At 70.4% G+C, this 99,686-nt stretch carries 91 protein-coding genes, 13 pseudogenes and 1 riboswitch; of the genes and pseudogenes, 44 read left to right on the forward strand and 60 right to left on the reverse strand.

Features of this window, described 5'->3' with window-relative positions; all coding sequences use genetic code 11:
- Nucleotides 1-288: MerR family transcriptional regulator (locus tag ABZX75_RS24315; protein ID WP_355413930.1), on the forward strand; the 288-nt coding region annotated here is incomplete at its 5' end.
- 28 nt (nucleotides 289-316) lie between these two features.
- Nucleotides 317-515, forward strand: a pseudogene (locus tag ABZX75_RS24320) (cold-shock protein).
- A 147-nt stretch (nucleotides 516-662) separates the two neighbouring features.
- Here ABZX75_RS24320 and ABZX75_RS24325 read toward each other — a convergent pair.
- The 3 genes and pseudogenes from ABZX75_RS24325 to ABZX75_RS24335 all read right to left on the reverse strand — a co-directional run bounded on the left by ABZX75_RS24325 (nucleotide 663) and on the right by ABZX75_RS24335 (nucleotide 3,492).
- Nucleotides 663-2,126 (reverse strand): FAD-dependent oxidoreductase, encoded by a 1,464-nt coding sequence (locus ABZX75_RS24325; protein ID WP_355413932.1) that lies wholly within the window; start codon nucleotides 2,124-2,126, stop codon nucleotides 663-665.
- A gap of 314 nt (nucleotides 2,127-2,440) precedes the next feature.
- Nucleotides 2,441-2,941: pseudogene (locus tag ABZX75_RS24330) on the reverse strand (helicase); the annotation flags it as partial.
- A 122-nt stretch (nucleotides 2,942-3,063) separates the two neighbouring features.
- Entirely contained in the window at nucleotides 3,064-3,492 is a 429-nt protein-coding gene (locus ABZX75_RS24335) for a DUF3052 domain-containing protein (protein WP_355413934.1), read from the reverse strand.
- 513 nt (nucleotides 3,493-4,005) lie between these two features.
- Here ABZX75_RS24335 and ABZX75_RS24340 point away from each other — a divergent pair.
- Nucleotides 4,006-4,334: pseudogene (locus tag ABZX75_RS24340) on the forward strand (peptidase inhibitor family I36 protein).
- A gap of 174 nt (nucleotides 4,335-4,508) precedes the next feature.
- Entirely contained in the window at nucleotides 4,509-4,817 is a 309-nt protein-coding gene (locus ABZX75_RS24345) for a hypothetical protein (protein WP_355413936.1), read from the forward strand.
- 995 nt (nucleotides 4,818-5,812) lie between these two features.
- Here ABZX75_RS24345 and ABZX75_RS24350 read toward each other — a convergent pair.
- Complete coding sequence (locus ABZX75_RS24350) at nucleotides 5,813-6,190, reverse strand: VOC family protein (RefSeq protein ID WP_307161941.1); 378 nt, start codon at nucleotides 6,188-6,190, stop codon at nucleotides 5,813-5,815.
- 319 nt (nucleotides 6,191-6,509) lie between these two features.
- The gene (locus ABZX75_RS24355; RefSeq protein ID WP_355413938.1) at nucleotides 6,510-7,244 is read right to left on the reverse strand and encodes an NAD(P)-binding domain-containing protein; all 735 of its coding nucleotides are present in this window, start codon (nucleotides 7,242-7,244) and stop codon (nucleotides 6,510-6,512) included.
- Between the two features lie 32 nt (nucleotides 7,245-7,276).
- Here ABZX75_RS24355 and ABZX75_RS24360 point away from each other — a divergent pair, with 32 nt between their 5' ends.
- Nucleotides 7,277-7,702, forward strand: a complete 426-nt coding sequence (locus ABZX75_RS24360) for a helix-turn-helix domain-containing protein (protein ID WP_355413940.1) — start codon at nucleotides 7,277-7,279, stop codon at nucleotides 7,700-7,702.
- Nucleotides 7,703-7,881: 179 nt separating this feature from the next.
- Here the strand turns inward: ABZX75_RS24360 and ABZX75_RS24365 are convergent.
- Nucleotides 7,882-8,061, reverse strand: a pseudogene (locus ABZX75_RS24365) (TerD-family protein); the annotation flags it as partial.
- A 398-nt stretch (nucleotides 8,062-8,459) separates the two neighbouring features.
- A protein-coding gene (locus ABZX75_RS24370) for an IS5 family transposase (protein WP_355414095.1) occupies nucleotides 8,460-9,379 on the reverse strand; the annotation gives its coding sequence in 2 pieces (ribosomal slippage) (nucleotides 8,460-9,020 and nucleotides 9,023-9,379; 918 coding nt in all).
- A 92-nt stretch (nucleotides 9,380-9,471) separates the two neighbouring features.
- Between ABZX75_RS24370 and ABZX75_RS24375 the strand changes: the two are divergent.
- From ABZX75_RS24375 to ABZX75_RS24390, 4 genes and pseudogenes are all read left to right on the forward strand, one after another.
- Nucleotides 9,472-9,690: pseudogene (locus ABZX75_RS24375) on the forward strand (integrase core domain-containing protein); the annotation flags it as partial.
- Between the two features lie 127 nt (nucleotides 9,691-9,817).
- Nucleotides 9,818-10,408 carry a hypothetical protein gene (locus tag ABZX75_RS24380; protein WP_355413942.1) on the forward strand — a complete coding sequence of 197 codons (591 nt, stop codon included), beginning with the start codon at nucleotides 9,818-9,820 and terminating at the stop codon, nucleotides 10,406-10,408.
- Nucleotides 10,409-10,845: 437 nt separating this feature from the next.
- On the forward strand, nucleotides 10,846-11,235 hold the full coding sequence (locus ABZX75_RS24385) for a hypothetical protein (RefSeq protein ID WP_355413944.1): 390 nt from the start codon (nucleotides 10,846-10,848) through the stop codon (nucleotides 11,233-11,235).
- A gap of 3 nt (nucleotides 11,236-11,238) precedes the next feature.
- Nucleotides 11,239-11,792, forward strand: a pseudogene (locus ABZX75_RS24390) (XRE family transcriptional regulator).
- A gap of 78 nt (nucleotides 11,793-11,870) precedes the next feature.
- Here the strand turns inward: ABZX75_RS24390 and ABZX75_RS24395 are convergent.
- Together ABZX75_RS24395 and ABZX75_RS24400 are read right to left on the reverse strand one after the other, a co-directional pair.
- On the reverse strand, nucleotides 11,871-12,521 hold the full coding sequence (locus ABZX75_RS24395) for a transposase (RefSeq protein ID WP_355413946.1): 651 nt from the start codon (nucleotides 12,519-12,521) through the stop codon (nucleotides 11,871-11,873).
- A gap of 205 nt (nucleotides 12,522-12,726) precedes the next feature.
- A pseudogene (locus ABZX75_RS24400) lies at nucleotides 12,727-12,795 on the reverse strand (hypothetical protein); the annotation flags it as partial.
- A 16-nt stretch (nucleotides 12,796-12,811) separates the two neighbouring features.
- Here ABZX75_RS24400 and ABZX75_RS24405 point away from each other — a divergent pair.
- Nucleotides 12,812-13,018, forward strand: coding sequence for a hypothetical protein (locus ABZX75_RS24405; protein WP_355413949.1), 207 nt, complete (start codon nucleotides 12,812-12,814; stop codon nucleotides 13,016-13,018).
- 6 nt (nucleotides 13,019-13,024) lie between these two features.
- Here the strand turns inward: ABZX75_RS24405 and ABZX75_RS24410 are convergent, their stop codons facing one another.
- Nucleotides 13,025-14,122, reverse strand: a complete 1,098-nt coding sequence (locus tag ABZX75_RS24410; RefSeq protein WP_355413951.1) for a hypothetical protein — start codon at nucleotides 14,120-14,122, stop codon at nucleotides 13,025-13,027.
- A 1,069-nt stretch (nucleotides 14,123-15,191) separates the two neighbouring features.
- Here ABZX75_RS24410 and ABZX75_RS24415 point away from each other — a divergent pair.
- The 4 genes from ABZX75_RS24415 to ABZX75_RS24430 all read left to right on the forward strand — a co-directional run bounded on the left by ABZX75_RS24415 (nucleotide 15,192) and on the right by ABZX75_RS24430 (nucleotide 18,244).
- Complete coding sequence (locus ABZX75_RS24415; protein WP_355413953.1) at nucleotides 15,192-15,395, forward strand: DUF6247 family protein; 204 nt, start codon at nucleotides 15,192-15,194, stop codon at nucleotides 15,393-15,395.
- A 254-nt stretch (nucleotides 15,396-15,649) separates the two neighbouring features.
- Nucleotides 15,650-16,222, forward strand: a complete 573-nt coding sequence (locus tag ABZX75_RS24420) for a hypothetical protein (RefSeq protein ID WP_355413955.1) — start codon at nucleotides 15,650-15,652, stop codon at nucleotides 16,220-16,222.
- 382 nt (nucleotides 16,223-16,604) lie between these two features.
- Nucleotides 16,605-17,870 (forward strand): alpha/beta hydrolase, encoded by a 1,266-nt coding sequence (locus ABZX75_RS24425; protein ID WP_355413957.1) that lies wholly within the window; start codon nucleotides 16,605-16,607, stop codon nucleotides 17,868-17,870.
- A 176-nt stretch (nucleotides 17,871-18,046) separates the two neighbouring features.
- A complete protein-coding gene (locus ABZX75_RS24430; RefSeq protein ID WP_355413959.1) occupies nucleotides 18,047-18,244 on the forward strand; it encodes a hypothetical protein in 198 nt (65 codons plus the stop codon).
- Nucleotides 18,245-18,503: 259 nt separating this feature from the next.
- On the opposite strand, the gene ABZX75_RS24435 is transcribed toward ABZX75_RS24430, so the two are convergent.
- Nucleotides 18,504-18,878 carry a hypothetical protein gene (locus ABZX75_RS24435; RefSeq protein ID WP_355413961.1) on the reverse strand — a complete coding sequence of 125 codons (375 nt, stop codon included), beginning with the start codon at nucleotides 18,876-18,878 and terminating at the stop codon, nucleotides 18,504-18,506.
- Nucleotides 18,879-19,229: 351 nt separating this feature from the next.
- Between ABZX75_RS24435 and ABZX75_RS24440 the strand changes: the two genes are divergently transcribed.
- Together ABZX75_RS24440 and ABZX75_RS24445 are read left to right on the forward strand one after the other, a co-directional pair.
- The gene (locus tag ABZX75_RS24440) at nucleotides 19,230-19,451 is read left to right on the forward strand and encodes a hypothetical protein (RefSeq protein WP_355413963.1); all 222 of its coding nucleotides are present in this window, start codon (nucleotides 19,230-19,232) and stop codon (nucleotides 19,449-19,451) included.
- Nucleotides 19,452-19,479: 28 nt separating this feature from the next.
- Nucleotides 19,480-19,701 carry a hypothetical protein gene (locus tag ABZX75_RS24445; RefSeq protein WP_355413965.1) on the forward strand — a complete coding sequence of 74 codons (222 nt, stop codon included), beginning with the start codon at nucleotides 19,480-19,482 and terminating at the stop codon, nucleotides 19,699-19,701.
- A gap of 225 nt (nucleotides 19,702-19,926) precedes the next feature.
- On the opposite strand, the gene ABZX75_RS24450 is transcribed toward ABZX75_RS24445, so the two are convergent.
- The 5 genes and pseudogenes from ABZX75_RS24450 to ABZX75_RS24470 all read right to left on the reverse strand — a co-directional run.
- A complete protein-coding gene (locus tag ABZX75_RS24450) occupies nucleotides 19,927-21,072 on the reverse strand; it encodes a DUF6596 domain-containing protein (protein WP_355414097.1) in 1,146 nt (381 codons plus the stop codon).
- 8 nt (nucleotides 21,073-21,080) lie between these two features.
- Complete coding sequence (locus ABZX75_RS24455) at nucleotides 21,081-21,488, reverse strand: YciI family protein (protein ID WP_355413967.1); 408 nt, start codon at nucleotides 21,486-21,488, stop codon at nucleotides 21,081-21,083.
- 453 nt (nucleotides 21,489-21,941) lie between these two features.
- Entirely contained in the window at nucleotides 21,942-22,697 is a 756-nt protein-coding gene (locus ABZX75_RS24460) for an MBL fold metallo-hydrolase (RefSeq protein WP_355413969.1), read from the reverse strand.
- Nucleotides 22,698-22,789: 92 nt separating this feature from the next.
- Entirely contained in the window at nucleotides 22,790-23,767 is a 978-nt protein-coding gene (locus ABZX75_RS24465; RefSeq protein ID WP_355413971.1) for a helix-turn-helix domain-containing protein, read from the reverse strand.
- A 230-nt stretch (nucleotides 23,768-23,997) separates the two neighbouring features.
- Nucleotides 23,998-24,329, reverse strand: a pseudogene (locus tag ABZX75_RS24470) (DUF6009 family protein); the annotation flags it as partial.
- Nucleotides 24,330-24,378: 49 nt separating this feature from the next.
- Here ABZX75_RS24470 and ABZX75_RS24475 point away from each other — a divergent pair.
- Nucleotides 24,379-24,549: a hypothetical protein gene (locus ABZX75_RS24475; RefSeq protein ID WP_355413973.1), complete on the forward strand. Its 171-nt coding sequence runs from the start codon at nucleotides 24,379-24,381 to the stop codon at nucleotides 24,547-24,549.
- Between the two features lie 65 nt (nucleotides 24,550-24,614).
- Here the strand turns inward: ABZX75_RS24475 and ABZX75_RS24480 are convergent, their stop codons facing one another.
- Nucleotides 24,615-25,154 (reverse strand): putative immunity protein, encoded by a 540-nt coding sequence (locus tag ABZX75_RS24480; protein WP_355413975.1) that lies wholly within the window; start codon nucleotides 25,152-25,154, stop codon nucleotides 24,615-24,617.
- Between the two features lie 382 nt (nucleotides 25,155-25,536).
- The gene (locus ABZX75_RS24485) at nucleotides 25,537-26,655 is read right to left on the reverse strand and encodes a serine hydrolase domain-containing protein (RefSeq protein WP_355413977.1); all 1,119 of its coding nucleotides are present in this window, start codon (nucleotides 26,653-26,655) and stop codon (nucleotides 25,537-25,539) included.
- A gap of 177 nt (nucleotides 26,656-26,832) precedes the next feature.
- On the opposite strand from ABZX75_RS24485, the gene ABZX75_RS24490 reads away from it, so the two are divergent.
- A complete protein-coding gene (locus tag ABZX75_RS24490) occupies nucleotides 26,833-27,492 on the forward strand; it encodes a helix-turn-helix domain-containing protein (protein ID WP_355413979.1) in 660 nt (219 codons plus the stop codon).
- Nucleotides 27,493-28,101: 609 nt separating this feature from the next.
- On the opposite strand, the gene ABZX75_RS24495 is transcribed toward ABZX75_RS24490, so the two are convergent.
- Nucleotides 28,102-28,695: a hypothetical protein gene (locus ABZX75_RS24495; RefSeq protein ID WP_355413981.1), complete on the reverse strand. Its 594-nt coding sequence runs from the start codon at nucleotides 28,693-28,695 to the stop codon at nucleotides 28,102-28,104.
- A gap of 685 nt (nucleotides 28,696-29,380) precedes the next feature.
- On the opposite strand from ABZX75_RS24495, the gene ABZX75_RS24500 reads away from it, so the two are divergent.
- Nucleotides 29,381-29,596 (forward strand): DUF6243 family protein, encoded by a 216-nt coding sequence (locus tag ABZX75_RS24500; protein ID WP_355413983.1) that lies wholly within the window; start codon nucleotides 29,381-29,383, stop codon nucleotides 29,594-29,596.
- A 123-nt stretch (nucleotides 29,597-29,719) separates the two neighbouring features.
- On the opposite strand, the pseudogene ABZX75_RS24505 reads toward ABZX75_RS24500, so the two are convergent.
- Nucleotides 29,720-30,249: pseudogene (locus ABZX75_RS24505) on the reverse strand (transposase); the annotation flags it as partial.
- A gap of 504 nt (nucleotides 30,250-30,753) precedes the next feature.
- Nucleotides 30,754-30,911, forward strand: a riboswitch (cobalamin riboswitch).
- 183 nt (nucleotides 30,912-31,094) lie between these two features.
- Here ABZX75_RS24505 and ABZX75_RS24510 point away from each other — a divergent pair.
- From ABZX75_RS24510 to ABZX75_RS24520, 3 genes are read left to right on the forward strand one after another with little or no spacing between them, the layout of a single operon-like run.
- Nucleotides 31,095-32,123, forward strand: coding sequence for an iron ABC transporter permease (locus tag ABZX75_RS24510; RefSeq protein ID WP_355413985.1), 1,029 nt, complete (start codon nucleotides 31,095-31,097; stop codon nucleotides 32,121-32,123).
- Nucleotides 32,123-32,908 carry an ABC transporter ATP-binding protein gene (locus ABZX75_RS24515; RefSeq protein ID WP_355413987.1) on the forward strand — a complete coding sequence of 262 codons (786 nt, stop codon included), beginning with the start codon at nucleotides 32,123-32,125 and terminating at the stop codon, nucleotides 32,906-32,908. The genes ABZX75_RS24510 and ABZX75_RS24515 overlap by 1 nt, the downstream gene beginning before the upstream one ends.
- A gap of 9 nt (nucleotides 32,909-32,917) precedes the next feature.
- Nucleotides 32,918-33,937 carry an ABC transporter substrate-binding protein gene (locus tag ABZX75_RS24520; RefSeq protein WP_355413989.1) on the forward strand — a complete coding sequence of 340 codons (1,020 nt, stop codon included), beginning with the start codon at nucleotides 32,918-32,920 and terminating at the stop codon, nucleotides 33,935-33,937.
- Between the two features lie 190 nt (nucleotides 33,938-34,127).
- On the opposite strand, the gene ABZX75_RS24525 is transcribed toward ABZX75_RS24520, so the two are convergent.
- The 8 genes from ABZX75_RS24525 to ABZX75_RS24560 all read right to left on the reverse strand — a co-directional run bounded on the left by ABZX75_RS24525 (nucleotide 34,128) and on the right by ABZX75_RS24560 (nucleotide 43,270).
- Complete coding sequence (locus ABZX75_RS24525) at nucleotides 34,128-35,408, reverse strand: MFS transporter (RefSeq protein ID WP_355413991.1); 1,281 nt, start codon at nucleotides 35,406-35,408, stop codon at nucleotides 34,128-34,130.
- Nucleotides 35,405-36,226: a DUF364 domain-containing protein gene (locus ABZX75_RS24530; RefSeq protein WP_355413993.1), complete on the reverse strand. Its 822-nt coding sequence runs from the start codon at nucleotides 36,224-36,226 to the stop codon at nucleotides 35,405-35,407. The genes ABZX75_RS24525 and ABZX75_RS24530 overlap by 4 nt, the downstream gene beginning before the upstream one ends.
- 179 nt (nucleotides 36,227-36,405) lie before the next feature.
- On the reverse strand, nucleotides 36,406-37,440 hold the full coding sequence (locus tag ABZX75_RS24535; protein ID WP_355413995.1) for a pyridoxal-phosphate dependent enzyme: 1,035 nt from the start codon (nucleotides 37,438-37,440) through the stop codon (nucleotides 36,406-36,408).
- A 16-nt stretch (nucleotides 37,441-37,456) separates the two neighbouring features.
- Complete coding sequence (locus ABZX75_RS24540) at nucleotides 37,457-38,224, reverse strand: methyltransferase (protein WP_355413997.1); 768 nt, start codon at nucleotides 38,222-38,224, stop codon at nucleotides 37,457-37,459.
- 69 nt (nucleotides 38,225-38,293) lie between these two features.
- Nucleotides 38,294-39,949, reverse strand: coding sequence for an ATP-binding cassette domain-containing protein (locus ABZX75_RS24545; protein WP_355413999.1), 1,656 nt, complete (start codon nucleotides 39,947-39,949; stop codon nucleotides 38,294-38,296).
- The gene (locus tag ABZX75_RS24550; protein WP_355414001.1) at nucleotides 39,946-40,764 is read right to left on the reverse strand and encodes an ABC transporter permease subunit; all 819 of its coding nucleotides are present in this window, start codon (nucleotides 40,762-40,764) and stop codon (nucleotides 39,946-39,948) included. Before ABZX75_RS24550 ends, ABZX75_RS24545 begins: the two co-directional genes overlap by 4 nt.
- Entirely contained in the window at nucleotides 40,761-41,708 is a 948-nt protein-coding gene (locus tag ABZX75_RS24555) for an ABC transporter permease (RefSeq protein WP_355414003.1), read from the reverse strand. Before ABZX75_RS24555 ends, ABZX75_RS24550 begins: the two co-directional genes overlap by 4 nt.
- 2 nt (nucleotides 41,709-41,710) lie before the next feature.
- A complete protein-coding gene (locus tag ABZX75_RS24560) occupies nucleotides 41,711-43,270 on the reverse strand; it encodes an ABC transporter substrate-binding protein (protein ID WP_355414005.1) in 1,560 nt (519 codons plus the stop codon).
- Between the two features lie 251 nt (nucleotides 43,271-43,521).
- Here ABZX75_RS24560 and ABZX75_RS24565 point away from each other — a divergent pair, with 251 nt between their 5' ends.
- The 5 genes from ABZX75_RS24565 to ABZX75_RS24585 all read left to right on the forward strand — a co-directional run bounded on the left by ABZX75_RS24565 (nucleotide 43,522) and on the right by ABZX75_RS24585 (nucleotide 48,858).
- Nucleotides 43,522-44,457 carry a zinc ABC transporter substrate-binding protein gene (locus ABZX75_RS24565; protein WP_355414007.1) on the forward strand — a complete coding sequence of 312 codons (936 nt, stop codon included), beginning with the start codon at nucleotides 43,522-43,524 and terminating at the stop codon, nucleotides 44,455-44,457.
- An 81-nt stretch (nucleotides 44,458-44,538) separates the two neighbouring features.
- Complete coding sequence (locus ABZX75_RS24570) at nucleotides 44,539-45,351, forward strand: metal ABC transporter ATP-binding protein (protein WP_355414009.1); 813 nt, start codon at nucleotides 44,539-44,541, stop codon at nucleotides 45,349-45,351.
- Nucleotides 45,348-46,268: a metal ABC transporter permease gene (locus tag ABZX75_RS24575; protein ID WP_355414011.1), complete on the forward strand. Its 921-nt coding sequence runs from the start codon at nucleotides 45,348-45,350 to the stop codon at nucleotides 46,266-46,268. Before ABZX75_RS24570 ends, ABZX75_RS24575 begins: the two co-directional genes overlap by 4 nt.
- A gap of 101 nt (nucleotides 46,269-46,369) precedes the next feature.
- Complete coding sequence (locus ABZX75_RS24580; protein WP_355414013.1) at nucleotides 46,370-46,669, forward strand: DUF1490 family protein; 300 nt, start codon at nucleotides 46,370-46,372, stop codon at nucleotides 46,667-46,669.
- 2 nt (nucleotides 46,670-46,671) lie between these two features.
- Nucleotides 46,672-48,858 carry a cation-translocating P-type ATPase gene (locus ABZX75_RS24585; protein WP_355414015.1) on the forward strand — a complete coding sequence of 729 codons (2,187 nt, stop codon included), beginning with the start codon at nucleotides 46,672-46,674 and terminating at the stop codon, nucleotides 48,856-48,858.
- 91 nt (nucleotides 48,859-48,949) lie between these two features.
- Here the strand turns inward: ABZX75_RS24585 and ABZX75_RS24590 are convergent, their stop codons facing one another.
- Entirely contained in the window at nucleotides 48,950-49,231 is a 282-nt protein-coding gene (locus tag ABZX75_RS24590; RefSeq protein WP_355414099.1) for an RHS repeat-associated core domain-containing protein, read from the reverse strand.
- 102 nt (nucleotides 49,232-49,333) lie between these two features.
- Here ABZX75_RS24590 and ABZX75_RS24595 point away from each other — a divergent pair, with 102 nt between their 5' ends.
- From ABZX75_RS24595 to ABZX75_RS24605, 3 genes are all read left to right on the forward strand, one after another.
- Entirely contained in the window at nucleotides 49,334-50,530 is a 1,197-nt protein-coding gene (locus ABZX75_RS24595; protein WP_355414101.1) for a phospholipase D-like domain-containing protein, read from the forward strand.
- A 282-nt stretch (nucleotides 50,531-50,812) separates the two neighbouring features.
- A complete protein-coding gene (locus tag ABZX75_RS24600) occupies nucleotides 50,813-52,219 on the forward strand; it encodes a GAF domain-containing SpoIIE family protein phosphatase (RefSeq protein WP_355414017.1) in 1,407 nt (468 codons plus the stop codon).
- Nucleotides 52,220-52,221: 2 nt separating this feature from the next.
- On the forward strand, nucleotides 52,222-52,587 hold the full coding sequence (locus ABZX75_RS24605) for an STAS domain-containing protein (RefSeq protein ID WP_355414019.1): 366 nt from the start codon (nucleotides 52,222-52,224) through the stop codon (nucleotides 52,585-52,587).
- Nucleotides 52,588-52,781: 194 nt separating this feature from the next.
- On the opposite strand, the gene ABZX75_RS24610 is transcribed toward ABZX75_RS24605, so the two are convergent.
- The 3 genes and pseudogenes from ABZX75_RS24610 to ABZX75_RS24620 all read right to left on the reverse strand — a co-directional run.
- The gene (locus ABZX75_RS24610) at nucleotides 52,782-53,429 is read right to left on the reverse strand and encodes a fasciclin domain-containing protein (RefSeq protein WP_355414021.1); all 648 of its coding nucleotides are present in this window, start codon (nucleotides 53,427-53,429) and stop codon (nucleotides 52,782-52,784) included.
- 94 nt (nucleotides 53,430-53,523) lie between these two features.
- Nucleotides 53,524-53,709 (reverse strand): annotated as a pseudogene (locus ABZX75_RS24615) (molybdopterin-binding oxidoreductase); the annotation flags it as partial.
- A gap of 148 nt (nucleotides 53,710-53,857) precedes the next feature.
- Nucleotides 53,858-54,043: pseudogene (locus tag ABZX75_RS24620) on the reverse strand (molybdopterin-binding oxidoreductase); the annotation flags it as partial.
- Nucleotides 54,044-54,367: 324 nt separating this feature from the next.
- On the opposite strand from ABZX75_RS24620, the gene sigK reads away from it, so the two are divergent.
- Entirely contained in the window at nucleotides 54,368-54,892 is a 525-nt protein-coding gene (gene sigK / locus ABZX75_RS24625) for an ECF RNA polymerase sigma factor SigK (RefSeq protein ID WP_355414103.1), read from the forward strand.
- Nucleotides 54,889-55,644 (forward strand): anti-sigma factor, encoded by a 756-nt coding sequence (locus ABZX75_RS24630; protein ID WP_355414023.1) that lies wholly within the window; start codon nucleotides 54,889-54,891, stop codon nucleotides 55,642-55,644. Before sigK ends, ABZX75_RS24630 begins: the two co-directional genes overlap by 4 nt.
- 36 nt (nucleotides 55,645-55,680) lie before the next feature.
- Here the strand turns inward: ABZX75_RS24630 and ABZX75_RS24635 are convergent, their stop codons facing one another.
- From ABZX75_RS24635 to ABZX75_RS24675, 9 genes are all read right to left on the reverse strand, one after another.
- The gene (locus tag ABZX75_RS24635; RefSeq protein WP_355414025.1) at nucleotides 55,681-57,228 is read right to left on the reverse strand and encodes a GMC family oxidoreductase N-terminal domain-containing protein; all 1,548 of its coding nucleotides are present in this window, start codon (nucleotides 57,226-57,228) and stop codon (nucleotides 55,681-55,683) included.
- Nucleotides 57,225-58,778: an amino acid permease gene (locus ABZX75_RS24640; RefSeq protein ID WP_355414027.1), complete on the reverse strand. Its 1,554-nt coding sequence runs from the start codon at nucleotides 58,776-58,778 to the stop codon at nucleotides 57,225-57,227. The genes ABZX75_RS24635 and ABZX75_RS24640 overlap by 4 nt, the downstream gene beginning before the upstream one ends.
- 28 nt (nucleotides 58,779-58,806) lie before the next feature.
- Entirely contained in the window at nucleotides 58,807-60,279 is a 1,473-nt protein-coding gene (locus ABZX75_RS24645) for an aldehyde dehydrogenase family protein (RefSeq protein WP_355414029.1), read from the reverse strand.
- Nucleotides 60,272-61,402: an aromatic ring-hydroxylating dioxygenase subunit alpha gene (locus ABZX75_RS24650; RefSeq protein ID WP_355414031.1), complete on the reverse strand. Its 1,131-nt coding sequence runs from the start codon at nucleotides 61,400-61,402 to the stop codon at nucleotides 60,272-60,274. The genes ABZX75_RS24645 and ABZX75_RS24650 overlap by 8 nt, the downstream gene beginning before the upstream one ends.
- Before the next feature lie 10 nt (nucleotides 61,403-61,412).
- On the reverse strand, nucleotides 61,413-62,567 hold the full coding sequence (gene solA, locus ABZX75_RS24655) for an N-methyl-L-tryptophan oxidase (RefSeq protein WP_355414033.1): 1,155 nt from the start codon (nucleotides 62,565-62,567) through the stop codon (nucleotides 61,413-61,415).
- Nucleotides 62,568-62,585: 18 nt separating this feature from the next.
- The gene (locus ABZX75_RS24660) at nucleotides 62,586-65,039 is read right to left on the reverse strand and encodes an FAD-dependent oxidoreductase (protein WP_355414035.1); all 2,454 of its coding nucleotides are present in this window, start codon (nucleotides 65,037-65,039) and stop codon (nucleotides 62,586-62,588) included.
- 39 nt (nucleotides 65,040-65,078) lie between these two features.
- Nucleotides 65,079-65,711 (reverse strand): MBL fold metallo-hydrolase, encoded by a 633-nt coding sequence (locus ABZX75_RS24665; RefSeq protein WP_355414037.1) that lies wholly within the window; start codon nucleotides 65,709-65,711, stop codon nucleotides 65,079-65,081.
- A complete protein-coding gene (locus ABZX75_RS24670; RefSeq protein WP_355414039.1) occupies nucleotides 65,708-66,793 on the reverse strand; it encodes an S-(hydroxymethyl)mycothiol dehydrogenase in 1,086 nt (361 codons plus the stop codon). The genes ABZX75_RS24665 and ABZX75_RS24670 overlap by 4 nt, the downstream gene beginning before the upstream one ends.
- Before the next feature lie 204 nt (nucleotides 66,794-66,997).
- Nucleotides 66,998-67,741 (reverse strand): IclR family transcriptional regulator, encoded by a 744-nt coding sequence (locus ABZX75_RS24675; RefSeq protein WP_355414105.1) that lies wholly within the window; start codon nucleotides 67,739-67,741, stop codon nucleotides 66,998-67,000.
- Nucleotides 67,742-67,971: 230 nt separating this feature from the next.
- On the opposite strand from ABZX75_RS24675, the gene ABZX75_RS24680 reads away from it, so the two are divergent.
- The 3 genes and pseudogenes from ABZX75_RS24680 to ABZX75_RS24690 all read left to right on the forward strand — a co-directional run bounded on the left by ABZX75_RS24680 (nucleotide 67,972) and on the right by ABZX75_RS24690 (nucleotide 70,162).
- The gene (locus ABZX75_RS24680; protein WP_355414041.1) at nucleotides 67,972-68,292 is read left to right on the forward strand and encodes a bifunctional 3-phenylpropionate/cinnamic acid dioxygenase ferredoxin subunit; all 321 of its coding nucleotides are present in this window, start codon (nucleotides 67,972-67,974) and stop codon (nucleotides 68,290-68,292) included.
- Nucleotides 68,289-69,429: pseudogene (locus tag ABZX75_RS24685) on the forward strand (FAD-dependent oxidoreductase). Before ABZX75_RS24680 ends, ABZX75_RS24685 begins: the two are co-directional and overlap by 4 nt.
- A 205-nt stretch (nucleotides 69,430-69,634) precedes the next feature.
- Nucleotides 69,635-70,162 (forward strand): DUF4396 domain-containing protein, encoded by a 528-nt coding sequence (locus ABZX75_RS24690; RefSeq protein ID WP_355414043.1) that lies wholly within the window; start codon nucleotides 69,635-69,637, stop codon nucleotides 70,160-70,162.
- Nucleotides 70,163-70,290: 128 nt separating this feature from the next.
- Here the strand turns inward: ABZX75_RS24690 and ABZX75_RS24695 are convergent, their stop codons facing one another.
- The 3 genes and pseudogenes from ABZX75_RS24695 to argG form a co-directional block, all read right to left on the reverse strand.
- Complete coding sequence (locus tag ABZX75_RS24695; RefSeq protein WP_355414045.1) at nucleotides 70,291-72,741, reverse strand: excinuclease ABC subunit UvrA; 2,451 nt, start codon at nucleotides 72,739-72,741, stop codon at nucleotides 70,291-70,293.
- Between the two features lie 101 nt (nucleotides 72,742-72,842).
- Nucleotides 72,843-72,947 (reverse strand): annotated as a pseudogene (locus ABZX75_RS24700) (VOC family protein); the annotation flags it as partial.
- A 149-nt stretch (nucleotides 72,948-73,096) separates the two neighbouring features.
- On the reverse strand, nucleotides 73,097-74,542 hold the full coding sequence (gene argG / locus ABZX75_RS24705) for an argininosuccinate synthase (RefSeq protein ID WP_355414047.1): 1,446 nt from the start codon (nucleotides 74,540-74,542) through the stop codon (nucleotides 73,097-73,099).
- A gap of 246 nt (nucleotides 74,543-74,788) precedes the next feature.
- On the opposite strand from argG, the gene ABZX75_RS24710 reads away from it, so the two are divergent.
- From ABZX75_RS24710 to ABZX75_RS24740, 7 genes are all read left to right on the forward strand, one after another.
- Entirely contained in the window at nucleotides 74,789-76,861 is a 2,073-nt protein-coding gene (locus tag ABZX75_RS24710; RefSeq protein ID WP_355414049.1) for a SpoIIE family protein phosphatase, read from the forward strand.
- Between the two features lie 122 nt (nucleotides 76,862-76,983).
- The gene (locus ABZX75_RS24715; RefSeq protein ID WP_355414107.1) at nucleotides 76,984-77,406 is read left to right on the forward strand and encodes a helix-turn-helix transcriptional regulator; all 423 of its coding nucleotides are present in this window, start codon (nucleotides 76,984-76,986) and stop codon (nucleotides 77,404-77,406) included.
- Between the two features lie 5 nt (nucleotides 77,407-77,411).
- Complete coding sequence (locus ABZX75_RS24720; RefSeq protein WP_355414051.1) at nucleotides 77,412-77,828, forward strand: VOC family protein; 417 nt, start codon at nucleotides 77,412-77,414, stop codon at nucleotides 77,826-77,828.
- Nucleotides 77,829-78,202: 374 nt separating this feature from the next.
- Nucleotides 78,203-79,627 carry a N,N-dimethylformamidase beta subunit family domain-containing protein gene (locus ABZX75_RS24725; RefSeq protein ID WP_355414053.1) on the forward strand — a complete coding sequence of 475 codons (1,425 nt, stop codon included), beginning with the start codon at nucleotides 78,203-78,205 and terminating at the stop codon, nucleotides 79,625-79,627.
- Nucleotides 79,628-79,696: 69 nt separating this feature from the next.
- The gene (locus tag ABZX75_RS24730) at nucleotides 79,697-81,070 is read left to right on the forward strand and encodes an LCP family protein (RefSeq protein WP_355414055.1); all 1,374 of its coding nucleotides are present in this window, start codon (nucleotides 79,697-79,699) and stop codon (nucleotides 81,068-81,070) included.
- Between the two features lie 142 nt (nucleotides 81,071-81,212).
- Nucleotides 81,213-81,443, forward strand: a complete 231-nt coding sequence (locus tag ABZX75_RS24735; RefSeq protein ID WP_355414057.1) for a hypothetical protein — start codon at nucleotides 81,213-81,215, stop codon at nucleotides 81,441-81,443.
- Between the two features lie 229 nt (nucleotides 81,444-81,672).
- Entirely contained in the window at nucleotides 81,673-81,888 is a 216-nt protein-coding gene (locus ABZX75_RS24740) for a hypothetical protein (RefSeq protein ID WP_355414059.1), read from the forward strand.
- 170 nt (nucleotides 81,889-82,058) lie between these two features.
- Here ABZX75_RS24740 and ABZX75_RS24745 read toward each other — a convergent pair whose 3' ends face one another.
- From ABZX75_RS24745 to kdpF, 5 genes are all read right to left on the reverse strand, one after another.
- A complete protein-coding gene (locus ABZX75_RS24745) occupies nucleotides 82,059-82,793 on the reverse strand; it encodes a hypothetical protein (RefSeq protein WP_355414061.1) in 735 nt (244 codons plus the stop codon).
- Nucleotides 82,794-82,920: 127 nt separating this feature from the next.
- The gene (locus ABZX75_RS24750; protein ID WP_355414063.1) at nucleotides 82,921-83,637 is read right to left on the reverse strand and encodes a potassium-transporting ATPase subunit C; all 717 of its coding nucleotides are present in this window, start codon (nucleotides 83,635-83,637) and stop codon (nucleotides 82,921-82,923) included.
- 4 nt (nucleotides 83,638-83,641) lie between these two features.
- On the reverse strand, nucleotides 83,642-85,792 hold the full coding sequence (kdpB, locus tag ABZX75_RS24755; protein ID WP_355414065.1) for a potassium-transporting ATPase subunit KdpB: 2,151 nt from the start codon (nucleotides 85,790-85,792) through the stop codon (nucleotides 83,642-83,644).
- A complete protein-coding gene (gene kdpA, locus ABZX75_RS24760) occupies nucleotides 85,789-87,453 on the reverse strand; it encodes a potassium-transporting ATPase subunit KdpA (RefSeq protein ID WP_355414067.1) in 1,665 nt (554 codons plus the stop codon). Before kdpA ends, kdpB begins: the two co-directional genes overlap by 4 nt.
- A gap of 8 nt (nucleotides 87,454-87,461) precedes the next feature.
- Nucleotides 87,462-87,551, reverse strand: a complete 90-nt coding sequence (kdpF, locus tag ABZX75_RS24765; RefSeq protein WP_355414069.1) for a K(+)-transporting ATPase subunit F — start codon at nucleotides 87,549-87,551, stop codon at nucleotides 87,462-87,464.
- Nucleotides 87,552-87,942: 391 nt separating this feature from the next.
- On the opposite strand from kdpF, the gene ABZX75_RS24770 reads away from it, so the two are divergent.
- Together ABZX75_RS24770 and ABZX75_RS24775 are read left to right on the forward strand one after the other, a co-directional pair.
- Complete coding sequence (locus ABZX75_RS24770; protein WP_355414070.1) at nucleotides 87,943-88,407, forward strand: hypothetical protein; 465 nt, start codon at nucleotides 87,943-87,945, stop codon at nucleotides 88,405-88,407.
- Between the two features lie 80 nt (nucleotides 88,408-88,487).
- Nucleotides 88,488-88,730: a hypothetical protein gene (locus tag ABZX75_RS24775; protein WP_355414071.1), complete on the forward strand. Its 243-nt coding sequence runs from the start codon at nucleotides 88,488-88,490 to the stop codon at nucleotides 88,728-88,730.
- Here the strand turns inward: ABZX75_RS24775 and ABZX75_RS24780 are convergent.
- From ABZX75_RS24780 to ABZX75_RS24830, 11 genes are all read right to left on the reverse strand, one after another.
- Entirely contained in the window at nucleotides 88,710-89,348 is a 639-nt protein-coding gene (locus ABZX75_RS24780) for a class F sortase (protein ID WP_355414073.1), read from the reverse strand. The genes ABZX75_RS24775 and ABZX75_RS24780 overlap by 21 nt on opposite strands.
- Nucleotides 89,349-89,352: 4 nt before the next feature.
- Entirely contained in the window at nucleotides 89,353-90,015 is a 663-nt protein-coding gene (locus ABZX75_RS24785) for a DUF4142 domain-containing protein (protein WP_355414075.1), read from the reverse strand.
- 164 nt (nucleotides 90,016-90,179) lie between these two features.
- Entirely contained in the window at nucleotides 90,180-91,214 is a 1,035-nt protein-coding gene (locus tag ABZX75_RS24790; RefSeq protein WP_355414077.1) for a DNA topoisomerase IB, read from the reverse strand.
- A 181-nt stretch (nucleotides 91,215-91,395) separates the two neighbouring features.
- Nucleotides 91,396-92,292: a glycosyltransferase gene (locus tag ABZX75_RS24795; RefSeq protein ID WP_355414079.1), complete on the reverse strand. Its 897-nt coding sequence runs from the start codon at nucleotides 92,290-92,292 to the stop codon at nucleotides 91,396-91,398.
- Entirely contained in the window at nucleotides 92,289-93,164 is an 876-nt protein-coding gene (locus tag ABZX75_RS24800) for a glycosyltransferase (RefSeq protein ID WP_355414081.1), read from the reverse strand. Before ABZX75_RS24800 ends, ABZX75_RS24795 begins: the two co-directional genes overlap by 4 nt.
- A 245-nt stretch (nucleotides 93,165-93,409) precedes the next feature.
- Nucleotides 93,410-93,718: a hypothetical protein gene (locus ABZX75_RS24805; RefSeq protein WP_355414083.1), complete on the reverse strand. Its 309-nt coding sequence runs from the start codon at nucleotides 93,716-93,718 to the stop codon at nucleotides 93,410-93,412.
- A gap of 74 nt (nucleotides 93,719-93,792) precedes the next feature.
- A complete protein-coding gene (locus ABZX75_RS24810) occupies nucleotides 93,793-95,691 on the reverse strand; it encodes a glycosyl hydrolase family 8 (RefSeq protein ID WP_355414085.1) in 1,899 nt (632 codons plus the stop codon).
- A gap of 69 nt (nucleotides 95,692-95,760) precedes the next feature.
- Nucleotides 95,761-96,168 carry a hypothetical protein gene (locus ABZX75_RS24815; RefSeq protein WP_355414087.1) on the reverse strand — a complete coding sequence of 136 codons (408 nt, stop codon included), beginning with the start codon at nucleotides 96,166-96,168 and terminating at the stop codon, nucleotides 95,761-95,763.
- A gap of 142 nt (nucleotides 96,169-96,310) precedes the next feature.
- A complete protein-coding gene (locus tag ABZX75_RS24820) occupies nucleotides 96,311-96,814 on the reverse strand; it encodes a hypothetical protein (protein WP_355414089.1) in 504 nt (167 codons plus the stop codon).
- Between the two features lie 90 nt (nucleotides 96,815-96,904).
- Entirely contained in the window at nucleotides 96,905-97,939 is a 1,035-nt protein-coding gene (locus ABZX75_RS24825) for an SCO0930 family lipoprotein (protein ID WP_355414091.1), read from the reverse strand.
- A gap of 143 nt (nucleotides 97,940-98,082) precedes the next feature.
- The gene (locus ABZX75_RS24830) at nucleotides 98,083-99,531 is read right to left on the reverse strand and encodes an NADH-ubiquinone oxidoreductase-F iron-sulfur binding region domain-containing protein (RefSeq protein WP_355414093.1); all 1,449 of its coding nucleotides are present in this window, start codon (nucleotides 99,529-99,531) and stop codon (nucleotides 98,083-98,085) included.
- Between the last annotated feature and the right edge of the window lie 155 nt (nucleotides 99,532-99,686).

Here is a 99,686-nt window from a genome sequence, read left to right on the forward strand (position 1 = left end):
TACACCATGGGCCGGGCCGCCGAAATACTCGGCACCACCCAGAGCTTCCTGCGCGCCATCGGCGAAGCCCGCCTGATCACCCCGCTCCGCTCCGCAGGCGGACACCGCCGCTACTCCCGCTACCAACTGCGCATCGCCGCCCGCGCCCGGGAACTCGTCGACCAGGGCACGCCCATCGAGGCCGCCTGCCGCATCGTCATCCTCGAAGACCAACTTGAGGAAGCCCAGCGCATCAACGCCGAACACCGCCGCGCCGCCGAATCAGTGCACCCAACGGCCGCGGCTTGATGGGAGGCGTTCATCGACTGGATGAGATATGGCTACGGGAACTGTGAAGTGGTTGAACGCGGAGAAGGGCTTCGGTTTCATCGCCCAGGACGGTGGCGGCCCAAGACGGTGGCGGCCCGGACGTCTTCGCCCACTACTCGGCGATCACCTACCCGGGCTTTCGTGAGCTCCAAGAGGGCCAGGTCGTGACGTTCGACGTCAGCCAGGGCCGTGGGCGTCGTCCCTGAAGTTGAGCTTCGGACAGGGCTGTCGTGCCCTGCACCGCCGACCTGCACGTCCGAGGGTCAGAAAACAGGCAGTGAGGAAGTTTGAGCGGGTGGCCTGAATGAACGGGCGGACTCGAGGCGGGGGTGGCTACGCTCCCGCCGGTCGAGTCAGTCGGCCGACGCGGATGCCGGACGGCTGGGGCGCGCCGCTTGGAGGTGGCTGTTGAGGCGCTGGAGCTGGGCGCAGGAGGCGTCGCGGATGGCGGCGAGGATTTCGGGGTTGAGCGCCAGCGGCTGCTCGAGGCGGTCGAGGGCCTCGTGGGCTTCGTTGAGGGTGTGGGTGGCGACGGGGTCGACGTCGAGGAAGTAGGGCAGCCGCATCCCGTACTCGGTGGCTGTTTCGATGGCGTCGGATACGAACAGGTCGATGGACGCGTCGATGGTCATGGTCTCGATCGGGGCCCGTACCGGTGCGAAGGGGGCCAGCAGCTCTGGCGTGGTTCCGGGGTTGAGGATCATGTCAGCGAGGTGGCGGGCGATGAGCGGGGAGCTGTGGAATCCGTCGCGGTAGGTGCCCGTGGCGACGAAGAGCCCGTCGGTGCCGGCCGGGCCCAGGAGCGGGAAGCCGTCCAGGGGGACCGGGCGGCTTCCGTAATGCCACTGCTGGATGGCGGACATGCCCAGCCGGGTGTCGAACTGGTCGGTGGCGAAACGCAGCAAAGACTGGGTGACTCCGATACGGGGGCCCGGGGGCGGTTCGAAGAGCACGATGTTCGTCGCGCCGATGTACTCGACTCCGTCGCCCAGGGGAACCAGGTGCATGCCGCACGCGCCCGCACGGGTGGGGGTACGGATCACACGGTCGAAACCGGGGGGAGCCTGGCGCACGGTCTGCACGGCGAAACCCGTCCCGTGCAGCAGCGGCGGCATCTGATCGGGAACCACTCGATGCAGCAAGGTTTGAGAGGCGGCGCCTGCAGCCACCACAACAGCCCCCGCCGAGAGGTCAGTCCCGTCTTCGAGGCACATCCCGCCGACGCCGCCCTTCACGGTCAGGAGCCGGGACACCTGAGCGTCGAGATAGACGACACCCAGACGGCGCCCGGTGTCTTCCAGGGCCGCAAGGACGGCGCGCGCGTCGACGGCTCCTTCCCGCTCCAGGTACAGGGCGCGTACAGGGCGTTCGTGGGGTACGGGCTGCAGGCCGGGAATGTCAACGGCCTCGACCTCGTGATGTGGTTCGGCGTACTCCTTGACCGCGGCACGGATGGCGTCGAGACTCCGTGTTGCGGTAGGTGTCGCCTGGGCCCCCAAGACGACGAACGTGCCCGGCGACACCAGCGCAGGCCCCCGGCCCTTCCCTCCCTCGCACAGACCCTCGAGCCAGTCGGGCCAGGCATCGAGCGCTGCGCGGGCGAGCGCGAACTTGGCCCGGGAGGCCGGATGACGGCCGACGCAGTCGGTGACCTCGCCGAAGCAGTTCAGCATCGCTCCAGCCGCCACCGTCGCCGCGCCCGGCCTGGAAGCCCGCCCCGCCACCACCACCCGCAGTCCCGGAGAACGCCGGACCAGCTCCACAGCGATCGACAACCCCAGCACCCCGTTGCCCGCCACCGCGACATCCACGCTCATCCGCCGCACCGCACCTCCCCCTTTTCACTGCCGTGTCGCCGACAGCCTCCCCCTCACCGTCCGCTCCGAAGCTCCGAAGCTCCGAAGCCAGGATCTGGTCGCGCCCGATCTGGTCACCCGTGGGGGCCGTTCCGGCTCCTGCCGTTTGACCACGAGAGTGGCCAAGCGCACACCGTTCCAGCCCCTGCCTACGCCGGCGGACCGGTTCGGGATGGTGCTCAACGCGCCCTGCAGCCCGCAGCCCCGCCCACCGGCCCACCTGCGCCCCGTACCGCGCGGACAAGGCTGAGCGCGTGAACGGGCGGTGCACAGGCGCCCGCCGCGTCGATGCCGTTGGCGAACTGCCGCAGGGCTTCGCGCCGCTCGGATACGGGGTGGTCGCCGCACAGCCAGGCCGACCAGACGCGGTCCGGCGGGACGTGAAGGCCGGCCTCCAGATCGTAGAACTCCGCGTCGATCGACGAGTTCGGCAGGCTCTCCGCCTTTGCCAGGGCGTCGTCGGACGCCTCAATGACGTACCGCACCGCGGCCGTCTCCGGCAGCTTGTCCACGAACGCGGCGGTCTACTCCACCCGCTGGTGGAACGTCATCACGGTCTTGAGGTTGTGCCGGGCGGCGTGCTCCAGGAGCGCCGTCTGCAGGAGCGCGAGCCGCCGGCCCCGCGGCGCCTCCTCGGGTACGCCGAGGATCGGGTCGGGTCGCGGATCTCCAGGACGTCGATCTCGAACCCGGCGAGGGTGACCCCGCTCGATCACCTCCGAGAGCGCCAGTCCGGCCAGGATCCGCGGGTTCGCGGTCAGGTACGGCCGGAAGTTCGGAGAGTGACCGGTCTACTGGGGTACGGAATGCAGCCCGCAGCGTCCTGCCGTCGACCGGAGAAGGCGTCCAGCCCCACGGGCGGGGTTGGACGCCTGTGCCCCTCGTGGGACCCCATCCGCTACCGCTTGACCTTGGGGGTGGCCAGGCGAAGGCCGTTCCAGTCCTTGGCTGCGCTGGCGGAACCGACCTGCTGAAGGCCGGCCGTCACCGCGGCCTCTTGGATGGCTGAGGGCTCGACATACCCATCGCGTCCGGACTTCGGCGTGAACAGCCAGATCAGGGCACCGTCTTCGATCAGTGTCGTGGCGTCGACCAAGGTGTCGGCAAGATCGCCATCCTCGTCACGGAACCACACGATCACGGCATCGACGACATCGTCGTACTCCTCATCGACCAGGCCGCTGCCGGTCATCTCTTGGATGGCTTCACGAAGTTCCTGCTCCGAGTCGTCGTCGTAGCCGAGTTCCTGGACGACCTGCCCCGGCTGGAAACCCAGTCGGGCCGCCGGGTTGGTTCGTTCTTCCGCGTGGTCCGCTGTTGCGCTCATGACTGTCCCTGTGATCCGGACGCGACTGCCCGCGCCTCCTGACCGTAGCCAATCAGATACAGACGGTGTCGGCCCACGCGGGCGTGATCCAACTCGGCACTACACCCGGGCTCGCGTTGATCAACCTTCGCTGGCACGCGCTCAAAGTTTGCAGACACGGGACGAAGACTCCCGCCGCGTCCAGGTCCCCCGTGGGGGTGACCAGGTCCTGGCGGGCGGGATGACCGGAGTCCTGTCGGGCTGGGGCAGCCATGCGCCGCACCGTGATTCCGGCCGTGCTGGCCGTACTTCAAGGGGCTGCATCGACGTGAGTGTCTGACCGCCGGGCCGGGCTGGGCGCCATGTGAGCCCCCGTGTGACTGAGCGCCACAGTCGTTGTGACCGTGCCTGCGTGACGGCTACGCTTTTCGTCCGTGCGCCGACTATCGCGGTCAGGTGACCTTCGGCCATGGCAGTCGTTCACTGGCAGTGAGGAAGATCATCACCCACGTCCGCCGCGGCGGCGCTCCTCGCATGACCGGAGCGCTGACGCTCTCCACACCAGCCGGCGCAGCCGAATGTCCCAGCGGGCAATTCTGTGCCTGGGAGCACAGCAACTTCGACGGGCAGCGCGCCAATCGGTCCGGCGATGACGGATGGTGGGAGAGCTGGCTCGCCGACGAGGACTCCGCGTGGGCGAATCACGGCATCTCAGGTCCGGGCGTCAGGGACCACGTCCAGGTGTACTCGCGGGCACATCAGGGCGGCCACATGACCATCTGCCTCGCACCGGGCCAGGAGGTCAGCTACAACGGGGCAGCGAACGACCAGGGGACTCCCACACGTGGTCGATGAGCTGCTGAGCCAGGCATCCACCCGCCTCTGTCCCGACCACCGCCAGGTCTCTCACGGCCGGGCCAGGCAGTTCCTGGCACTGGTCATTCCGCCGTAGTCGTCACGGAAGAGCGGTCAGAACGCCTCAGCTGGACCCCGCCAACTGGACCCTTCACGACCTGCGGCACACGGCGACGTTCCTGATGCTCGACGACCCCAACATGCCGCCGGTCTACGTGCAGAAGATCCTCGGCCACAAGTGCCTATCGACCTTGGACATCTACAACCGTCCTGCTCGAGACGACGTCATCGCCGCCGGGCTTGCCCACCATGCCCGTCAGGAGCAGCGCCGAAAGCAGCCGCCCGTCTCCGTTGACGAGCCGTCCTACAACCCCGACTCCTTGTCGATCCTCTCCGGACGGGACGTGTCATCACCAGCGCTGCGACGCACATCATCTCGAGTTCTGTGCCGAAAAAGAGAAACCTGGTGGGCGCCGAAGCGCTCGCCTTGATGAACCGGTTTCCACCTCGTCAAAGGCCGAGCACGTGGCCGGAGACGGCCGCCTCGCGCGCAGAAGTCCTGAAACGGATGGCTCGTCCGCCGCTGCGAGTCGCGGACAGCAGCGCTCAGGCAAATCGCATGTTCGGTGCACGCCTCGTGCTGGACTGGCTGGCAACCTATCCCGGCGAGACCTGGCAGGAGCGCTGGCAGGCGCGAGTCCTGCCCACGGCCAGCAGATTGCGTCCCCCGGGTGGAGGTATGCCTATGCGAAGTGGGCTCGCTCGGAATCACGCGTGTCCCGGCGCGAGACGCTCCTGGTCGGGGTCCTGGCACTGCTCTGCGCAGATGCTGTCAGACCCGACCCGGGGTTCCTCATCGGGTCCAGGTCGCGGCATCTCCGACCGGCTATGGAGGAGGCGCGTGACCCCGAAGGCTTCGCACGGTTGAGAGCGTCACTGCCGGCGGAGCTGTCGTCGGGTGATGGTTCGTCCGGGCTGAAGACCACCACGGAGATCATGGCTTGCCAGGGCGGGGCCATCGAGGACATCGTCGTCGGTGACCTGTTGCTATGGCACCGCACGAACCGGACCAACAGCAATCGACGGATCGAGCTTGCCTACACCTGGCTGCTCAATTTGGGCATCCTTCCCGCGGACGCACCGCACACGCTGTTCCGGATCTCGCACCGCACTGGGCAACTCACTGCTGCAACGCGAGGGTTGGCTCGGCGAGATCGAAGGCTTGCAGAGCAGCCTGGGCCACGCCGAGGAGAAGCTCGCCCAACTCGACGCGCAGATCTCCCGGCAGCAGCAGTCCGTTGACTTGGGAATGCCTTCCTTCCGGGAGATCGTTGCTCGCACCACTGCGGTGCCCGCATCGACGGAGCCTTCGTGACCTGGACGGTTGTCACCTCCGGCGATGGTCATGCGCAACACCCAGTTCCTGCAGGGATAAGCAGCCGCCCCGGCTCCATTCATAGCCGGGGCGGATACTCGTCGTGTGCGGTCAGGACTGGGGACGGTTGCGGCACAGGCAGAACGGATGCCCGGCCGGGTCGGTGTAGACCTGCCAGCCGTAGCCGGACTCGCCGACGAAGCTCTTCTGGAGGGTGGCGCCCAGCTTGATCACCCGGCGCTGTTCGGGCTCGAACTCGTCCACTTCGAAGTCGAGGTGGAACTGCTGCGGATGCTCCTGGCCCGGCCAGCTGGGCCGCTGGTAGTTCTCCACCCGCTGAAACGACAGCTCGACGCCGTCGTTGCGCAGGTTGACCCAGTCCTTCTGGCTTATGTCGGTGTTGATCTCCCAACCCAGCAGCTCGGCATAGAACTCGGCCAGCTTCCAGGGGTCGGGGCAGTCGAGGATGACATCGGTGAACGTCAGCATCCGATCATCGTAAGTCACGGCGCCGGACGCCCTCGATGCATTAGATCGGTGCACCCCAAGACTTAGTTCGGAGAAGCCACGTGTAGTGCCAGGACGGCACGCCGCCGGTGCCGGTCCATTCCAGGCCGTCCAGCGGGAAGCACACGTCTGTTGTCCGGCCGTAGGAACACTCGCCTCATCCGGAAAGTGATGTCGTCAATTCCGAGAACACCTCGGTGCTTGCTTCGGGACCGTGGTTGTGCTCACGTGCGCAACGCAACGGCATTGGCGGGACCCACTCGATCCACAGCCCAGGCGGGATCGGCCGGACAGGTCCTGGCTAGTCGTCAACGGCCCCCGGGGCCAGGGCCGGGGCCGGGAACGCGAAGCGAGCCTCGGCGCCCGACCACCAGACGCCGACGGCGAAGACGGCAGTGGCCTCCAGCAGGGCAGCGCGATCGAGCCCGCCGCAGGGCAGAGGCGTGCAGTCCATGGAGGTGATGATCTCCGCCACCCGCGTGGCGGCGCCCGGCTGGTCGGTGCAGAACGGCACCGCCAGTGGGGCCCCTTCGAAGGCCGGCCGATCCAGGGACCAGATGCTCTCGTGGCACACCCCGAACGCCTTCACCACAAGGGCGCCCGGGGCGGCGTCCGCGATGAGCTGGGCGACGGAGGTGGCGCCGCCCGTGGTCAGGGCCGGGCCGTCCTCGCCCGGCGCCATGGGAACGGTGCAGTCGATCACCGTCCGCCCGGCGAGCAGGGTAGCCAGTTCCTTGGCCAACTGCGGCGCGGCGCCGGCTGGTACGGCGATGAGCACCACGTCCCCGTGTGCCGCGGCCTCGGCGAGGCTGCCGTGCTCGGAGGCGCCGGTGAGCAGGGCGGTGCGGGAGGCCGCTTCGGTGTCCCGACCGCCCACCCGAACGTCATGGCCGGCGCGTACCCAGGCCGCGCCGAGGGCCGTGGCCATCGCCCCTGTACCAAGAATGCCGATGCGCATGTGCTTGCTCCTGTCGTCCGTGTCGCGAGACGTGCGAGGTGTGACGGAAAGGACGCTAGGCGCACCGATGCGCACCACATGGTGTGCATCGGGCCGGGCAGGATGATCGCATGAGCGACACGGCGGTAGAGACAGACGAACAAGGTCTGGGCGAGGACCTGGGCGGCGGCAAGTACGCCGCGGACTGCCAGGCGAGGGTGGCCTTCGAAGTACTGTCGAACCGCTGGGACAGCGTGATCGTGTACATCCTCGGCGAGAGCGGACCCATGAGGCCGCGCGCGCTGATCACCCGCATCGGCGGGATCAGCCCCAAGGTCCTCAACGAAGCCCTGCGCCGCCTTGAGTACAACGGCCTGGTCGCACGCCAGGCGTACGCCGAGGCCCCACCGCGCGTCGACTACTCCCTCACCGAGGCGGGCCTCGCGCTGCTGGGCCCGATCCGTGCGATGGGCGTGTGGGCGGGACGCTACACCGAAGCCGTCCTGGCGGCCCAGGCCCGCTTCGCACCCCGAGAAGATCGCCCGTACAGGAGATAGCCAGGACGTTTCACTACCCGGGACTTGGCCGGCGAGCCGCCGCTGCAGGCTGCCGTCGCGCGACACCCGCAGGACTCCGTTCCTGTTTCTCGCCAACATTTCCCGCAGCAGCCTCCCACGGTCGTTCCCAGAATCCGGCAACAACCGATTCTGCATGGGCCTACGTAGCCACCAAGCCTGATCGTGCCGTCCGGGGAGCGACTGTCGAAGTGCACGAGGTAGGCGGGGGCGCCATAGCGGTCCTCGGCGGTGTACGTCGCGGCGACAACGTCCAAGTCGTGGGACGCCGTGCCGAGGGGGCTCGGGTCCCATCTCAGGCCGACCTCGACCTTCTTAAGTCCATTCCTGATGTTGCTCACCGAACTCCTCCTCACGGTCGGCCGGGTACCGGTGCAATGGACGCGTTAAGGCTTCCCGCTGACATCGGCGTCGTGATCCTTAGCTTTGTATCGACTGTGGTGATCGTTGTTCCGTGGCATCGAGATGTCACAGGCGCATCGCAGAACGCGGGTACGACGCCACCAAGCAGGCAAACGAAGCCGACTGGTCTAGCGTCACTGCACCCCGGGCACGGCCGCCAGCGTGTGCGCGTTCAGGCCTTCCTCCACTGTGAGCACCCAGCCCCTTCGACGAGGCCCAACAGCTGCCGCACCCTCGACATGCCCGGCAAAGTCGCCGACTTCCTCCGCGCCGCCGAGCTGGAGCCCGCCGAGCACGCCGTACTCGACCTGGGCGTGACCGTACGGTGCGGCCAGGGCTAGGCAGTGTCTGATGGCTCTTTGATGAGGTTGCGGAGCCGGATGACGATGGCTGCGGTGGTCAGGGTGCCGTGGAAGATGTAGTCGCGTTTGTCGTACCGGGTAGCGATGGCGCGGTGTTGCTTCAGTTTGCCTATGCAGGGTTCGACGGTGTTGCGTTGGCGGTACTGCTCGCGGTCGAAGGACGGTGGGCGGCCGCCGGTCCGGCCGAGAGGGCGGCGGTTGGCGCGTTGGTCGTCCGGCTGGGCGATCGTTGGTTTGATGCCGCGTTTGCGCAGGTAGTCGCGGTTGGCTCGGCTGGAGTAGGCCTTGTCGCCGCGGGCCCGGTCCGGTCGGGTGCGGGGACGTCCGGTTCCGGTGCGGGCCACGTTCAGGGCTTGCATGAGGGGGATGAACATCGGGCTGTCTCCGTGCTGGCCGGGCGAGGTCAGCCAGACCAGGGGGCGGGAGCGGTCGTCGGCCAGGAGGTGGGCCTTGCTGGTCAGCCCGCCTCGGGAGCGTCCCAGGGCCTCACGGCCCTCTTCGTCCACACGTGTGCCGCCCCTTTTTCGGGGTGGTCGTCCGGGGGAGCGTGCCGGGCTCCGGCCGCGTGGTGGTGGGCCCGGCAGGTGGTGGAGTCGGCGTTGACCGCCCACGAGCCGTCCGCGTCCTGGGTGGTGGAGTCGGCACCGGCCTGCAACGCTCGCAGGATCCTCGACCAGGTGCCGTCGGCCGACCAGCGGCGGTGGCGTTCATAAACGGTCTGCCAGGTTCCGTAGCGTTCGGGCAGGTCACGCCAGGGGATGCCGGTCCGTGTCCGGTAGAGAACGCCGTTGATGACGGTGCGGTGGTCGGCCCACCGTCCACCCGGCCCGCCGGTTTCGGGAAGCAGCGGAGCTATGCGCTCCCACTGAGCATTCGTCAGTTCATGCCGCCGCACCATGACGCACTCATGCCCGGAACAGCGGTAGATCCACCACCCCGGACAAGAGCCATCAGACACTGCCCGGCCTCGGCGCGACCGGCGAACTCACCCGCGCCTACCGACCCCAGACCAACGGCAAGGTCGAACGCTTCAACCGCACAGTCCTCGAAGAGTGGGTCTACCTGCGGCCCTACACCTCAAACGACGAGCGGACAGCGGCCCTGGCAGACTTCCTCCACACCTACAATCACCACCGCTGCCACACCGCACTGGGCGGACACCCGCCCATCGGCCGTGTGAACAACCCTGCCGGTCAATACACCTAGGCCCTGCGCGTCACCGCCGTCCCCGCGATCCACCGGCGACTCCTCGACCTCTGCCAGCCCCTCGACGGCACCGCGGCGGCCGGAGGGCGCCTACGGTGAGCTGCGGGGCGGCGGATAGCGTGCGGGCATGGCGATGACGGGGAAGTGGCGGGTCCTGTACCGGCAGGGCACCGGGTTCTGGCGGATGACGGCGAAGTGGGTTCTGGTCTTCGGGGCCCTGTACCTGCTGGACGGCGGGCTGCTCCGGTCGTGGGGCGACGCTCTGGTCTTGCCGATGATCGGGATCCTGCTGTGGGTGCCGTTCGGGATCGGCGTCGTGTGGTACCCGAAGAAGGACCAGCGCGTCGAGCTGACGACGCGTGAACTGCGGGTGCGGCGCAAGCGGCTGCCGATGGAAAAGGTGAACCTGCTGCATGTGGCCCGGTTGTGGCTGGAGGGGCGGTCAACCGCCGACGACCAGCCGGTGGGGGAATGGAGACGGTTCGACCGGGTGGTGTGGGTGCCGCTGCGGGACGGCCGGGCGTTCGGCGTGGAGTTCCGTGACCCGGCCGCGTTCGCCAAGGTTTTCGGCGCCTTCGCGGTCGCGGCGTGCGGCGGGCCCGACATCGTCCGCGCGAGGGCCGCAGCGGCGACCTACCCGGATCCGCTCCCGATGCGGCCCCGCCGCTCCACCACCGACGACGGCTCCTGGCTGGACCTCCTGGACATCTTCAACTGACAGCCGTAAACGTCGGCAAGGGGCAGCGCTCCATCACGGACACGAGGAACTGCAAAGGTCCGGCGCTCTCGACCAGCTCCCCCAGGAGGCGCACCGACCGGTAGCCACCCGCCCACTTCACGACCGAAGGACTCCGACACGTGCACACGTGCACGTGTCGTGCGCAGAGTAGATGTCGGTGCGAGGAGGGTATTGGAGCGCTGGTCGAGGCCCTCGAGGAGCTGGTGGGCGAGAGCGAGCTCGTCGTCGGCCCTGTCGGGGTCGGCGAAGGAGAGGGCCAGGGCGAGGCGGACCTGCGTCATGGCGCGCTCGCCGGCGGCGCCGTGCTGCTCGGCTGGCGGCGACGCCGTCCTCGAAGCCAAAGCCACCGGCACCGCACAGCGCTAGCCCGCCAAGGCCAGCGCGACCCCTGAACCGCAGCGAAGGAGCCGTACCTGATGAGCGCCGTCGACACCTCGGCCCCCCGGCCCGTACCCACTACCCCGCACAACCACGACCCGGTGCTGTTCGCTCGGGCCATGCGGGACATGCGCCTGACGTGGCGCGCCCGCGGCGTCTTGGCCGAACTCACCACCGGCTACAACCCGGGCCAAGAGCCCACGATCAGCGAACTGGTCTCCCTCACCCGCGACGAGCGCCTGGCCGCCGAGGGCCGCGAAGCCTTCCGCAAGGCGGTCGGGGAGCTGCGGACCCTCGGATACCTCACGCCCGATGCCACCACGGTCTCGGGGGTGGGGGAGCGCTTGGTCGTGGACCTGGCCCCGGCCGCCGATGCCCGCCTGGTCCCCCAGCGTTACGGTCACAGCACGCTCATGGACGGGAGCTAATCAGTGGGGGAGATCGAGGACGCCATCGAGCGGGCCGACCGGGAGGCGTTCACCAAGGAGCCGCCCAAGGGCCTCCAGGCCCGGATCAACTTCCTGCTCAAGTACCTGAGCCCCAAGGAGATCGGTCAGAAGGTCGGCGTCACCGCTGACTCCATCAACCGATACCGCCGCGGCACACGGAAACACCCGCCCAAGGACGTTGTCGCGAAGATCGACGCGGCTGCACGGGCCCGCTGGCAACCCCAGGTCCGCAAGCGCCGACGCAAGCAGGCCGCCGCCAGCACCGGCATCACGGTGGAGACCCGCGCCCGGTTCGGGTACTCCGCGGCCGTCGGCACGACCGACGACGGACGGTTCCGGCGACTCACCGTGCACCTCCCCCCGACGTACGCGCAGCGCCTGTTCGACGCCCGCGAGGCCGGGGCAAGCGACCAGGAGATGCGTGGAATCATCGCCGAAGGGTTTAAGGACGTGTATTTCAGGACAGCGGCGGCCGCGCCATGGGACTCTCGGACGTCGAAATCAACGACATCGACTACATGGATTTCGACTGCTGAATCCGGAGCCCTTCATGGGCGAGCGTCAACTACTGTGACTTAGCGCGAGAGTTGGTTCTGACCGCTCTTCCGTGATGCCTACGGCTGAAGGAGCACGCGGGCTCTGAGCAGTGCGAATGAGGATCGCCCGTACATTTGCCGCTTGATCGTTTTGATTCTGTTGACATGCCCTTCGACGATGCCGGAGCTGTAGGGCAGGGTGAGGCCGGCGGTGACGGCGTGGAGGTCCTGGCGGATGGAGTCGGCGAAGATGCCGATGGCATCCGGGCCGCCCAGCTCGGCCTTCTGAATCCAGTCCCGCAGTAGGTGGCCCTGGCGTTGGCGGAGGATGTCGGTGAACTCCCGCGCGAGATCGCAGGCCAAAGCGATCTCCGGGCAGGCACTCCGAACAGCTTCCAGCTGGGCAACGTCGGAAGTGTTGAGTGTCTCCTGGGGGGGGCGCATGATCCATGAGGTGATATCGCGAGGGCCGGGAGTCACCGAGCGGGCAGGGACTGCGACGCCCTCCCGGATGGTCGTCACGTAGCGGTTCACAACGTGGTATCCACCGGTGTAGCCGAGGGCGAGCAACTCGCGATAGAGCTGCATCGAACTGGTACAGCCCATCTGGAACCGGTAGTGCACGTGCTCGATGAACGGGTCGAGGACACCGTGGCCGCGGTCCTGCGCCGAGGCGAGAAGCCCTGCCAGGTCCTTGTTCCGGTAGCGCCGGACCGTCTTGCGGTCCAACTGCAGACGGCGGGCCGATGGCGCTCAGCGACAGGCCGGTGGCGGCCAGCTCGTTGACATCCGCGTGGCGTTGTCGGATCCGGTCCAGGAGCGGAGTCTCCGGTGTGGCCAACGGCGGGCTGGCCTCTGATCCGACTGGTGGCCGCCGTAGGCACTCACGATGCCGACGGCAAGTCTTCTCCACGGCCGTCGAGAGGTTCTGGAGGAGGTGCCAGCGGTCTCCCACCTCCAGCGCAACCGGGGCGGCCTGCCTGACGGCCTTGGTGAATGCCATCAGGCGGTCTCGGCAGATGATCTCGGCGCCGGTGCTCCTGGAGCCAGGCGGCGACCGTGTCAGTCTCTCGATCAGGCAGCACGTCCACCCGGAGCTGCTGCTCGTGCACGTCGCCGCCCGGCTGCGCGCGGTGCTCGGGCGACCGGCCTGGCGCCGGCGCTGGGAGCGGATCGGCGGCTGGATGTTCATCGCCCTCGGGGTTGGGGTGGCCGCCACCGAGTAACGCCCGCTAGGACCGCGTCGCCCTCCCGCACTCGTCCCCAGAGGACTCGCCCCGCCCGACCGGCGCGCTGCGGTCGTACGGGTCGACCTCCGTGCCGGCCTCGTCCGCCCGGCGGTCCGTGCCGAAGGGCGGGGTGAAGTAGCCCGTGGGGGCGCCGCAGCCGCCGTTGGTCATGTCGTACTTGTACGAGACGATCGAGAACGTGCCCGGCTCGGTGATCACTTTGTCAGGGTCGTCCCAGCTCAGGACCAGCTCGCGCCGGACGATCGTGCGCACGATCTCGTCGTCGCCGCCCGCTTCCGCGCGGGTGACCGGGTAGACGAAGGTGACGTCGGCGGTCACCTGGAGCGCGCCGCGCTCGCCCTCCCGGTAGGTGAGCCGGCCCCGGGTCTTCACGACGTCGCCGACCAGGTGGGTGCGGGAGGGCTGGAAGCGGCTGAAGAGGAGGAGGGGGTCGGCCTTCTCGCTCGGGGTTCGGAAAGCGGTTTCCAGAAGGTCTTTGACGTCCTTCTGGTGCGGGTTGATCAGCGCAATCGCCTTCTCGGGGCGCTCGCCCTGCAGCACCCCGCGGTCCAGGCCGGACGCGACGAGGAAGTCCCGGCTGCGGGCGAGGGCCCGCTCGACCTCGGCCGCGCTCATCCAGCCGACCGCCCCGGCCTTCGGCACGGTGATCCCCGCCGCTCCGCTCGCCCAGCTCGCCGTCGGCGAACCGCGGAACGGCTCGTCCATGGTGGGGCGTTGGGCCGCCTCCACCGGGGGTACCTGGGTCGGGCGGGCCGTCTCGGCCGCCAGCGGCGGGGAGTCAGCGCCGGCGAACAGGTCCACTATCCGCCCCGGCGCGAGCGCCACCACCAGCAGCAGCACCAGCGAGGCCAGCAGCCCCACCACGTACCAGCCCGTGCGCCGCTTGGGCCGCGCCGGCGTGTAGCTGCGCCAGCCCTCCAGGCCGCGGCCGGGCTCCGCGCGCAGCCGCTTTGCCACGTCGCGGGCCCGCGCCGACGGCTCCTTGGGCGCGTCGGCGGCACCCGCCACCGACTCGCGCAGAAACCGCTCCCACTCCTCGTCGGACCTGGACGAGCCGTCCGGCTCCGTACCCGCGCCCATCCCCAACCCCCTGGCAATCAGTAGACCGCAGCCCACTCCCCTGGGACGCGTCCGCATCATGACACAGAGCGCTGACAGCGAGGCCGGGGGCAGACGGTGTGGGCGCGCCACCCTTTCTCAACTGGCCAACTGAAGGGTTCTGACCGCACTCGGCTACACCGGGGGAAACCACGTTGTGAACCGCTACGTGATGGCCATCCGGGAGGGCATCGCGGTCCCTGCCAGAATCAAAACGATCAAGCGGCAAATGTACGGGCGAGCCTCATTCGCACCGCTCAGAGCCCGCGTCCTCCTTCAGCCGTAGGCATCACGGAAGAGCGGTCAGAACCAACTGCGGCACTCAGTCACAACTACCCGTTCTGAGCCGAAGCGCGATGGTTGTCACAAAGGCAGGCTTGTTGTCACCAGGGAAGCTCCCGGGCGGTGGCCGCGAGGATGCGCATACATCGTTAGGAACTGACCGCTTGTGGGTCGCATACTCACATCTGTACCCGTTTGGATGAAGGGCTTGACGAGACCGCATGCCATGCTCCGACGTGAGCCATGGTCCCTTCAGGCAGGAAGAAATCCAGTGAAGGGCACATATCATGCATGTCAGGCGTATGGGAACGGTGCTGGGTGCAGCCGCGCTTACTGTGCTGACCCTTCCGTCCAATGCTCACGCCGCGTCAATCGCCTGTGGCGGGGGCACGTCGACCGGCCGTGTGGCGGTCAACGGCTGCATCAGCGCCCAGAGGCAATGGCTGGGTGACGTCCCTTACCGGGAGGTGACGGCGTACGTCACGCTACGGAACACGGGACCCAGGGCGGTAAACGTCTCCTACGAGGCATATTGGCGTACTCCGGGCCTTGACTGGAAGAAGTTGGGCAGCAGTCGTATCTCGGTCGGGGCGGGTGCGACTGTGGGCCCGGTCAAAGCGGGAAGCAAGGACCGGGCATGCGACAGCGTCAAGGTCGAAATCCGAGTTCACGCCCAGGTCAGCGGCGGTGCCTGGAGCGGCTGGTCCCCGGCATCCACCAAGCAGTGCCAGACCTGATCGCCGTGGCTGCCAGGAGCGTGGGGCGGGGCTTGGCTGCGCCGGCCTTCGAGCAGGAGTGCGCGGTCGCGCTGGAGGACTCCCGCCGGACGTTCTCCCTTGCCGGGCTGTACGAGGTCGTCCAGGTCTGGCAGGCCCGCCTCGCCTCCGCTCCGGCGGTCGACACGTTCGTCGCCTCCGGCTACGACGACACCTCGTTCGTGGACATGGCGGAGCTGCGGAGAAGGCGCCGGTGACCGCTCAGCCGTACGCGGTTCGCTTCTCCGCGCCGGCCGCGAAGGTTCTCGACACCCTGCCCGAACACGCCGAAGAGATGGTCTGAGAGGTCCTGGACGCCGCCGCGGCCGACCCGTGGGCTTTCGCCAGTGGAACGCCAAAAGCGGAACCGGGTCCGCAAGGCCCCGGCTATCACCGAGCCGATGCTGCGCGCCATGGTCGACACGTGTGACCTGCGCACACCACCGGGCTGCGGGACCGGTGCGCGCTGCTGGTGGGACGCGGGGCGCTGAACCGCCGTTTCGAGCTGGCCGATCTGGACATCGGCGACGTCGAGGTCGAGGACACCGGGGTCGACCTGTGGATCGCGTACTCCAAGACCGACCAGGAGGGAAAGGGCGAGAGTACCTTCGTCCCGGCCGACCCGGCCGACAGACGTTACGACCCGGTGTCGGCCGTACGGGACTGGCTGCATTGCCTGCACCGGATGGGGGTCCACGAGGGCCCGTTGATGCGGGCGCTGACCTCGAAGGGTCGGCTCCAGAACCGGTCCGCGGCCACCGAACGGGGCGACTACGTCACCGGCCATGCCCTCAACGACTGGGTCCGTCACCGCGCCTACCTGGCCGGCCTGCCCGGCTGGCACCTGGTCACCTCGCACGGCCTGCGCCGCGGCCGGCGCCCAGGAGTCGCGGACGCCGGGGGCGATCCGACCCAGCAGGGCCGCTCGAAGCCGGGTTCGGCCACGGTGAAGCGCGAGTACCTCGACCGCGGGCAATCCCGGTCGCAGAACCCCTGGCACCAGGTCCAGGCGGCGCGCCGCAGTGCCACGGCAGACGCGCCGTGAGCCGTGGCCGGTCTTGCACTCAGTCGGGGGGACGGCAGTTGAGATGGGTAGGCGCAGTTGATCGTGTGGTCGGTGTTCGGCGGCCCGTTGTCATGGGGATGGTCATGGACGCCATCCTGGGGGCGGGCGCGGTGCCGGGGCCCGCGCTACCCGAGCGCGCGGGTCCCGGCGCCCGTGGCCGCCCGGCCCCGCTGTCCAACCACACCAGGTAAGCCGGGGCCCGGTCCAGCAGCACATCCGCGACGACCACCACCTCGGGGTAGATGCCCGGCCGTCACGCGTGAGAGGCCGGCCGCGTATGCGACTTGGGGCTGAGAGGGGAGCGCCCGATTGCGCCTCTGGTGTGACGCGCCGCGCGGATCGGCGGGTCTAGCGTCGGGTCATGGTCACTCGCACTCGGACGGCCACGGCCGTCGCGCTTCTCTGCGCCCTCGCCTTACCCGTCTCCACGGCGGCAACCGCTTCCGCCTCCACTTTCACCGCTCGGGTGTCCGCTCCTTCCGGTCTTGCCGCCTCTGCGCCCGTTTCGGCGGCTTCGAGGACCCCAGCCGCCTTCGTCTCCGCCTTCGTCTCCGCCGTCGGCGCCGAACTTCCCGCGCCCACGGGGCCGTACGCGGTCGGGAGCTCCCTCCTCCACCTCGTCGACCGTTCGCGCCCCGACCCCTGGGTCGCCGAGGCCGGCGCGCGGGAGCTGATGGTGACGCTGCACTACCCGGCTGCCCCACGCTCCGGCCGGCCGGGTCCCGGCCCCGCGCCCGCGCCGTACGCCACGGCCGAGGAGACGCGGTTGCTGCTGCGTGGCATGAAACTCGAACAGGCGGTTTCGGCAGAGGAGTTGGCCGCCATGCGCACGCACAGCGGACGCGACGCCCGCCCCGCGCGCGGCCGCCATCCTCTTGTTCTCCTCTCGCCCGGCTTTGGCGTCTCCCGCTACACGCTCACCCACCTCGCCGAGGACCTCGCGGCCCGCGGGTATGTGGTCGCGTCCGTCGACCACGCCTACGAGTCCTTCGGTACGGCCGTGCCGGGCGGGCGGGTGCTGACCTGCGTGGCCTGTACGGCGGTCGAGGACGACGGCGTGGACGCGGGCCGGGTCACCTCGACGCGCGCCGATGACATGTCGTTCGTCATCGACCGCCTGACGGGCCGCCATGCCGTGTGGAAGCACGCGGCGATGATCGACAAGCGGCGGATCGGCATGGCCGGTCATTCCATCGGCGGCGCCGCCGCGGCCACCGCGATGGCGGCGGATCGGCGCATCGGCGCGGGCATCAACATGGACGGCGGCTTCCAGGAGGAGCTCCCGTCCGGGAGTCTCGGCGGCCGCCCGTTCATGATGATCGGCACGGACGACGCCGTACACCGGCCCGGCGGAACCGACACGACCTGGGGTGACGCGTGGCCGGCGCTCGACGGGTGGAAGCGCTGGCTGACCGTGGCCGGTTCGGAGCACTTCACCTTCTCCGACAGTCCCGTCATCGCGCGCCACTTCGGTCTTCCTCAGAGCCCACTCCCGGCAGACAGGGCCGTAGCCATCACCCGTACGTACGTCGCCGCCTTCTTCGACCTGCACCTGCGGGGCATGGCGCAGCCCGTGCTGGACGGGCCGACCCCAGCTCAACCGGAGGTGCGGTTCCACCAGCCGTGAGTGTCCGACTCCTCGTCGCGCGCGATAGGTAATCCCGGCGTTCCCGGGAACGGCGTCACCTCGCACGTGTCGGCTCGAACGATGACAGGCCGTTGCGACGCGGTTCCGACCGACCGACCCCCAGCAACCCCGGCCGGACCCCGGAAGGGGCGAAGACCTCCCTGTACGCGGCAACCGTGCCGGATCTGCCCGGGGGCAGCTACATCGTTCCCGACGGACCGCTGCAACTGCGGGGTGAACCCACGCGTCGTTCCCAAGAGCGCGCCATCCGTGACACCGCCACAGCCGCCCGCCTGTGGCAGCTCTCCGAACGCCTCACCGGCGTCACCTACGAGCTGCCCGCCGCCACAGCCACGCGCCGGCCGTATGTATGACGAGGGGTCCTCCGCAGGGACTTCGGGGCAATGTGCTGACTCGCGGTCGGCTCGGAGACGTCCCGTCGTGCCCAGGGAGGCGGGCAGCCCCCTAGAAACCGCCGTGTCCGGCAGGGGGCTGTGTGATGTCCGAGCACGCTGCTTTTCGCGCAGTGCGATCGGTGCACACGTCCGGTTTCCGCTCGGCGACCAGTTGCCGGGCAGTGTCGTCTCCACGGGCATGGTCGTGCGGCGGCCGGCCGGGCGGTGTGGAGCCGGCCTAGCTGTCGCCGATGGTGAACTGGTTGATCGTCGTGGCGTAGTTCGTGAGGCCGCTGGTAACGCACTGGGCGCCGATATCAGCCGGGTTGGTGGTGGTCCGGCCGTTGGCGTGTGCGGTGCCTCCCTTGAAGTGGCCCTCGCTGACGCCACCTTCGAAGGAGGCGGAGAGCGCCTCGAAGCGGAGCGACAGCTGCGGAAGGACCGTCGTGGTTCCGTCGTTCCAGGAGATCTGCGCCCGGCCATAACCCACCGAGAATGGCCCGGGACAGGCGCCTGTCCCAGTGCCCACGATGCGGACTGTTCCGCCGGTGATCTTCGGGTACGTGGTGGACGTGCAGGTGCCGAGGCCCGCACCGACTGCGCCTTCCGTCACCCCGGGAGCGTCGTTTCCCCAATGGCCGGTGGGGCCCTGCGGAGGAGCCGCTACCTTGCACATCGGGCCTGAGATAGGAGACCGGGGCCGCTTCCGTCGGTCAGGCGGTGGCGTCCCGGGCGTGTTCGAGGACATCAGCGATGTGGATAAGGGGATCGGTGCTGCCGCTCATGGGATTTCGGCTCTCTGCTCGGGCACGGCACCGCAGGCCGGTCGTACCAGGGGGCTTCGCCGCCCGTGGCCAACGCCGACGGCGGGCTCGCGGCCGCGTCGGCGGGCGCGGCGCCAGTTTTCGGTGGGCGGGCGGCGTGTGCGCGGCCGTGTCCAGAGGAGCGCCCATCACAAGGTGCGGTGCTGGCCCCGGCCTCCTCGCCCGCGTACGAACGGAGCACCGTACGCACCACCACCCAGAACCAGAACATCGCGGCCGCGCTCAGCGTGACCGGCGGCCTGGAGCTGGCCCATCACCTGCTGTTTGGCGTCAACGACGTCAACGTGCGCATCACCACGCAGCTGCTCGGCAGGCACCGCGGCGGCTACTGGCTCCGCCAGTTCTGCGTACCGGAGACGTGACCTGGCGGGGATCTGGTACGTCGTGGACATGAGCCGCAGCCCGGTCACGGTGGGACTGGCTGCACGTCTGCGCCGCCCTGCATGGCAAGGAGCACTTCAGGAGACCACCGCCGAGTTGGCGGTGGAGATCGCGGCCTCGATTGCCGGTCGGCACCGGGTGAATCTGCGGGACGCACTGCGGCGGTTGACCGGCCAGGAGCGCCGTATGGTCCTCGACGCAGCCACGGAGGCGGCCGGGTCGCTCACATAGCTCCGGGGCACGCCCCCCCCCGCCGAACAGGGCGAGGGCCACAGCCGGGGCTAACGGCGGTTGCGGAGACGCACTCCGCCGCGCCCCCGGCCCCCTCGAAACCCGAACCTGGGCGCGAGTGGCGTCGGGTCTGGCCACTGGTCTTGACCCCCGTACTCACTGTGAGGCGACCGCTCTGGCCACGGGGGCGCGCCCAGTGCTGCGGGAAAATCCGAGCGCGACCTGTCAGCGACATCGGCGGGCGTTGAGCCGGGCGGCCTGGCGTGTCAGGTGGTCGCGCTCGGCGAGGTTGGGTGCCTTGTGGGCCGCCTCGGCGTACAGCCGTGCCGCCGTCGCCAGGTCGCCGTCGCGCTCGTGGAGGTACGCCGCCACCGCGGCGTGGCGGGGCAGTGAGGCGTCCAGCGCTGCGAGTGCCGCCAGGCCGGCGCGCGGTCCGTCGGCCTCGCCGACGGCCACTGCGCGGTTGAGCCGGACGACGGGGTTGTCGGTCAGGCGCGTGAGCTCGTCGTACCACTCGACGATCTGCACCCAGTCGGTCTCCTCGGCGGTGGGCGCGTCGGCGTGGAGGGCTGCGATGGCGGCCTGGGCCTGGAACTCGCCCAGCCGGTCGCGCGCGAGGGCCGCCTGGAGGATCGCGACGCCCTCGGCGATCGCCCTGCTGTCCCACGTGGTGCGGTCCTGCTCGGCGAGCGGCACCAGGCTGCCGTCGGGCGCGGTCCGGGCGGCCCGCCGGGCGTGGTGGAGCAGCATGAGGGCGAGCAGCCCCGCCACCTCGGGGTGGTCGACCTGGGCCGCGAGCCGCCGAGTGAGCCGGATGGCCTCGGCGGCGAGGTCGACATCGCCGGAGTAGCCCTCGTTGAAGACCAGGTAGAGGACGCGCAGCACGGTGGCGACGTCGCCGGGCTGGTCGAACCGCACGCCCGAGACCGTGCGCTTGGCCCGGCTGATGCGCTGCGCCATGGTCGCCTCGGGCACCAGGTAGGCCTGGGCGATCTGGCGGGTGGTCAGCCCGCCGACGGCGCGCAGCGTGAGCGCGACTGCGGACGACGGCGTCAGCGACGGGTGGGCGCACAGGAAGTAGAGCTGGAGCGTGTCGTCCACCGCGGGCGCGGGCCCGGGCGTCGGCTCCTCGTCGAGGCGGGCCTCACGCCGGCGGCGGGCGGCATCCGCCCGCATCGCGTCGAGGAACTTGCGCCAGGCCACGGTGACCAGCCAGCCCTTCGGGTCCCGTGGCAAGTCGGCCGGCCAGACGCGGACCGCCTCGACGAGCGCGTCTTGCACGGCGTCCTCGGCCGCCGCGAAGTCGGCTCCGCGGCGGACGAGGATGGCGAGCACGCTCGGCGTGAGGCTGCGGAGCAGGGCCTCGTCCATTGATGAGGTCACTCCGTGATGGTGGGCGGCGCGGCGAGGAACGGGCGCACCTCGAGCCACTCGTGGATCGGCTTCCCGCCCGCCCCAGGGGCGGCCGACAGTTCCCCGGCCAGCTCGATGGCGCGCTCGTAGCTGTCGACGTCGATCACCATCCAGCCGGCGATGAGGTCCTTGGTCTCGGCGAACGGGCCGTCGGTGACCGGCGGGCGCCCTTCACCGTCGTACCGCACGAACGTGCCCTCGGGGGCGAGCGCCTGACCGTCGACGAACTCGCCGGTCTTCTCGAGCCGGGCCGCGAAGTCGTTCATGTACTGCACGTGCGCCGAGATCTCCTCCGGCGTCCACTGGTCCATCGGCACGTCGTTGACCGAAGCCGGGGCGCCGCGGTAGTGCTTGAGCAGCAAGTACTTGGCCATCGTGTTTCTCCTCGCTCGTGCGACCCATTGTGGTCGCGTTCGTTGCGGGGACGGAGCCAGCCACAGGTTCTCGACATCGCCGTCCGATTTTTTGGGCTTTCGTGGATGAGCCTGGGTGAGCCGTCTCGCGGTGTCCGGGTCCACAGCGTGGCGCGAGGGCTTGAGCTTCGAAGATCGGCACCGACCAAACAAGGCGCGAGCCAGACGCCCACCCCAGCGAACCAGGAGAGAAACGGCGGCCTCAGTGGCCACCCGCGCCCGGGACTGTTGCCAGGACCCTGGCGGGGGCTGTCGACGGCGTCCCGTGCGCCGCTGTCACGGCTGGCACCACCACCGACCTCGTGAGTGACGGTGACGGTGACGGCGGTGGCATGGCTGCCGAGGTCGGGGCATCCGCTGCCGCTACCTTTCTCCTCGTTGTCGGGACGCATCCGCACTCTTGGGAGCGGTTGATCAGGCCGTGTCCTCGGCCCGGGTGGGGATTCGGCCGGCTGCTTCGAGTCGGGACAGGCGGTCGAGTTCTCGGGCGGCCCAGCGTCGGACGCGGTCGGGTTCCAGTGGGGCGCCGTGGCCGACGTGGAGTCTGGTGGGGTTGAGGGCGAGCATTTCGCGAAGGCTGGTGAGGTTGCGCTGCGGGTCGTCATGGAATGGTGGATTGGCCGGCTTGCCCGGGATGAGTCCCATAAAGGAGTTGGCCACCAGGTCGCCGGCGACGAGGTCTCCGTCGTCGGTGAGGACGGAGATCGATCCGGCGGTGTGTCCGGGGGTGGGCAGGATGCGGGCTGCGATCCCGAAGTCCTCCAGGGGAGTCTCGCCGCGGATCAGGACATCGGGTTCGAGGGGTTCAGCCTGGGCGTGCAGGTCTTTGCTCCTGTCCATGAGGCGGCCCATCGGGCCGGTGGGCAGGTACGGTTCGCGGACCCGACCGGTGCGGTAGGGCCCGAGGTCGGCGACGTGGCCGGCGACGGGCGCGCCGGTGAGGCGGTGCAGTTCGGCGGCGGAGCCGAAGTGGTCGATGTGCCCGTGGGTGATGACGATCAGGGAGACGTCGCGGGGGTCCACTCCGTGCTCGGTGATCCGGGCGTAGATCTTCTGGCCGCTGCCGGGTGTCCCGGCGTCGACGATCACAGGCCGTCGGCCCAGGAGCAGGTAGGCGTTGATGGCCGTTCGGCCCATGACCGGGATGGGGATGACCTTCGTGCGGGACATGGCGTCCTCCATGAAATGAGTAGCGGCTGCTGCGTGTGCGGGCATGCTGGGGACCCGTCGGGCTGCCGACGGATGGTGCGGGCGTAGCGGGGCTACCGGAATCGGCGCCGGTATTCGGCGGGAGTGGTCCCCAGCCGGCGCTGGAAGGAGCGGTGCAAGGTCTCCACCGAGCCGAGGCCGCTGGCCGCGGCGATCTCCGGCAGGCTCCGGTCGCTCTCCTCCAGCAGCCGGCGGGCGGCTTCGAGGCGGGCGGCTTCCACGTAGGCGGCCGGCGTGCCGGCGGTGCGCAGGCGGAACAGCCGGGAGAAGTGGCGCACGCTCAGGTGCAACCGCGCGGCCAGGGCTTCGGCGGAGAGGTCCTCGCTGAGGTGGTCGGCGATCCACACCCGCAGGTCATCGATCCGGTCGCCCGACGTGGCCGGAGCGGAGAGCGGAACGCTGAATTGGCTCTGCCCGCCGGACCGCTTGACATACATGACCATCATCCGGGCGGTGGCCAGGGCGAGGGCCTGGCCGTGATCCTCGGCGACCATCGCCAGCGCCATGTCCATCCCCGAGGTGACACCGGCGCAGGTCCACACGCTCCCGGACCGGATGAAGATCGGGTCCGGATCGACGGTGACCCGCGGATGGTCGGCGGCCAGCCGTGCGGCGGTGAGCCAGTGGGTCGTGGCGGACAGGCCGTCCAGCAGGCCCGCCGCGGCCAGCAGATGAGCTCCCGCGCAGATTGACCCGATCCTGCGCGCCTGGGGCCCCGCTTCACGCAGCCAGTCGGTGACCGCACTGTCGATCACCGGGACCACGCCGTCGCCGACCAGATTGACCGCGCCCGCAACGAGCAGGGTGTCAACGCGGCTGGGCACCTCGTCCAGGGCCAGGTCGGCCATCAGCCGGACGCCGCTGGAGGTGGCCACCGCCCGCCTGTCGGCTGTCGCGATCTGGACGAGATAGCCGGGACGGTCGGTGCCGGCCACTCGAGTGGCGACCGAGAACACCTCGGCCGGGCCGGTGACGTCGAGCAGCTCGACCCCGGTGAAGGCGACGATGACGACTTTGTGCGGTGCGGGCATGTGCTGATCATTTCGCCCCGCTGCTGTGGCCGCAATGACGAGGTTCTGTCGGATTCGGCCATCGTGCCGGGAAGAGTTCATGCTGAACGTCCCTACGCCGCGCGACCTCGACCCGCTGCCCCAGGCCTGCGGAGGCACACTGGGCAGCTCCAGAACCTCTCGCAGACTCCGGCGCGCGATCGCCTCAGTCGCTGCGCCCGCCGGCCGCCGCCCGCCGGCCGCCGGCCGCCTCAGACCTTCGGCAGTGTTATCCCCATCTCGCGCATGGCGTCGGACGGCGGCCCGCCCCCGGAGCGCTGGGTCTTGTAGCCCTTCACCCGGGGAGCGATCGTCCGTGGATCGACCGCCTCCGACGGGGCGCCCGAGGCGTACAGCCCGCCAGGCTGCCCGTCACGGTCGTGTGGGAGAAGCCAGACGACGCGTCGCAGGAAAGTTCCCGAAGCGCGGGAGGAGCGTGCCTCGGGCCCAGGACCGCGTACCCGACCATCCGGCCGTCGCGGTGGTAGGCGGGCTTCCCGCGGCGGGTGGGCAGGCGGTCCAGGCTCTGGCGTGCGTAGTCGAGGGAGCTGCTGCACCGTCAGGTCTTCCTCGCCCACCACGGGGCCGGAGACGTGGACGCCCTCCGCGAAGCCGCGGCCCGGCTGGCCCGCATCAACGAGGGACTGGGCGGGGGTGTGGACATGGAGGCAGAGACCGCCCAACTGCTGCGCACCCTGTTGCCGCGCACGCCCGTGACACGGCAGGGATGTAGGGTCCGCAGTTTCGTGAGCGCCGTCGGCTGACCATGAGCACTGTCCGAGCAATTCCGGGTGATCACGAGCATCGGTGACATCCCAAGAGGGATTCTTCAGCGCGATGCGCGCAGGGAAGCGTCCAAGGTGCTCATGAGGTGGGCCACGCGGCCCCTGCCTGTTGGCGCGAGCGGATACCGGCCAAGAACATCGATCAAGGCCGGCGTGGCGCGCCGCCGAGCCCGCTCAATGAGCTTGTCTCCGACCTCGGGATCGTCACCTGCACTCAACTCCGCCACGCGTGCTGCACATGCAGCCCCGCGCAGGATGTGACCTACCTGGGTAGCCTTCGCAATGGGGTGCAGGTACGCGGCAGCCGCGGCGTCGCCGGCAGCGCGCGCAGCAAGGCGTGTGGTTTCGGTGGGTGCTTCCTTCGCAGCCCGGTGCGCGTCCAACGCGGTGACGCGCTGAAACTTGGTCCTCCTCGCGCCGTTCACGAACTCCCAGGCAGCGTCAACGGCTGCGCGGGGCCGAGGATCACCGGGAACAGCCTCCTCGAACACCGGAAGGACTTCCTGAGCACTCTCCACCACGTAGCGCGCTACGACGCGCAGCTCTTCCATGGTCAGCTCGAAATCACCGGCTCTAGTCGTCATGACCCGATTCTCCCATCGACGCGATGGCCGACGGCGATGTCAGAGGAGCTTCAACACTCATGACAGCCACAGTGCCGGGCGGCCCCCCCGCCCGGCACCGAACCCACCACCTTGACCAAAGAGATACTTGACCAAAGAGATAGGGGCACCCCCCCCGGTCGACAGCGGCCTGCGCCCGCTGCGCAACCCGGGTGCGGGCGGTCTCGACGCGGACGAAGAGGAATGAGAGCAGCCAACGGGTTCAGCAGGCGGCCTCCAGGGCGCTGATAGTTGGCCGCGAGCAGGGGGATCCGGACGCTGCGGGCAGGTACAGACTGAACGGTGCGCCAACCCCTCGCCCACGGTCTCGGTCAGTCACTGGGGTCACCGACCTCCTGCCCGGTCAGCCGTACATCGCCACGCGGTACAGAGTCGCAAGCGCGTCGTCGATGGGATGGGGCTGCGGCTTGCCGGAGGAGTCGAGCCTGTTCCACCTCTGCATGTTCACCGCGACCGTCATTTGCCGCTTGCCGTCGGCACGGGTCATGGCTAGTGCTCCACCACCCCAGACCGTGCCGCCATGGCCCCAGAAGGTGCCCTGACCAGGACCATCCATCGGGTGCAGGCCGAGGCCGTAATCGATCGTCTTTCCCTCTTGGGAGACGACCGGGACGGTGCGTTGCATCTGCGCCAGCGACGACGGACTGACGATCTCCCCGGCCAGCAGCATGCCGAAGAAGCGGTTGAGGTCCGTGACGGTCGATATCAGCGAGGCCGACGGCCCTACCCATGACATGTCGTAGACGCTGTAGTCGCGCGGCGGGTCGATCATGCCGAACCACGCCTCGTAGAGCTGCGAGTGCGGCCCTTTGACGTAGGGTCCGGCGGGGAGTTCGGTGTCCCGGAGCCCGGCGCGTTCGATGACGTTCCGGGTGATGTATCGCTCGGCCGTAGTGCCGGTCACCTGCTCCAGGAGTTGGACGAGGAGCAGGTAGTTGGTGTTGGAGTACACCCCCGGAGTGCCGCCCGGGGCGCCGACGGCAGGTGCGGTGACCCCCATCTCGATCAGTTCAGCGGGGTCGAACCGCGTGAGCCGGTGGTCGTCCAGGCTCTGGGGTCCGGTGTCCGCGAGGGCGGGGTACGCCTTGAGGGAGGGGTAGGCGTACGGGAGGTACTCGGCGAGGCCGCTGGTGTGGTTGATCAGCATCCGGACCGTGATCGCGTCACCGCGTTCTCCGGGAACCAGCTTCGGAAGGTACCGGCCGATCGGTGTGTCGAGACCGATTTGACCGCTCTCGACCTGCTGCAGGACCGCTGCGGCGGTGAAGGTCTTGGTGATGCTGCCGACGCGGTGCCGCATGTCGGCGGTGACGGGACGGCCGGTGACGACATCGGCGACCCCGGCGGCGCCGTGCCAGACCTGGTCGCCGTCTCGCACCTCGGCGAACAGGCCCGGCATCCCGGCGTGGTGGACGTTTTCGATCGCAGCGTTCAGTGCCGCGGAATCCAGTGGGTTCTTCACGTCATGCGTCCTTTCGTGTTCGCCGGGTGAGCTCCGCATACGCATCGATCGCCTGACCCGGATAACAGGGCACGAGTGGCATGCCGGATCCCCCGGCATGCTCATGTCCTCATTATGCACGCGGTGCGTGCAACACCAAGTGCATAGGTAGGATAGAGATCCGGCGAGAGGAGCAAGATGGCAGGCCGAAGGCGTTGGTCAACCGAAGAGATCCTGGACTCCGCGGCGGAACTGCTGCGCACGAGCGACGCGGATTCGTTCAGCGTGCGCAAGCTGGCTGCGGCCCTCGGGACCGATTCCTCCAGCCTCTACCGGCACTTCCGCAGTAAGACCGAACTGCTGCGCGCGGTCGCCGACCGGATCCTCCTGGCCGCGATGGACGGCTACTGCCCCGAGGGTGACTGGAAGCAGCGCATTACGTCCCTGGCCCTGCGCGTGAGAGAGGCCTTCGGACAGCAGCCCCAGCTCGCCGCGGTGTGGGGACGCTACGCATCAAGCGGCACCGGTTCCCGACTGGTCATGGAAGAGGTGCTGCAGGCCCTGCGCGCGTCGGGACTGCCCGACGAGGAGATCCCGGCGCGCTACCACCGGATCGCGGTCCTCATCGCCGCGTTGATCGCCTCCGAGGCCGGGGTCAGCACCGTCACCCCCGGAGAGTACGAACAGGGCATGGAGCTGTTCCGCGTGGCGGTTCTGGGCGCCGACCCCGAACGCTTCCCGACCCTGGCCCACTTCGCCCGCGACGTCCGTCCCCTCGGGGCGGATCGCCGCGCCGCGTTCGAAGAGATCCTCGCCGCCCACCTCGCCCACATCGAGGCCGCAATCTGCCCGAGCTAGCCGACCGGCTCGGGAGTGTCGGCAAAGGATCGAATGGCGACAGGCGCGGCGGGCGCCCAATGAACCCGGAGATCCGGGCTACCTGCTCGCGTGGCAGAGCCGCCCGGAGGTGATCGCCGGGGTCGAGGACCGTTCGGCAGCCACCGCGGCATCGTCGATCAGCGCCGCGTCGCTCGGCGGTATGGAGGTGCGGCTGCCTCCGCTGCGGGAGCAGCGCCGGATCGCCGCGGCGCTCCGGAGCCTGGCATTGCCCTCAAGCCTCAGGAATGACGCCAGACACGGGCACCAATGCCGCAGGCGACGACTGGGTTCGGTGAGACGACAACCGGCTTACGAACTGCCACGCGGACGTGAGAACGAGCGGCAGGATCCCACCGGTCGGGGCATAGGACCCGGTGGTCCGACTTCAATGGCAATCGGTCCAACTTCGCCGTCATCGGACAAGCGCCTGTCCTTTGACATTCAAGTCAGTCCTTGAAGCCCTGCCTGACCGGGCGGACTAGGTTGGATGGCAATGTGCCCGAGAACGCCCGGGCGGTTCGACGTGCATGCCGGCCAGGTCTGCTCGGTGCATTCTGTCTTCCCTTCGCCTCACGTCCCGGCGTCCGCTCAGCCCTCGATGTGGAGCTCCGGGCGGGTCCAGAGAGTGAGGTCGCTGCTGGTGGCGACAGCCAGGGTGAGGCCGGACGGGGAAAAACCGGCAGCGCGCAGTTCCGAGTACTCGGAGTGGAAGACGTGCCACCATGTGCCTCCCGCTGGTCCTCTGCGTGCTCCGCCATCGGCGGAGAGGATGACGCGGTCGTGGGGCCATTCGGGGCTGACGATGTCCAGCGTCCAACCGTCCGGTGTGGTGCTGTGCAGACCGCCGCCGAAGAGGCCGGCGATGCGGACCGGGGTGCCTGCGATTGGGCCGAGGCCGGGGCAGGTGAGGTCGGGGTGTGCGTCGGGGGTGCTGGTGGCGGGATCGGGATCCCGATCGCGTGCGATCTTGTCGCCGGTGACCGCATCGAACAGTCCGTGTCCGTCGCTGGATACGACCATGACGAGGTCGTGTCCGGTGTCCGGGTGGACTGCGAAACCGATGCCGAGCAGGCCTCCGATGGCGATCCTGCGGTCCAGGACTGGTTGCCAGGGTGCCGGGGCTGACATGACGGGGGCGGCAAGGTAGCGCTCCCGTAGCCGCTGCTGGTAGTCCGTGATCAACCCGTCTCCTCGGTTCGGTTCGCGTCAGGGTCTCTCACGCAGCGTCCCAAGTCGACTCGAAATCACGGCCGGTCGTCGCGGCCCCATACCACCCCGGAAAATGACGCCCGCCCGGCGACCAGTGAAACGGACGGACCGGAGGAACGTCCTCGAACCGGGCCGTCACCCGATCCAGCGGCGGACGTCGTACCGCTCGCGCACGGGCCTCACGTACGACAGCTCGACGCACGGCCCCGCGGACTCCACCCAGCCGGTACGGCCACCCAGCACCCCCAGCGCGTCTCCTCGGACGGCTAAAGGTTGTCCCGTAACGGCGGGGCGCAAGTGAGATGATCTCTCATGCCGTCAGTGTCCTCGCGACCACTGACAACGCCACCGGCGGCCCAGTAACGCCCATCTGGACGTGGCCCGGGCGGGCGGTGACCGCCGGCGGGTGCTGGCGGTGCTGAGATTCCCGGAAGGAAACGGCTGACCCCGGGCGCTCGCCGAAGGCCCGGCCGACGCCGAGGCGGCGAAAAGGTTGGTGTGCGGGGCCGACGGAACCGGGTAACGTCTTTGTCATGTTCTTCCAGACGCCGATTCACGAGTGAGAGCGTGATGGGCCGCTGCTGACGTCCTTCGACGTCGCCACCCGTCCCCCACCGATGAATCCGTAGATCATTTCACATCATTACCGGGAGAATCCGTGACCGTGAGCAAGAACATCAACAACCCCGTGGGCATGGGCGGCGGCCAGCGCAAGAGGCTGTCCCGTGCCGAACGGCAGAACAACGGTCCGCACCGCAACCTCGACCGCCAGGGTGCAGCCGAGCAGAAGGCGGAGCTGGCGCGCAAGATGCGCGAGAAGGCAGGCGCAGCTGAGGGCGCCGGGCAGGCGGGCGACGACACCGCACAGAGCTGACGCCCCGCCGCCGCAGGGCGGCACCGCACGGGGCAGGGCTCGGACCGCGACGCGCGGTCCGAGCCCTGCTGCCGTACGGGGGCTCTGCTGCCGTACCGGGCGCGGCCGGTCCCGTTCAGCTCTCTATGGGTTGTCCCGTAACTGATCTTCGAACCGTTGCGGGCGAGGTCGGTTGCTGATCCGCCCGTTTGTCCATCCGGCGAGGGCGAGATTGTGCAGTCGTGCGATGCCAAGCATGGCGTGGTGGACGCCGTCGCCTTTGAGGCGGCAGTCGCGGAGGATCTTCCAGGTCTTCATGCGGGCGAAGGTGTGCTTGACTCGGGCGCGGACTTTGCGGTGGGAGGCGCTGTGGGCTTCCTGCCAGGCTGGCAGCTCGATCCGGCCGCGTTCTCGGCGGTGCGGGATGATCAGACCGGTGCCGCGGTAGCCGTCATCTGCGATCACGGTGGTGTTGCCGACCGGTCCTTGGCTCCGGACAGTTCCCATGCCTTGCAGTCGTTGCGGTTCCCGGGCACGGGCCGGCCAACGGAGACGACAAGGCGTGAGTCGGCGTCGATGACGACCTGATGGTTGGTGGAGTAGCGGTAGTTCTCGGACTGCTCCGCCACGCTGTGGTCCCGTGTCGGTACCAGGGTTCTGTCCAGGATCAGCACCCGCCCTGCTACACAACTTGCACCGCTACCGGCTGACAGCGGAGGCATGGCACCCGTGAATGCTCCGCGTCCTCGACATCCCCGAAGCCGTCCGGCTCCGCGGGTGCGGCGGCTGAGGCTCGCGACGTCCGGGCGTGGCGGCGAGAGCAGTGGCGGGGATCCCGAACAGGGCGCCGACTTCGCACGCGCGTGTCGGATGGCGGCCCTGTCGCCGCGGTCGACCACGGTGCGGGGGAAGGCGCTGAGCATGCGTCCCCCGCGCGCGATCACCGCTGACCGACCGGCACGTGCGGCGGCCGGACGACCGGAGCGGCCCGCCGACGTGAACGGCTCGTCGGGCACGTCGTCGCAGGACACGTGCGCCCGGAAGGACCGGGGCTGCCCGGCCGCTCAGCGACAGCCTTCGTGGCGCCTTCCATCCGCTGCCGGCTTCTTCGCGAACACCGGCGAGGCCGTCTCCGGCCGACGGTGCCCCGGCGACTCCTGAGCCAACACCGCCGCCGATCACAACGCCGTGCGAGCAGCGCGCTAAGCTGCACACGCCCCGCGGGGGAAGTCCGGTGGAAGTCCGGCGCTGACCCGCAACGGTAGGCGGAGTGACGAACCTGTACGCAGGTCCGTCCCCGTGAGCCCGATTACCCGCGGCGGTGAAGGCTCCTGACAACTCGCCGTGGACTGCGAGAGGGTGCTGCGCCGGACGCACCGCGTCGCGGTCCGCTCCCTTGGCGTGTGGCACGGCCCGAGGCGAAAGCGATCCGCCCGTGGCCATACCCGTCGAACACAGCAGCACCGCCGCGCCGCCGCACGCTCCCCGAACGGGCACCGTGCCGGCGCCGCCAAGGCGCGTGCCACTGCCACCTCTTCTCGCCGCCCTGTGCGCCGCGCTGGCGCTCTCCGTCGCCTGCGGGGCGGGGATGGGTGCCTCCGGACTCTCCTGGGGCGAGGTGCTGCGCCATCTCTGGTCGGGGCTGACGGGCGGATCGATAGCCCCCGACGAGGTGTCGGCGTACACCATCGTGTGGGAACTGCGCTTCCCGCGAGCCCTGCTGGCCGCGGTCGTCGGCGCAGGGCTCTCGGCCATCGGCGTCGCCGTGCAGGCCATGGTCCGCAACGCGCTGGCCGACCCGTTCGTCCTCGGCATCTCCTCGGGCGCGGCCGTCGGTGCCAATGCCGTCATGCTCTTCGGTGCGCTGGGCGCGCTCGGTATCTGGGCGCTGTCCACCGCCGCGTTCCTCTCCGCGCTCCTCGCCATGATGCTGGTGTACGCGATCGCCCGCACCGCTCGTGGTCTGACCCCGATGCGGCTGGTCCTCACGGGCAGCGCGATGTACTACGGCTTCTCGGCCGTCACCACGTTCATGGTGTTCGCGGCCGAGCGCGGTGAGGCGGCCCGCTCCGCGATGATGTGGCTGCTCGGCAGTCTCGGCGGGGCCAACTGGGCGTCCCTGCCCATTGCCGCGGGTGCCGTGCTCGCCGGCCTCGTTCATCTCACGCTGTCGGCGCGCCGGCTGAACGCGCTCGCCATGGGCGACGAGACGGCGGCCGCGCTGGGCGTGGACGCGGGGCGGCTGCGCAAGGAGCTCTTCGTGGTCTGCGCGGCCGTCACCGGGGCCGTGGTGGCCGTCAGTGGTGCGATCGGCTTCGTAGGACTGATGGTTCCCCACGGCGTACGCATGCTGGTCGGCGCCGATCACCGCCGGGTGCTGGCCGTCGCACCGCTGGCGGGCGCGGTCCTGATGATCTGGGTGGACATCCTCTCCCGCGTCGTGATGGCACCGACCGAACTGCCGGTGGGCGTACTGACCGCGGTCATCGGCGTGCCGTGCTTCGTCCTGCTGATGAGCCGCCGCTCGTACACCTTCGGAGGCGCGTGATGCGGATCGACATCGATGAACTGACGGTCGAGACCGCGGGCGCGCGGCTGGTCGAGGACGTCACCCTGCGGGTGGGCGGCGGGCAGCTCGTCGGGCTGGTCGGACCCAACGGCAGCGGCAAGTCCAGCCTGCTGCGCTGCATCTACCGGGCGTTGCGCCCCACGGCCGGTACGGTCCGGCTCGGCGGGGAGGACCTGCACGCGATGAGCGCGCGCGAAGGCGCGCGCCGGCTGGCCGCGCTTCCCCAGGAGTCGGTCGCCGAGTTCGACTTCACGGTCACCGAGGTCGTGGCGATGGGACGGCTGCCGCACCAGAGTGCGACGGCCCGCACCACCGCCGGGGACCGGCAGGCGTGCGAGGCCGCGCTGGCGCGGGTCGGGGCCGGACACCTGGCCGACCGCGGCTTCCTCACGCTCTCGGGCGGGGAGAAGCAGCGGGTCCTGATTGCCCGCGCGCTGGCCCAGCAGCCGCAGGTGCTCGTACTGGACGAGCCCACCAACCACCTCGACGTCGCACAACAGTTGGAAGTGCTGTCCCTGGTGCGTGGCAGCCGGCTCACCGTACTCACCGCACTCCACGACCTCAACCTCGCCGCCGTCCACTGCGACCTGCTCTACGTCATCGAGCACGGCCGGATCGTCGCCTCCGGCGCTCCGTACGAGGTGCTCACGACCGAACTGCTGGCCGAGGTCTTCGGCGTACGGGCGCACCGCGTGCCGCACCCCGAGTCCGGGGCCCTGCACCTGCTCTTCGACCGACTCCCGCCCGCTCAGCCCGCCCCTTAAGGAGCCCGCATGCCCTCGCTCGTACGCCCCGCCGCTCTCGCGCTCGCCGCTGCTCTGACCCTCACCGGCTGCGGCGCCGAGGTCACCTCCCGCGACATCGGGGACGGTCAGGCCAAGGCAGGCGGCCACTATCCCGTGACCATCGAGAACTGCGGTCAGAAGAAGACCTATGGCGCGGCCCCGGAGCGCGTGGTCACCAATGACGTCGGCATCACCGAGATCATGTTCGCGCTCGGCCTGGAGGACCGTATGGCGGGCTATGTGATGCCCGACGACAAGGGCGATCTCGACTCCGTCCCCTGGAAGGACGCCTATCAGAAGACGAAGTGGCTGTCGAAGAAGACGATCAACAAGGAGCTGGTCCTCGACGCCCGCGCGGATCTGGTGTTCGCGGGCTGGAACTACGGCTTCAACGAGGCGGAAGGCTTCACCCCCGCAGAGCTGGAGAAGGTCGGTATCGGCTCGTATCTGCTGACCGAGTCCTGCCGCAACGGAAGGGACAAGGCACGTGGTGTGATGCCGCCGCTCGAGGCGCTCTACACCGACCTGCGGAATCTCGGGAAGCTCTTCGACGTCGAGGACCGAGCCGAAGCCCTCATCGCGAAGTTCCGGAAGGAGGTGACCGAAGCGGAGGCGACGGCCCCGAAGGGAGCCGACCGGCCCCGCGTCTTCCTCTACGACGACGGCCGCGACAGGCCCTTCACGTCAGGTGCGTACGCGGGGCCGCACGACATCATCACCAAGGCGGGCGGCGACCACGTCATGAAGGACCTCAAGGACAGCTGGACCACCGTCGGTTGGGAGACCGTCGTCGAGCGGGACCCCGAAGTGATCGTGATCAACGACTACGGGGACACCGGCGCCGAGGAGAAGAAGAAGTTCCTGAAGTCCTACCCACCGCTCGCGGACGTCTCGGCGATCAAGCACGACCGTATCGTCGTCCTTGACTACGCGGAGCTGGTGGAGAGCCCACGCAACCCCGCGGCGATCGCTTCGCTCGCCGCCGATTTGCGGAATCTGATCCGGTGACAGCACACCGGGCCGATGGCTGGCGCCCTTCCCGGGCACCGGCCATCGGCCGCTCCGTGACCGGGAGCCACAGCGAAGTCGGCGCCCTCGGCGAGCGCCCGGACGACCGAGCGCCCGGACGACCGAGCGCGCTGACGTGGCATGCGCTCGCCCGGCTTCGCCCCTCCCGTCACAACGGACTCCGACTCCCTTACCCCTCCGCTCCGCGGGCGGACCGCGCGGCCGCCCGGGCGAAGAGGAGGGCGACGAGGGTCAGACCGCCCAGCGCCGCGGCCGTACCCGGGTATCCGCCGAGCGAGAGACCGACACCGCCGAGGCCCGCACCCAGGAACACACCGAAACTCATCCCGGCCGCGTTGAGGCTCAGCGCCGTGCCGCGCAGCGAGCCGCAGCGTCGTACCAGCAGCGTGGTGACGCAGGCGGCCACCGTCGCGTGCCCGGCGCCGATGAGCGCGGTCAGCGGCAGGGCGAGGAGCAGCGAGTGGGTGAAGAAGACGCCCACCAGGGCCGACAGCGCCACCAGCAGGGCCAGCGTCATCAGCCGCTCACTGGACACCTTCGGCCGCTCGGCGCTCAGCAGTCGCCCGGCGACGAGGTTGCCGAAGAAGAACGAGGTGCCGCTCAGGGTCCAGACGACGGCGAAGGGTCCGGGGGCGAGGCCGAAGCGCTCGTCGTAGAAGGCCGCCAGGTAGGCGAGGTACCCCATGAACGCCGCTGTCCGCAGCATGGCGACGAAGAGCAGCGGCACCACTCCGGGGAGGGCCCCCAGCAGCTTGAACGACGCCAGATAGCCCGGGCGGGCCGCCTTCTCCTTGCCCTCCTCGATGCTGTGCCCGGGGCGCTCGGCACGGCGGCCCCGGAGGAGGAAGAGCACCGTGAGTACGGAGGCGACGGCGGCGATGGCCCACAAGTCGCCCTGCCAGCCCCACAGTACGGCCGGCAGCGCCACCAGAGGTGCGGCCAGGAGAGCGGTGAGCGACTGGGTGGCGGTGATGAGGGTCGCCGCCCGGCCCGCGGCGGCGTCGTTGTCGAAGCGGTCGGCGGCCGCTGCCGTGAGCGCCGGGTTCAGTACGGCCGTACCCGCGCCGACGAGCAGGCAGAACGCCGCCAGCAGCAGGAACTCGCCGGTGGCGCCGAGGGCGGCCGAGAGGGCCAGTACGGCGAGTCCGCCCGCGGCCGCCCAGTCCTTGCGTACCCGGTCGATCAGCGGAGCCAGAGCCGTGCCCACGGCCAGGGCGGCCAGGCCGCCGAGGCCGCGCAACTGGCCCATGGCCGCAACGCCGCTGTCCGACGCGTCGGCGATGGGGACGAGGAAGGTGCTGAAGATGGTGAAGGGCACCAGTCCTACGGCCGAGGCGAGCATGAACGGCCACAGGGTGCGGGTCATCCGCAGATCGCTGGGGACCGCTTCGGAGCCCGCCGCCGCACTTGCCGTCGGCTCCGCCGCCGGGTTCTTCGTCTCGCTGCTCATGAGCCTGCCGCCCGGTACCGGTACAGCGCGGTCTCGTCGGCGCTGAACTGGGAGAAGGGGAACGGCTCGGCGGAGAGCGCGGTGACGCCGGAGCCCAGGAAGGCGCGGGCGACGGCGCTGCCGCTCTGGGCGTACACGACGAGCGGCAGCTCGTGCTTGCGGCAGTGGTCGACGATGACGTCGAAGCTGCCGTTGCTGAGCGTCATGCCCGTGGCGACCACCGCGTCGGCCTCGGCGAGCACCTGGGCCATGTCGTCGGTGACGGGGTCGCCCCACTGGGTGGTGCGCAGGTTGAAGTCGCAGGGCAGCGGCACGCCTCCCTGCTCGCGTATCGCCGCGACGAGTGGGTTGACGACGCCGATCAGCGCGACCTTGGCGCCGGCGGGGATGTCGAGCAGTCCGGCGACGGCCGCGTCCCGGGCCTGGGCCCGGGTCTCGGGCGTGCCGGTCGGCAGCGTCACGCACTCGGCGGCGGGGGAGCTGCGGTGCGGCTGGACGCGACCGAGGTAGGCGTCGAGGGCGGCGATGCGTACGGGCGCCGCCTCGTGCCGGATGAGGTGGTCGAGGGTGTGGCCCGAGGCGTCCGCGCAGAAGTCGGGGGCGAGCTCGCCGGCCTCGAAGGAGCAGGCGCCGAAGGCGTCGCCGGACCGCAGCAGCAGGTAGCTGTTGCGGTAGGTGACCTGGCTTCCGGCCAGCCGGGTGGTGTGGTGGAGCCAGAACGCGCTGGTGACGGTCAGCTCCTGGGGCGGGGGCCCGTAAGCCCCGTCGAGGACGGCCTGCTGGAGATCGGGCACGGAGTGCGGCTGGAGAGGAGACATGGGGGTGCCTTCTTCGAGTCATGGCTTCTGGGCCATGGGTGGATACGGGGGGTGGATACGGGGTGGTGGATACGGGGTGGTTCAGGGAAGGTCGGGCCCGGTGAGCCGCTCGTCGGCCCACCGGGCGTCCAGCGCCGGGTCCAGCTGGGGACGGACGTACAGGGGAGCGTGCGTGGGGCTCAGACCGCGCCGGGGACCAGGAGGGGTTCGTCGTGCAGCAGCGCGCTGTCGCGGGGCGGCCAGTCCATCGTCGACCAGGGGTGCCGCAGCTCGTGCTGCTGCGTGACCTCGTGGGGGCGCATGGCGCCGAGGCCGTGTGCCTGGCCGTGGTGGGCGTAGGCGCTGTCGACGTAGCGGTGACCGGTGTCGGCGGCGAGGAAGACGTACGTCCTGGACTCGTCGCGCTCCCGCTCCCAGAGCGTGGCCAGGTACGCCGCGCCGGCCGACAGTCCGGCGAAGATGCCGCTGGTGCGCAGGAGTTCGACGGCGCCGGACATGGCGTAGTCGAAGTTCACCCAGTGGATCCGGTCGTACAGCTCGTGGCGGACGTTCTGGAACGGGATGGAGCTGCCGATCCCCGCGATGATCATGTCCGGGTCCAAGACGTGCTCGGCGCCGAAGGTGACGCTGCCGAACGGCTGGACGCCGACGAGCGCCACGTCACGGCCCGCCTCGCGCAGATACGTGGCGATGGAGCCGGTCGACGCGCCGGTACCGACTCCGCCCACCAGGGCCAGCGGCCCTTCCGGGACCTCCTTGCCGATCAGGTCGGCGACGTCCCGGTAACCGAGGTAGTGGATGGAGTCGTGATATTGGCGCATCCAGTGGTAGCCGGGGTTCTCGCGCAGCAGTTCGCCGATCCGCTCCACGCGCAGGTTCTGGTCCAGGCGCAGGTTCTTGGAGGGGCGGACCTGTTCCAGCGTGGCACCCAGGACCTCCAGCTGCACGCGGAGTGTGCGGTCCACCGTCGTCGAGCCGACGATGTGGCACTTCAGGCCGTAGCGGTGGCAGGCGAGGGCGAGCGCGTGGGCGTAGATGCCGCTGGAACTGTCGATGAGCGTGTCACCGGGTTCGACCTGGCCGGTGTCCAGGAGGTGGCGTACGGCGCCGAGCGCCGAGTAGAGCTTCATCGTCTCGAAGCGCAGACAGACCGCGCCGGGCGCAACGGTCACCACATCGGGTTCCTTGACCGCCTCCGCTATGTGCTCGTGCATGTCGCTCTCCTTCGGGTCAGGCGGTGTGGTCGCGGCGCAGCAGGAAGAGGTAGGCCTGGCAGTTGTCGCCCTCCCAGGTCTGGCGGTGTGTGATCCGCGGTGAGAACCCGGCCTTGATGGCGTACTTGACGATGTTCTTCAGCTCCGAGGTGTTGGACACGATCAGGTGCACCTCACCGCCGGGAGCGAGCAGATCGCGGTCGACGATCTGGTCGAAGAAGCGCGCCACGATGTCGATGCCCACGCAGACATTGCGGACGACCGTCGGGTCGTGGCTGGTCTTCGTGCTCACGGCCGGCGGGTTGAAGGTGATGACGTCCAGCCGGGCCGAGGCGGGGAACTCCTCGAAGAGGTTGGAGACCAGCGGGCGGAAGACCGTGCCCGGGCGGTCGCCGACGATGAGCTCGTAGTGGGCGGCGGCCGTGGCGACGCTGTCCGGGTGGATGTCGGCGGCGTAGATCTCACGGGCGCCCTTGAGGCCCGCGATCACCGCCTCGACGCCGAGCCCGGCGCCGATGGCCGCGTACGACCGCCCCTCCAGCGGGATGGTGCCGTCCAGCAGCCGGTCGTGGACGATGCGGCTGGTGTCGCCGGGCTTGAAGACGCCGGGCGGCAGCTGGAACGTCCAGCCGTTGTACGTGTAGCTGCGCTGGGCGTGGATGTCGGACTTGGAGCTGTTGATGGCGAGGATCTCGGCCCGGGGCAGCGTGTCGGGCAGCGATTCGAGCAGCGCCCAGGCGTCGTCCTGTGACGCGGCGGCGCCGGCTGCGGTCGGGTCGCTCATGTGTCCTCCGTGGTCGGGGATGTGAAGGTGGAAGCCGTGGGTGTCGTCACCGTGGTGGGTGACGTGGCGTCAGGCGCCGGACGTGGACGTGACGGTGGCCAGATCGGTGGCTGCCGGGTCCGTGGTGGTCAGCGCCGTCCCGAGGTCCATGGCGCGTACGAGCTGCCGGGTGGGGGTGGCCCGGGGAGCGTGGAGGATCTGCTCGGGCGTGCCGGCCTCGACGACGTGACCGCCGTCGATGACGACGATGTGGTGGGCGACGGCGGCGAGCAGCTCCAGGTCGTGACTGACCCAGAGCAGCGCCGTGCCGTGTTGGGCACGCAGCCTGGCGAGTTCGGTGAGGACCGCTTCGGTCGAGTCGGCGTCCAGGGCGGTCGTGATCTCGTCGCAGACCAGTACGTCCGGGGCGGCGAGTACGGCGCGGGCGAGCGCCGCGCGTTGCAGTTCGCCGCCGGACAGGCCGCCGGGCCGCCGCTCGACGGTGTCCGCGCCCAGCCCGAGCCGGCCCAGCAGGTCCAGGGCCTCGCGCCGCGCCTCCCCGGCGTCCTGGCCCCGCAGTCGTACGGCGGTACGGGCAACCTGCTCGGCCACCGGGCGCCGCTCGTCGAAGGAGCTGCGTACTTCCTGCCACACGTACTGCACCCGCCGCTTCTGCTCCGGGTCGCGCCGGCGCAGCACCGGCAGCGGGGCGCCGTCCAGGAGCACCGTGCCGCGGTGGCGTTCGTGGAGCCCGGCGACGCAGCGCGCCAGGGTGGTCTTGCCGCTGCCGGACAGGCCGGCCACGCCGACGCAGGCGCCGGCCGGCAGATGGAGGCCGACCCCGTGCAGGACCGGGCCGCGGCCTCGGCTGTGGAGGTGGGCGGAGAGGTTCTGTACGTCGAGTACCGGGAGGCGGTCGTCCGGGGCGCTGGGCGTGTGCCGTGCGGCGGTCACCCGGCGGCGGGCGGGCAGGGCGTCGGCCGGGCTGCCCTGTGCGGTCACCCGTCCGCGGCGCAGCACGACCACGTGGTCGGCGAGGGCGCGCACGAGGTCGTGGTCGTGGCTGAGCAGCAGGATCGCCAGGCCGGTGCGGGCGAGCGCGGCCAGTTCCCCGGCCAGCCGCATCCGGGTCACCGTGTCGAGCCCGGTGCTCGGCTCGTCGAGCACGAGCACCCGTGGCCGGCACACCAGGGTCTGGGCGAGCGCGACGCGCTGGCGCTGGCCGCCGGAGAACTGGTGCGGGAAGCGCCGCTCGGTGTCCCGCCCGGCGGGCAGTTGCGCGGCCTGGAGCGCTTCGGCGGCCAGGGCCCGGGCCTGGCCGGCCGGGTGGTGCAGCCGGGCGAGTTCGGCGAGGACGGCGCCGGTGCGGCGGGCCGGGTTGAGGGCGCTGCCCGGATGCTGGGGCATGTACGCGACCAGGCGTCCGCGCAGCCCGGTGGCTGCCGCCGGCGTGATCCCGTCCCCGTCCACGACCGTGACGGAGCCGGCCTCCACCCGCCCGCTGAGGTGCACCCCGGCGCCGCGCTCGCCGAGGAGCGCCAGGGCGGCCGTGGTCTTGCCGCTGCCGGAGGGGCCGACGAGCGCGGTGACGCGGCCCTCGTACAGGTCGAAGTCAACCGAGTCGAGGAGCACGGTGTTCCCGGCCCGCGCGGTGAGCCCGCGCACGGTGACGAGGGGCTTCTTCGAGTGCTGCGAGGTCAACTTCTGCGGGGCCATCTTCTGCGGGGTCATCTTCTGCGAAGTCATCGCACGGCCTCCTGCGTACGGCGGGAGCGGGCCAGCAGGCGGTCGGCGAGCAGGTTGAGCCCCACGGTGAACATGACGAGCATCGCGGCGGGCGCCATCACGGCCCACGGCTGGAGCAGCAGCGCCTCGCGGCTGCGGGCAATGCTCACCGCCCAGTCGGGCGCGGTCGGGTCCAGGCCGAGGCCGAGGAAGTTCGCCGAGCCGACGAGGAAGACCGCGAGGGTGATGCGGGTGCCGATGTCGGCGGCGACGGGGGACAGCACCGAGCGGGCCACGTGGTCCAGTTGGATACGGGACCGGGACTCGCCCTGCACGCGCATCGCCTCGGTGACGGGGCCGCTCGCGGCGTCCAGGGCGGCGGCCCGCACCAGGCGCGCGACCGGCGGGACGTTGACGGCCGCGACGGCGAGGGCGATGGCGACGGGGGAGCCGCGCCATCCCACCGCCACCACGCTGATCACCAGCAGGGTGGGCAGCGGGAGCAGTACGTCGAGGGGGCGGATCAGCAGCTCGTCGGCCCAGCGGCGGCGGGCGGAGGCGGCCAGCAGTCCCACGGCCCCACCCACCAGGTAGGCGACCGCGACAGCGCCGAGCGCCATGCCGAGCGCGCTGCGCCCGCCGTGCAGGAGCAGGGCCAGTACGTCGCGCCCCAACGCGTCCGTACCGAGGGGGTGTTCGCCGCCGGCGGCCGCGTAGGGGGCGAACACCCCGGGGCGGGCCGGCTCGGCGAACCAAGGGCCCAGCAGGGCGATGCTCAGCGGCAGCACGAGCAGCGCCACGCCGACCGGCGCCGTCGGCAGGTTCACGCGCTTCACCTGAGCACCTCCGTCCGTGGTACGAGTCGATGGCAGACGAGATCGGCCGCCAGGCTGAACAGCAGGGCCGCCGCGGCGACCACCAGGGCCAGGCCCTGCACCGTGGGCACGTCCCGCGCCTCGACCGCCCTGACGAGCGCGGTCGCCACGCCGGGGATCGCGAAGACCGCCTCGACGATCAGCACGCCGCCGACCAGGTTGTCGCCCACGCGGGCCAGTTCCTGGATGCCGGGCACCGACGCGTTGGGCAGGACGTGCCGCAGCAGCAGGGCCCGGCGGGGCACGCCGAGGCGCCGCGCCTGGGTGACGTACTCGGCCTTGAGGACCGTTACCATGCCGGCCCGCACCTGCCGGGACAGCAGGCAGATCATTCGCGCCGCCACCACCGCGACCGGCAGCACCAGCAGCGCGGGCTGCCCGAGCAGGTCGGCCGCGCCAACCCCGACCCACGTCGCGGGCAGCCAGCCGAGCCGCAGCGACAGACCGGCCACGAGGAGCAGCGCCAGCACGAAGTCGGGTACGGCGTTCAGCGCGAGCGTCACGGAAGTGACAGCACGGTCCAGGCGGCCGCCCTCGCGCAGCCCGGACACGATGCCGAGCAGCACCGCGAGGGGGACGACCACCGCGAGGGTCACCGTGGCGAGCACGAGCGTGATGCCGGCCGACTCGGCCAGGATGTCCAGCACCGGGCCGCCGCTGACCAGCGACGTGCCGAGATCACCGGTGAGCACGCCCCCCGCCCAGTCCGTGAAGCGTTCCAGGGCCGGGCGGTCCAGCCGGAGCTGCTCGCGCAGCGCCGCCACCTGCTCGGGTGTGGCGTCCTCGTTGTTGCGCACGTCGGCCGCGTCTCCGGGCAGCAGCGACGTCAGCAGGAACACCAGCACCGTGAGCAGGGCGAGTTGTACCGCTCCGAGGGCGAGGCGTTGCGATGCGTACCCTCGCATCGTCAGGCCAGCCACACCTTGTCGAAGCGGGCGGAGTCGAGGGTGTTGGGCGGGGCCTCCTTGACGCCCTGTACCCGGGAGGAGACCGCGTTCAGCCAGTCCGGGTGGCCCCACATCAGCAGACCGCCCTCGTCGTGGACGGTGCGCTGGAGCTCCCCGTACAGACGGGTGCGCTCGCCCTCGTCGGCCGTGGACCGCGCCTTGGCGAAGGCCTCGTCGAAGTCCTTGCGGCGCCACCCGGACGCGTTGAAGGCCGACGTGGTGAGCAACCGGTCGTTGAGGTACGTGGGGATCGTCATGGCGCCGGAACGGTGGCTGCCCATCACCCCCTTGGTCAGCTGGTCCTTGAAGTACGTCTCGGAGGCCCCGGTGGTGACCTCGATCCGCAGGCCCGCCTCGGCCGCCTGCTCGGCGAAGAGCGTCGCCGCCTCCACGAACCCGGTGGCCACGGAGGAGGTGTAGATGGACAGCGTCTTGTTCAGCACACCGGCCTTGCGCAGCAAGGAGCGCGCCTCGGCGACGTCGCGCTTCCGCTGCGGAATGTCCTCGGGGTAGTACTGGTAGCCCTTGCCGAACATGTCGTTGCCGACGACGCCCTGGCCGGCCAGGACGACCTCGACCAGCTTCTCGCGGTCGGCGAGCAGCTTGAACGCCAGGGTGACATCACGGTTGTGGAAGGGCTCCTGGTCGCACTTCATGACGATGGCGTGGGCCGTGCTGCCCTTGGCGGCGACGATCCGGACCGACTTGTCGGCGGCGGCGGTACGGGCGAACGTCGGCGTCATCTCATATCCGTACTCCGCCTCGCCTCCCCGCAGCGCGTTGCCGCGCGCGTCGGCGTCGGCGGACAGGATGCGCAGCTCGTCCACGTATGCCCCGCCGTCCCAGTGGTCGTCGAACCGCTCGGCGACGAACGACCGGCCGGCCTCGAAGGACTTCAGCCGGAACGCCCCGGTGCCGACGGGCTGGGCCGGGTCGGCGTAGCGGGCACTGACGATGGCGGTGCCCAGCGTGCCCAGCTGCGCGGGCAGTTCGGCGCTGGGCCGGGTGAGCGCGAGCTCGACCGTGTTCTCGCCGATACCCCGGCTGTTCTTCAGATCGATGACCGACAGCAGGCCCTGAGCGAAGTGGTTGGTCGCCTTCGGGTCGAGGATGCGGCCGAAGCTGAACAGCACGTCCTCGGGCGTGAGCTTCTTCCCGTCGTGGAAGAGGGCCTCCCGGAGGGTGAACCGCCACACGGTGGCGTCGGCGCTGGCCTCCCACTTCTCGGCGAGCCGGGGGACCGGCGCCATACTGGCGTCCAGGTCGACGAGCCGGTCGAACAGGGCCTTGGTACGCGCCATGTCGATGGCCAGGGCCTCGGCGTGCGGGTCGATGGTCTCCCGCTCGCCGCCGCCCGTGAACAGGGCACGGAACTGACCGCCCCGCGTGGGTGCCGCCTTCCCGTCGGCCGCGGTCCCGCTCCCGGCGCCGGATCCGCAACCGGTGAGGGCCAGGATTCCGGCCGTACCGGCGGCACCGGCCAGGGCAAGGAACTCTCGGCGGTTCCGGAATGTCGACATGTTGCTCCCAGATCACTTTGGTGTGGACTGCGCACGGAACTCCCGGGGCAGGAGGCGCGACGGGGTGGTGGCGCCGAAAGTTTTACTTAAATGAAAATGATTGTCAATGCGGTCTGATGGTTCGTGGGCCGTCGCGTCCCCGGCCGCTCCAGGTCAGGGCTGTGGCGGGCCGCTCCGGTGGAGGACGGGAAGCGACGGCGAGATACTCGAATGAAAACCGTTTCGGCTTCGCTTCGGTTGGGAGGAGGGGCATGCAGGCGTCCTCAGCTCGCGGCCCGGGTGTTCTCACCGGGCTCGCACTGGCGCTGATCTACGGCTCCGGTGGCTCCGCGGGTGCCGCTTCCGCCCAGAGCCCGCAGGGCGCGGCCCCCTCGCCGGTCGTCCCCGTGGTCGCATCCACCAACGTGTACGGGGACATCGTCGAACAGATCGGGGCCGACAGGGTCGACGTCGTTTCGATCATCAGTGACCCCACCCAGGATCCGCACTCGTACGAAGCCGGTACGCGCAACCAGCTGGAGCTGTCCAAGGCGAAGGTCGTCGTGGAGAACGGCGCCGGCTACGACGAGTTCGTCGGCCGGATGCTCCGCAGTGCGGGCAACTCCTCGGCCGAGGTGATCGACGCGGTGGAGGTCTCGGGGAAGACTCCCGACGCGGCCGGGGAGTTCAACGAGCACGTCTGGTACGACTTCCCCACCGTGGGCAAACTCGCCGACCGGATCGCCGACGCCCTGGCCAGGGCAGCGCCGACGGAAAGCACCGTCTTCAAGGAGAACGCCAAGGCGTTCAAGGACGAGCTGGCGACCCTCCAGGGCCGGACGGATCAGATCAACGCCCGCCACGCGGGCACCGCCGTGGCGGTCACCGAGCCGGTTCCCTTGTACCTGATCGAGGCGTGCGGCCTGGTGAACAAGACACCCGCGGACTTCAGCGAAGCCATCGAGGAGGGCGAGGAGGTCTCGCCCAGGAGCCTGCGGGAGACGCTCGCGCTGTTCACCGGGGGCCAGGTCGAGGCGCTGGTGTACAACGAGCAGACCGCCGGTCCCCAGACGGAGAAGGTCAAGGAGGCGGCCGAGGACAACGGCATTCCCGTGGTCACCGCGACCGAGACCCTCCCAGCAGGCGAGGACTACGTCGGCTGGATGACGTCCAACGTCGACGCGCTCAAGGGCGCCCTGGACCGATGAGGGACCGTGGACCGTACGGAGGCCGTCGCACCGCTTTCCCGCTCGGCACCCGCCGCCGCGGATAGCGCCCCTTCCACACCGGTGATCAGTCTGCGGGGGGCCGCGTTGGCCTACGGAGATCGCACGCTGTGGCGCGATCTGGACCTCGATGTGCTGCCCGGGGAGTTCCTGGCGGTACTGGGGCCGAACGGATCGGGCAAGACGAGCCTGCTGCGCGTATTGCTGGGTCGCCAGCCCCTCACCGCGGGCACCTTGGCCGTCCTCGGCGGGCCCGCCCCCCGCGGCAGCAGCCACATCGGCTACGTACCCCAGCAGAAGTCCCTCCCGGCCCACACGATGCTGCGGGCCCGGGACCTGGTCCGGCTCGGGATGGAAGGGCACCGCTGGGGGGTGTCGCCGGCCCCGGGCGCGATCCGCCGCCGCGTGGACGAGATCCTGGACTCCGTCGGGGCGCTGCCCTACGCGGATGTCCCCGTCGGCAGGCTCTCGGGCGGCGAACAACAGCGCGTACGCATCGCGCAGGCCCTCGCCACCGACCCGCGGATCCTGCTCTGCGACGAGCCGCTGCTCTCCCTGGACCTGCAGCACCAACGCACGGTCACCGCGCTGGTGGACCGGCGGCGCCGCTCCGCCGGAACCGCGGTCGTCTTCGTGACGCACGAGATCAACCCGGTCCTGGGCCTGGTGGACCGGGTCCTGTATCTGGCCCCGGGCGGATTCCGGATCGGACCGCCGGACGAGGTGATGACCACCGCCACCCTGTCGCAGCTGTACGGGACCGAGGTCGATGTCCTGCGCGTCCGAGGCCGCATCGTCGTCGTAGGGGCACCCGACGCGGCCGCTGTGCACCACCACTCCGGTGGGCCGAACGGGAACGGAGGCGGACGGCCGTGACGGGACGGTGGCCGCTCGCCGACGGGGAGGACAGGGGCGTCTGGCAGCAGATCTTCAACTTCGACCATTACGGCGACCTGCTGGCCCTGGTCCACAACTCCCTGCTGGCCGGAGCCCTGCTGGGTCTGGTGGGCGGTCTGGTCGGCGTATTCGTGATCATGCGAGACCTGCCGTTCGCGGTGCACGGAATCAGCGAGCTGTCCTTCGCCGGCGCGTCGGCGGCGCTGCTCCTCGGGCTGAACATCGTCGCGGGGTCCATCGTGGGCTCTCTGCTGGCAGCGGCGGCGATCGGGATTCTGGGTGTCCGTGCCCGCGACCGAAACTCGATCATCGGCATCATCATGCCGTTCGGCCTCGGGCTGGGCGTGCTCTTCCTGTCGCTCTACAAGGGACGCGCGGCCAACAAGTTCGGGATTCTGACCGGCCAGATCATCGCCGTCGACACCCCTCAGATGGCATGGCTCGTCGGCACGTCCGTGGTGGTGCTGATCGCCCTCGCCGTCGTCTGGCGGCCGCTGACCTTCGCCAGCGCGGATCCGGAGGTGGCCGAGGCCAGAGGCGTCCCGGTCCGTGCGCTGTCCCTGGCCTTCATGCTGATCCTCGGGCTGGCGGTCGCGCTCTGTGTGCAGATCGTCGGAGCCCTGCTGGTCCTGGCGCTCCTGGTCACGCCTGCGGCCGCCGCCGCGCGGATCACGGCCTCCCCGGTGCTGCTGCCCGTGCTGAGCGTCGCCTTCGCGCTGGTGGCGATGGAAGGCGGGATCCTGCTCGCCCTCGGAAGCGCCGTCCCCATCAGCCCCTACGTCACGACCGTCTCGTTCCTGATCTACCTCGGCTGCCGACTGGCCAGTACCCGACGTGCCACCAAGGTCGCTCCCATGGCCCTCCCCGCAGGTCAGCAGCCCGTCGCAGGTGTCTGATCGAAGCGCGCGCCGGCCTCGGATCGACCCGGTGAGCCGCCCGGGTCCACACTGGAGTGGAGGTCCGTCGTGCTGTGCGGCGCGGACGGAAGGAGCTGTTCATGCACCCCCTCGCCATCGCCGGTACGGCTGCCGGCAAGCTGGCTCACTACGCGGTGTCCGGTGTGGTGGGCGGCCTGATCATCAAGAATCTGCCCGCCGCCAAGCCGGCCGCGCGCAAGGCGCTGGTCGGGGGACTCGCGGGCGGGATCGTCGCGAGCCGCTGGCTGGCCTCGGCCACCGAGGAGGCCCGGCTCAAGGCCGGTGACGTCCTGGCGGAGGCCCGTACCTCGCTCGGCGAGGAGGTACCGCCGCCCTCCGCGGTCAAGGTCGAGAACCACGATCACGGACACGAGCACTGATCATGTCGACCGTGCTCGTGTGCTCCGTGGCCGCGGGGCGCGCTCGGCTGACCGTCCCCTGGCTACGGGCCCGGCCCGGTTGCGCCGGGCTGGTGGACGACCGGCTGACCGGCATCAGCGGCTTCCGGGCCCTGCGGGTCTTCCCGCGTACCGGCAGCGTGGTGATCTGGGTGGCCCCGGACCAGCTGAACGTCGAACAGCTCGTCGCCGCCCTCGAAGAGGCCCCGCCCGCTTCCGTGGTGGTGGCCAAGCCCTCCCGGTCCATGCCCGACTCTTCCACCGGTGAAGTCGCCCGGCTGGTGGTCGGCGGCGCCGTCCTCGCCCTGGTCGCGCTCCGGCGCCTGCTCGGCCGGCCCCGCATGACCGTCGGCTCCTCGGGCTTCCTCGGCGTGGTCACCGTCTTCACCGGTCTGCCCTTCTTCCGCGGCGCCCTGCGCACGTTGCGCGGACGCAGCAGTCCCGGTACGGACACCCTGGTCACGGCCGCGACGGTCATCTCGCTGGTGCTCCGCGAGAACGTGGTCGCCCTCACCGTCCTGTGGCTGCTGAACATCGGCGAATTCCTCCAGACCCTCACCCTGCGCCGCACCCGCCGCGCCATCGAGGACCTCCTCACCATCGGCGAGGAACGAGTCTGGCTGGTACGCGAGGGCGTGGAGATCGAGGTCGATCTCGACACGGTGGAACCCGGAGACGTGGTCGCCGTGTACGAGCACCACCGCATCCCGGTCGACGGCCACGCCGTCTCCGGCGAGGCCCTGGTGGACCAGGCCGCCGTGACCGGCGAGGCCCTCCCCGTCTACGCCCGGGAAGGCGCACACGTGTACGCCGGCACGATCGTCACCTCGGGCTCGCTCACCGTCCGCGCGGACTCGGTCGGCAGGGACACCACGGTGGGCCGGATCATCAGCCGGGTCGAGGAGGCCCAGTCGGACCGGGCGCCGATCCAGACCGTGGCCACCCGCTTCACCCAGCGCTTCGTCCCCGTCTCCTTCGCCCTGGCCGCACTGACCTACGTGGTCACCCGCGACCCGCGGCGCGCCATGACGATGCTGCTGATCGCCTGCCCCTGCGCGGCCGGCCTGGCCACACCCACCGCCATCAGCGCCGCCATCGGCAACGGCGCCCGCCGAGGCACGCTCATCAAGGGCGGCACCCATCTGGAGGGCGTCGGCCGGGTCACCGCCGTCGTCTTCGACAAGACCGGCACCCTCACCTTCGGCAAGCCGCTCGTCACCAGCGTCGTCACGCTCACCGACAGCTTCACCGCCGACGAGGTCCTGAGCCTCGCCGCCTCCGGCGAACTGCACGCCCGCCACCCGCTCGCGCAGGCCATCGTCGCCCGCACCGAGGAACAGCACCTGCACGTCCCCATTCACCAGGCCTGCGAGGTCGTACTCGGCATGGGCATGCGCGCCGAACTCGACGGTACCCGCCTCCTCGTCGGCAGCCCGGCCCTGCTGCGCCAACACGGCGTCGCCCTGACCGAGGACGCCCAGGGCTGGACCGAACGCCTCCGCGGCGGCGGCGAGACCGTCATCTGCCTGGCCCACGACGAGGACCTCATCGGCATGCTCGGAGTGTCCGACGCCGTGCGCGCCGGAGCCGAGACCGTCGTCCAACAACTGCGCGCCCTCGGCGTGTCCCGCCTGATCCTGCTCACCGGCGACGCGCCGGAGACCGCCCAGGTCGTCGCCGACACCCTCGGCATCACCGAGGTGCACGCCCATGCCCTGCCGGAGGCCAAACTCCAGCTGATCCGCGACCTTCAGGCCGAAGGCCACACGGTCGCCATGGTCGGCGACGGCACCAACGACGCCCCCGCCCTGGCGCTGGCCGACGTGGGCATCACCATGGGCGAACACTCCTCGCACGTGGCCCTGGAGACCGCCGACATCGCGCTCGCCGGCAACGACCTGCGCCAGGTCGCCGCCGTGGTCGAGCTCAGCCGCCACACGCTGCGCGTGGTCCGCCAGAACTACGGACTCGCGATAGGCGTCAACCTGCTCGGTCTCATCGCCGGAGCCGGCGGCTCCATGAACCCGGTCCTTGCCGCCCTGCTGCACAACACCAGCAGCATCGCGGTCGTCGGCAACTCGGCCCGCCTGGTCAACCACACCCCGCACCTGCCCCGCGTAGCTGACGGGGTGCTGAGGGCAGCCCCGCTGGAGGACCACCGCGTGCGCTAGCCGGGCAGGAGCGGGCGCCGCCTGCCCCTCCCCTTCGCCCCCGGCCGCGAAGCCGCATGCCACGCCGGCCGCGGTGAGCGCGATGTTCCACTTATTGCGCTTGGTCCACCTCCACACCTTCCCCCCAGAGCTTGCCGTCCAGGCCGTACGAGTTGACCGGGTCGGCGGGGTACCCGTAGGCGTTGTCCCCGCCGCCGCGCACCGGGCCGAGTGACAGAAACCGGCCGGTGGCCGGGCTGTAGAGACGGACGCCCATCCGTGTGAGACCGGTGAGGGTCTCGCTGGAGCGCTGCTCGCCGCCGAGCCAGTGGTAGCGGGTGGCTGATTGGCCGTGGCGGGGGTCGCCGTACTGCCGAGGCGCCCGGCGGTACAGTCAGCTCGCTGCTCAGCCCGCGCCGGACCGGGCATCGCGGCCTGACGTTTCCTCGTCGTGTTCCGGCCAGGTGACGCCATGACCAGTACCCAGCCGCCCGCGATGACCCCGCAGGCGCCCGATGCGCCAGGTGCGCCGTCCGTCGAGGACCGCGTCGTACGGATAAGGCGACGTCTGGAGCGGCTGATAGGGATCGCGGCGACCGAAGGCAATGCGCTCACCGCCTTGCGCAACGGGGATGAGATCTTCGCCGCCATGCTGGCCGGGATCCGCCGCGCCGAGCACACGGTGGACATGATGACGTTCGTCTACTGGAGGGGTGACATCGCCCGCCAGTTCGCCCAGGCACTCGCCGAGCGGGCCCGCGCCGGGGTGCGGGTGCGGCTGCTACTGGACGGGTTCGGCAGCCGGCTGATCGAGGCCGAGCAGCTTCACGCGATGGAGCGGGCCGGGGTGCAGGTGGCGTGGTTCCGCAAGCCGCTGTTTCTCTCACCGCTGAAGCAGAACCACCGCTGTCACCGCAAAGTTCTCGTCGTGGACGAGGAGACCGCGTTCACCGGCGGGGTGGGGATCGCGGAGGAGTGGTGCGGCAACGCGCGTAACGAGAACGAGTGGCGGGACACACACGTCGAGGTCCGCGGGCCTGCCGTGGACGGCATTGCCGCCGCGTTCGCCCAGAACTGGGCCGAGTGCCACGACGAGCTCTTCGACGACCGGGACCGGTTCGTCGAGCACCGTCCGCAAGGCGAGGCAATCGTGCAGGTGGTGCGCGGCTCGGCCAGCTTCGGATGGCAGGACATGCAGACCCTGATCCGCGTGATGCTGGAGTCCGCCGAGGAACGCTTCCGTCTGGCCACCGCCTACTTCTCACCGGACGCGTACTTCATCGAGCTGCTGTGCGCCACCGCGCGGCGCGGGGTCGAGGTGGAGATCCTGCTGCCCGGCCCCCACACCGACAAACGGGTCTGCCAGCTGGCCGGCCAGCACTACTACGAGGAGCTCACCGCCTGCGGGGTGAAGATCTACGAGTACCAGCCCACGATGATGCACGCCAAGGTCATCACCGTCGATCAAGTCGCCGCTTTGATCGGCTCGACGAACTTCAACCGGCGCTCCCTCGACCACGACGAGGAAGTCATGCTCGCCGTCCTGGACCAGGAGTTCACCGCCACATTGGATGAGCACTTCGAGGCGGACGTGGCGGCCAGTGAACCGATCAGGGCCGGCCGGTGGAAGAGCCGCTCCGTCGTACAGCGGGCCCGCGAGGTGGCCGTGCTGCCCATCCGCCGGTTCCTGTGACCCCGGCGCCCGCCGGGCCTCATGATGCCGCACAGCCGAGGACGGGCGAGAAAAGGTTGTCCTGCTCGCTGCTGCTCACCGGTGAGATGATCTTGATGTGGCTGGTCTGATCACGGAGTCGGAGCCAGCCCCCTTCGCCCGGGACGATTGGGTTTGGGCGGTGTCGTAGGGTCAGCGGTCGAGGGTCGGCCGCCGGGGTCCGGTCCCGTCGTGGAAAGCAGAAGGCCAGTCATGCCAGGTGTTCCTGCGAGTTCCTCTGAAGCGGACGGGTCGCCTCCGCGTATGTCGGCCGAGGAGGAGGCGGCACGGATGGAAGCCGTACGCCGCTACGACATCCTCGACACCCCGCCGGACGGAGCGTTCGACCGGGTCGCGGCGATGGCTGCCCGGCTGTTCGATGTCCCCGTGGCGAGTGTGACGATCGTCGACACGGACCGGATCTGGTTCAAGGCCGCCCACGGCCTCGACGGAGTGTCCGAGATCGGCCGGGACCCGGGCCTGTGCGCCTCGGCTGTCCTGACCGACGACACTCTGGTGATTCCCGACGCTCTCCGCGATTCGGACGCCTGCTCCAACCCGCTGGTCGCAGGTCCGATGGGGGTGCGGTTCTACGCCGGCGCGCCGATCATCACCTCTGACGGCTACCGGCTGGGCACCGTCAACATCCTCGACACCAAGCCGCGCCTGATCACGGAAGCCGACATCGCAACCCTGACCGACCTCGCCGCCGTGGTCCTGGACGCTCTGGAACTGCGTCTTTCCGCGCTGCACCGGCTGCGGGAGGAGCAGGAACGGCGCAAGGAACAGGAGGCGGCCCGCGAGCGAGCGGAGCGTGACACGGAGGCGATCGCGGCCTTCGCCTCCACGCTCCAGCGGACCCTGCTGCCACCGTCGCTGCCCGCGGTACCGGGGCTCGAACTCGCCTGCCACTACCAGACTGACTCCCCGCGTGATGTCGGCGGCGACTTCTACGACGTCTTCCCCCTGGGGAGCAGCCGGTGGGCCTTCTTCATCGGAGACGTGTGCGGCAAGGGCGCCGAAGCCGCGGTCGTCACCTCGCTGACCCGCTACACACTGCGTGAGGCGGCCCAGCACCACACTGATTCCACAGCAGTGCTCGACGCCCTCAACAGCGCTCTGCTCCTCGACCCTTCGATCGGCAGCCGATACTGCACCTGCGTCTTCGGCACGATCACACCCCAGCAGGACGGCAGGTTCACCGTGGAGATCGCCACGGGAGGACACCCCCCGCTCTTCCACCTCAAGCGCGGGCACGACGGCGCAATGCGGGTGGAGAGCGTGCGCCCCCGGGGCGGCATGCTCGTCGGCGCCCTCGCCGAAGCACACTTCGCCTCTCGCACCTTCCACCTCGCCCCGGGTGACGGCCTACTCCTCTACACAGACGGGCTCACCGAGGCGCGCCTGAAGGACGGCACCATGCTGGGCGAGGAGGGCGTAGCCGCGTTCCTCGCCACCCTCGATACAGCCGACGCCGCCCGCCTCGTGGACGACACCGTCGCTCTCCTTGCCGACCTGCCCTCGGGCCCTGGTGACGACATCGCTATGCTCGCCCTCTCCGTGCCTCTTGGAGGCCGGCCGGCTGAGCACATCGCGGTGGCATCGACGGTCCGAACCCCTGCCGCCGCCCCGCCCGCCGATGGCGCAGCCAGCGCCGGCCAGGAGCACTGACCATGACCGACGGCCTCACTCTCACCACCTCCAGCACCGACGGCCGCCTGGCAGTCCTCTCGGTCGGCGGTCACATCGACATCGAGACGGCTCCAACCCTGCGCGGCAGCGCCCTGGCGCTTATCGCCCAGGGACACTCGCACCTGGTTCTGGACCTGGCACAGGTGACCTTCTGCGATTCCTCCGGTCTCAACGCCCTGATCGGCATCATGCGCTGCGCGAAGACCGCGGACGGTTCCTTGGCCCTGGCCTCGATCCCCGACCGCCTCGCCCGGATGCTCGACTTCACCGGCGTGAGCACCGTGCTTCCCGCGTACCCCAGCGCCGACGCCGCCGTGCGCGCACACTCCACCGACGAACCGCGGTGAGCCCCGCATCGCCCGGCAGCGCCATCGACACCATGCGACGGACCCCATTGCGGTAAGGCGACCAGTCGCGGCATGTTCGGGGTCACGCAGTGCCGACCCACGCCCGTCGGCAGCGCACCGGACAGCACGGGGGCCGGAACTCCTGGGAGGAGTTCCGGCCCACGGGCCCGTCATCGGCCGTCCGGGGTGGAGGACTACTTCGGCATCAGCACGGTGTCGACGATGTACACGTTGGCGTTGGCGGTCTTGACGTTGCCGCAGACCACGTTCGAGGAATCGTTGACCTTGTACGACTCCCCGGAGCCGCTGGTGGTGAGCTTGCCCTTCTGCAGGGTGTCGAAGGAGCCGTTCTCCAGCTGCTCGGGGGTCAGCTTCTGCCCCACCACGTGGTAGGTGAGGATCTTCGTCAGCTGTTCCTTGTCGGCGAGGACCTTGTCCAGATCGGCCTTCGGGATCTTGGCGAAGGCGTCATTCGTCGGGGCGAAGACGGTGATGTCCTTGGCGTTGTTGAGGGTATCGACCAGTCCCGCCTGCTTGACGGCGGAGACCAGGGTGGACAGCGCCGGGTTGTTGGAGGCGGCGGTGGCGACCGGGTCCTCGGCCATGCCGTCGAAGCTGCCCGCGCCCTCCTTGGGGACGCCGGCGCAGGCCGGGCCGAACGGCTGGTCCATGGATGCGTCCGGGGTGGCCGCCTGCGAGGCGGCGGTGTCGCCGCTCTTGTCGGCGGAGCTGCCGGAAGCGCTGTCGCTGCCCGAATCCGAGCAGGCGGCGAGGGAGAAGGGCAGGATCGCGGCCGCCGCGACGGCGAGCGCGGTACGGCGGATACGCAGGGTGCTGGACATGATCAGTATCTCCTGGTTGTGTCTGGACTGTCCGCAACGGAGGTTGACGAAACGTGTGAGGTTCCGGCCCTCTTCGGGGCCGGTGCTCTGGGGGCTATCCCGCGGTCACGAAGACGCTGTGCCGGCCGCTCGCCCCGTCGGGGACGGTCCGCGTGCGCTCCTCGGTCTGCGTCACGCCGGTGCCGTCGGTGGCGCGGACGGTGAGGGTGTGGCCGCCGGGGGTGGCCTTCCAGGGGAAGGACCACTGGCGCCAGGTGTCGACGGTTGCCTGGGCGGCGAGGTCGGTGGGCCCAGCACCGGGGCATCCCGCCCCGTGACGGAGGCCGCCACGAGGAACCCGCGTCGTGACCACCCCGTGCTGGTTGCCGCCGAGCCGGACGCCGGGCCGGAGGCCGGCTTTCCGGCCAGGAAATACAGGATCCCCGCGCCTTCAGCGCGGCCGGTGTCCGGTCGATCACGGCTCCGCCCACGACGGTCACCGGTCCCGCCTGCGGCCTCACCAGCGAGGCGACGAGCTCGGCCACCGCCAGGGCGGTGTAGCCGGACAGCAGACCGGATACGGCGCCCCGTGCGCCGCGGGAGAAGGCCTTGCGGAAGTTGCTCACACAGCCCATTCGCTGCCCTCCGTCCGGCGGATTGGTCCCTCCTCCGACCGGATGACAGCCTGTGTCGGTGTTGCCGAGCGGGCAGGGCAATCCGTACGGGCGCCCGCTACGAAGCACGTACGAGACCAGCGGAGCGAATACCCGGCCGGCCCCCACCCGGACAGGGCCGGTCCCGTCCGTAAGCAAGGGACTGTTCATGCCATGGATGCACAAGCGTGGCCGCAATGGCGCCGAGCCACGGCACCCGGCTCGACGACGCGGGACGGGGTGCCTGTGAAGCCACACCGGTCGTTCGGCGGCGCCCACGACGGCGCGCCACAGCTTGAGGACGTGATGGAGCAGGTCGGCCGCGGAGACAAGGACGCCTTCTCCGTCCTCTACGACGCCGTCGCGAACACCGTGTTCGGGATCGTGGTCAAAGTCGTACGCGACCACGCCCAGTCAGAGGAGGCAGCCCAGGAGGCGATGATCGACATCTGGCGCCAGGCCGCCCGCTACCGCCCCGATCAGGGCTCCGTCATGACCTGGGTGGCGACCATTGCGCACCGCCGTGCCGTCGACCGGGTCCGTTCCGCCCAGGCCGCCGCCAACCGCGACCACGACAGCGCGGTACGTGACCATCAGCGCCCGTTCGACGAAGTCGCCGAGCAGGTCGAGACCCGCCTGGACAGCGAACAGGTGCGCCGCTGCCTGCGCGGGCTGACCGAACTGCAGCGACAGGCCGTGACGCTGGCCTACTACCAGGGCCTGACCTACCGCGAGGTCGCGGAAACACTCCGGGCCCCGCTCGCGACCATCAAGACACGCATGCGCGACGGACTGATCCGGCTGCGCGACTGCATGGGGGTGACCACATGAAGCACCACGAAGACCTGCACACCCTCACCGGCGCGTACGCCCTGGACGCACTGACCGGGGAGGAGCACCACACCTTCCACACCCACCTCGAACGATGCGCATCGTGCAAACGGGAAGTGGCCGGCTTCGCCGCCACGTCCGCCCGCCTGGCCGCGGCCGCGGCCCTGCCCGCACCCGTCGGGCTGAAGCAGTCGGTCCTGCGCCGCATCGACACCGTCCGCCAGCTCCCCCCGGACACCCGCGCCTCCGAGCCGGCCCGGCTCACCAGGGTCCTCACAGTCCTCACACGTAAGGCCGGACCGTTCGTGGTGGCGGCCAGCATCGCCGCGGCCGCCACCTTCGGCGGCCTGTCCCTGTGGCAGCACCAGGAAGCCGAGAAGGCCCGTACCCAGGCCGACCGGGCCACCCGGCAGGTCCAGGACCTGACCGCCGTCCTCGCCTCGCCCGACGCCCGCAGCGTCCACGGCCGCACCACCACCGGGGCCACCACATCCGTCGTGGCCTCCACACGCCTGAACAGGGCCGTCTTCATCGCCACCGGCCTGCCGGCCGCCCCGGAAGGCCGGACCTACCAGCTGTGGTTCGACGACGCCGGCACCATGCGCCCCGCCGGCCTCCTCCCACACGACGGCGCCGTACTGATGGAAGGCGGCCCCGGCCAGGCCCGCGGGGTCGGCCTCACTCTCGAACCGGCCGGCGGCTCCCCCCAGCCCACCACCACCCCACTGATGCTCATGAACCTTCCAGCCTGAGGTGCGAAGACTCCACTCACCGGCGCCGGCCCGGCGTCAGGCGTCCGCGCGGAGCAGATCGGCGCACTTTTCGCCGATCATCATCGTCGTGATGCACGGATTGACGGTGACGAGATCCGGCATGACCGACCCGTCCGCCACCCGCAGCCCCTGGACTCCCTTCACCCGCAGACGGGCGTCGAGCGGCGCCATGGGGTCGCCGTCCGCCCCCATCCTCACCGTGCAGGCGGGGTGGTAGACGGTGTTGTGCGTCTTGTGGATGTAGTCGAGCAGTTCGTCGGCGGTGCGGACGTCCGGACCCGGGGCGAGCTCGGCCCCCGCCCACCCGGAGAGCGCCGGCTGGGCCGCGATCCGGCGGGCCAGCTCGATGCCGTACGTCATCACCCGCACGTCGTGCTCGTGCGTGAAGTACCGGGGGTCGACGCGAGGTTTGTCGCGGTAGTCGCGCGTGCGCAGCCGCACGGTGCCGCGCGACCTGGCACGGGTGACGTTGGGGGTCAGACAGAAGGCGTTCTCCGACGTCGGATAGCCGTGCCGGGCGGTGTTCATGTCGAAGGGCACCGAGCCGTAGTGGAACATCAGGTCGGGCCGGTCGAGGCCCGGCTCGGTGTCGTAGAAGATGCCCGCCTCCCACCACTGGCTCGACGTGGTGGTCATCGGCCGCTTCGCCTCCCACATCACCACGCCCTCGGGATGGTCCTGGAGGTTCTCGCCGACGCCCGCGGAGTCCACGAGCACCTCCACGCCCACCTCCCGCAGATGCTCCGCCGGGCCGATGCCCGACAGCATCAGCAGCTTCGGTGTGTCGATCGAGCCGCAGGAGACGACGACCTCGCGGCGGGCACGGACCGTACGGGTGTGGACGAGATCCGGATCCAGGTACTCGGCGCCGGTACAGCGCAGCCCGTCGAACACCAGCCGCTTCGCCCGCACTCGGGTGCGTATCTCCAGGTTCGGCCGCTTGCCCATCACCGGGTGGAGGTACGCCACCGAGGAGGACTGGCGGATGTTGTTCTCGTCCGAGTTGATCTGGAACCAGTTGGCGCCCCGCACCACCGTCGAACCGGCGTTGAAAGGGGTCGTCGGTATGCCCGCCTGCGCACAGGCCTCCAGGAGGGCCGCGCCGCAGGGGTCCCCGCCCTTGAGGGTGCGCAGCTTCACCGGTCCGGACCGGCCGTGGTGGTCGCCGGGAGCGTCGTTGTTCTCCAGTCGGCTGTAGAGGGGGAACAGGTCCGCCGCGCTCCAGCCCGTACACCCGGCCGCCGCCCAGTCGTCCAGGTCCTCCGCGGGCGCCCAGAAGGCGATGCAGGAGTTGTGCGAGGAGCAGCCGCCGAGCACCTTGGCGCGGGCGTGCCGCATGAAGCTGTTGCCGCTCGCCTGCGGCTCGACCGGGTAGTCCCAGTCGTAGCCGGACTCCAGCAGACCCATCCACCGTTCCAGCTTCAGGACGTTGTCGTCGCCGACGTCGCTGGGGCCCGCCTCCAGGACGCACACCGTGACCGACGGGTCCTCGCTCAGCCGCGCCGCGACGACATTGCCCGCGGTTCCGCCACCGACCACGACGTAGTCGAACTCTTCGCTCATGAGGGGGTGACCTCCTTCAGCGCAACGGGCTCGGGGTGTGCCACGGCGGCGTGTTCGGCCAGGACGCCCGTACGGTGGCGCTGGACGAACCAGTAGTAGGCGAAGCCGCCGAGCGCGATCGCTCCGACGAACAGGACCGCGCCCCACCGCAGGTACCAGTGGTAGGGGGCGGTGGCGTTGTACACGGCCGGCCGCGGCCAGATGAGGTTCAGCGTCATCGCCGCGCCCCACAGCACGGCGACGATGTTGACGGGCAGTCCCCAGCGGCCGAGGGAGAACCTGTCCTCGGCGGGCCGCCACCTGCCGCGCAGCCGCGCCACCAGCATCGGCCCGGTGACCAGGAGATAGGCGACGTAGATCATGACGATGCCGATGCTGGTGACCACGGTGAAGATCTGCGGCTGGCGGATGTTGACCAGCAGGATCACCAGCGCGAGCGCCCCGATGATCACGGTCGGCAGGATCGGGGTGCCGAACCGGGGGCTGACCTTCGCGAGCCGCGAGGAAGCGGGCAGGTTGTTGTCCCGGGCCATGGCGAACGCGAGCCGGACCGCCGCCGTGTGCACCGCCAGCGCGCACACGGTGACCGCGATCAGCACGCACCACAGCATCGCCTTGCCGGCCGTCGGGCCGAGGACGTCGAGGACGACGTACTGCAGTCCGTCGGTGGACAGCTTCTCGCCCCGCAGGCTCGACACGCTCATCAGCGCGAGGAGCAGGACCAGCCCGCCCAGGACGAAGGAGGCCACGATCGCCCGGATGAGGGCCCGCGGAGCGTTGCGCGAGGGATCGAGGGACTCCTCGCCGAGCGAGGCGGCGGTGTCGAAGCCGTACATCACGTAGGCCGAGGCGAGCGAGGCGATCAGGAACGCGCCGAGATAGCCGAAGGACTGACCGGAGCCGGTCCCGGCGGTGTCGGTGACGACCTGCGGCCCGCGCACGATGTTCACCGCGAGCAGCGCGATCAGCACGACGGTGGCGATGAGCTCGATGAGGACACCGGCGGTGTTGATCCTCGCCATCAGCTTCACACCGAAGGCGTTGACGACCGTGGTGAAGAGGATCAGTCCGGAGGCGAGGAGTACCGCGTTGGTCGCCACGTCGTACGTCCCCGTACCGTCCCCGACGAACTGGAAAACGGAGGATATCTGAGGAAGCGTCAACTGGTATGCGAGGGCCACGGCCGCGATGGAGACGACGGACGCGAGGAGCATCATCCAGCCGGCGAGCCAGCCGACGTGCGGATTGCCCAGCTTCTTCGACCAGTTGTAGATGGATCCGGCCACGGGATAGCGGGCGGCCAGCTCGGCGAAGCAGAGCGCGACCATGAACTGGCCGAAGAAGACCATCGGCCAGGACCACCAGTACGCGGGGCCGCCGCTGGCGTATCCGAAGTAGAAGAGCTGGAAGGTGCCGGTGAGGATCGAGATGTACGAGATGCCGGCCGCGAAGGTGTGGAAGGTGCCGAGGGTCCGCTTGAGTTCGGGGCGGTAACCGAATGCGGCGAGTTCCGCGTCATCGCCCGCCGGGGATGGTCGAGCAGCTGCCATGTGTCACTCCTGGACTGTGAAGGTCGCCTCAGGCGAACCAGCCCTGCGGCTCCGGTGAGGTGTTGCGCCAGATGTGCTTCGTCTCGCGGTACTCGGCGAGGCCGGCCGGACCGAGCTCCCGCCCCGTGCCGGACTGCTTGAACCCTCCCCACTCGGCTTGCGGCAGATAGGGGTGGTAGTCGTTGATCCATACGGTGCCCAGGCGCAGCCGCGAGGCGATTCGCCGGGCCCTGCCCTCGTCGCTCGTCCAGACCGCGCCCGCGAGACCGTAGATCGTGTCGTTCGCGAGCCGGACGGCCTCGTCCCCGTCGCCGTCGCGGAACCGCTCCACCGTCAGGACGGGCCCGAAGGACTCCTCCCGTACCACGGACATCCGTGCCCGGCACTCGTCGAGGACGGTCGGCAGGTAGTAGAAGCCGTTCTCGTACGGGGGCCCTTCGGGCCGTGCGCCACCGCAGCGCAGTACCGCACCCTCGGCCAGACCGTCCGCGACGTACGCCTCGACCTTGGCCCGATGGGCGGCCGAGATCAGCGGCCCCGTCTGCGCCCGCTCGTCGAAGGGACCGCCCAGGCGGATCCGCCGGGTTCTGCGCACGATCTCGTCGACGAACCGGTCGTGCAGCGAGTCCTCGACCAGGAGCCGCGCCCCCGCCGAACAGACCTGCCCCGAGTGCAGGAACACGGCGGTCAGCGCCATGTCCACGGCCGCCTCGAAATCGGCGTCCGCGAAGACGATGTTCGGGTTCTTGCCGCCCAGTTCGAGCGCGACCTTCTTCACGGTCCCGGAGGCCGCCGCCATCAGCCGGCGGCCGGTCCGCACTCCGCCGGTGAAGGAGACCAGGTCGACATCGGGGTGGTCGGCGAGCGGCGCGCCGGCCTCGGGGCCCGCCCCCGGCACGAGGTTGGCGACACCGTCCGGCAGCCCGGCCTCCGCGAGGAGCCGCATCAACTGGATCGCGGTGTGCGGGGTGAGCTCGCTCGGCTTCAGGACGAAGGTGTTGCCCGCGGCGAGCGCCGGGGCGACCTTCCAGGCCGTCTGGAGCAGCGGATAGTTCCACGGCGTGATCAGCCCGCACACGCCGACCGGCTCGTACACGACCTGGCTGTCGGCGCTCGCCGTGCCCGTGTCGATCACCCGGCCCGTCTCGGCCGCGGCGAGCCGCCCGAAGTAGCGGAAGCAGTTGACGACGTCGTCGACGTCGTACCCGCTCTCCACCAGCCGTTTGCCGGTGTCGAGGGACTCGGCGCGCGCCAGGGCCTCCTTGTCGCGGGTGATCAGATCGGCGACGCGCAGCAGCAGGTCTCCCCGCTCGGCGGCCGGCGTGTGCGGCCAGGGGCCCTCGTCGAAGGCCCGGCGGGCCGCGGCGATCGCGTCCACCGTGTCCTTGCCACCCGCCTCGTCGACCTCCGCGACGAGGGAGCCGTCGGCGGGACAGCGGATCTCCCGGGTGCGTCCGTCGCGGGCCGTCGTCCACGCGCCGCCGATGAAAAGATCAGGCACCGATGCCTCCCAGCTGCTCGGTCAGCCAGGCGTGGAAGACGCCGATGTGGTGCTCGGTCGGTACGAGCACACCGCCGGCGCGGTAGGCGCGGGAGGCCATCGCGGGCTGGGTGCGCTCGCAGGCGTCGAAGTCCTGGACGTTGACCCGGTGGAACAGCTCCACGGACTTCGACACGTCCGCGCCCGACTCCACGACCTCGGGCGCGTACAGCCAGTCGCACTCGACGACCGTGCGGTCCTCGGCGAGCGGAAACATCCGGTGCAGGATCACATGGTCGGGCACGAGGTTGATGAAGACGGTCGGCTTGACGGTGATGGCGTAGTAGCGGCGGTCCTGGTCGTCGGCGACCTCGGGCAGCTTGGCGAAGCCTTCGCTGCCGTCGACGGTGAAGCCCTTGACCTCCTCGGCGAACTCGGCGCCGTGGCCCACGTAGTACTGCGCCGCGTAACCGTCGGCGAACTCGGGGAGCACCTCGGTGAGTTCCGGGTGGATCGTCGCGCAGTGGTAGCACTCCATGAAGTTCTCGACGATCAGCTTCCAGTTCGCCTTCACGTCGTATGTGATGCGCTTGCCCAGCGCGAGGTTCTCCGTGCCGTACCGCTCGACGGACGCCGCGTCGCCGAGCCGTTCCACGGCCGCCCCGATCACGGTCTCCTCGAACGACGGCGGCTCCTCGGCCAGAGACACCCACGCGTAACCCAGCCATTCGCGCAGCCGCACGGTGATCAGGCCGTATGCGGTGCGGTCGACGTCGGGCATCTTCACCAGATTGGGCGCGGCGATCAGCTTGCCGTCCAGGTCGTACGTCCAGGCGTGGTACGGGCACCGCAACGAGCGCCGCACCTCGCCGGACTCCTCAGTGCACAGCCGGGCGCCGCGGTGTCGGCAGACGTTCAGGAAGGCGCGGAGTTCACCGGCCCGGTTGCGGGTGACGATGACGCTCTCGCGTCCGATCCGGACGGTACGGAACGCACCGGGCTTGTCGAGGTCGGCGCCGCGCACGGCGCAGAACCACATCGATTCGAAGATCCGCTCCTGCTCCTGCCGGAAGACCTCCGGGTCGGTGTAGAAGTGGCCGGGCAGGGTGGCGATCAGACTGGGGGAGAGGGGTGTGGTCGTCACGGCGGGCTCCTCAGGCGGGCGCGGCGCTCAGCCGGCGAGGGTCGAAAAGCTCGATGGGGTGCTCGGTGGTGCCGTTCAGCGCCAGGTCGGCGACGATCTCGCCGACGACGGGTACGAACTTGAAGCCGTGGCCGGAGAATCCGCAGGCGACGGTCACCGAGTCGGGATGCCGTGGATGACGCGCGATCACGAAGTGCTCGTCGGGGGTGTTGGAGTACATGCAGGTGGCTGCCTTGAGGAAGCGGCCGGGGAGGGACGGGATGTGCCGGGAGAGCTGGTGCGCCATGGCCGCGACCTCGTCCTCGCCCACGGTCCGCTCGATGGTCTCCGGGGTGCAGACGACGCCCTTGCGGAAGAACGCGACCTTCGCGCCGAGGTCCGGTCCGTCGATCGAGGGGAAACCGTAGATCTGGATGCCGTCCGCGTCCTCCCAGATGTAGACGGGGTGGTTGTCGGGGCGGAACGGCGCGGTGCCGCCGTCGGGCTGGAACCAGTACATGACCTGCCGCTCGATGGTGAACGGCACACCCAGGTCGGTGAGCAGCCGCGGCGCCCACGCACCCGGGCAGATCACCAACTGGCCCGCCGTGTACGTGTCCTCGGCGGTGTGGACCCGTACCCCGTCGCGGTACCGCTCCCAGCGCAGCATCGGCTCCTCGAAGTGCAGGTCCGCGCCAGACCGGGTGGCGAGCTGGAGGTGGGCGGCGACCGTGTTCTCCGGGCGGACGAGACCGGCCCGCGCCTCGTACAGCGCCACCTCGTCCTCGGCGGGGGTGAGGGTGGGGAAGCGGCGGCGGATCTCCTTCGCGTCGAGCATCTCGTGCGGCAGATCCCATTGCCGGGCGGAGAGCAGGGAGCCGGACACCGTACGGGACTCCGGGCGGCCGACCATCACGCCGCCGCACAGTGTCGCGATGTCCCGGCCGGTGTCGCGCTCCAGGGCCTCGTACAGTTCGTAGGAGCGCAGCAGCAGCGGTACGTACGCGGGGTCCTCGAAGTAGGACTGGCGGGTGATGCGGGAACCGCCGTGGCTGGAACCGCGGTTGTGGACGGGGCCGAACTTCTCCAGGCCCAGCACGCGCGCGCCGCGCGCGGACAGATGACGGGCGGCGGCGCTGCCCATTCCGCCCAGGCCGACGACGATCACGTCATAGGTGGGTGACACAGCGGGGTCCTCCTCGGCCTAGCGGCGGATACGGCTCATGTCGGGGTCGAAGAGCGGCTCGTCGGCGACGGTCGCCGGGACCTTCTCGCCGAAGTACTCGATGTGTACCGGGGCGCCCGCGGTGAGCGGCGGCAGCCACGCGTACGCGACACAGCGGCCCAGCGTGTAGCCGTAGGAGGCGCTGGTGACGTACCCGGCCGTCAGACCGTCGACGTACACCGGCTCCTTGCCGAGGACGACGGCCGCGGGGTCGTCGAGCAGCAGCGCCGTGAGCCTGCGGCGCGGTTCGCCCGCGTCCTCCAGGGCGGCCAGGGCCTCGCGCCCGACGAAGTCGGCCTTGTCCATCCGGACGGCGAATCCGACCCCTGCCTCGTACGGGGTGTGCTCGGCGGTCATGTCGTGGCCCCAGGAGCGGTAACCCTTCTCAAGGCGCAGGCTGTTGAAGGCGGACCGGCCGGCGGCGATCACACCGTGCTCCCGCCCGGCCTCCCACAGCGTGTCCCACAGGCGGAGCCCCATGTCGGCGCTGGTGTACAGCTCCCAACCGAGCTCACCGACGTAACTCAGCCGCATCGCCGTCACCGGCACGTGGCCGAGGTGGGTCTGCCTGACCCGGAAGTAGCCGAAGCCGGCGTGGGAGAAGTCGTCCCGGGTCAGCGGCTGCACCAGTTCGCGGGCGAGGGGCCCCCACACCCCGATGCAGCAGGTGCCGGAGGTGATGTCGCGGATCCGTACGTCGTCGGGCGCGTGCCGCAGCAGCCAGTCCTCGTCGGCGCGGGAGTTGGCGCCGATCTGGAAGCGGTCGGCGGCGAGGCGCGCCACCGTCAGGTCCGAGCGGATGCCACCGGTCTCGTCGAGGAGCAGGGTGTAGGTCACCGCGCCGGGCTTCTTGGCGAGGTTGTTGCTGGTCATGCGCTGGAGGAAGGCCAGGGCGCCCGGCCCGGTGACCTCCAGCCTGCGCAGCGGCGTCATGTCGTACAGGGCGACCTTCTCGCGGGTCGCCCGCGCCTCGGCGGCGGCGATGGGTGACCAGAAGCGGGCCGACCAGGCGTCCCGCTCGGGCAGGTCGATCCCCTCGGCGAGCGGGGCGTTCGCCTCGTACCAGTGCGGACGCTCCCAGCCGCCGCCCTCCAGGAAGTACGCTCCGAGCTCCTGCTGGCGGGCGTGGAAGGGGCTCACCCGCAGCGGCCGCGGCTGTTCCACGGGCTGCGAGGGATGCAGTACGTCGTACACCTCGACGAACTGCTGGGCGCCGCGGTCGTGGACGTACGCGGGGGAGCGCTGCGCGTCCTCGAAGCGGGTCAGGTCGCACTCGTGGACGTCGATCCCCGGCCGCCCGTCGACCATCCATTCGGCGACGGCCTTGGCGACTCCCGCCGAGTGCGTGACCCACACTGCCTCGGCGAGCCAGAAGCCGCGCAGGTCACGGGATTCGCCGAGCAGGGGCATCCCGTCCGGGGTGAAGGAGAAGACGCCGTTGAAACCCTCCTCCACCCCGGTCTTCCCGAGCGCGGGCAGCAGCCAGGCGCAGTCCTCCCAGCTCGGGTCGAAGTCGTGGGGAGTGAAGGGGCGGGAGGACGGCATGACCGGCGCGTCGTCGTAGGCCGGGACGGTGAACGGGTCGACGGGCAGCGGCTGGTGGGCGTAACTGCCGATGCCGATCCGGTCGGTGTGCTCACGGAAGTACAGGTCGCGGTCCTGGAACCGCAGGATCGGGCGGGAGGCTTCCGTACGGGGGTCGTTGAGGCCCGCCAGCTCCGGGAGGGGCCGGGTCTTCGCGTACTGGTGGGCGAGCGGCAGCAGCGGCACGTCGACGCCCGCCATCCGGCCGACGACCGGGCCCCAGAAGCCGGCCGCCGACACGACGTGGTCGGCCGGGAAGATGCCCCGTTCGGTGACGACGCCCGTCACCCGGCCGCCTTCCCTCTCGATGCCGGTGACGGTGTGCCGCTCCAGGAAGCGGGCACCGCGGCGCTCGGCGCGCTCCATCTGGGCGCGGCAGGCGAGGACGGCGCGGGCGAGGCCGTCGTCGGGGGTGAGGAATCCGCCCAGGACCTTGCTCTCGTCGAGCAGTGGCCACAGTTCCTTGCAGCGCTCGGCGGTGATCAGTTCCCCGCGGATGCCCCAGGAGGCGGCGTAACCGGCCTTGCGGTGCAGGTCGGCCCAGCGCTCCTCGGTGGTGGCGACCTCCAGGCCGCCGACCGGGTTGAAGCAGGCCAGTCCGTCGACTTCGAGTGCGCCGAACTTCTCCACGGTGTAGGTGGCGAACGCGCTGAGTGTCTTGGACGGGCTGGTCTGGAAGACGAGGCCCGGGGCGTGGGAGGTGGAACCGCCGGGGGCGGGCAGAGGGCCCTGTTCGAGGACGGTGACGTCGGTCCAGCCGCGGACGGTCAGCTCGTCGGCGAGCGAGCAGCCGACGATGCCGGCGCCGATGACCACGACACGGGGACTGGATACGGGCGCGTGGGACATGCCCCTCCTTGAGTCGGGTGGGGAATCCGGAGGAAAGGTCTACACGGCGGCAGGCACCGTGGTGCGTTCGGCGGCGATGGTCGTGTCCTGGCCGTGCCCGGTGTGGACGACGGTGTCCCCGGGGAGGGTGAGCAGACGGCGCCGGATCGACGTGAGGATCGTCGGGCGGTCGGAGTACGAACGGCCGGTCGCGCCCGGGCCGCCGTGGAAGAGGGTGTCGCCGGTGAACACGGCGTCGAGGAAGGGCGCGTGGAGGCTGCAACTGCCCCAGGTGTGTCCGGGCGTGTGCAGGACGCGCATCTCGGTGCCGGCGACGAGGAGCCGCTGCCCGTCGAAGAGTTCGCCGTCCGGCTCGCGCGAGGGGTGGACCTGGTCCCACAGCTCGCGATCGGCCGGGTGCAGCAGCACCGGCGCGCCGGTGGCCTCGGCCAGCTCGGCCGCCGCGCCGATGTGGTCGTCGTGAGCGTGGGTGCAGACGACGGCGGTGACCCGGCGTCCGGCGACGGCGGCCGCGATCGTACGGGCGTCGTGGGCGGCGTCGACGATCAGCACCTCCTCGTCGTCGCCGACGAGCCACACGTTGTTGTCGACGGCGAAGGTCTCGCCGTCGAGGGTGAACGTGCCCGAGGTGACGACCCGTTCGGCGCGCACGCCCCCGGCGGTGTCCGTCACAGGACCACCACCGAGCGCAGGACCTCGCCCCGGTGCATCTTGGCGAAGGCGCTCTCGACCTCGTCCAGCGCGATCGTCTCGCTGACGAAGGCGTTCAGGTCGAGCCCGCCCGACAGGTACTGGTCGATGAGGACCGGGAAGTCACGGCTGGGCAGACAGTCCCCGTACCAGGAGGACTTCAGGGCGCCGCCGCGCGAGAACAGGTCGATGAGCGGGAGGTCGACGCGCATCTGCGGGACGGGAACCCCGACCTGGACGAGCACGCCCGCGTGGTCGCGCATGTAGAAGGCCTGCCGGTACGTCTCGGGGTGGCCGACCGCGTCGATGGCGACGTCCACGCCGAACCCGCCGGTGAGCTCTCGTACGGCCTCGACGGCGTCCGTACCACGGGAGTTGACCGTGTGGGTCGCGCCGAACCGGGTCGCCGCGTCGAGCTTGCGGTCGTCGATGTCGACTGCGATGACGCGCCGCGCCCCGGCGAGCGAGGAGGCCGCGATGGCTGCGTTGCCGACGCCTCCGCAGCCGATGACCGCCACCGTGTCACCGCGGCCGACGTTGCCGGTGTTCACCGCGGCGCCGTAGCCGGCCATCACGCCGCAGCCGATGAGTCCGGCGGCCTCGGGCCGGGCGGCCGGGTCGACCTTCACCGCCTGGCCCGCCGCGACCAGGGTCTTCTCCGCGAAGGCGCCGATGCCCAGGGCCGGCGAGAGAGGAGTGCCGTCGAGGAGGGTCATCGGCCGGGTGGCGTTGCGGGAGTCGAAGCAGTACCAGGGCCGGCCGCGGCGACAGGAACGGCAGGTTCCGCAGGGGGCGCGCCAGGCGAGGACGACGTAGTCACCCGGAGCCAGGTCGGTGACGCCGTCGCCCACGGACTCGACTGTTCCGGCGGCCTCGTGGCCGAGCAGGAAGGGGAACTCGTCGTTGACGGCCCCTTCCCGGTAGTGCAGATCCGTATGGCAGACACCGCAGGCCTGTACGGAGACGAGTACGTCGCCGGGCCCGGGATCGGGCACCACGATCGTCTGCACCTCGACGGGTGCGCCCTTCTTCACGGCAACGACGGCACGGACCTCATGCGGCACGATGGGCTCCTCGGTTGTTGCGCCTTGCACGATGGGTTGCGCGATGGGGAACATACTGGGAAGCCCCACAACATGCCGTCAAGAGGCTGGGGTTAACGACTCGCAAAACCCGGCGGCCGTAGGGAAACGGGCCCGACACGCAGCGTCGCGGGGCCGGGTTCGCCCGGCCCCGCGTCGCAGGGGGTGCCACTCGGCGGGAACGAGTCAGAAGCCGTAACCCATGCGCCGGGACAGCGCGTTCGCCGCGACGGCGGTCCGGGCGGCGAGCTCCGGCAGCCGACCCCGTTCCAGCCGGTAGGCCGGCCCCGAGACACTGAGCGCACCGATCACTCGGCCGTCGTGCGCCCGCACCGGCGCGGCGACCGCGTTCAGACCCAGCTCAAGCTCCTCCGCGACGATGGCGTATCCCTGCGCGCACGCCGCGTCCAGCTCCGCGCGCAGCATGCCCGCGCTGGTCAGCGTGTGCTCCGTGAACCGCGGCAGCGCCCGTGCGAGGAGTCCTTCGCGCAGCGTCACCGGCAGATGGGCCAGGAGCACCTTGCCGCTGGAGGTGGCGTGCAGGGGGGTGCGCCTGCCCAGCCAGTTCTGCGCGGTGACGGAGGCCGGGCCGCGGGCCTGCATGATGTTGACCGCGGCGTCGTCGTCCAGGACCGCGATGTTGACGGTCTCGCCCAGTTCGTCGGCGAGCTCCCGGCACACCGCCGCGCCTTCCTGGGAGATGTCCAGGCGCACCGCCGCCGCTCCTGCCAGGCGCAGGATGCCCGCGCCCAGGAAGTACTTGCCGCGGTCCTGCGCCTGGGAGACCAGGCCCCGGTTCTCCAGCACGCCGAGCAGTCGGAAGGCCGTGGACTTGTGCACGTCCAGCTCGTCGGCGATGTCGGTGACCCCGGCCTCGCCGTGCCGGGCCAGGATCTCCAGCACGCTCACGGCGCGGTCCACGGACTGGATCGCCCCTGCCCCGCCCTTGGGCGCGCGATCCTGTGTTTCCTCGTTCTGGTCAGCCACTGCCTGGTCGCGGGTCATAGCTCAACTCTCACCCTCTTGTGGTCCATTGGGCAGCCATCTTCGGGAAGCCCTTGACGCGGTGGGCACCCCGACCGGATTCTGTTGCGCATAGCGCTCCCTCATGCGCGATACGCAACATCATGTTATCGAAGAGTCCTGATCGAGGGGGGCCCGTGATTCCCGTCTGCCGCCTTGAAGACCTTCCTGCGGGCGAATCCGTCCGCATCGACACCACACCGCCCATCGCGGTGTTCAACGCCGACGGCGAGCTGTACGCCATCGACGACACGTGCAGCCACCAGGACGCCTCCCTCTCCGAGGGGTGGCTCGAAGGCCCTCTGGTCGAATGCCCGCTTCACGCCGCCTCGTTCGATCTCCGCACGGGACAGCCGACCTGCCTGCCCGCCCGGCGTCCCGTCCGCACCCACGAGGTCGTCGTCGAGGACGGCATCATCCATGTCCGGCCGGCCGCGCAGGAGGACACCGCCGCATGAGAACCGTCACCGTCGTCGGCGCCTCCCTGGCGGGCCTGTACGCCGCCCGCGAGCTGCGCGCGCAGGGTTTCGACGGGCGGCTGGTGATCGTGGGCGAGGAGCGCCATCGTCCCTACGACCGTCCGCCGCTGTCCAAGGAGTTCCTCTGCGGCCGGTCCGGCGAAAGCCGACTCGCCCTCACAGACGCGGAGGAGGAGACGGAGCTCAACGCGGAGTGGCTGCTCGGCACGCGCGCCCGCGGGCTCGACGCGAGAGGCCGAACCCTCCTCCTGGACAACGGCCGGACCGTCGTCACGGACGGTCTCGTGATCGCCACCGGCGCCTCGGCCCGCCGACTGCCCGGTGAAGCCGGCCTCTGCGGAGTCCATACGCTGCGCACGCTCGACGACGCACGCGCCCTGCGGGACGAGCTCAGCGGCGGCACACGACGGGTCGTCGTGATCGGCGGCGGATTCATCGGCGCCGAGACCGCCTCCTCCTGCGCCTCCCTCGGGCACGAGGTGACCGTCGTGGAGGCCGCCCCGCTCCCACTCGTCCCGCACCTCGGCCCCGAGATGGCCGCCGTGTGCGGCCCTGCACCGGCGCGGCGGAACGGAACTGATCACCGGTACGGGCGTGGCCCGCCTGCGGGGCCGGACCTCCGTCACCGCCGTGGAGCTGGCCGACGGCCGGCTGCTCCCCGCCGACGTGGTCGTCGTCGGCATCGGAGCCGTACCCAACACGGGCTGGCTCGCCGGCTCCACCCTCCGGATCGGCGACGGCGTACTCTGCGACGACGGCTGTGTCACCGCGCTGCCGCAGGTCGTGGCGGTGGGTGACGTCGCCCGCGTGGGAGGTCTGCGCGCCGAGCACTGGACCAGCGCGACCGAGCAACCCGCCGTCGCCGTACGCAACCTGCTGGCCGGAAGGACCGTGGACAGCACTCGCCCGCTGCCCTACTTCTGGTCGGACCAGTACGGCGCACGCATCCAGTTCGCGGGGCGACGGCGCGAGGGGGACACCGTCCGTGTCCTCGAAGGCTCCACGGACGAGGGCAGTTTCCTCTCGCTGTACGAGCGTGACGGCCGTACGACGGGGGTCCTCGCCGTCGACCGGCCGCGCCCCTTCCTGCGCGTACGCCGCGAGCTCGCCGCATGACCACGGGCCGTGACGACGGCGGAGGCACGTGCACCGTCGTCCAGGCCCGCAGCGCTGATCGCCGCCGACGCCACGGCACCGTCCGTCAGTCCACCGCCGCCGGCTGGGGAACATCCTCTGGCGGTGTACCCCCGGGGGGTATATGGTTGGTGTTGTGGCCCCGGGAGGGGGCGCACACACTGGACGGGGAATGGGGATGAACGTCATGGACCACAGCGCACACGCCCATCACGCCGGCGACGCGAACGAGCACGCCGCGCACCACGGTCACGAGGGCCACGCCGGTCCTCACATGGGCGTGGTGACCTGGGGTGCTGCGGCGAAGGCGACGCTGCACTGCCTGACCGGATGTGCGATCGGCGAGATCCTCGGCATGGTCATCGGTACGGCCCTGATGTGGGGCAACGTCGAGACCATGGTCCTCGCGATCACCCTGGCGTTCATCTTCGGCTACTCGTTCACCCTGTTCGCCCTCCGCAAGGCCGGCCTGGACGTCAAGACCGCGATCAAGGTGGCCCTGGCCGCGGACACCGTCTCGATCGCGGTGATGGAGCTCGTCGACAACCTCATCATCGCCCTCACCCCCGGAGCGATGGACGCCCACCTGTCCGACGGACTGTTCTGGTCGGCCCTGCTGGGCGGCTTCGTCGTCGCCTTCCTGGTCACGACTCCGGTCAACAAGTGGATGATCGGCCGCGGCAAGGGCCACGCCGTCGTCCACGCCTACCACTGACCCAGAGCCCGCCGAGCGCGCCCGGACGCACCCGTGAAGGTGCTTCCGGGCGCGCGGGCGTGCGGGGCGGCGTGAGCTGGGGGTGTACCGGGGGCTCGTCGTGGGCCTGCGGCACGCTGTGGGCCCGGTCAGCTGCCGACGTAGGCCGCGAGGTGCTCGCCGGTGAGGGTGGAGCGGGCGGCGACGAGGTCGGCGGGTGTGCCCTCGTAGACGATCCGGCCGCCGTCGTGGCCGGCGCCGGGGCCGAGGTCGATGATCCAGTCGGCGTGCGCCATGACCGCCAAGTGGTGCTCGACGACGATGACCGACTTCCCGGAGTCGACGAGCCGGTCGAGCAGACCGAGCAGCTGCTCGACGTCGGCGAGGTGGAGGCCGGTGGTCGGCTCGTCGAGTACGTAGACGAGCCTGTCGCCGCCCTTCTCGGCCATGTGGGTGGCCAGCTTGAGCCGCTGCCGCTCGCCGCCGGAGAGGGTGGTGAGCGGCTGGCCGAGGCTGAGGTAGCCGAGCCCGACGTCGGCGAGACGGCCGAGGATGCGGTGAGCGCTCGGCGTGTGCGCCTCGCCGGCGCCGAAGAACTCCTCGGCCTCGGTCACCGACATCGCGAGCACCTCGCTGATGTCGCGGCCGCCGAGGTGGTGGTCCAGCACCGATGCCTGGTACCGCTTCCCCTCGCACTCCTCGCAGGTGGTGGCGACGCCGGCCATCATCGCCAGGTCGGTGTAGATGACACCGGCGCCGTTGCAGTCGGGGCAGGCGCCCTCGGAGTTGGCGCTGAACAGCGCCGGCTTCACGCCGTTGGCCTTCGCGAACGCCTTGCGGATCGGGTCGAGCAGTCCGGTGTACGTCGCCGGGTTGCTCCGTCGCGAGCCGCGGATCGCGCCCTGGCCGATCGACACCACACCCGCGCCGGCGGCCCCCGACCGCCGTGGCAGTGACCCGTGCACGAGCGAGCTCTTGCCGGAGCCGGCGACGCCGGTGACGACGACCAGCACCCCGAGCGGGACGTCGACGTCGACGTCGCGCAGGTTGTGCGCCGTCGCGCCGCGGATCTCCAGCGTGCCGGTGGGCGTCCGTACCGTCTCTTTGAGGGCGGCCCGGTCGTCGAAATGGCGGCCGGTGACGGTTCCGCCCGCCCGCAGCCCCTCGACGGTGCCCTCGAAGCAGACGGTGCCGCCCGCCGTACCGGCGCCGGGGCCGAGGTCGACGATGTGGTCGGCGATCGCGATGGTCTGCGGCTTGTGCTCCACGACGAGCACCGTGTTGCCCTTGTCCCGCAGCCGCAGCAGCAGGTCGTTCATCCGCTGGATGTCATGGGGGTGAAGGCCCGTGGTGGGCTCGTCGAAGACGTAGGTGACGTCGGTGAGCGAGGAGCCGAGGTGGCGGATCATCTTGACGCGCTGCGCCTCGCCGCCCGACAGCGTGCCCGACGGCCGGTCGAGCGAGAGGTAGCCGAGGCCGATCTCCACGAACGAGTCGAGGGTCTGCCGCAGCGCGGTGAGCAGCGGCGCGACCATGAGGTATCCCCCGCTCGAAGAGCTCGGGGAGGATTCCTCGAGACCATGGACCCATGCGGCGAGGTCGCTGATCTGCATCGCGCAGGCGTCGGCGATGTTGATCCCCTCGATCTTCGACGACCGGGCCGCCTCGCTGAGCCGGGTGCCACCGCACTCGGGGCAGGAGGTGAAGGTGACCGCCCGGTCCACGAACGCCCGGATGTGCGGCTGCATCGCCTCCCGGTCCTTGGAGAGGAACGACTTCTGGATCTTGGGGATCAGCCCCTCGTAGGTGAGGTTGACGCCCTCGACCTTCACCTTGGTGGGCTCCCGGTAGAGGAAGTCCTGCATCTCCTTCTTGGTGTACTCGCGGATCGGCTTGTCCGGGTCGAGGAAGCCCGACTCGGCGTAGGTCCGCACGGTCCACCAGCTGTCCGACTTCCAGCCGGGGATGGTGAAGGCGCCCTCGGCGATCGACTTGGAGTCGTCGTAGAGCTGGGTGAGGTCGATGTCGGAGACCGTGCCCCGGCCTTCGCAGCGCGTACACATGCCGCCGGTGCGGGTGAAGGTCGCCTTCTGCGTCTTGGTCTTGCCGGCGCCGCGGTCCACCGTGATCGCACCGCTCGCCCGGACCGAGGCGACGTTGAAGGAGAACGCGTTGGGCGAGCCGATGTGCGGCTGTCCGAGCCGGCTGAAGAGGATGCGCAGCATCGCGTTGGCGTCGGTGGCGGTGCCGACCGTGGAGCGGGGGTCGGCACCCATCCGCTGCTGGTCGACGATGATCGCCGTCGTCAGCCCTTCGAGTACGTCGACCTCGGGCCGCGCGAGCGTCGGCATGAAGCCCTGCACGAAGGCGCTGTAGGTCTCGTTGATCAGCCGCTGCGACTCCGCGGCGATCGTGTTGAACACCAGAGACGTCTTGCCCGAGCCGGAGACGCCGGTGAACACCGTCAGCCGGCGCTTGGGGATCTCGACGCTGACGTCCTTGAGGTTGTTCACGCGCGCGCCGTGCACACGGATCAGTTCGTGGCTGTCGGCACCGTGCGGCGCAGGCGACTGCGTGTCCGTCCTCCTGGCCGTGCTCATCGTGTCTCCCTCTGTTGAGCGGGGCCGCGTTCGCGGCTCCCGTGGGTGTCGCCCGGCTCGATCTTTCCAGCTTCGAGCAGTACTTCGAGCGGTACGTCGTATCCGACGTCGTCGCGGACCTCGAAGCCGAGGGTGTCGCGGTAGAAGGCCGGGGAGGCGTCCGGATCGTCGGGCGGGAGGAAGCTCGCGTGAAGGGTGATTCCCATGGCAGTCACGCTATGTGCGGTTCGGGGGGCGGCGCTTCTCGATTCCTGATCGGTTCCGTCCTGGCTGGTCTCGGCCGGAGCGTGCCGCTCCACCCGCCGTGCCCGCATCGTGCCGGGCACGGCGGTATTCAGCCGCTCGGCGGAGCTGCTCAGTCCGTGCCGAACTCCATCGCGGCGCGGTCCAGCATCTCGTCGTCACCGGAGACTTCACCGCGGGAGGCGATGGCCTCGGCGCCGCCCTGCTGCATGGCGCCGATCAGGCCGGTGGCGGCCGCCTGGGCGGCACCGATGGCGGGATGGCTGGTGCCGATCAGGCCGAGACGGGCGTACTGCTCCAGCTTGGCGCGCGAGTCGGCGATGTCGAGGTTGCGCATGGTGAGCTGGCCGATCCGGTCCACCGGGCCGAACGCCGAGTCCTCGGTGCGCTCCATGGACAGCTTGTCCGGGTGGTAGCTGAACGCCGGGCCCGTGGTGTTGAGGATCGAGTAGTCCTCGCCGCGCCGCAGCCGCAGCGTGACCTCGCCGGTGACCGCCGCGCCGACCCAGCGCTGAAGCGACTCGCGGATCATCAGCGCCTGCGGGTCGAGCCAGCGGCCCTCGTACATCAGCCGGCCCAGGCGCCGGCCCTCGTTGTGGTACTGGGCGAGGGTGTCCTCGTTGTGGATCGCGTTGACGAGGCGTTCGTACACCGCGTGCAGCAGGGCCATGCCGGGCGCTTCGTAGATGCCGCGGCTCTTGGCCTCGATGATCCGGTTCTCGATCTGGTCGGACATGCCCATGCCGTGGCGGCCGCCGATGGCGTTCGCCTCCATCACCAGGTCGACGGGGGAGGCGAACTCCTTGCCGTTGATCGTCACCGGGCGGCCCTGGTCGAAGCCGATCGTCACGTCCTCGGTGGCGATCTCGACCGAGGGGTCCCAGAACCGCACGCCCATGATCGGCTCCACGGTCTCGACGCCGGTGTCGAGGTGCTCCAGGGTCTTGGCCTCGTGGGTGGCGCCCCAGATGTTGGCGTCGGTGGAGTACGCCTTCTCCGTGCTGTCGCGGTAGGGCAGGTCGTGGGCGAGGAGCCACTCCGACATTTCCTTGCGGCCGCCGAGCTCGGTCACGAAGTCCGCGTCCAGCCAGGGCTTGTAGATCCGCAGGTGCGGGTTGGCGAGCAGGCCGTAGCGGTAGAACCGCTCGATGTCGTTGCCCTTGAAGGTCGAGCCGTCGCCCCAGATCTGTACGTCGTCCTCGAGCATCGCCCGGACCAGGAGGGTGCCCGTGACGGCGCGGCCGAGCGGCGTGGTGTTGAAGTAGGCACGCCCGCCCGAGCGGATGTGGAACGCGCCGCAGGTGAGCGCGGCCAGGCCCTCCTCGACCAGCGCCGCGCGGCAGTCGACCAGGCGCGCGATCTCGGCACCGTAGGTCTTCGCACGGCCGGGCACCGAGGCGATGTCGGGCTCGTCGTACTGGCCGATGTCGGCGGTGTAGGTGCACGGGACGGCACCCTTGTCGCGCATCCACGCGACCGCGACCGAGGTGTCGAGTCCGCCCGAGAAGGCGATGCCGACGCGCTCGTCGGCGGGAAGGGAGGTGAGGACCTTAGACATAGAAAGATTATGCATACCCGCGCATGGTCATGCAAAGGGGGCTCCGGTCCTGTGTCGCCGAAACAACCGGACGGCCGCTCCGTGCGCTGGTGCGCGGCGGAGGGCGGTCGGGAAGAGGTGACCCGAACGGGCGTCGTCCGCTGTCGCGGGCGCCCCTCTTCCTCGACCGCCCGTTCTCCGCCGACCGCAACCGCCTCGGTGTCCGCATAATGGGGGGATAGAGCGGCGGGTGGAAGGGGACGACTCGTGCCATCGGTTCGGCCGGGGGGCGAGAAGGCTCACGGCCCGTTCTGGTCCGAGCCGGGAACGCTGCTCGAGCATGTGCCTGTGGCCGTCTTCGGCATGGATGACGACGACCTCGTCTGTTTTTGGGGGCCGGGCGCGCGCGATCTCTTCGGGTACGGCTCCTCGGCCGTCCTGTCGCAGCCCGGCGCCGTTCTCTTCGCCGACGCGGCCCGGGGCGCCTCCGCCTCGTGCGCCCGGCTGGTGGAGGCAGGCCGGACGGAGGGGTACTGGCGGGGCCGGCTGACGGCGCGGCATCGTGACGGCACGGCCTTCGCCTGCGGCTTCCGGGTCTTCGCCTTGAGCGGCGCCGGAGGGCGTTCGGTGGTGATGGGTCTGGCGAGCCGGAGCGACGAGCTCGACCGGGTCAAGACCAACCTGGCCTTCCTCGACGCCCTCTTCGAGACCTGCCCCATAGGCCTGGTCATGCTCGACCCCGATCTCCGGTACGTCCACCTCAACCAGGCGCTCGCCGACATGGACGGCCTCTCCATCGAGGACCACCTCGGGCGGCACCTGGACGAAGTCGTGATGATGGCCGACGACGGCGAGTACCAGCGCACGCTCCGCGCCGTCGCCGCGGGCGGAGCGCCGGTCGTGGGAGCGCTGGTGGGTATGCGCCCACGGGGTCGTCCCGACCGTGATCAAGTGCGGTCGGTGAGCTTCTTCCCTCTGAGCCGGGCGGTCGGCTCGCGCCCTGGGGTGGGCGGACTGATGGTGGATGTGACGGACCGGGAACAGGCCATCCTCGAAGCCACGGCCAGCCGTCAACGGCTGGCTCTGCTGGATCGTGCCGCCGCTCGGATCGGCACCACCTTGGACGTGAACCTCACGGCGCGGGAACTGGTCGAAGCGGTGATGCCGGACTTCTGTGACGGCGCCGTGGTCGAAGTCGTGGAGTGGATGGACGAGACGGAGCAGTTCGATCCGGCCCAGCCGCTGCTCACCCGCCGGATCGCCGCCGGGACGATCCTGCCGCCTCCGGCCACGGAACTCGTGAGCGGGGTGGAGACCGTACGTTATCCACCCGGCTCCGTCATCCACGACATGCTGCGCACGGGCCGTCCCATCTCCGCCGTGGTCAACGAGGAGTTCGTGGCCCGGTCCGTCCTCATCGAAGCACGCGCGAGGCTCCTCGCCGACAGCGGGCTGGCCTGCGTCCTCGTCGCCCCGCTCATCGCCAGGGGCACCGTCCAGGGAATCGCCATGTTCGGCCGGTCTGCGGACCGGCCGGCCTTCACCCAGGACGACCTCAGCCTGGCCGGCGAGCTCTCCTCACGCGCTGCGATCTGTCTGGACAACGCCCGCCTGTACAGCCGCGTTCAGGACATCGCGCTGACACTGCAGCGGGCGCTGCTGCCCAGCGCACTGGCGACCAGCCCGTACGTGGAGGTGGCCCACCGGTACCTTCCCGGCAGCCGTATCACCGAAGTCGGCGGCGACTGGTACGACGTGATCAACCTGCCTGCCGGCCGGATCGCTCTCGTGGTGGGCGATGTGATGGGACACGGCGTGCCGGCCGCCGCCGCCATGGGCCGGCTCCGTATCACCACCAAGGCTCTGGCCAGGCACGACCGCGAGCCGGGCGACCTGCTCACCGAGCTCGACGGCTGCGCCCAGGAGGCCGGCATCGAGCTGGCGACGTGCCTCTACATCGTCTACGACCCGACGAGTGGACGCGCCCGCATCGCCAGCGCCGGCCACCCGCCGCCCCTGGTACTGCGGCCGGACGGCGCGGTCGAGACCATCGAGGACGTACTCGGAGTCCCGCTCGGCGTCGGGGGCGGCGCCTTCCGGACGACCGAGATCGAACTCCCCGACAAGGCGATCCTCGCCCTGTACACGGACGGCCTCATCGAGACCCGCGGCGGGGACATCGAGGCCGGCCTGGAAGCGCTGCGCGCAGAACTGGGCGCGGTGCCCGGGCCGTTGGAATCGATGGCGGACCGCATTCTCACCAGCCTGCTGCCGAGCGGACCGGCCGACGACACCGTGCTCGTCCTGGCCCGCGTCCAACGCGCCGCGTCGTCCAGCTGAGACGCTGGTTCACCGGCCGCACGGGCGGGTCCTCGGCGCTCTGCCGTGCGAGCAGCGCGAGCAGCCGGACCTCCACGCGCCGACTCCGGCGGCGCCTGGGGCTGTGGGATGCTGGTCGCGTGATGTTGGAGGACCTCGTCCGGCTGCGCCGGGCCCGTGACCGGATGGACCGCGACTACGCGCAGCCGCTCGACGTTCCGGCGCTGGCGCGCGTCGCCCTCATGTCGACGGGCCATTTCTCCCGCAGCTTTCGCGCTGCCTTCGGGGAGACGCCGTACAGCTACCTGATGACCCGCCGGATCGAGCGGGCCAAGGCGCTGCTGCGGCGGGGTGACCTGACGGTGACGGAGGTCTGCTTCGCGGTCGGCTGTACCTCGCTGGGGTCGTTCAGCTCGCGGTTCACCGAGCTGGTCGGCGAGAGCCCGAGCGCATACCGGGCTCGCCGCCATGACGAGGGCGCCGCCATCCCGGCCTGCGTCGCCAAGATCTACACGCGACCGGTCAGGAATGGAGAAGCCAAACCAGGCAACCCGCCAGTAGCGTGAAACGCATGGAAATCAAGCTTTCGCAGTGCTTCATCGCCGTCGACGACCACGACAAGGCGCTCGCCTTCTACCGGGACGTTCTCGGCCTGGAGGTGCGCAACGACGTCGGGTTCGAGGGGATGCGCTGGGTGACCGTCGGCTCGCCGTCGCAGCCCGATGTGGACATCGTCCTCGAACCGCCCCTCGCGGACCCGAACGCCTCGCCCGCCGACAAGGAGGCCATGGCGGAACTGCTGGCGAAGGGCCTGCTGCGCGGTGTCATCTTCCAGACCGACGACTGCGACGCCACCTTCGAGCGCATCCGCGCCGCGGGCGGCGAGGTGCTGCAGGAGCCGGTCGACCAGCCCTACGGCGTCCGCGACTGCGCCTTCCGCGATCCCTCCGGCAACATGCTGCGCTTCAACCAGCCTCGCAAGCGGTGAGTCCTGTGCCCGCGCTGAGTGCGGGCCCGGGCTCGGTGTCGCCCCACCGACCGTGAAGGCCCCCGCACCCGCCCCCGCACCTGCCCCCGCACCCGCCGTCGGCAGCCGCGCCCGGACGCGTGGCCTGCCGGGGTGGTGACGCTCGATGGGATAGAACAGGTGCCCCAGGCGATGCGGACTTCCGGGGTGATGTGGTGGAGCGGACGGGAGTTCCGGGCGGGGCGGGAGATCACCGGGAGGGGCCGGGGCGCCGACTGGTTCTGGGACTCGCCGCGGCCACGATCGCGTCATGGCCCGGCGCTACGGCGGCGGCCCGTGCCGCCGAGGGCCCCGAGGACGCCGTAGGCCGCGCGCCGAGGGGGTGCGGCCTCGATGTGAGGGCCGAGAACGCGCTGCCCGGTTCCCCTGACTGGCGGATCACCCGGCCCGGCCCGGCGCGGGCCGTCGAGGGTTTCGCCGACCGGGTCAGCGTCTGCTCCGGCGAGTCGTTCGCATTGCGGGTGTCGACGACGTCCGCGTCCTACACCGTCTCCGCTTACCGGATGGGCTGGTACGGCGGAGCCCGCGCCCGTCTGGTCTGGAAGTCGGCCGCCCTGCCGGGCATCCTCCAGCCGCAGGCCCGCCTCGATCCCGAGACGCGGATGGCGCACGCCGAATGGCGGCAGACGGCGCTCGTGCCCACTTCCGGCTGGCCGGAAGGCAGTTACCTGCTGCGCTTGGACACCCAGGACGGGCGGGCGCAGCGGTTCGTACCCGTCACCGTCAGGTCCGCCTCGTTCGCCGGCCGTACGGTCGTGGTCAGCTCGGTGGCCACCTGGCAGGCCTACAACCGGTGGGGCGGCGCGGACCTCTACAAGGGCGTGACGGGCAAGAAGGGGTCGCGCTCCCTTCGGGTCTCCTTCGACCGTCCCTACTCGGGCGGGCAGGGCGCCGGCCAGTTCCTCGTCTACGAAGCACCCGTGATCGCTCTGGCCGAACGCATGGGCCTCCCCCTGGCCTACGCCACAGGGGTGGACGTGGCCCGCGATCCGCGGTTCCTGCGGGGCGCGGCCGCCATGGTCTCCCTGGGCCACGACGAGTACTGGAGCCCCGAGCAGCGCCGCCACGTGACCCAGGCGCGCGACGGGGGCACGAACCTGGCCGTGCTCGGCGCCAACTGCTGCTACCGGAGGATCCGCTTCGAAGCCTCCCCGGCGGGACCGGACCGCATCGTGGTCTGTTACAAGGACGACTACGCCGAAGATCCGGGCTTCCAGCAGGGGTCTCCACCGACGAACGATTTCCGGCGCAAGCCCGCACCCGAACCCGAGAGCTCGCTGCTCGGCGTGATCTACGACGGCTACCCCGTCGACGCCCCCTACGTGGTGTCCCATCCGGACCACTGGCTCCTGACGGGTACCGGCGCGCGGGCGGGTGATACCTTCCCCCACCTGGTGGGGGTCGAGTTCGACCGCGTGAACCCTGCCCATCCGACGCCGCGGCCGGTCGAGATCCTCGCTCACTCCCCGGTGGTGTGCAAAGGGCGACCCTCGTACGCGGACACGGCGTACGTGTCGCTGCCGGGCGGGGCCGCGGTCTTCGCGACGGGCACCATGCGGTGGGTCGAGGCCCTCGATGCGAACGGGCCCGCCGGCGGCAAGGGCAACCACGGCCTGGACGCCCGGGCCGGTCACTTCACCCGCACCGTCACCGCCAACGTCCTGCGGGCGTTCGCGCGAGGGCCGGCCGGGCGGGCCAGGCCCGCCCAGGACAATCTGGCCGCCCACTACGGGGACACGGCCACGACTCCCGGCGCGTAGCACCACCCCCTCGCACCCGAGGCAGTAACGTCCGATCTGCAACTTTTGGCACGATCTCGGGGATGTGCTGTGCGTCGACTCACCGTTGCTCTCGCGCTGCTGGCAACCCTCGCCGGGGGCTCCTACGCGGGGTCGCAGGCCATCTCCGCCGAACGCCAGGCGCCAAGCGGCAGCCGGGGCACGAACATCCTCATCGTCGGCATCGACAGCCGTGCCGGCCTCTCCGCCGCCGAGAAACGGCGTCTCCACGCGGGCGGCAAGGGATGCAACTGCACCGATGTGATGATGCTCGTCCACCTCTCCGAGAACATGCGGCGCGCGAGCATCGTCTCCATCCCCCGCGACTCCTACGTCCAGTACGCCGACCTGGCGGCCCTGCCCGCGGCCCCACCCGCGGCCCCCGGGCCGGCCCGCTTCGGAAAGATCAACGGGGCGTTCGCGATCGGCGCCGGCCCGCTGACCGTCCGTACCGTCGAGAAGGTCACCGGCCTGCACATCGACCACTACCTGGAGACCGGTTTCACCGGATTCGAGCAGGCGGTCAACAATCTCGGCGGCGCGACCGTGTGCACGGACAAGCCGCTCAAAGACGATGGCTCCGGCCTCGACATCCCCGCGGGCGTTCACCACACCGACGGAAACGGAGCGCTGCGCTACGTCAGGGCCCGGCACATCAACCGGCCCGGAGATCTCGGCCGGGTCCGCCGCCAGCAGCGCATGGTGAACGACCTGCTGGCCCGTCTGACCGCCCAGGGCGCCCTGGCCGGCCCGGTGAGCACGGCGCGCACGGCCCGCGCCCTGCTGAAATCCGTACGCACTGACGAGCGCACGGGACTCGACGACCTGGTCCGCATCGGCTGGGCGCTCGGCCGGCTCCGGCCGGACCGCATCGAGTTCGCCACCGTGCCGATCCGGATCTTCGACCACCGTGTGCCCGGAGTGGGCTCCACCCTGGTGTGGGACGAGGCCCGCTCCGCCGCGTTGTGGAACGCCCTCGAAGCGGACCGCCCCATCACGGGCGACCCACGCATCCAGCCCGTTCCCCAAACGCCGGTCGGCACGAACCCGGCCGGGATCGCGGTCCGGGTGGACGCCCCGACCGTCGCCGCGGCATTGCGCCGCAGCGGATTCGCCGTCACCGACACCTCGCAGGCCGCCCCGCCCGTACGCCCAGAAGGCGCCCCGGTCATCAGCTACGGCCCGGGTCGGGAGGCGGACGCGGCCACCCTGGCGGCCGCCCTGCCCGGCGCCCGCCTTCACGTCGTCCCGGGCCATGACCGGTCCTTCGACGTCGCCGTCGGTACCCAACCCGTCCTGGTCAAGACCGTCACCTACGACCGCAACACAGCCGAAGGCGCCCCCGTAACGGCCGATACCCTCCGCTGCCCCGGCAGTCCGGCATCACGGGACTCCGCCGGCGCCACAGGCAGCCGTCAGCCCTGACGCCCAGCGCTCCGCGCTCGGTGGCGTCGGCGGCAGTCACAACCGGGCCCTGCGCGCCATGGGCGTGGCTGACCCCGTCCGGGCGGGAGCGCGTGTTCTGCTTGGGCGACGGACCGTGATGTTCAGCCGACCGGAGGTGGCGATGGGATTTCTCGACCGGGCCAAGGAGCAGGCCCAGGGCGCTCTGAACCAGGGCAAAGCCAAAGTGGACGAGGTGCAGCAACAGCGTGCGGGCAACGACTTGCTGAAGAAGCTCGGAGCGGCGTACTACGCGGAACGCCGTGGAAGCGGCACGCCGCAGGCGACCCAGGACGCTCTGGCTGCCCTGGAAGCCCACATCACTGCCCATGGGGACGGTTTCCTCCGCGGGTGATACCTCCCCGGTGAGGGGAGGGCCCCTACGGAGTCCCGCGGTCACTGGGCTCGCCGCTTCGTCTCTGAGTCCGGAGGCGAGGGCGAACGGTGAGCCCAGTCGGCCGCCTCCGCAGGGGCGCAGTGTTACGGACCCCTACCGCCCGGTCACACACCGTGTTTACGGGAGCCGATATGGGAAACGCTGAGTAGCCACAGGGAGTAAGGAACCCAGGCGAAAGGCGGGACACATGTCCGTGAGTATCGGCATCATCCTCGTCATGGTGGCAGCGGTCATCACTGCGATCGCGCTCGCCCCGGCCGTGGCACCGGCCGAATCCGACCAGGCCGCAGCCCGGTCCTCTGATGAAGACGCACGCAAGGCCGGCCCCGGTCAGCGCCGCTCACACCGGCTGCGGAGCATCCCACCGCAGCGCACCGTGGACCACAGGCGAAGCCTCGGCTGACATGCGCGGACTCGTCTGCTCAACGTCTCCAGCGCGCGGCTGCCCCCTGGGCGGTCGCGCGCTGCCGCTCGACCTCGGTGCGCTCCAAGCGATCTCCGGCCCCGGCCGGCCCGGCTGCCTCCGGTACGGACGGGACGGGACCCCCGCCGGGGCCCAGCGGCGGCCGGTGGTCAGCGGGCGTACGAGCCGATGCCGACCAGGCAGTACACGTACTCGTTGATGACGGCGCCGTTGAGGGTGTAGCGGTAGGAGAACGCGTACTCCGTCTTGGGATTGTCGTCGCAGCGGCTCATGTCGGACGTCAGCGGGATGCTCTCGATCACCCGGTAGTGCGCGTCGGACGCCGAGCAGGGGACTTCCTCCACGTCGTCGACACGCTGCGCGGTGGTCGAGTCCGGCAGGGTGCCGTTGAGGCAGGTGCCTTTGTCGAAGGGGCTCGGGGCCGTGCTGGTCGGGGAGGCGGGCGCGGGCTCGGTCGAGGTGTCGGGGGTGGGTTCGCGTGTGGGGTTGGCCGGGGCGTAGGAGGGGCTGTAGGACGGGTACGTCGGCGAGGAACTGGCCGAGGGGGTGGGCGTCGAGGCGGTGGAGGCTTTGTTGTCGGTGTCGTCTCCGGAGCCGATCAGGGCGAGGCCGACGAGCACGGCCGCGACGACCCCGACCGCCACCATGCATCCGACGGCGCCCGGTTTGGCCGCCGCTCCCGACTGTGGCGGGACGGCGGTCCCGGGCACCCGGATCCGTACCAGCACCTCCTGATCGCCGACGCGGGTCCGGACGAGGTCGCCGTCCCGGGAGGAGGACGGAATGCGCACGCGAGCGGGCCCAGTCGCCAGGGGAACGGTCAGGATCACGCCGTAGGTGGCCTGTTCGGGGGTGAGCGTTATGTCGATTTCCTGCGACGACATCAACTGCTCCTCAAGGTAAGGGGGCGCGAGCCACCGGCGGACTTCTCCGGATTCTCCCAATCCACGTCGGCTGACGCAGCCATTCCGCCGAGGCCGCCAGCCGCGACCCCGACCGCTTCCCCGAGCATCAGCTCTCGGACAGTGCCTTCAGGGCCGTGTTGAGCGCGAGGACGTTGACGCGGGGCTCGCCCATGAAGCCGAGCGTGCGGCCCTCGGTGTGGTCCTCGACCAGCTTCTCGACCTGCTTGACGTCGAGCTCGTTCTGCTCGGCCACCCGGTGGACCTGGAGCTCGGCGTAGGCGGGGGAGATGTGCGGGTCGAGTCCGGAACCGGACGAGGTGACGGCGTCGGCCGGAACGTCCTCGGCCCTGACCGTGTAGGAGGCTGTGGAGTTGTCGGCGATGACGGCGTCCTTGGCGGCGACGACCTGGGCGCAGAGCGTGCCTTCCTCCGCGCTCTTCGGGCAGCTGCCGTTCACCGCGCCGTTGTCGGCGGACCGGTTCGTGGCGCCGGAGACGAGGATCGAGTACTGGGTGTTGACGCTGTTGGCACCGAGGCCATGGGAGGGGCGCGGCTGGAACCACTTCAGGTCCGGCCTGGCCGCCTCCTGCGGGTCGTCGGGGTTCCGCTTCGGCAGGTGGTACGTCTGGCCGATCAGCGAAGAGCCGACGACCTTGCCGCTCCCGTCCTTGATCTGAGAGCCGTTGGCCTTGTCACTGAAGAGGGCCTGGGCGGTCCCGGTGACGGCGAGCGGGTAGAGCACGCCGCAGATCACCGTGAGAACCAGCAGGGCGCGCAGGCCCGCACCGATCAGACGCGCGCTGTTGCCACTTGAGTTGTTCATGGTCTCAGCCGATTCCGGGGATGAGGGAGATGATCAGGTCGATGAGTTTGATGCCGACGAACGGGGCGATGAGGCCGCCGAGCCCGTAGAGGCCGAGGTTGCGGCGGAGCATCGTGTCGGCGGTGGTGGGCCGGTAGCGGACGCCCCTGAGGGCGAGTGGGACCAGGGCGATGATGACCAGCGCGTTGAAGATGACCGCGGAGAGGATCGCCGACTCCGGGGAGGCCAGGCCCATGATGTTGAGCTTGTCCAGACCGGGATGGACCACGGCGAACATGGCCGGGATGATCGCGAAGTACTTCGCGACGTCGTTGGCGATGGAGAACGTGGTCAACGCGCCGCGAGTGATCAGCAGTTGCTTGCCGATCTCGACGATCTCGATGAGCTTGGTGGGGTCGGAGTCCAGGTCCACCATGTTCCCGGCCTCTTTGGCGGCCGAGGTGCCGGTGTTCATGGCGACGCCCACGTCCGCCTGGGCCAGCGCCGGTGCGTCGTTGGTGCCGTCTCCGGTCATCGCGACGAGCTTTCCGCCCGCCTGTTCCCGCTTGATGAGGGCCATCTTGTCCTCGGGGGTGGCCTCGGCGAGGAAGTCGTCGACCCCGGCCTCCTCGGCGATGGCCTTGGCGGTCAGTGGGTTGTCGCCCGTGATCATGATGGTCTTGATGCCCATCCGGCGCAGCTCGTCGAACCGCTCGCGCATGCCCTCCTTGACCACGTCCTTGAGGTGGACGACACCCAGGACGCGGGCCCCCTCCGCATCCTCCACGGCGACCAGGAGCGGCGTACCACCGGCCTCGGAGATCCTGGTGGCCAGGGTGCCGGCGTCGCCGGACACGCGGCCGCCCCGCTCCTCGACCCAGGCGATGACAGAGCCGGCCGCGCCCTTACGGGTCTTGCGGCCGTCCGCGTCCACACCGGACATGCGGGTCTGGGCGGTGAAGGCGATCCACTCGGCGTGGGCGAGCTCGCCCTGGTGGCGTTCGCGCAGACCGTACTTCTCCTTCGCGAGGACCACGATGGAACGGCCCTCGGGCGTCTCGTCCGCGAGGGACGACAGCTGTGCGGCGTCGGCCAGTTCCGTCTCGGTGGTCCCCTCGACCGGTACGAACTCGGCGGCCTGGCGGTTGCCGAGGGTGATGGTGCCGGTCTTGTCGAGGAGCAGGGTGGAGACGTCGCCGGCGGCCTCGACGGCCCGGCCGGACAGGGCGAGGACGTTGCGCTGGACGAGACGGTCCATGCCGGCGATGCCGATCGCGGAGAGCAGGGCGCCGATGGTGGTGGGGATCAGGCAGACCAGCAGGGCCGTCAGGACGGTCATCGACTGTTCGGCGCCCGCGTAGACGGCGAACGGCTGCAGGGTGACGACGGCCAGCAGGAAGACGATGGTGAGGGACGCGAGGAGGATGTCGAGCGCGATTTCGTTGGGCGTCTTCTGGCGGGCGGCGCCCTCGACCAGATTGATCATCCGGTCGATGAAGGTCTCACCCGGTTTCGTCGTGATCTTGATGACGATCCGGTCCGAGAGGACCTTCGTACCGCCGGTGACGGCCGAGCGGTCGCCGCCGGACTCGCGGATGACCGGGGCGGATTCGCCGGTGATGGCCGACTCGTCGACGGAGGCGACGCCCTCGACGACGTCGCCGTCGCCCGGAATGACGTCGCCGGCCTCGCAGACCACGAGATCGCCGATGCGCAGCTCCGTACCGGGCACCCGCTCCTCGCCCTTGCCGTCCCCGGCCAGCCTGCGGGCGACCGTAGCGGTCTTGGCCTTGCGCAGGGTGTCCGCCTGAGCCTTGCCGCGGCCCTCCGCGACCGCCTCGGCCAGGTTGGCGAAGATCGTCGTCAGCCACAGCCAGGCGCTGATCGCCCAGCCGAACCAGTCGCCCGCGTCCAGAGCCGCCAGTACGGTCGTGACGACCGAGCCGATCAGGACCACGAACATGACCGGGGACTTGACCATCACGCGGGGATCGAGCTTGCGGACGGCGTCCGGGAAGGACTTCAGCAGCTGTTTCGGGTCGAACAGCCCTCCACCGACGCGGCCGCCGTACGGCTTGTGGCCGGCGGGCACGTCCCGGTGCGGAGCACGGGTCGGAGTCACGGTGGACACGACGTCCTCTTGCTTCCTCGTGTCGGAGATGGTGTCGGAGGTCATGACGCCAGCCCTTCGGCCAGCGGACCCAGCGCGAGGGCCGGGAAGTAGGTCAGACCGGTGATGATGAGAATCGTGCCGACGAGCAGGCCGGCGTAGAGCGGCTTGTCGGTGCGAAGGGTGCCCGCGGTTTCGGGGACGGGCTTCTGCTCGGCCAGCGAGCCGGCCAGCGCCAGGACGAACACCATCGGCAGGAAGCGTCCCAGCAGCATCGCGATGCCGAGGGTCGAGTTGAACCACGGGGTGTCGGCGTTCAGACCCGCGAAGGCCGAGCCGTTGTTGTTCGCGCCGGAAGTGTAGGCGTAGAGGATCTCGGAGAAGCCGTGTGCGCCGCTGTTGGTCATGGAGTCGGCCGGGGTGTCCAGCGCCATCGCCGCCGCCGTGAAGCACAGGACGAGGGCGGGGGTGATGAGGATGTAGCAGGCGGCCGGCTTGATCTCGCGGGTGCTGATCTTCTTGCCCAGGTACTCGGGCGTGCGCCCGACCATGAGACCGGCCAGGAAAACGGCGATGACCGCCATGATCAGCATGCCGTACAGGCCGGATCCGACCCCGCCGGGCGCGATCTCGCCCAACTGCATGCCCAACAGGGTGATGCCGCCACCCAGCCCGGTGTACGAGGAATGGAAGGAGTCCACCGCGCCGGTGGAGGTGAGGGTCGTGCTGACCGCGAAGATCGAGGAGGCACCGATGCCGAACCGGGTCTCCTTGCCCTCCAGCGCACCGCCCGCGGCCTCGAAGGCCGGGCCGCGGCCCGCGAATTCGGTCCACCACATCAGGACGACGAAGACGACCCAGATGACGCCCATGGCTGCGAGGACCGTGTAACCCTGCTTGACCGACCCGACCATCTTGCCGAAGGTCCGGGTCAGCGAGAACGGGATGAGCAGGATCAGGAAGATCTCGAAGAGGTTGGTGAAGGGGGTCGGGTTCTCGAAGGGGTGGGCGGAGTTGGCGTTGAAGTACCCGCCGCCGTTGGTGCCCAGCTCCTTGATGACCTCCTGCGAGGCGACCGCCCCGCCGTTCCACTGCTGCGAGCCGCCCAGGAACTGGCCGACCTCGTGGATGCCGGCGAAGTTCTGGATGACTCCGCAGGCGACCAGGATGACCGCGCCGACGACGGAGACGGGGAGCAGGATACGGACGACGCCCCGCACCAGGTCGGCCCAGAAGTTGCCGAGTTCCCCGGTGCGGGAACGGGCGAAGCCCCGTACGAGCGCCACCGCGACGGCCATGCCGACGGCGGCGGAGACGAAGTTCTGCACTGCGAGACCACCGGTCTGCACGAGGTGGCCCATGGCCTGCTCGCCGGCGTACGACTGCCAGTTCGTGTTGGACACGAAGGAGGCGGCGGTGTTGAAGGCCTGGTCCGGGTCGATCGACGCGAAGCCGAGTGAGCCGGGCAGGCTGCCCTGCAGTCGTTGCAGCGCGTAGAGGAAGAGGACGCTCACGGCGGAGAAGGCGAGGACGCCGCGCACGTAGGCCGGCCAGCGCATCTCGGCGGTGGGGTCGGCGCCGATGACCTTGTAGATCCACTTCTCCGGCTCGTAGTGCTTTTCGGAGGAGTAGACCCGGGCCATGTGATCGCCCAGCGGACGGTACGCCAGCGCGAGCGCGGCGATCAGCGCGAGCAACTGGAGCACACCAGCGGTTTCAGGGCTCATACCGGGACTCAGAACCTCTCCGGGTACACGAGGGCGAGGATGAGGTAACCCAGAAGGGAGACGGCCACGACGAGGCCGACGATGTTCTCGGCGCTCACAGCTTGGTCACCCCCCGGGCGACGAGAGCCACCAGCGCGAATACCGCGACCGTGGTGACGACGAAGGCCAGATCGGCCATCGTGAGCTCCTGAATGAAGTGATGAGATGAGAATCGGCCGGGTGGCCGGGACGAGCTAATCGCGCCTCCGCCTGGGCGCTGAACGCTCTTGACGGGGTCCATACGGGCGCAGCGGAAGCCTTGACGCCCCCCATACGCCCCCATACGCGCGCCGGCACGCCTACCCTTCGGCCCTCGATGCCCGGGCGCCTGAGTACGCACAGTGCAGGGCGCGAACCCTTCGCAGCCGATCGGCCCGGGCGGCGTGCGCGGGCGGTGGGCCGGGTAGGCGGCGGCTGAGACGTTAGGCGGGGAGAACCGAGGAGGATGTCATGTCGGTCTACCACCATCACCCCACGCCCGTCGCGCAGGACAGGCGACACGCCCTCCGGCAGGGGGTGCACGACCAGCTCCTCGGCGTCGTGATGCTGGCCGCAACCGTCGCCCTCTGGGCGTATCCGATGGCCACCCACGACGGAGCCAAGGACGCTCAGGTCAATGAGGCGATGGTCGGGGTCGTGCTGATGTTCGTCGTCGGCACGCGGCTGTACCGCGGCGGCAGCTGGCGCTCCGACGTGGCGGTCGGCGTCGCGGGGCTGTGGATGATCGCGTCCCCCTTCATTTTCGGCCTGCAGGAGACGGCTGTGGACAACGGCAGCAGGATCCTCGACATCACCACGGGCAGCGTTCTCGTGATCGCCTCGGCGGTGGCACTGCTGGTGCTGCGCAGAGACCGCCGGGAGACCGCCGCCGAGGCCGAGCACCGCCTCCCCGCGACGGCTCGACGGCGGCGTTAGGCGGTCGTCCACTGCGCCGGGCGCACCGGGGGTGCGCTGCTGGAAGGCGGAAGGCGGAAGGCGAACGGAGGATCGGCGTCATGAAGGAAGCCCTGGAAGAGTTCCTGGACGCGTTGTCACCGGAGAGCCGGGCCCGCGTGGAACGCGAGCCCGGCAAGCGGCAGGAGGACCTGGCTCGGCAGTGGAAGGAACGTCTCGCAAGCGATCCGGACTCCGCGGAGGCGAGCAGTGGTTTCCTCGTGCCCGGCATGTCGAAGGCGGCTCACGAGGCGGAGTACGTCGTGAGTACGTCACTGGAGCCGCTAGGGGAGCACCCGGCCTGAGGGGCCGGAGCCCCGGCGCGTGCCCTGGTACGGCTCTGTGGTCAGTGCCCCGTACAGGACGAGGTTGTCCGCGTAGAGGCTCGTGCGGCTGTCGTAGGCGCCGGAGCAGGTGACCAGGGCGAGCCGGTGGACGCCTTCGGGTGAGAACAGGTCGGCCGGCAGCTGTGCCCGCGGGTACGTCCGCCGGGCGGTGATGCGGTAGCGGTAGACGCGTCCGTTGGCACCGGTGACGTCGATCGAGCTGCCCAACGCGAGGTCGTGCAGGGTGGAGAAGACGCCGAGGCCTTCCCCGGTGTCGACGTGCCCGGCGATCAGGACGGTTCCCCGGGCGGCTCCCGCGGCGGCGCCCAGCGCCCACCATCCGCCCTGGGAGCCCTGGCCGGGCAGAGTCAGGCTGCCGTCGGGCCGGGCGGCCACGGGGATCACGCGTGCGTGGAAGCCGCGGGGTCCACGGACGGACAGCGGCGGCGAGGGCAGGCCCGTGGTGGCCGAGTGGACGGCAGGCAGGGCGCCCGCGTCGGTAGCCGGTTGCGGGCTTCCGAGCAGCGCCCAGCCTGCCGCCAGTACCCCGCCGCACGTCATCGCCGCGCTCGCGGCGATGACCTTCCGGCGGTGCATGGATTCAGCGGGAGCCGGTCTCGCGCCGGCGCACCAGCCACAAGGCCGCGCCGGCCGTCAGCAGGCCCCCGGCGAGGCTGACCGTGCCGATCGTGTTGATGCGGGTCTCGCGGGCGGCGAGGTGGCCGCCGCTGCCCGCGCTGATCGTGGCCGCGTCCTTGCCGTGGCGGCAGGTGCCGCCGCGGACCATCTCATGATGCATGGCCACCACGGGGCGGGCGGCACGTACGGCGGCCACCAGCTCGCTGTTGCCGCCTGCGGAGATCTGCTGGTCGATCATGGCCAGGGTCTTGGTGTGGGCGGCGTCCTGGTCGGCGAGCCAGGTGGCGTCGTATGCCGCCGTACCGGCCTTCATCTGCACGGCGGCGAGCTTCTTCTGCTGCTCCGCGGTGGGGGAGGAGGGCAAGGTGATGTCCAGCTTGCCGGCCAGCAGCTTCAGACCCGCGTCGAGCTTGGTGTGATCGCGTACCAGCACGCCGCCGACGTTCTTCACACACGCCGTCGTCGCGTGCTTCTGCGCGTCCTGCCCGGCTGCGATCTCCGCGAGGTTGCCCTGGTGGGCTGACTTCACGAATGCGGTGTCCTGCTCGGTGGCTGACGCGCTGGGCGCCGACAGGACGGTGGCGGCGGCTATGAGAGCGGTGGTGGTCACCAGTCGGTGAAGCATGAGTGCTACTCCTTGCGCGGGCCGGCACGCCGGCACGCATCGGAACGGGCGCCTTTTAGCACCCGAGCACCATCCGTTCCGCGCGGACACGCCGTCGACACGGAATCGGTGCCACGTTCACCGCAACAGCCCACTCGAACCACCGGCGGGCGCGGCGACCCACGTCAGTGTCCTTCGGGCGGTCGCCCGGTCCGCAGCAGGTGCAGCACCGCCCGCTCAGCGGGTCCCTGTGTCGCCGGTGTGCCGTACGCGCCCTCGGCGCCGAGGCCCGGGAGCGCGGGCGCGACGGTGATCCCCTCCTCGTACAGCTCGATGAGGTACGGGTTGATGTAGGAGGCGCGACAGACGGCGGGGGTGTTGCCAAGGTAGCCGGAGACCTCCCGGACGGCCCGTGTGATGGCGCGGCGGCGGGCGGTCTCGCTGCGGGCGGCGCCTTGAGAGACGGCCAGCGCGACGGCGGCCATGACGGTCGCGTGCCAGGTGCGGAAGTCTTTGGCGGTGATCTCCAGGCCCGCGCGTTCCTTGAGGTACTCGTTGACGTCGCCGCCCGTCACGTCGTGCCACTCGGGGCGCTCCCAGTAGGCGAGCAGCCGCTCCCCTCCGCCGCGTCGGCGTAGCAGCGAGATCAGACTCCGGCACGTGGCGGGGTCCACAACCGCCTGGATCTGCTCCTTGCCGTGTTTGCCGGGGTAGGTGAAGATCACCTCGCCGCCCCCGCAGTGGGTGTGGGTGCGCAGCAGGGTGGTCAGGCCGTAGCTGTTGTTCACGTCCGTGTAGCGGTCGCTGCCGATCCGGAAGAATCCCAGGTCGAGCAGGCGTACCGCCGTGGCGAGCACCCGCTGTCGGGACAGCCCCCGCTCGCTCAGGTGCGCTTCGACGGCCTCGCGTACGGCCGGCAGCCGCTCCGCCACGTCCAAGACGTGGTCGTGCTTGGCCTCCTCCTGCTCTGCCCGGAACTGCGGGTGGTACAGGTACTGGCGGCGCCCGGCGGCATCCGTTCCGACGGCCTGCAGGTGTCCGGTGGGGCGGGAGCAGATCCACACGTCCCGCCACGCCGGAGGGACGACGAGCGCCTTGATCCGGGCCAGCTCGGCCGGGTCGCGAAGAGGCTGCCCGTGCGTGTCGAGATAGCGGAAGCCGCGCCCATGGCGTTTCCGGGCGTAACCGGGATCGGTGGGCCGACTGTGGTGAAGGCGCAATCGAACCTCCTCGAGGACGGGACGACGGAAGCCCCCGCCGTCATCAAGGATCCCTGCTGTGCCGGCAGGCCGAGTCCGGGCAGGCCGAGTCCGGGCAGGGGAGCGGCCGCGGTGCCCGACGACGAGCTGTAAGCCGGACGCGCGTGGTGGGCGCCGCTCTTCTCAGCCCACGTAGCGCTTCTCAGCCCACGTAGCGCCGGGCCGTCGAGCGGCGCTGGGACTCCGCCAGCGCACCCAGCCGCGCCTCTACCTCAGGCGGCACCACCCGCCGTTCCCGCAGCACCCACGGCAGCCCGATCAGGGCCAGGCCGAACGCACGCAGCGAAGCCCGGTCGCGTGGAACCGTACGGGCCAGATGCAGCGTTCTGCGCAGCGCGGCACCGGCCGGTCGACGCAGCCAGCAGAACCACAGGGTGTTGCGCAGCCCGTGGACGCGCCGCAGGGTGGCGTCCCGCACGGCGGACGGCGCGTGGTGGACGGTCAGGTCCGACGCGTACGCCAGCCACCACCCCCGTGCCGCCATGTCCGTCGCGAGCAGCTCCTCCTCGCCGCCCAGCCACAGCCGCTCGCTGAAACCGCCGGCCTCCCGGAAGGCGTCCGCCCGCAGTACGGTCGCCGCCGCCAGGAACGAGCCGAGCGCGGGCCCGGGCAGCCAGGCGGGCCCCTCGATCGGTGAGTCGCGCAACTCGGCCACGATGGGGTCCTCCCGGCCACCCGGTTCGATGAGGATGCGCGCGGTGACGGAGCCGAGGCGCTCGTGCCGGTCGAGCAGATCGGCGGCGCGCGTCAGCGAGCCGGGCTCCCACCAGGAGTCGTCGTCGCAGAAGGCGATGTAGGGCGTGCGGACCTGGCGGACGGCGAGATTGCGGCCCACGGCGCCCAGGTTCCGGCCGGGCGTCAGCAGCGTGACCTCCGGGTGGAGGCGGGCGACGGCCTCGGCGGTGCCGTCGCGGGAGGCGTTGTCCGTGACGATCACCGGAGGGCGCTCCGGGAGCCGCGCAAGCTTTTCCAGCGTGCGGAGCAGCTCGTCCCGGCGGTTGTGGGTGATCACGACGACGGTGGTGCGGGGGTCGCTCACACCAGCGCTCCTTCCGAGTCCAGGCGCCGCGCGGCGGCTTCCACGGCCGCGGGGAGCGGTCGGCGCTCCCGCAGGGCTGCCGGGAGCCGCTTGAACATCTCGCGCAGGGCCGTGCGGGCCTCCGGGTCCCGCCGGGCATCTGCGGCAAGCTCGCGGGTGTGGCGCAGAGCGACGGGCAGGGGACGGCGCAGCCACGCCGTCAGCGCGGCGTTGCGGCGCTGGACGGCGGGCCGCCCCGGCCGGACACCGCCGGTCGGGCAGTGCACGGCGATGACGTCGGGGCAGTGGCACACGCCCCAGCCGCGTGCCGCCAGGTCGTAGGCGAGCAGCGTCTCCTCGCCGCCCAGGAACAGGATCGGGTGGTATCCGCCCGCCTCCAGGTACGCCTCCCGCCGGGCGACCGCGGCGCAGGCCAGGAATCCCAGCACCTGTGGTCCCGGCAGGTCGGCGGCGCGGCCGAGCGGGGAGGCGGCGAGCATGCCGTTCAGTGGGTCCGGTTCCTGCCCCGGACCCACGTGGACGCGCGCCGCGAGCAGCCCGAGGCGCTGGTGCCGGTCCATCAGGTCCGCCGCGCGGGCCAGCGAGCCGGGCTCCCACCACGAGTCGTCGTCGCTGAACGCCACGTAGGGAGTACGGGCATGGCGTACGCCGAGGTTGCGGCCCGGGGCGCCGAGGTTGAGGCCGGGCGTGAGCACGGTGGCCTCGGGATGACGATGGGCCACGGCCCGCAGGGTGCCGTCGGTCGACGCGTTGTCCACGACGATCACCGGCGGTGCCTCCGGGAGCGCGGCCAGGCGGTCGAGGGTCCGCAGGAGCTGATCGCGACGGTTGTGGGTGATCAGGACGACGGTGGTGCGGGCGTCGGCGGTCACGGCCGGGGTACCTCCGGTTCGTCGGACAACGTCTGGCCACCCCGGGACGGCACCGTGGCACCCGCAGTGAACGGAGCGGACGGGTCAGCGTAGTCAGTTTGTGGTGATATACGGCTTAGTGCTCCACCGCGTCGGCGTGTCGGCGGAAGGCGGCGGAGGCTGCGGAGGCTGCGGAGGCTGCCGACGGTCCGACGTGGGCCCGCTGCCCCGCGACCAGCTGCGACCGCTGACAGAGCCACCTCGGATCAGGGGCGGGGATTGGTGCGCTGCCACGGAGGGCGGGCGTCACCGCCCCGGCGCCCGGCGACCGAGGCGCATCGCGGGCACAGCCGCTGGACGCGGTCGGCAGCTCCGCCGGATTCGGGGATCGTGTCGCTCCAGGAGACGTGGGGGAAACGCGCCAGCTCGGAGCGGCTGAGGGAGAGACCGCAGACGGTTTCGTTCCTCCCCGGTTCCCAGGCGTGGGCCTCTCCCGCCGGGAGCCGGCTCCGGCCCTCCTCCTCGTCGGTCCACTGTCCCGAGGCGGCGACGGCATAGCGCTTGCTCGATCCCATGCCATGCGGGTACCTCGTATCGCCCCACCCATGCCCACCGGCCTGGTGTCAGCCGGTGGGCACGGCCAGGTGCGCTACGGGACCCAGTGGTTGCCGGATGCGGTGATCATGACCTGCAACTGGATGCTCGCCGAGAAGTAGCTGCCGGTGTCGATGGGGGTGGCCAGCATCTTGCTCCAGAGCGCGTCGAGCCACGCTTGGCTGCCCGGATCGGTCATCGCCGCCAGCGCGAACGGGGCGAAGAACGCCGCCTCGCTGCCCGCCGAGATCTGTGTGCCGTCGAGCTTGTAGCCGATGGCGATCTTGTTCGGGTCGCCGCCGGTCTTCGTCTTGATCCAGCTGTTGAGCTTGCGCGCCGCCGCGAGCGACTTCGCGTCACCGCTGGTGACCGCGTCGTCGGCGATGCGCCAGGGGGTGCGGCATGCGTTCCACCAGTAGGCGCCGTCGTTGGGATCCTCCAGGACCTGCCCGGCGGCGGGCTTCGGGGTGGTGTTGGTGTTGACGACGAAGTCGGGCAGCAGGCCGGTGCTCGGCGCGTACGCGGACTGCAGGTTGGCGATCTGGGTCTGGTGCGCGGTGCGGACCGTGTCCCAGGCCGCGTCGCCGGTCGCGGTGCGGAAGGCCCGGAGGTGGTCCACCATCCAGTCCGACGTGCGGGAGATGTAGTAGTACTGGTCGCCGGAGCTGCTCCAGTCGCCGAGCTTGAGCAGGTTCGTCGTCGGGTTGACCTCGTCCTTCTTGATCGCGTTGATGTGCTTGATCGCGAGATCCTTGTAGTTGTACGTGCCCGCGCTGCCCCACTGCTTGTCGGCGAGCAGGAGCCCGTACGCCACGTCCATGTCACCGTCGGTGGCGCCGTCCCCACCGTTGACGCTCTTGCAGTTGACGTCCTGCTCGGCTGCCAGCAGGTTCGGGTTGATGGCGGAGGGGTGGTCGATCTTCCACTTCACCAGACCGTCGAAGATCTTCTTGGCGTCGGGGTCGGCGCCGGCCATGGTCGCGGCGATGACCATCCCGTAGCCCTGCGCCTCGGCGACGTAAGGGTGGTCGGCGTCAGGTGAGATGACCTGGTACCAGCCGTTGCCGCAGTTCTGGCGGACGAAGGCCGACTTCCAGTTCCTGTAGTAGTCGACGACCTTCTGGTCGATCGTCGCCTGAGTGCCGGACGGCTTCAGGATGCCCGGGACGTATGGCTTGAGGTGGCTGGCGAAGGGTACGGCCGGGGTCGTGACGCCGAGTGTGTTGCTCGCGGCCGAGAGGTTCCCCGCCGCGTCGCGCGCCTTCACGGTGTAGTTGTACGAGGTCGGGGCGGTGAGTCCGGTGTCGGTGTACGACGTACCGGTGGTGGAGCGGATCAGGCTGCCGCCACGGTAGAGGTTGTAGCCCGTCACCCCCACGTTGTCGGCGGCCGCGTTCCAGGCGAGCGAGACGCTCGTGGCCGTCGACCCCGTCGAGCGGAGGCTGCCGGGGGCACTGGGTGCGGTGGTGTCGGTGCTGCCGGCGGAGCCGTAGACCTCGAACTCCCAGAGGGAGTAGCCGTACGGGGTGCCTCGGCCCGTGCCGTACATCCGGACATGGCGTCCGGTACCGGAGACGGTCAGATCGTCGATTGCCCCGTCGCCCGCACTGGTGGAGTAGATGTCGGTCCAGGCCGAACCGTCCGCGGAGGTCTGGATCTTGTACGCCTTGGCGTACGCGGCCTCCCAGTTGAGCCTGACCCGGGAGATCGTGTGGCTGGAACCGAGGTCGATGCGCACCCACTGCGGATCGACGCCCTCGGCACTCGCCCACCGGGTGGCCGTATTCGCATCGACCGCGAGCCCCCCTTCGAACCCGCTCCCTTCGATCGACGAGGTCGTCGTCGGCTTACCGGTCGACACCAGGGTGTCGGCGGCGGCAGCCTGGGGTGGCCCGATCAGCGGCAGGGACAGCAGTCCTGACGCGATGAGAAGAGATATGCCTCTTCGGCTCATGGCAGTGGTCGTTCCTTTCGAGGCGTTGCCCACGGGTCCGAACTCCCGGAGGCAATAGACCACATGACATCACGCTCCGATCAACCCGGGCGGGCTTCGGCCCCTCTGGGAGCGGTAGGCGTCGAGGGTGGCCAGAGCCTGCGCGAGTTCGGGCCCGTACGCGCCCGGGCGGGCGGCGGCAAGCCGGCGCAGGATCGCCGCCGCTTCCTCGGCCGCGTCGACCGCGTCGTGCCATCTCCCCGCGTTCGCATGGTGGAAGCGGACGCCGGAGAGCAGGTCGGCGAGGAGTGGCTCGTGGCCCGGCCGCGGTGCCTCGGGCGCTCGCCGGTAGAGCGCCACCGGCTGGGCCGCCGCGTCCAGAGCTTCCGGCCATCGCCCCAACCGGCCCAGGAGGAGGGCGAGGCACGTGAGCGCCTTGGCCAGGTCCACCTCGTACGCCGTGGGATTCGCTTCGGCCGGCGGACGGAGTACGGCCACGGCCCGCCGCCACATCGCCGTTCTGGTAGGCGAAGACCCGGCCGTTGTCCCGTCAGTGAGGGCGGGCGACGCGTCCGACCCGTCGGCGACGGTCTCCGCCCGCCGGGGGAGTGGCCGTTCGGCCGTCGTCGCTCCCGCGCGGTCAGTGCGCGGCGCCGGGGTGGGGCGTGTGGCCATCGGGGGCGTCGTGGGTGTCGTGGGCGTCCCCGTTCTCGAGGGAGCCGCCGAGCCGGGCGCGCAGTGCGGTCAGGGCGTCCGCCGACGGCGTCGTGACGACCCACCGGTCACCGACCAGGTAGCTGCCGCCGTAGTTCCGGGCCTCGGTCAGCCACGCGCGCAGCCCCTCGGCGGCGGCGAAGGTGACCATACGGTAGGCGCCCTGCTCGGTTACGCAGCCCCCTTCGCGCAATTCCTCGGCCTGGACGTTCACTTCGGCCGTGCACCCGATAACGGTGGCGATCGCTTCGATCGAGGCCGGGCCTGTCCCGGCCTGCCGGTCTTCGGGCGTCTCCGCCCCGCGCGTCCCCGCCCCGTCGTGCGGCGCCGAGTGGCCCGCGCAGCCGCCGCACAGCAGGGCGGCGCACACCGCCGCGACCGCCCAAAATGCCGGGCGGGGACACCGGGTTCGGTGGTCGGTCCACAGCATGGCAACCTCACGGTCGGGATCGGCTCGGAGCAGCGGGTCGGCTGTGACGCCCGGGTGGGGAGGAGCCCGGGCGCCACGTGCGGGCAGCCGCTAGGCCGCCTTCGCCTTCTCACCCTTGTCGGTGACGGCGAACCAGAGGCCCTGCTTGCCGTGCCCGCTGATATCACCCGGCTTCGTGTCACCGGTGAACCAGTAGACCGGCCAGCAGTCGATCGTCATCTGCTCCGTCCCGTCGGGCCGTTTCACCGACCCGACCAGTTCCGAGGAAATTCCCGACACCTTGTCCTTGTCGACCGCCTTTGCGGGCTTCCAGGTGTCGAGGCAGGATTCGAGACAGCCGAATTTCATCGGCCAGGCGCTGTCCTTGTCGAAACGGTAGAGCGTCCGCCCTTCCGCATCGGCGAGAATGTTGCCGATGCGGGCATTCTGGTTGACGGAAAGACCGGCGTCCTTCTTCGCCCCCTCCGCCTCCGCCCCCGCCCCTGCGGCTCCCGCCGTTCCCTCCGCGGGCTTCTTCCCGGCGACGGCCGGCTTTCCGTCGGCCCCCAGCACGCGCCACGTGCCGCCGACGCCCTCACCGAGCGCGTCTCCCGCCTTCGCGTCCTTCGCGTAGCGGTACACGGGCCATCCCGCGAGGGTGAGCTGCCGGGTACCGTCGGCGCGCTCGACCGAACCGAGAAGGCCGGAGTCGACCCCCGCGCCGGCCGTCGCCCCGTCCGCCGCCACCGGGGGCCAGGCCGCGGCGCAGTCCCCGTCGCAGGCGGACTTGGGGGGCTGGGCGGTGTCCTTGTCGAACCGGTAGAGCGTGAAACCCTCGCCGTCGGTCACCGCCCCGCCCACGTCCGGAAGCTCCCGCACCGTCAGCTGCCCGGCCGGGCCGGTCTTGGCGGCTCCGCCCGCCGGGGCGGCCGCCGGGTCGTCTCCGTACCCCGAGCCCGATCCGGGCTCCGCGTCCGACCCGTACGCGCCGCCCGTATCGTGTGCGGACCCGAGTTGTTTGCTGCCGCTCACCGGCTGCACCGCTGTTTTATTTTGGGGTGATTTCTCGCCGATGCCGCATCCGGCCGTCAGCAGCAATACCGCGACCGCCGACCCGGCGAATATCTCGCGACGCCTTTTGTTCACGGTCTCTCCTTCGGATTCGGTCCTGCGTTGTTGTTCTCTCGGTCATTGATACGGGGCGCAGGCCGAGTGAAGTCCATATCCCCCGGAATTTGTCAGATCCCGCCAAAGTTCAACTCGCGGGGTGACACGGGACGTTCACCGGCTCAGTCCTGGATGCGCAGCGCGAGGGCCGGGCAGCGCCGCACCGCGCGCAGCGCCTTCGGCCGCAGCCGTCCCGGCACCGGCATGGACCCGTGAGCCGGGAAGCCGTCCCCGTCGAGCCGTACGACGTCGGGGAGGATGTCCGCGCACAGCCCGTGGCCTTTACACAGAGTCCAGTTCACGACCAGCCGCTCCGGGCTCTCGTCCTGCGGCAGCGGCAGTGCCCCCAGCACCCGTCGGCCGCACCCGCTGCCGAGGGCGTGGTCCCTGAACTCGTCGGGGAACGCGGTGAGCGCCGAGGCCACGAAGTGCGACGTACCGTCGGGGTGGCTGCACGCGCCGCGGCTCCGGACCGCTCTCAGCCGCGCCTCCACCGCTTCGAGGGCTGCCCGGCCTCCTCCCCGCACGGCCTGCTCCAGTACGTCGGCCAGCCCGGGCAGGCCGCGGACGCACGGCCCGCACTGCCCGGCCGACTCCTTCGCCATCCAGCGGGTCACCCGCGCCACCTCGCCGGCCGGGCAGGTGTCCTCGGGCAGGGGCAGGACCGCGCCCGCTCCCAGTACCGCGCCGAACGTCGCCAGGGACAGGCGGGACACCTCCGAGGCACGGGCGGAGCCGGGGTCCAGCCATCTGCCGTGGTAGCCGCCGACGAGCACGCCCTGGCCGGGGTCGGTGCCGCACAGGTCCAGGACGTACGCCAGGGAGGTCCCCGTGGGTGTCTCCACGACCACGGACCCGGCGACCGTCAGCAGGACGGTGCCCGGTTCCGCGGACAGACCGGCCGCACGGTACTCCGGCGCGCCGAGCCTTGCGGCGACCGCGAGTTGGGCGAACGTCTCGGTGTTCGACAGCAGCGTGGGCACCCCGTTCAGGCCGCGCTCGCTGGTGCGGACCGTCCTGCCCGACGGCAGCGCCGCACCACCGTTCAACCCGCTGACGAGGGCGGTTCCCTCCCCGGTCACGAAGCGATCGGGGAGCCGCATCACGCGCACCCGACGGCCGGACGGGCCGCGCTCGGCGACGGCTTCTCGTACCGACTGCTCCACGTCCGCCCTCGTCACGGCCAGCACCACGTCCTCGGCGGCCAGCGCGGCCGCCGCCAGCAGGGCGCCGTCGAGGACCAGGTGCGGGGCGTGCAGCAGCAACGCGGTGTCCTTGAGGCAGCTCGGTTCGCCTTCGGTGCCGTTGACGACGACGGCGGTACGCCCGTCCCGTCCCCGGGCCGACCGGATGACGGCGCGCAGCTTGCGGGCGAAGGGGAAGCCCGCTCCGCCCCGGCCCCGCAGGTCGATGTCGTCCGCGAGGCGGACCAGTTCTTCCGGCCGGTACCGGGGCAACGTGCCGTGCGTGCCGAGATGGGCCTCGCGGTCCAGACGGGGGAACCGGTCGAGCCCGGTGAGTAGCCGGGGGGCGCCCACACAGCCGAGGCCGGGGCGCGGACCGGCCGTCACCTCGCCCGCTCTCGGAAGCCCGGTTGATCACCGTGGCGGGCCGAGCTCCCGGCGGCCTGGCCGGGCACGTACGCGGAGACGTGCGGCGCGGAGACGTACGGCGCGTACACGGGCCGGGGCGGGGGGGGGCCGGGCGCGCGCGGCCGCCCCCCCCC

The sequence above is a fragment of the Streptomyces sp. NPDC003038 genome, from assembly GCF_040611115.1.
Classification (GTDB): Bacteria; Actinomycetota; Actinomycetes; order Streptomycetales; family Streptomycetaceae; genus Streptomyces.

Bases quoted from the DNA above. Each gene is read 5' to 3' on its own strand.
- ABZX75_RS24535 (WP_355413995.1), bottom strand. From the start codon at position 37,440: ATGCACGAGCACATAGCGGAGGCGGTCAAGGAACCCGATGTGGTGACC.
- ABZX75_RS24720 (WP_355414051.1), top strand. From the start codon at position 77,412: ATGGAAATCAAGCTTTCGCAGTGCTTCATCGCCGTCGACGACCACGAC.
- ABZX75_RS24325 (WP_355413932.1), bottom strand. From the start codon at position 2,126: ATGAGCGTGGATGTCGCGGTGGCGGGCAACGGGGTGCTGGGGTTGTCG.
- ABZX75_RS24335 (WP_355413934.1), bottom strand. From the start codon at position 3,492: ATGAGCGCAACAGCGGACCACGCGGAAGAACGAACCAACCCGGCGGCC.
- argG (WP_355414047.1), bottom strand. From the start codon at position 74,542: ATGTCTAAGGTCCTCACCTCCCTTCCCGCCGACGAGCGCGTCGGCATC.
- sigK (WP_355414103.1), top strand. From the start codon at position 54,368: ATGGAGCAGGTCGGCCGCGGAGACAAGGACGCCTTCTCCGTCCTCTAC.
- ABZX75_RS24810 (WP_355414085.1), bottom strand. From the start codon at position 95,691: ATGAGCCGAAGAGGCATATCTCTTCTCATCGCGTCAGGACTGCTGTCC.
- ABZX75_RS24455 (WP_355413967.1), bottom strand. From the start codon at position 21,488: ATGGCCAAGTACTTGCTGCTCAAGCACTACCGCGGCGCCCCGGCTTCG.
- ABZX75_RS24820 (WP_355414089.1), bottom strand. From the start codon at position 96,814: ATGCTGTGGACCGACCACCGAACCCGGTGTCCCCGCCCGGCATTTTGG.
- ABZX75_RS24585 (WP_355414015.1), top strand. From the start codon at position 46,672: ATGTCGACCGTGCTCGTGTGCTCCGTGGCCGCGGGGCGCGCTCGGCTG.
- ABZX75_RS24490 (WP_355413979.1), top strand. From the start codon at position 26,833: ATGGCAGGCCGAAGGCGTTGGTCAACCGAAGAGATCCTGGACTCCGCG.
- ABZX75_RS24560 (WP_355414005.1), bottom strand. From the start codon at position 43,270: ATGTCGACATTCCGGAACCGCCGAGAGTTCCTTGCCCTGGCCGGTGCC.
- ABZX75_RS24775 (WP_355414071.1), top strand. From the start codon at position 88,488: ATGAAGGAAGCCCTGGAAGAGTTCCTGGACGCGTTGTCACCGGAGAGC.
- ABZX75_RS24450 (WP_355414097.1), bottom strand. From the start codon at position 21,072: ATGGACGAGGCCCTGCTCCGCAGCCTCACGCCGAGCGTGCTCGCCATC.
- ABZX75_RS24465 (WP_355413971.1), bottom strand. From the start codon at position 23,767: ATGCCCGCACCGCACAAAGTCGTCATCGTCGCCTTCACCGGGGTCGAG.
- ABZX75_RS24780 (WP_355414073.1), bottom strand. From the start codon at position 89,348: ATGCACCGCCGGAAGGTCATCGCCGCGAGCGCGGCGATGACGTGCGGC.
- ABZX75_RS24580 (WP_355414013.1), top strand. From the start codon at position 46,370: ATGCACCCCCTCGCCATCGCCGGTACGGCTGCCGGCAAGCTGGCTCAC.
- ABZX75_RS24530 (WP_355413993.1), bottom strand. From the start codon at position 36,226: ATGTCTCCTCTCCAGCCGCACTCCGTGCCCGATCTCCAGCAGGCCGTC.
- ABZX75_RS24380 (WP_355413942.1), top strand. From the start codon at position 9,818: ATGGCGATGACGGGGAAGTGGCGGGTCCTGTACCGGCAGGGCACCGGG.
- ABZX75_RS24405 (WP_355413949.1), top strand. From the start codon at position 12,812: ATGATCTCGGCGCCGGTGCTCCTGGAGCCAGGCGGCGACCGTGTCAGT.
- ABZX75_RS24445 (WP_355413965.1), top strand. From the start codon at position 19,480: ATGAGCCGCAGCCCGGTCACGGTGGGACTGGCTGCACGTCTGCGCCGC.
- ABZX75_RS24525 (WP_355413991.1), bottom strand. From the start codon at position 35,408: ATGAGCAGCGAGACGAAGAACCCGGCGGCGGAGCCGACGGCAAGTGCG.
- kdpB (WP_355414065.1), bottom strand. From the start codon at position 85,792: ATGACCTCCGACACCATCTCCGACACGAGGAAGCAAGAGGACGTCGTG.
- ABZX75_RS24600 (WP_355414017.1), top strand. From the start codon at position 50,813: ATGTCGGCCGAGGAGGAGGCGGCACGGATGGAAGCCGTACGCCGCTAC.
- ABZX75_RS24555 (WP_355414003.1), bottom strand. From the start codon at position 41,708: ATGCGAGGGTACGCATCGCAACGCCTCGCCCTCGGAGCGGTACAACTC.
- ABZX75_RS24350 (WP_307161941.1), bottom strand. From the start codon at position 6,190: ATGCTGACGTTCACCGATGTCATCCTCGACTGCCCCGACCCCTGGAAG.
- ABZX75_RS24520 (WP_355413989.1), top strand. From the start codon at position 32,918: ATGCCCTCGCTCGTACGCCCCGCCGCTCTCGCGCTCGCCGCTGCTCTG.
- ABZX75_RS24360 (WP_355413940.1), top strand. From the start codon at position 7,277: ATGAGCGACACGGCGGTAGAGACAGACGAACAAGGTCTGGGCGAGGAC.
- ABZX75_RS24750 (WP_355414063.1), bottom strand. From the start codon at position 83,637: ATGAACAACTCAAGTGGCAACAGCGCGCGTCTGATCGGTGCGGGCCTG.
- ABZX75_RS24595 (WP_355414101.1), top strand. From the start codon at position 49,334: ATGACCCCGCAGGCGCCCGATGCGCCAGGTGCGCCGTCCGTCGAGGAC.
- kdpA (WP_355414067.1), bottom strand. From the start codon at position 87,453: ATGAGCCCTGAAACCGCTGGTGTGCTCCAGTTGCTCGCGCTGATCGCC.
- ABZX75_RS24745 (WP_355414061.1), bottom strand. From the start codon at position 82,793: ATGTCGTCGCAGGAAATCGACATAACGCTCACCCCCGAACAGGCCACC.
- ABZX75_RS24605 (WP_355414019.1), top strand. From the start codon at position 52,222: ATGACCGACGGCCTCACTCTCACCACCTCCAGCACCGACGGCCGCCTG.
- ABZX75_RS24345 (WP_355413936.1), top strand. From the start codon at position 4,509: ATGCTCGACGACCCCAACATGCCGCCGGTCTACGTGCAGAAGATCCTC.
- ABZX75_RS24735 (WP_355414057.1), top strand. From the start codon at position 81,213: ATGGGATTTCTCGACCGGGCCAAGGAGCAGGCCCAGGGCGCTCTGAAC.
- ABZX75_RS24695 (WP_355414045.1), bottom strand. From the start codon at position 72,741: ATGAGCACGGCCAGGAGGACGGACACGCAGTCGCCTGCGCCGCACGGT.
- ABZX75_RS24515 (WP_355413987.1), top strand. From the start codon at position 32,123: ATGCGGATCGACATCGATGAACTGACGGTCGAGACCGCGGGCGCGCGG.
- ABZX75_RS24740 (WP_355414059.1), top strand. From the start codon at position 81,673: ATGTCCGTGAGTATCGGCATCATCCTCGTCATGGTGGCAGCGGTCATC.
- ABZX75_RS24545 (WP_355413999.1), bottom strand. From the start codon at position 39,949: ATGACTTCGCAGAAGATGACCCCGCAGAAGATGGCCCCGCAGAAGTTG.
- ABZX75_RS24690 (WP_355414043.1), top strand. From the start codon at position 69,635: ATGGACCACAGCGCACACGCCCATCACGCCGGCGACGCGAACGAGCAC.
- ABZX75_RS24630 (WP_355414023.1), top strand. From the start codon at position 54,889: ATGAAGCACCACGAAGACCTGCACACCCTCACCGGCGCGTACGCCCTG.
- ABZX75_RS24425 (WP_355413957.1), top strand. From the start codon at position 16,605: ATGGTCACTCGCACTCGGACGGCCACGGCCGTCGCGCTTCTCTGCGCC.
- ABZX75_RS24770 (WP_355414070.1), top strand. From the start codon at position 87,943: ATGTCGGTCTACCACCATCACCCCACGCCCGTCGCGCAGGACAGGCGA.
- ABZX75_RS24565 (WP_355414007.1), top strand. From the start codon at position 43,522: ATGCAGGCGTCCTCAGCTCGCGGCCCGGGTGTTCTCACCGGGCTCGCA.
- ABZX75_RS24635 (WP_355414025.1), bottom strand. From the start codon at position 57,228: ATGAGCGAAGAGTTCGACTACGTCGTGGTCGGTGGCGGAACCGCGGGC.
- ABZX75_RS24715 (WP_355414107.1), top strand. From the start codon at position 76,984: ATGTTGGAGGACCTCGTCCGGCTGCGCCGGGCCCGTGACCGGATGGAC.
- ABZX75_RS24640 (WP_355414027.1), bottom strand. From the start codon at position 58,778: ATGGCAGCTGCTCGACCATCCCCGGCGGGCGATGACGCGGAACTCGCC.
- ABZX75_RS24805 (WP_355414083.1), bottom strand. From the start codon at position 93,718: ATGGGATCGAGCAAGCGCTATGCCGTCGCCGCCTCGGGACAGTGGACC.
- ABZX75_RS24610 (WP_355414021.1), bottom strand. From the start codon at position 53,429: ATGTCCAGCACCCTGCGTATCCGCCGTACCGCGCTCGCCGTCGCGGCG.
- ABZX75_RS24540 (WP_355413997.1), bottom strand. From the start codon at position 38,224: ATGAGCGACCCGACCGCAGCCGGCGCCGCCGCGTCACAGGACGACGCC.
- ABZX75_RS24785 (WP_355414075.1), bottom strand. From the start codon at position 90,015: ATGCTTCACCGACTGGTGACCACCACCGCTCTCATAGCCGCCGCCACC.
- ABZX75_RS24410 (WP_355413951.1), bottom strand. From the start codon at position 14,122: ATGGGCGCGGGTACGGAGCCGGACGGCTCGTCCAGGTCCGACGAGGAG.
- ABZX75_RS24480 (WP_355413975.1), bottom strand. From the start codon at position 25,154: ATGACGACTAGAGCCGGTGATTTCGAGCTGACCATGGAAGAGCTGCGC.
- ABZX75_RS24460 (WP_355413969.1), bottom strand. From the start codon at position 22,697: ATGTCCCGCACGAAGGTCATCCCCATCCCGGTCATGGGCCGAACGGCC.
- ABZX75_RS24385 (WP_355413944.1), top strand. From the start codon at position 10,846: ATGAGCGCCGTCGACACCTCGGCCCCCCGGCCCGTACCCACTACCCCG.
- ABZX75_RS24660 (WP_355414035.1), bottom strand. From the start codon at position 65,039: ATGTCCCACGCGCCCGTATCCAGTCCCCGTGTCGTGGTCATCGGCGCC.